This is a genomic window from Bombilactobacillus sp. ESL1197 (genome assembly GCF_058107145.1).
Map to the genome: position 1 here is coordinate 403,701 of NZ_JBYLTY010000001.1, position 115,343 is coordinate 519,043.

92 protein-coding genes and 2 pseudogenes (2 of these 94 cut by a window edge) are annotated in these 115,343 nt (G+C 38.3%); 57 read left to right on the forward strand and 37 right to left on the reverse strand.

Translation table 11 applies throughout. From position 1 onward, the window contains the following. The 4 genes from celB to AC3B6B_RS01690 all read left to right on the forward strand — a co-directional run. Nucleotides 1-452 carry the 3' portion of a PTS cellobiose transporter subunit IIC gene (gene celB, locus AC3B6B_RS01675; protein WP_489756977.1) on the forward strand. It extends 847 nt beyond the left edge of the window, so only the last 452 of its 1,299 coding nucleotides appear in the window; the start codon falls outside the window, past its left edge; its stop codon occupies nt 450-452. A gap of 48 nt (nt 453-500) precedes the next feature. Then, complete coding sequence (locus tag AC3B6B_RS01680; protein ID WP_489756978.1) at nt 501-812, forward strand: PTS sugar transporter subunit IIB; 312 nt, start codon at nt 501-503, stop codon at nt 810-812. 14 nt (nt 813-826) lie between these two features. Next, the gene (locus AC3B6B_RS01685) at nt 827-1,147 is read left to right on the forward strand and encodes a PTS lactose/cellobiose transporter subunit IIA (RefSeq protein ID WP_489756979.1); all 321 of its coding nucleotides are present in this window, start codon (nt 827-829) and stop codon (nt 1,145-1,147) included. A gap of 102 nt (nt 1,148-1,249) precedes the next feature. Next, nucleotides 1,250-1,945, forward strand: a complete 696-nt coding sequence (locus AC3B6B_RS01690; protein WP_489756980.1) for a MurR/RpiR family transcriptional regulator — start codon at nt 1,250-1,252, stop codon at nt 1,943-1,945. A gap of 84 nt (nt 1,946-2,029) precedes the next feature. On the opposite strand, the gene AC3B6B_RS01695 is transcribed toward AC3B6B_RS01690, so the two are convergent. Next, complete coding sequence (locus AC3B6B_RS01695; protein ID WP_489756981.1) at nt 2,030-3,595, reverse strand: Nramp family divalent metal transporter; 1,566 nt, start codon at nt 3,593-3,595, stop codon at nt 2,030-2,032. A 255-nt stretch (nt 3,596-3,850) separates the two neighbouring features. Between AC3B6B_RS01695 and AC3B6B_RS01700 the strand changes: the two genes are divergently transcribed. After that, nucleotides 3,851-5,236, forward strand: a complete 1,386-nt coding sequence (locus AC3B6B_RS01700; RefSeq protein WP_489756982.1) for an MFS transporter — start codon at nt 3,851-3,853, stop codon at nt 5,234-5,236. Between the two features lie 83 nt (nt 5,237-5,319). Here AC3B6B_RS01700 and AC3B6B_RS01705 read toward each other — a convergent pair whose 3' ends face one another. Continuing rightward, nucleotides 5,320-6,156, reverse strand: coding sequence for an aldo/keto reductase (locus AC3B6B_RS01705; protein WP_489756983.1), 837 nt, complete (start codon nt 6,154-6,156; stop codon nt 5,320-5,322). A gap of 246 nt (nt 6,157-6,402) precedes the next feature. Between AC3B6B_RS01705 and AC3B6B_RS01710 the strand changes: the two genes are divergently transcribed. Further along, a complete protein-coding gene (locus AC3B6B_RS01710) occupies nt 6,403-6,876 on the forward strand; it encodes a hypothetical protein (protein ID WP_489756984.1) in 474 nt (157 codons plus the stop codon). Nucleotides 6,877-6,964: 88 nt separating this feature from the next. Here AC3B6B_RS01710 and cls read toward each other — a convergent pair whose 3' ends face one another. From cls to AC3B6B_RS01725, 3 genes are read right to left on the reverse strand one after another with little or no spacing between them, the layout of a single operon-like run. Then, nucleotides 6,965-8,425, reverse strand: coding sequence for a cardiolipin synthase (gene cls, locus AC3B6B_RS01715; protein ID WP_489756985.1), 1,461 nt, complete (start codon nt 8,423-8,425; stop codon nt 6,965-6,967). A 21-nt stretch (nt 8,426-8,446) separates the two neighbouring features. Further along, nucleotides 8,447-8,842 (reverse strand): hypothetical protein, encoded by a 396-nt coding sequence (locus tag AC3B6B_RS01720; RefSeq protein ID WP_489756986.1) that lies wholly within the window; start codon nt 8,840-8,842, stop codon nt 8,447-8,449. A 1-nt stretch (nt 8,843) separates the two neighbouring features. After that, nucleotides 8,844-9,680 (reverse strand): alpha/beta hydrolase, encoded by an 837-nt coding sequence (locus tag AC3B6B_RS01725; RefSeq protein ID WP_489756987.1) that lies wholly within the window; start codon nt 9,678-9,680, stop codon nt 8,844-8,846. Between the two features lie 85 nt (nt 9,681-9,765). Between AC3B6B_RS01725 and AC3B6B_RS01730 the strand changes: the two genes are divergently transcribed. Continuing rightward, a complete protein-coding gene (locus AC3B6B_RS01730) occupies nt 9,766-10,434 on the forward strand; it encodes a ribonuclease H family protein (protein WP_489756988.1) in 669 nt (222 codons plus the stop codon). 92 nt (nt 10,435-10,526) lie between these two features. After that, nucleotides 10,527-10,658: a ComC/BlpC family leader-containing pheromone/bacteriocin gene (locus AC3B6B_RS01735; RefSeq protein ID WP_489756989.1), complete on the forward strand. Its 132-nt coding sequence runs from the start codon at nt 10,527-10,529 to the stop codon at nt 10,656-10,658. A gap of 338 nt (nt 10,659-10,996) precedes the next feature. On the opposite strand, the gene AC3B6B_RS01740 is transcribed toward AC3B6B_RS01735, so the two are convergent. Then, nucleotides 10,997-11,617 (reverse strand): helix-turn-helix domain-containing protein, encoded by a 621-nt coding sequence (locus AC3B6B_RS01740; protein WP_489756990.1) that lies wholly within the window; start codon nt 11,615-11,617, stop codon nt 10,997-10,999. 248 nt (nt 11,618-11,865) lie between these two features. Here AC3B6B_RS01740 and AC3B6B_RS01745 point away from each other — a divergent pair, with 248 nt between their 5' ends. The 4 genes from AC3B6B_RS01745 to AC3B6B_RS01760 all read left to right on the forward strand — a co-directional run bounded on the left by AC3B6B_RS01745 (nt 11,866) and on the right by AC3B6B_RS01760 (nt 14,810). Further along, entirely contained in the window at nt 11,866-12,048 is a 183-nt protein-coding gene (locus AC3B6B_RS01745; RefSeq protein ID WP_489756991.1) for a hypothetical protein, read from the forward strand. Nucleotides 12,049-12,116: 68 nt separating this feature from the next. Continuing rightward, nucleotides 12,117-13,379 carry a glycosyltransferase gene (locus AC3B6B_RS01750; RefSeq protein ID WP_489756992.1) on the forward strand — a complete coding sequence of 421 codons (1,263 nt, stop codon included), beginning with the start codon at nt 12,117-12,119 and terminating at the stop codon, nt 13,377-13,379. Nucleotides 13,380-13,633: 254 nt separating this feature from the next. Next, nucleotides 13,634-14,170 (forward strand): hypothetical protein, encoded by a 537-nt coding sequence (locus AC3B6B_RS01755; protein WP_489756993.1) that lies wholly within the window; start codon nt 13,634-13,636, stop codon nt 14,168-14,170. 283 nt (nt 14,171-14,453) lie between these two features. Beyond that, entirely contained in the window at nt 14,454-14,810 is a 357-nt protein-coding gene (locus tag AC3B6B_RS01760) for a hypothetical protein (RefSeq protein WP_489756994.1), read from the forward strand. 92 nt (nt 14,811-14,902) lie between these two features. On the opposite strand, the pseudogene AC3B6B_RS01765 reads toward AC3B6B_RS01760, so the two are convergent. Further along, nucleotides 14,903-15,019 (reverse strand): annotated as a pseudogene (locus AC3B6B_RS01765) (type II toxin-antitoxin system mRNA interferase toxin, RelE/StbE family); the annotation flags it as partial. 237 nt (nt 15,020-15,256) lie between these two features. Between AC3B6B_RS01765 and AC3B6B_RS01770 the strand changes: the two are divergent. Further along, nucleotides 15,257-17,431, forward strand: coding sequence for a peptide cleavage/export ABC transporter (locus AC3B6B_RS01770; protein WP_489756995.1), 2,175 nt, complete (start codon nt 15,257-15,259; stop codon nt 17,429-17,431). Next, the gene (locus tag AC3B6B_RS01775; protein WP_489756996.1) at nt 17,424-18,791 is read left to right on the forward strand and encodes a bacteriocin secretion accessory protein; all 1,368 of its coding nucleotides are present in this window, start codon (nt 17,424-17,426) and stop codon (nt 18,789-18,791) included. The genes AC3B6B_RS01770 and AC3B6B_RS01775 overlap by 8 nt, the downstream gene beginning before the upstream one ends. Before the next feature lie 68 nt (nt 18,792-18,859). On the opposite strand, the gene AC3B6B_RS01780 is transcribed toward AC3B6B_RS01775, so the two are convergent. Continuing rightward, on the reverse strand, nt 18,860-19,801 hold the full coding sequence (locus AC3B6B_RS01780; protein ID WP_489756997.1) for a DUF1002 domain-containing protein: 942 nt from the start codon (nt 19,799-19,801) through the stop codon (nt 18,860-18,862). 285 nt (nt 19,802-20,086) lie between these two features. On the opposite strand from AC3B6B_RS01780, the gene AC3B6B_RS01785 reads away from it, so the two are divergent. The 8 genes and pseudogenes from AC3B6B_RS01785 to AC3B6B_RS01820 all read left to right on the forward strand — a co-directional run bounded on the left by AC3B6B_RS01785 (nt 20,087) and on the right by AC3B6B_RS01820 (nt 29,798). Further along, nucleotides 20,087-21,142, forward strand: a complete 1,056-nt coding sequence (locus AC3B6B_RS01785) for a D-alanine--D-alanine ligase family protein (protein ID WP_489756998.1) — start codon at nt 20,087-20,089, stop codon at nt 21,140-21,142. A 380-nt stretch (nt 21,143-21,522) separates the two neighbouring features. Then, nucleotides 21,523-24,027, forward strand: a complete 2,505-nt coding sequence (locus tag AC3B6B_RS01790) for a hypothetical protein (protein ID WP_489756999.1) — start codon at nt 21,523-21,525, stop codon at nt 24,025-24,027. Nucleotides 24,028-24,530: 503 nt separating this feature from the next. Continuing rightward, entirely contained in the window at nt 24,531-27,233 is a 2,703-nt protein-coding gene (locus AC3B6B_RS01795; protein WP_489757000.1) for a BspA family leucine-rich repeat surface protein, read from the forward strand. A 313-nt stretch (nt 27,234-27,546) separates the two neighbouring features. Continuing rightward, the gene (locus AC3B6B_RS01800; protein ID WP_489757001.1) at nt 27,547-27,714 is read left to right on the forward strand and encodes a hypothetical protein; all 168 of its coding nucleotides are present in this window, start codon (nt 27,547-27,549) and stop codon (nt 27,712-27,714) included. 415 nt (nt 27,715-28,129) lie between these two features. Beyond that, a pseudogene (locus tag AC3B6B_RS01805) lies at nt 28,130-28,319 on the forward strand (IS200/IS605 family transposase); the annotation flags it as partial. Between the two features lie 550 nt (nt 28,320-28,869). Further along, nucleotides 28,870-29,025, forward strand: a complete 156-nt coding sequence (locus tag AC3B6B_RS01810) for a hypothetical protein (protein WP_489757002.1) — start codon at nt 28,870-28,872, stop codon at nt 29,023-29,025. Nucleotides 29,026-29,247: 222 nt separating this feature from the next. Then, entirely contained in the window at nt 29,248-29,406 is a 159-nt protein-coding gene (locus AC3B6B_RS01815) for a hypothetical protein (RefSeq protein WP_489757003.1), read from the forward strand. 224 nt (nt 29,407-29,630) lie between these two features. Further along, a complete protein-coding gene (locus AC3B6B_RS01820; RefSeq protein WP_489757004.1) occupies nt 29,631-29,798 on the forward strand; it encodes a hypothetical protein in 168 nt (55 codons plus the stop codon). A gap of 151 nt (nt 29,799-29,949) precedes the next feature. Here AC3B6B_RS01820 and AC3B6B_RS01825 read toward each other — a convergent pair whose 3' ends face one another. Next, complete coding sequence (locus tag AC3B6B_RS01825) at nt 29,950-33,813, reverse strand: pectate lyase-like adhesive domain-containing protein (protein WP_489757005.1); 3,864 nt, start codon at nt 33,811-33,813, stop codon at nt 29,950-29,952. Nucleotides 33,814-34,306: 493 nt separating this feature from the next. Next, the gene (locus tag AC3B6B_RS01830) at nt 34,307-38,554 is read right to left on the reverse strand and encodes a hypothetical protein (protein WP_489757006.1); all 4,248 of its coding nucleotides are present in this window, start codon (nt 38,552-38,554) and stop codon (nt 34,307-34,309) included. A 412-nt stretch (nt 38,555-38,966) separates the two neighbouring features. On the opposite strand from AC3B6B_RS01830, the gene AC3B6B_RS01835 reads away from it, so the two are divergent. Next, a complete protein-coding gene (locus AC3B6B_RS01835) occupies nt 38,967-41,633 on the forward strand; it encodes a BspA family leucine-rich repeat surface protein (RefSeq protein ID WP_489757007.1) in 2,667 nt (888 codons plus the stop codon). Between the two features lie 901 nt (nt 41,634-42,534). Here the strand turns inward: AC3B6B_RS01835 and AC3B6B_RS01840 are convergent. Next, the gene (locus AC3B6B_RS01840) at nt 42,535-42,600 is read right to left on the reverse strand and encodes a putative holin-like toxin (RefSeq protein ID WP_489757701.1); all 66 of its coding nucleotides are present in this window, start codon (nt 42,598-42,600) and stop codon (nt 42,535-42,537) included. A gap of 1,048 nt (nt 42,601-43,648) precedes the next feature. Here AC3B6B_RS01840 and AC3B6B_RS01845 point away from each other — a divergent pair. The 3 genes from AC3B6B_RS01845 to nagA all read left to right on the forward strand — a co-directional run bounded on the left by AC3B6B_RS01845 (nt 43,649) and on the right by nagA (nt 53,994). Continuing rightward, a complete protein-coding gene (locus AC3B6B_RS01845) occupies nt 43,649-47,791 on the forward strand; it encodes a hypothetical protein (RefSeq protein ID WP_489757008.1) in 4,143 nt (1,380 codons plus the stop codon). Between the two features lie 818 nt (nt 47,792-48,609). Then, nucleotides 48,610-52,704, forward strand: coding sequence for a hypothetical protein (locus AC3B6B_RS01850; RefSeq protein ID WP_489757009.1), 4,095 nt, complete (start codon nt 48,610-48,612; stop codon nt 52,702-52,704). 129 nt (nt 52,705-52,833) lie between these two features. Continuing rightward, nucleotides 52,834-53,994 (forward strand): N-acetylglucosamine-6-phosphate deacetylase, encoded by a 1,161-nt coding sequence (nagA, locus tag AC3B6B_RS01855; protein WP_489757010.1) that lies wholly within the window; start codon nt 52,834-52,836, stop codon nt 53,992-53,994. Between the two features lie 396 nt (nt 53,995-54,390). On the opposite strand, the gene AC3B6B_RS01860 is transcribed toward nagA, so the two are convergent. The 3 genes from AC3B6B_RS01860 to AC3B6B_RS01870 form a co-directional block, all read right to left on the reverse strand. Next, complete coding sequence (locus tag AC3B6B_RS01860; RefSeq protein ID WP_489757011.1) at nt 54,391-54,576, reverse strand: hypothetical protein; 186 nt, start codon at nt 54,574-54,576, stop codon at nt 54,391-54,393. Continuing rightward, nucleotides 54,557-54,781 carry a hypothetical protein gene (locus tag AC3B6B_RS01865; RefSeq protein ID WP_489757719.1) on the reverse strand — a complete coding sequence of 75 codons (225 nt, stop codon included), beginning with the start codon at nt 54,779-54,781 and terminating at the stop codon, nt 54,557-54,559. The genes AC3B6B_RS01860 and AC3B6B_RS01865 overlap by 20 nt, the downstream gene beginning before the upstream one ends. A 234-nt stretch (nt 54,782-55,015) precedes the next feature. Further along, entirely contained in the window at nt 55,016-56,350 is a 1,335-nt protein-coding gene (locus tag AC3B6B_RS01870; RefSeq protein ID WP_489757012.1) for an amino acid permease, read from the reverse strand. A 233-nt stretch (nt 56,351-56,583) separates the two neighbouring features. Between AC3B6B_RS01870 and AC3B6B_RS01875 the strand changes: the two genes are divergently transcribed. From AC3B6B_RS01875 to AC3B6B_RS01885, 3 genes are read left to right on the forward strand one after another with little or no spacing between them, the layout of a single operon-like run. After that, complete coding sequence (locus AC3B6B_RS01875) at nt 56,584-57,066, forward strand: hypothetical protein (RefSeq protein WP_489757013.1); 483 nt, start codon at nt 56,584-56,586, stop codon at nt 57,064-57,066. Beyond that, nucleotides 57,063-57,920 carry a sulfite exporter TauE/SafE family protein gene (locus AC3B6B_RS01880; protein ID WP_489757014.1) on the forward strand — a complete coding sequence of 286 codons (858 nt, stop codon included), beginning with the start codon at nt 57,063-57,065 and terminating at the stop codon, nt 57,918-57,920. Before AC3B6B_RS01875 ends, AC3B6B_RS01880 begins: the two co-directional genes overlap by 4 nt. After that, nucleotides 57,921-58,286 carry a DUF1634 domain-containing protein gene (locus AC3B6B_RS01885; protein WP_489757015.1) on the forward strand — a complete coding sequence of 122 codons (366 nt, stop codon included), beginning with the start codon at nt 57,921-57,923 and terminating at the stop codon, nt 58,284-58,286. It abuts the gene before it with no gap. A gap of 85 nt (nt 58,287-58,371) precedes the next feature. On the opposite strand, the gene AC3B6B_RS01890 is transcribed toward AC3B6B_RS01885, so the two are convergent. From AC3B6B_RS01890 to nrdH, 5 genes are all read right to left on the reverse strand, one after another. After that, the gene (locus tag AC3B6B_RS01890) at nt 58,372-58,683 is read right to left on the reverse strand and encodes an ArsR/SmtB family transcription factor (RefSeq protein WP_489757016.1); all 312 of its coding nucleotides are present in this window, start codon (nt 58,681-58,683) and stop codon (nt 58,372-58,374) included. A gap of 330 nt (nt 58,684-59,013) precedes the next feature. Next, nucleotides 59,014-59,982, reverse strand: coding sequence for a class 1b ribonucleoside-diphosphate reductase subunit beta (nrdF, locus tag AC3B6B_RS01895; protein WP_489757017.1), 969 nt, complete (start codon nt 59,980-59,982; stop codon nt 59,014-59,016). Nucleotides 59,983-60,081: 99 nt separating this feature from the next. Then, complete coding sequence (gene nrdE, locus AC3B6B_RS01900; RefSeq protein ID WP_489757018.1) at nt 60,082-62,256, reverse strand: class 1b ribonucleoside-diphosphate reductase subunit alpha; 2,175 nt, start codon at nt 62,254-62,256, stop codon at nt 60,082-60,084. Then, the gene (gene nrdI, locus AC3B6B_RS01905; protein WP_489757019.1) at nt 62,237-62,614 is read right to left on the reverse strand and encodes a class Ib ribonucleoside-diphosphate reductase assembly flavoprotein NrdI; all 378 of its coding nucleotides are present in this window, start codon (nt 62,612-62,614) and stop codon (nt 62,237-62,239) included. Before nrdI ends, nrdE begins: the two co-directional genes overlap by 20 nt. After that, the gene (gene nrdH, locus AC3B6B_RS01910) at nt 62,614-62,847 is read right to left on the reverse strand and encodes a glutaredoxin-like protein NrdH (protein ID WP_489757020.1); all 234 of its coding nucleotides are present in this window, start codon (nt 62,845-62,847) and stop codon (nt 62,614-62,616) included. The genes nrdI and nrdH overlap by 1 nt, the downstream gene beginning before the upstream one ends. 418 nt (nt 62,848-63,265) lie before the next feature. Between nrdH and AC3B6B_RS01915 the strand changes: the two genes are divergently transcribed. Beyond that, nucleotides 63,266-63,886 carry an LVIS_2131 family protein gene (locus AC3B6B_RS01915; protein WP_489757021.1) on the forward strand — a complete coding sequence of 207 codons (621 nt, stop codon included), beginning with the start codon at nt 63,266-63,268 and terminating at the stop codon, nt 63,884-63,886. A gap of 56 nt (nt 63,887-63,942) precedes the next feature. On the opposite strand, the gene AC3B6B_RS01920 is transcribed toward AC3B6B_RS01915, so the two are convergent. Next, nucleotides 63,943-64,167, reverse strand: a complete 225-nt coding sequence (locus AC3B6B_RS01920) for a DUF2187 domain-containing protein (RefSeq protein ID WP_489757022.1) — start codon at nt 64,165-64,167, stop codon at nt 63,943-63,945. Between the two features lie 327 nt (nt 64,168-64,494). Here AC3B6B_RS01920 and AC3B6B_RS01925 point away from each other — a divergent pair, with 327 nt between their 5' ends. From AC3B6B_RS01925 to AC3B6B_RS01955, 7 genes are all read left to right on the forward strand, one after another. Further along, nucleotides 64,495-65,043, forward strand: coding sequence for an AAA family ATPase (locus AC3B6B_RS01925; protein ID WP_489757023.1), 549 nt, complete (start codon nt 64,495-64,497; stop codon nt 65,041-65,043). A 153-nt stretch (nt 65,044-65,196) separates the two neighbouring features. Next, nucleotides 65,197-65,868, forward strand: coding sequence for a C40 family peptidase (locus AC3B6B_RS01930; protein WP_489757024.1), 672 nt, complete (start codon nt 65,197-65,199; stop codon nt 65,866-65,868). Between the two features lie 652 nt (nt 65,869-66,520). After that, nucleotides 66,521-67,792, forward strand: coding sequence for an isochorismate synthase (locus tag AC3B6B_RS01935; protein WP_489757025.1), 1,272 nt, complete (start codon nt 66,521-66,523; stop codon nt 67,790-67,792). 41 nt (nt 67,793-67,833) lie between these two features. After that, complete coding sequence (gene menD / locus AC3B6B_RS01940; protein ID WP_489757026.1) at nt 67,834-69,561, forward strand: 2-succinyl-5-enolpyruvyl-6-hydroxy-3-cyclohexene-1-carboxylic-acid synthase; 1,728 nt, start codon at nt 67,834-67,836, stop codon at nt 69,559-69,561. Then, nucleotides 69,551-70,360 carry a 2-succinyl-6-hydroxy-2,4-cyclohexadiene-1-carboxylate synthase gene (gene menH, locus AC3B6B_RS01945; RefSeq protein WP_489757027.1) on the forward strand — a complete coding sequence of 270 codons (810 nt, stop codon included), beginning with the start codon at nt 69,551-69,553 and terminating at the stop codon, nt 70,358-70,360. Before menD ends, menH begins: the two co-directional genes overlap by 11 nt. Continuing rightward, nucleotides 70,350-71,456, forward strand: a complete 1,107-nt coding sequence (gene menC / locus AC3B6B_RS01950; RefSeq protein WP_489757028.1) for an o-succinylbenzoate synthase — start codon at nt 70,350-70,352, stop codon at nt 71,454-71,456. The genes menH and menC overlap by 11 nt, the downstream gene beginning before the upstream one ends. 13 nt (nt 71,457-71,469) lie before the next feature. Continuing rightward, entirely contained in the window at nt 71,470-72,630 is a 1,161-nt protein-coding gene (locus AC3B6B_RS01955; RefSeq protein ID WP_489757029.1) for an MFS transporter, read from the forward strand. Nucleotides 72,631-72,700: 70 nt separating this feature from the next. Here AC3B6B_RS01955 and AC3B6B_RS01960 read toward each other — a convergent pair whose 3' ends face one another. The 8 genes from AC3B6B_RS01960 to AC3B6B_RS01995 form a co-directional block, all read right to left on the reverse strand. Next, on the reverse strand, nt 72,701-73,654 hold the full coding sequence (locus tag AC3B6B_RS01960) for an ABC transporter ATP-binding protein (RefSeq protein ID WP_489757030.1): 954 nt from the start codon (nt 73,652-73,654) through the stop codon (nt 72,701-72,703). Further along, complete coding sequence (locus AC3B6B_RS01965) at nt 73,654-74,730, reverse strand: ABC transporter ATP-binding protein (protein WP_489757031.1); 1,077 nt, start codon at nt 74,728-74,730, stop codon at nt 73,654-73,656. Before AC3B6B_RS01965 ends, AC3B6B_RS01960 begins: the two co-directional genes overlap by 1 nt. Nucleotides 74,731-74,743: 13 nt before the next feature. Further along, nucleotides 74,744-75,763 carry an ABC transporter permease gene (locus tag AC3B6B_RS01970; protein WP_489757032.1) on the reverse strand — a complete coding sequence of 340 codons (1,020 nt, stop codon included), beginning with the start codon at nt 75,761-75,763 and terminating at the stop codon, nt 74,744-74,746. Next, complete coding sequence (opp3b, locus tag AC3B6B_RS01975; RefSeq protein ID WP_489757033.1) at nt 75,763-76,698, reverse strand: oligopeptide ABC transporter permease; 936 nt, start codon at nt 76,696-76,698, stop codon at nt 75,763-75,765. Before opp3b ends, AC3B6B_RS01970 begins: the two co-directional genes overlap by 1 nt. A 79-nt stretch (nt 76,699-76,777) precedes the next feature. Continuing rightward, on the reverse strand, nt 76,778-78,418 hold the full coding sequence (locus AC3B6B_RS01980; RefSeq protein ID WP_489757034.1) for a peptide ABC transporter substrate-binding protein: 1,641 nt from the start codon (nt 78,416-78,418) through the stop codon (nt 76,778-76,780). A gap of 184 nt (nt 78,419-78,602) precedes the next feature. Beyond that, a complete protein-coding gene (locus AC3B6B_RS01985) occupies nt 78,603-80,246 on the reverse strand; it encodes a peptide ABC transporter substrate-binding protein (RefSeq protein ID WP_489757035.1) in 1,644 nt (547 codons plus the stop codon). A 268-nt stretch (nt 80,247-80,514) separates the two neighbouring features. Further along, nucleotides 80,515-81,801: a GTPase HflX gene (hflX, locus tag AC3B6B_RS01990; protein ID WP_489757036.1), complete on the reverse strand. Its 1,287-nt coding sequence runs from the start codon at nt 81,799-81,801 to the stop codon at nt 80,515-80,517. Nucleotides 81,802-81,961: 160 nt separating this feature from the next. After that, nucleotides 81,962-83,407: an APC family permease gene (locus AC3B6B_RS01995; protein ID WP_489757037.1), complete on the reverse strand. Its 1,446-nt coding sequence runs from the start codon at nt 83,405-83,407 to the stop codon at nt 81,962-81,964. Nucleotides 83,408-83,542: 135 nt separating this feature from the next. On the opposite strand from AC3B6B_RS01995, the gene AC3B6B_RS02000 reads away from it, so the two are divergent. The 7 genes from AC3B6B_RS02000 (at nt 83,543) to AC3B6B_RS02030 (ending at nt 90,688) form a co-directional block, all read left to right on the forward strand. After that, nucleotides 83,543-84,295 (forward strand): ABC transporter ATP-binding protein, encoded by a 753-nt coding sequence (locus AC3B6B_RS02000; protein WP_489757038.1) that lies wholly within the window; start codon nt 83,543-83,545, stop codon nt 84,293-84,295. Between the two features lie 257 nt (nt 84,296-84,552). Then, a complete protein-coding gene (locus tag AC3B6B_RS02005; RefSeq protein WP_489757039.1) occupies nt 84,553-86,358 on the forward strand; it encodes an FtsX-like permease family protein in 1,806 nt (601 codons plus the stop codon). Nucleotides 86,359-86,525: 167 nt separating this feature from the next. After that, on the forward strand, nt 86,526-87,716 hold the full coding sequence (locus tag AC3B6B_RS02010) for an MFS transporter (RefSeq protein ID WP_489757040.1): 1,191 nt from the start codon (nt 86,526-86,528) through the stop codon (nt 87,714-87,716). A gap of 102 nt (nt 87,717-87,818) precedes the next feature. Then, the gene (locus AC3B6B_RS02015; protein ID WP_489757041.1) at nt 87,819-88,556 is read left to right on the forward strand and encodes an amino acid ABC transporter ATP-binding protein; all 738 of its coding nucleotides are present in this window, start codon (nt 87,819-87,821) and stop codon (nt 88,554-88,556) included. Nucleotides 88,557-88,567: 11 nt separating this feature from the next. Further along, nucleotides 88,568-89,380, forward strand: a complete 813-nt coding sequence (locus AC3B6B_RS02020) for a transporter substrate-binding domain-containing protein (RefSeq protein WP_489757042.1) — start codon at nt 88,568-88,570, stop codon at nt 89,378-89,380. Next, nucleotides 89,380-90,018, forward strand: coding sequence for an amino acid ABC transporter permease (locus AC3B6B_RS02025; protein WP_489757043.1), 639 nt, complete (start codon nt 89,380-89,382; stop codon nt 90,016-90,018). The genes AC3B6B_RS02020 and AC3B6B_RS02025 overlap by 1 nt, the downstream gene beginning before the upstream one ends. 13 nt (nt 90,019-90,031) lie before the next feature. Then, nucleotides 90,032-90,688: an amino acid ABC transporter permease gene (locus AC3B6B_RS02030; RefSeq protein WP_489757044.1), complete on the forward strand. Its 657-nt coding sequence runs from the start codon at nt 90,032-90,034 to the stop codon at nt 90,686-90,688. Between the two features lie 241 nt (nt 90,689-90,929). On the opposite strand, the gene AC3B6B_RS02035 is transcribed toward AC3B6B_RS02030, so the two are convergent. Genes AC3B6B_RS02035 through AC3B6B_RS02045 form a run of 3 tightly spaced genes read right to left on the reverse strand, consistent with a single transcriptional unit; the run spans nt 90,930 to nt 93,513 of the window. Next, entirely contained in the window at nt 90,930-91,784 is an 855-nt protein-coding gene (locus AC3B6B_RS02035) for a lysophospholipid acyltransferase family protein (RefSeq protein ID WP_489757045.1), read from the reverse strand. Then, on the reverse strand, nt 91,781-92,737 hold the full coding sequence (locus AC3B6B_RS02040; protein ID WP_489757046.1) for a glycosyltransferase family 8 protein: 957 nt from the start codon (nt 92,735-92,737) through the stop codon (nt 91,781-91,783). Before AC3B6B_RS02040 ends, AC3B6B_RS02035 begins: the two co-directional genes overlap by 4 nt. After that, entirely contained in the window at nt 92,734-93,513 is a 780-nt protein-coding gene (locus AC3B6B_RS02045; protein WP_489757047.1) for a 1-acyl-sn-glycerol-3-phosphate acyltransferase, read from the reverse strand. Before AC3B6B_RS02045 ends, AC3B6B_RS02040 begins: the two co-directional genes overlap by 4 nt. A gap of 99 nt (nt 93,514-93,612) precedes the next feature. Here AC3B6B_RS02045 and AC3B6B_RS02050 point away from each other — a divergent pair, with 99 nt between their 5' ends. Next, entirely contained in the window at nt 93,613-95,376 is a 1,764-nt protein-coding gene (locus tag AC3B6B_RS02050; protein WP_489757048.1) for an ABC transporter ATP-binding protein, read from the forward strand. Here the strand turns inward: AC3B6B_RS02050 and AC3B6B_RS02055 are convergent. The 6 genes from AC3B6B_RS02055 to AC3B6B_RS02080 all read right to left on the reverse strand — a co-directional run bounded on the left by AC3B6B_RS02055 (nt 95,373) and on the right by AC3B6B_RS02080 (nt 102,576). After that, nucleotides 95,373-96,203: a glycosyltransferase family 8 protein gene (locus tag AC3B6B_RS02055; RefSeq protein ID WP_489757049.1), complete on the reverse strand. Its 831-nt coding sequence runs from the start codon at nt 96,201-96,203 to the stop codon at nt 95,373-95,375. The two genes, AC3B6B_RS02050 and AC3B6B_RS02055, sit on opposite strands and share 4 nt — an antisense overlap. A 20-nt stretch (nt 96,204-96,223) precedes the next feature. After that, on the reverse strand, nt 96,224-96,871 hold the full coding sequence (locus tag AC3B6B_RS02060) for a TetR/AcrR family transcriptional regulator (protein ID WP_489757050.1): 648 nt from the start codon (nt 96,869-96,871) through the stop codon (nt 96,224-96,226). Between the two features lie 214 nt (nt 96,872-97,085). Beyond that, the gene (locus AC3B6B_RS02065) at nt 97,086-97,757 is read right to left on the reverse strand and encodes a histidine phosphatase family protein (RefSeq protein WP_489757051.1); all 672 of its coding nucleotides are present in this window, start codon (nt 97,755-97,757) and stop codon (nt 97,086-97,088) included. Between the two features lie 490 nt (nt 97,758-98,247). Beyond that, entirely contained in the window at nt 98,248-99,153 is a 906-nt protein-coding gene (locus tag AC3B6B_RS02070; protein WP_489757052.1) for a proline-specific peptidase family protein, read from the reverse strand. A 205-nt stretch (nt 99,154-99,358) separates the two neighbouring features. Beyond that, the gene (locus tag AC3B6B_RS02075) at nt 99,359-101,875 is read right to left on the reverse strand and encodes a hypothetical protein (protein ID WP_489757053.1); all 2,517 of its coding nucleotides are present in this window, start codon (nt 101,873-101,875) and stop codon (nt 99,359-99,361) included. Between the two features lie 140 nt (nt 101,876-102,015). After that, nucleotides 102,016-102,576 (reverse strand): TetR/AcrR family transcriptional regulator, encoded by a 561-nt coding sequence (locus AC3B6B_RS02080; protein ID WP_489757054.1) that lies wholly within the window; start codon nt 102,574-102,576, stop codon nt 102,016-102,018. A 702-nt stretch (nt 102,577-103,278) separates the two neighbouring features. On the opposite strand from AC3B6B_RS02080, the gene AC3B6B_RS02085 reads away from it, so the two are divergent. The 12 genes from AC3B6B_RS02085 to AC3B6B_RS02140 form a co-directional block, all read left to right on the forward strand. Next, nucleotides 103,279-104,331: a lipoyl protein ligase domain-containing protein gene (locus AC3B6B_RS02085; protein WP_489757055.1), complete on the forward strand. Its 1,053-nt coding sequence runs from the start codon at nt 103,279-103,281 to the stop codon at nt 104,329-104,331. 331 nt (nt 104,332-104,662) lie between these two features. Further along, nucleotides 104,663-105,598, forward strand: a complete 936-nt coding sequence (gene hdcA, locus AC3B6B_RS02090) for a histidine decarboxylase, pyruvoyl type (protein ID WP_489757056.1) — start codon at nt 104,663-104,665, stop codon at nt 105,596-105,598. Between the two features lie 19 nt (nt 105,599-105,617). Beyond that, nucleotides 105,618-107,102 carry an amino acid permease gene (locus AC3B6B_RS02095; RefSeq protein WP_489757057.1) on the forward strand — a complete coding sequence of 495 codons (1,485 nt, stop codon included), beginning with the start codon at nt 105,618-105,620 and terminating at the stop codon, nt 107,100-107,102. A gap of 46 nt (nt 107,103-107,148) precedes the next feature. Beyond that, the gene (hdcB, locus tag AC3B6B_RS02100; RefSeq protein WP_489757058.1) at nt 107,149-107,679 is read left to right on the forward strand and encodes a histidine decarboxylase maturation protein HdcB; all 531 of its coding nucleotides are present in this window, start codon (nt 107,149-107,151) and stop codon (nt 107,677-107,679) included. A gap of 176 nt (nt 107,680-107,855) precedes the next feature. After that, a complete protein-coding gene (locus AC3B6B_RS02105) occupies nt 107,856-108,233 on the forward strand; it encodes a GntR family transcriptional regulator (RefSeq protein ID WP_489757059.1) in 378 nt (125 codons plus the stop codon). Continuing rightward, the gene (locus AC3B6B_RS02110) at nt 108,223-108,945 is read left to right on the forward strand and encodes an ATP-binding cassette domain-containing protein (RefSeq protein ID WP_489757060.1); all 723 of its coding nucleotides are present in this window, start codon (nt 108,223-108,225) and stop codon (nt 108,943-108,945) included. The genes AC3B6B_RS02105 and AC3B6B_RS02110 overlap by 11 nt, the downstream gene beginning before the upstream one ends. Next, nucleotides 108,938-109,720, forward strand: a complete 783-nt coding sequence (locus tag AC3B6B_RS02115) for a hypothetical protein (protein WP_489757061.1) — start codon at nt 108,938-108,940, stop codon at nt 109,718-109,720. Before AC3B6B_RS02110 ends, AC3B6B_RS02115 begins: the two co-directional genes overlap by 8 nt. A gap of 19 nt (nt 109,721-109,739) precedes the next feature. After that, nucleotides 109,740-110,525 carry a hypothetical protein gene (locus AC3B6B_RS02120; RefSeq protein ID WP_489757062.1) on the forward strand — a complete coding sequence of 262 codons (786 nt, stop codon included), beginning with the start codon at nt 109,740-109,742 and terminating at the stop codon, nt 110,523-110,525. Nucleotides 110,526-110,559: 34 nt separating this feature from the next. Further along, nucleotides 110,560-111,336, forward strand: coding sequence for a hypothetical protein (locus tag AC3B6B_RS02125; protein WP_489757063.1), 777 nt, complete (start codon nt 110,560-110,562; stop codon nt 111,334-111,336). Between the two features lie 830 nt (nt 111,337-112,166). Continuing rightward, a complete protein-coding gene (gene helD / locus AC3B6B_RS02130; protein ID WP_489757064.1) occupies nt 112,167-114,458 on the forward strand; it encodes an RNA polymerase recycling motor HelD in 2,292 nt (763 codons plus the stop codon). 80 nt (nt 114,459-114,538) lie between these two features. After that, nucleotides 114,539-114,937, forward strand: coding sequence for a PTS sugar transporter subunit IIA (locus tag AC3B6B_RS02135; RefSeq protein ID WP_489757065.1), 399 nt, complete (start codon nt 114,539-114,541; stop codon nt 114,935-114,937). Between the two features lie 178 nt (nt 114,938-115,115). Beyond that, nucleotides 115,116-115,343 carry the start of a CynX/NimT family MFS transporter gene (locus AC3B6B_RS02140; protein WP_489757066.1) on the forward strand. 951 nt of this gene lie beyond the right edge of the window, so 228 of the gene's 1,179 nt are visible here — the first part of the coding sequence; the start codon lies at nt 115,116-115,118; its stop codon lies off the right edge, out of view.

Consider the following 115,343-nt stretch of genomic DNA (forward strand, 5'->3'; position numbering starts at 1 on the left):
AACAATTTTTTGATAACTTTGTTCACATGGGTGGTTCTGGCGCCACGATTGGTTTAGCGTTGATGATTGCCTTTATGTCCAAGAGTAAAGAGTATAAGACCTTGGGTGAATTAGTCGTTGGACCTGCGATCTTTAATGTTAACGAACCGATTATCTTTGGTTTACCAATTGTCATGAACTATAAGATGGTCATTCCGTTTATTGCAGCACCGTTAACGAATGTTACCGTGACCTATTTAACTATGAAATGGGGTTGGGTTGCTAAAACGATGGGTGTCATGGTACCTTGGACCACACCACCGATTATGTCAGGTTATTTAGCTACTGGTCATATTTCAGGAGCAGTCTTACAAATTGTCAATATTGTCTTAGATACTTTGATTTACTTCTTCTTCTTTAAGAGCATGGATAATCAAAAAGTAAAAGAAGAAAAAGCAGCGCAAAATGCCTAGATTAGTGGTTTAATATAAGTAAGTAAAAGATTAAAGGAGAATTTAATTATGAGTAAAAAGACGATTATGTTAGTATGTGCCGCCGGCATGTCCACGAGTTTATTAGTTAGCAAGATGCAAAAAGCTGCTGAAGAAAAGGGCGTTGAAGCTAATATCTTTGCAACCGCTGCTGCAGATGCAGATTCCAAAATGGAAACCGAAAACCCAGATGTTTTGATGTTGGGACCGCAAGTTAGCTACATGTTAGATGATTTTAAAAAGCGGGTTTCCATTCCAGTCGAAGTCATCAATATGCAAGACTACGGTATGATGAACGGACCGAAAGTTTTAGATGAAGCTTTAAGTTTAATTCAGGAATAAAGGATATTTAATTAATGAACGAAGAAGAAAATTTACAAACAGTTATGGGTCTCATCATGAATGGTGGTAATGCCAAAGGTGCTGCTTTTGAAGCCATTAAAGCCGCTAAGGTGAATGATTTTGCTACTGCGGAAGCCAAGCTGAAAGAAGCGGACAAATTTTTAGCAGAAGCCCATAACGCACAAACGGGCATGTTAACTAAAGAAGCTAGTGGTGAACATGAGCAAGTGACGCTATTAATGGTTCATGGTCAAGATCATATCATGAATGCGATCACTTTTCGCGATTTAGCAGGAGAAATTGTTGATTTATATAAGCAATTAGCTGCTAAATAAGAATGATGCAATAATTAATTAAGACGTGGTTGAGACAAAAGCTGAGGTTAACTTTTGTCATGACTACGTCTTTTTTTAAAAAAGGAGTTGTTCAACAAGTCATTGGCACAATTAACAGCGACGCAAAAAAGAATTTATCGGTATATTAAAGTTCATAAGGAGCAAGTCAAAGATTACAGTTTGCGTCATTTGGCTGCTAAACTAGGGGTGGCGCCGGCCTCAGTCTTACGGACAATTAATCGTTTAGGTTATCAGCATTATTATGAATTTTGCCAGCAATTACAGCAAGAAGTAGCTGGTCAAGGCTTGGTAGATGATATTACCTATCAAGCGCACGATTATTTTTCCCATATTGAAAACTATGACCAAAAGATTCAGCAGTTTAAAACATTGTTTGATCCGGCGACGATTTTTGTTTTTCTCGGTGTAGGGACTTCCGGTGATTTGGCTAGTTACGGGGCGCGGCAGTTTGTGAATAATGGGCGTGAAGCTTACGTGATTGCTGATCCTTTTTATCCTATTCAACTAGGACATGCGGCTATGAATAATCATGTGGTGATGATTTTATCGGTGAGTGGTGAAACTGAGCAAATGCTGGAGCAGGCGACGAGTTTTCATGATCAAAAGGCAACCTTGGTTAGTATTACCAATGATGACCATAATTCTTTAACTACTTTAGCGGATTTAAATTTTTCCTACCATATTAATAGTCGTATTATTGGCCAATCGGTGAATCTCACCAGTCAAGTCCCCGTGGTTTACTTGTTAGAGCGTTTGGCCCAAGTTGTTCATTGTTAAAACAGTTGGAATCAAAAAAGAAGTGTTCGCAGTCAATGCGAACACTTCTTTTGGTTGAAGTCATATTTCAAATACTTAACTTTCTTATTGTTTAGCTAATTGGGATTCTTCAAAGCGCTTATTGCCTCTGTATAATTCCACAATCGTCCAAACTAATAAAGCTAAAACTAGGACAATTAAGATCCAAGCAATCACGTTGGCTTGGGTTAATTGCGCAGCCGTTGGATTATCACCGTAGAAACCGGCAATGGAATCTGGTAAACCTTTCAAGTTCAAGAAAGTTAAACCAATAACCGAAATCCAACCTAACACTTTGACCCAAAGTGAGTTTTTGAATCGGGTTCCCATTTCTACTTTACTATCGGTAAACATTAACAACGGTAGCATGGAGAATGGTAAGGCAAAGGCTAAGAAGACCTGTGAATTATTCATTAAGTCGTTTAACGCGGCGTGCTGTTTAATGGGGCTTTGACCACTAGTCATCAAGACGCAGAAGAGGACCGGAATCACGGAAATCACCCGGGTTACTAAACGCCGTAACCACAGTGGCATCTTCATGTGCACGAAACCTTCCATGATAACCTGACCAGTTAAAGTACCAGTGATGGTCGAATTTTGACCAGAAGCTAACAAAGCGACCGCGAATAAGGTAGATAAAACGCCTGTTTTGGCAATGGAGATTAGAATGCCGTTACTTAATTTGGAAGTATCAGATAAAGCTTGATATAAACCAAAGAATGATGGATCTTTGACAGCGCCAGTCTTAAAGACTGCGACACCAGTGATTAATAACAACGCATTAACAAAGAAGGCAAAGGTTAATTGAATGTTAGAATCCCAAGCAGAGAATTTCACAGCATCAGCGACTTCGTCGGGATTATTGTGATCAATTTTCCGTGTTTGCGAAATTGAAGAATGCAAATACAAATTATGTGGCATAACTGTCGCCCCAATAATTCCTAAAGCACCTTGTAACGGACTCATACCATTAACAACAGGATGTGAAGAAAAGGCTTGAGCTGAAGGAACTAATCCCTTCAAAACGCCACCCCAATTGGGATCAGATAAAGCTACTTGATAAACGAAGATGACCAAGATTACTAAAATTAAGGCCACAACAATCGCTTCAATTTTTCGAAAACCAATTTTAGTCAATAACAGCAAGACTAAAACATCCAGGACGGTAATGAAAACGGCGATGACTAACGGAATATTAAACAGGAGATATAAAGCAATCGCGGCCCCAATAACTTCCGCAATATCCGTCGCCATAATCGCTAACTCCGTTAAAATCCAGAGAATGACACCAAGCGATTTACTTGTCCGAGCGCGAATTGCTTGCGCTAAGTCCATTTGCGTCACAATGCCAAGTTTAGCGGCCATGTATTGTAAAAGCATGGCAATTAAACTTGAAATTAAGATGATGGACATTAATAAATATTGGAAATTCTGACCACCAGTAATAGATGTGGACCAATTACCGGGATCCATATAACCGACAGCAACTAAGGCTCCAGGACCAGAATAGGCAAATAATGTGCGCCAAAAGCCTTTGCCATGGGGAACTTCAACGGTACTGTTGATTTCCTCCAAGGAAGGACCATTGGCATATTCAATTAAATGGTGTTTTTTCTTTGTATTTTCAACCAAAAGAATTCCTCCTCATGTTTTTCCAAAAAACAATGATACTCCTACTTTCGCCAAAATTAAACCTTAAATTAGGTGAACTTAAAAAACATTTTCTTTGCTATTTTCTGAAAAGGGTTTAATAATGAGGGGGAAAATAAGTCGAGGTTAGTAACTAACAATAATTTTGTGGCGAGTAGTTGCCTTAATTATCAAGGATTTGCGGGCGTTTAACTAATAAAACTGTTTTAATTTGTTTGTTTGAAAGAAGCGATGGCAATGGCTGATTCAATCCATTTATCCAAAAGTGCGCATTGGTGGTTTGTGGCCACGTTATTAGCAGGAACTTTTACGATGTCCATCAGTCAGTCTTCCTTGTCAACAGCGTATCCGACTTTAATGCATTATTTTGCGGTGCCGGCAACCACTATTCAATGGTTGACTACCGGTTTTATGTTGGTGATGACGGTGATGATTCCAGTGAGCCCGTGGTTGTTGGCTAATGTGGCTTTTAAAAAGTTATTTATGAGCTTATTAGCCATTTTTGATGTGGGCACCATGATCATTATCTGGGCGCCAACGTTTGGTTTAATGCTATTCGGACGCATTCTGGAAGCGATGGCTGTGGGTGTTTTATTCCCTGCCTATCAAACGGTGCTCTTGAAAATTACACCAACCAAGCGGCGTGGCAGCGTGATGGGGACCGCGGGCTTAGTTATGGGATCGGCATTAGCCATTGGACCGATTATTTCGGGGATTGTGTTACGCTTTTTTACTTGGCAAGCGGTCTTCATTTGTTTTGCCTTCATTATTACAGTGGTCTTAGGTCTTTCTTTAGTTACGATCACGAGCCCCTTAGTTTTACAACCGACAAAACTGGATTTCATCTCTGCTCTTTCAACCGTGAATTTTATTGGCTTTTTATATGTTTTAACTAAGTGGGGGCAAAGTAAGCAGTGGACCTTTAGTTTAAGTGTGATTTTAATTTTGAGTAGTCTGGGCTTAGCAGTTTTTATTTGGCGACAATTGACTAGCTTGCACCCCATGCTAGAATTGCGGGTCTTGAAACAAATTAATTTTGATTGGGCAGTATTATTAACGGGGATTTCTTATATTGCCTTAATCGTGGTAACGATTATTTTTCCGTTGTATTACCAAAACATCTTGCATTTAACGGCCTTTACTTCTGGAATGGCGTTAGTTCCAGGAGCGGTTTTGTTAAGTCTCTTGAACCCCTTAACCGGAAAATTAGCGGATCATTGGGGCTTTAAAGTGACGTTACTATTAGGAATGAGTATGATTACTGGCGGTTGGTTACTATTATTTGTGTTGCAGCAACGGTTAAATTTAGGTTGGTTAATGATTTTGGCAGCGCTGATTGAAGGTGGCAATGCCTTTGTAATGATGCCAGCGGTGACCTTGGGAGCCGATGTGTTGCCTCAAAAATATATTGCGCATGGTACGGCGGTTATTACCACCGCACGACAAATCTTAGGCTCTTTTGGCGTCACGTTAGCCACACTTTTATTGGCGTTACCCGCCAATGGTGCGACGTTAGTTCTGCGGCAACAACGACAATTTCATTTGGTCTTTGGGGTATTTTTCGCAATTAGTTTATTCGGATTAGGGATAGCGTGTTTGATTAAAAATCAGCACGGCCGGTAGTCAGACAGCAAAAAAGTCCAAAATTACTGGTCAAACATTGCGATAATTTGACAGTAACTTTGGACCTTTTTTAATTTTAATTATTAAAATTCTTCATATTCAGCGGGATCCTGATTCTTGAGTCGCCCATCAGGTCGGTCTAAATTAGTAATTGTCTGCATTTGTGCAGGAGTTAATTCAAAATCAAAGACCTGCAAATTTTCCTGCTGCCGACTAAAATGTGTAGCTTTTGGAATCGGCAAGACGCCGAGTTGAATTTCCCAGCGTAAAATCACTTGCGCGACACTTTTTCCTAAATCTTGCGCAATACCTTGAATAATGGGGTCGGATAACATAGAACTAGCACGGCCGATCGGACTCCAAGCCCAAGTGATGATTTGATGTTGATCATCGTAGTGCCGTAATGTGGCTTCAGAGAAATAAGGATGCAATTCAATTTGATTAACTGCTGGTTTGACGTTAGTTTCGGCAATTAAACGGTCAATATGCTCTGGTAAAAAGTTAGACACGCCAATTGTTTTGATTAAACCCATTTGCTGAGCTGTAATTAAGGCTTGCCAAGCTTCGACATAGAGGTCTTCTTTAGGATTAGGCCAATGAATTAAGTACAGGTCATAGTAGTCTAAACCGGCACGATAAAGCGATTCTTGAATCGTTTGAAGTGCTTCTTGGTAGCGATGGTGTCGCCCGGGTAATTTAGAAGAAACAATAATTTGCGAGCGTTGCAAGCCGCTTTGCTTAATGGCTTGACCGACAGCGCCTTCATTTTCGTAATTAAAAGCCGTATCTAAGAGCCGATAGCCGGCATTTAAGGCACTGGTAATGGCATTGACGCCTGTTGCGCCATTTAATTTGTAAGTTCCAAAGCCAATCTGTGGTAAAATTAAGCCATCATAAGTGGTGCGGGTAGGAATTTTCATAAGGAACCTCCTTTAATATTAAAACCACTGTTGTTACATGTTAATGATCTGGTACAAAAAGCCAGATTTTTGCGAACTTTTGGTTTGCGAGTTCTTACTTAAATGTTATCATATTTAAGTTTAGAAGCAATTCATTGAGATTGGGACAAATGGAGTACCATCAGAAAAAATGTTCGTGTAAATTGACGAAAAATTTTTGTAGTTCCAGCTTATTTGCTTTCACAAATTAACTAATTGGGGGACATTATGCTAAACGATTGGCTACTAATCTTAATTGATATCTTTTTTGTAGCGATGCTACTGAATAATTTGTATTGGCAATCTCAGATTGTGGTACATGCTAAATATAAAATTTCCAGTTTAATTATTGCGGTGATTTTTGGAGTCTGGGTTCTATCTATGCCGGAAGATTCGTGGTGGTACGTGGTAATGGTGGCTGCCTTTTTAACAGTGACCTTAATGCAAGGTACTGGCGGTATGGCGCAAAAGCGCTTAGTGACCAGCGGCTTTTTTTCTAATTCACTGAGTTATCAAAAATTGACTCATGTAACACTGATTCCGGTAGAATTGCCTAATGCCCCCGTGCAAGTAATTTCGATTTTTACCGTGGCTAATCGGCAAAATATTCAAATGACGTTTAAACAGTCGGTCGCCCAATTACAGCAAGAGTTAAAAGCAGTTTTACCACAGAATATCGAAGTCGAAATTGCTCACATGTAGGTAGTTTGCGGACAAAAATTAAATATAATAAAAAAACCTTGTTTCTAGATGATTTTCTGGAAAACAAGGTTTTTTAGTACATAATTATTTATAAGATTGGTGACAGTAAGCGTGAGAAAAGTTGTTTAAAGCGGAGCCAGTAAGACTGTTGCTGAATGATTTCGGGGGTCAACAAGGTGCTGTGTTTTAAATCCTCTTGAAAGATCTCCGTTAGCTGTTGGCTGACCTGAGTATCGTAAAAGAAGGCATCCGCTTCAAAGTTGAGGCTATAGCTGCGGTAGTCTTGGTTCATTGAACCAATAGCGCTGACTTGATTGTCAAAAACAGCCGTTTTGGCATGCATAAAACCATTATTATAATTATAAACTTCAATATTGTGCTCGCTTAATAAATTGGCATAAAATTGTGTAGCCCGAAAAATAAAGGGATGATCTGGTTTGTCGGGGATGATGATTTTAATTTTAATACCGGAGCGTGCGGCCACTAAGAGGGCGTCAATCATTGGTTCATCCGGAATTAAGTAAGGCGTTTGGATTAAAATACTTTCTTTGGCACTCATGACTAAACTCATGAACCCACCCTTAAGCGTGTCAAAATTACTGTCAGGACCATCAGAAACGATTTGAATTGGGGTAATGTGCTGGGGCTGTTTGATTTGCGTGGGAAAATATTTTTCCTGAAATAAAATCTTTTCGTGATGGCGATCGACGGAAGCGTTCCAGTCTAAAGCAAAGCGTTCTTGTAAAGATAACGCGGCATAACCGTAAATACGCACATGAGTATCGCGCCAATAACCAAACTTGGGTTTGAGGCCAAGATATTGATTGCCAATATTAAAGCCGCCCGTCCAACCAATGCGCCCATCAATGACAACGATTTTGCGGTGCAAATGGTAGTTTAAACGGTACTTAGCGATGGCATTTTGTGAAGTGATAAAGGGCATGACTTGCCCCCCAGCGGCAACTAGTGGTTGAAAGAACTTTTTGTTGGCCCCGGGAGACCCCCAGCGATCGTAAATCACGCGTACTTCAACGCCAGCTTGAGCTTTTTGAGTCAGAATATCTAAGACTTGGCGCCCTAACTCATCATTAAAAAAAGAATAGTATTCTAAATGAATGGTTTCTTGGGCATTACGCAAATCCTGTTCTAACGCGGCGAATTTGGCGTGACCATCGGTAAAAATCTGGGGATCATTATGGATTGTCACAGGAACATCATCATTATGATTAAAGTAATCGATTTGACGTTGGGCAAGTAAAGTCGTGTCGCTGGGGGTTAACGGGCGCTTTTGCTCGCTACTCTGGTTGACCATCTGCTTCAATCGATCAAGCCCAATATGTTCGGCATTACTAATGGCAAAGAGGTTTTCTTGGGCAATCCCGCGGCCGAAGAAAGCAAAAATTAAAAAGCCAATGACAGGTAATAAAATTAAGACAATCAACCACGCTAAAGTGGTGGGAATACTCCGCCGCCGGTGAAACACGGTAATAATGGCGGCAATCGTGTTAAGTAATAAAATTAAACTCAAAATTAAAAAAAAGATACGCATGAACCTACTCCTCAAAAAGGTTTAATGATTAAAAAATTGTTGAACTTGTGTCGCATTCGTTGATGACGGCGTGACTTGGACCGCCTGGTTGGAAAATTGCACGGGAATTAACTGTTTTAAGCGTGTCAAAATTTCTTCAGGCACAGCTTGCTTAAAGTTTAAATCTAAAGTTAGTGGCGTGGTTGCAAAATGACTTAACGTGATCAGTCCTAAAATGGTGGCTGACTGTTTGGCTGTAACGCCCCAAGTGACGGCTTGATTAGCCATCGTCTGGTGCATAGCGTGATTAATGATGTGTGCGGACTCGGGTAAGTCCACGGCCAAAAACTTTTGTAGTTCTTGACCAGATAAGTAACTGAGAAAATCCAGTTGATAATGGGCGGTGATTATGGGATGTAAGTTATTAACTTGTGGCAAATTAATCCTCCTTAGTTGTAGTAAATTCGGGATAAATAAAATTATTAATCTTGTTGAGCACGTCTTCGTCATCATGCATTTGCGAATGTTCGCCACTCACGCCTAAGGCACTGTATTCTTGAAACTCCTGGACGTGATTTTGTAAAAGGTATTTAATGGAGCGCGCAGAACTCACGGACACATACTTGTCTGTGTTGGATGCGTCATTGATGTTACCATAAATATTTAAAACCCGTGCTGTTTTAGGAAACTTAAAACGATTCAAATACATCCATAAGTATTTGGGCGTCATAAAAGCGGGTTTGCCGGAGACTGCTAAAGGGTTAATATTAGGTAAATCACCAAACGCGACTAAACCGTCAAACGGACCGGCAATCAGTGCCAAGCGATTGATATTGGGTAAGGGGCGATTGTAAGTGTTAATTAGATAGGAAACTAAGGCCACGGAACCCAGCGAATGTCCAATAGCATTATACTGTTGAAAGTGATAACGTTGGTATAAGTCGCTTAAGATTTGATTAAACCAACGTTCCATCGTGCTAGACGGGATCCAGCGATCTTTAAAAATTAATTGGATAATTGGATATTTAGCGGTGGACCAGTAACCAGAATAATGGATTTTACTTTGCCAATCCACCGTGGCACGCAAAAAAACGGGTGAACCAGTCATTTTTTGCGCCGAACCGACCATTTTTTCCGTGGTATAATTACCACCACGAAAACCATGAAGATAAAAAGTGGGGATTTGTTCAGTGCTCGAATCAACGGAAACTCGTTCGTCTAATTTACAGATGGGAATAGTTGCGGTCTGATGCTTGGAAGAATGCCAAAGTCTCATGGAGAAAGTGCCTCTTACTAGCTAAAGTTAACTATTAAATATGATACAGGTTCTAAACTAGTAATTCTAGGTTCAAGGAGAAATTATGCCAAAATATTATGCAGTTAAAAAGGGGCGAAAGCCGGGAATTTATCACAATTGGCATGATTGCCAAAAACAAGTTCAAGGTTTCAAAGGGGCGATTTTCAAAAGTTTTCCTACTTTAAAACAAGCTCAAACATTTATGGTTGCGCAGACGACCACGGCCACTGCTACTAAAAAAGCGCCAAACTGGACGGCGCAAGTGACAATGTATACTGATGGTGGCACGCGTAATACAGGCAATGTCTTAGGTGGTCATGTCAAAGCTAGCGATAAATCCGCGTGGGCATACTTAATTCAAAGTACAGGAAAAGAATTTTCTGGCACTCAGGGTTGTTTAGGGGCAACCAATAATCAAATGGAACTAACCGCGCTGCAAATGGGCTTGCAGCGCTTAGTGGATTTACAATTCAATGATTTAAAAATTGCAGTTGTGATGGATTCTAAATATGTCTTAAATGCCATTAATCAAAAGTGGTTAGCAGGGTGGCAACGCCGTGGCTGGAAAAAAGCGTCCGGAGAAACGGTCTTAAATGTCGAGTTGTGGCAGCAAATTGCCGCCTTATTACCTCAGTTTCCTCAAATTAAATTTGTATGGACGAAAGGACACGCGGATAATGCCGGTAATGTCTTTGTTGACGAGCTGTTAAATCGGACAATGGATCAGATGTAAGCTAGTAGTAAAAATTGTTGATGTCTTAGATATTCAGCTTGAAATTATGGTTCAGCTCACGGTATGTTAGAGAATATAAGGGGGAAAATTAAATGAAAAATTTAAATGAGTTTAAAAATTTAAGTAATAATGAATTAAATAGTGTTGTTGGGGGAAAGAAATCTAAAGTTTCTCAATGGTGGAGTGGATTTAGAAATCATTTACTAGAATTCAATATTTTATAATTACAATATAGATGCTTTATGCTGATTTATTTTCTTTAGGTATCTGTACAAGTAATCTGTGTTTTGTTGTACTTTTACATTCTACTGAAAATATAGTTTATTTTTATTAAATATTAAATGTTTGATTTTATCAAGTAAAAATGTCTTGCTTTTTATACGCATTTAATTATGTCTTACATCGTTTAAATTTAGGTAAAGAAAAGAATAGCCAAAATTTAAACAATGTAAGACTTTTTATTTAATTTTTTAACATTTATCCATATAAAGGCGTAACATTTTAATATGCGATTTTCCTTAATATATTATGCTGTATTTTTTTACTCGTTATACTTGTAGTCTTATCTGTAATTAGGGTAAATTTCTATAATTATTATTTCTGACAAAGATAATAGCAAAACTATTATCAATCCAGCTGTCATCGCTCCAAACGAATACGAAACATCTTTAATTATCAAATTTGAAAAGTAGTTACTCTTTATAAGGATCAAAGAATTAATAGCCAATAAGCATGGAAATAAGATTATTGTTGTGACAAATATTTTTTTGGATTTTAGCCTATTCCAATTTGAAAATAATATCAAGTATATAAATGTGCATATTATTAAGGCAACTGTACCAATTAAATTAGGAGCTGAAATAATATTGAATATCCTCAAATAAATAAAAATGTCAGATATGATGATGAGTGAATATAAATAGATTAGTGACTTGCTACTATTTTTAGTTTGCTTTTCTTGTTGTTCATAATGACCTAACATCACGGCATCGTCCTTAATTAAATAATCTAAGGAAAGATCAAACAAGTTACTGAGGTCAATTAAAGTATTAATGTCCGGAATACTACGATTATTTTCCCAACCAGAAACAGTTTTTCGCGAAACCATTATTTTTTGTCCCAGTTGTTCTTGGGTTAAATTCAGCTTTTGCCGATTCGATTTGATTTTCTCACCGATTGTCACTTTTAAATTCATCTCCTATTATTAATTATATAACAAAAAACTAAGAATCTATCATTTTAATTGTTATGGAAGAAGATTGTTAAATGCTTACATATTTAATTGAATAATAGTTATGTCTTTTGCTATAAGCTTTGGATGTCTTTGATCTCTAGCTTGTTATATCTATGCTCATGAATAATAATTAATTTTGGTTAATGAGTGATGAATTTTAATCTTATTATCCAAAATTATTTTAAGGAGGATATGTCATGAAAAAGAATAATGATAATATCACATTACTGAATAATCTAAGCAATCAACTTGGGGATGAGGAACTTTCAAATATTCAAGGTGGTATTTCTAGAAAGAAATGGAATCAATGGAATGCTTGGGGTAAATGGGCAAGCCATTTTGGAGACATTATTGAAGGATATACTGGAGCAAGATATTAACGAGTTTACATTTCAATAAAGGCTTGGCTCATAGCCAAGCCTTTATTTTTATTTGGAGGTCATATTTTATGACTATTATGGATTTATTGAATATTATTCAAAAGTTTTTGGAAGTTAAGTCCTTTAAAAAAGTAAAAAAATTGATTGAAAATTTTAATTTACAGAAAAAAGAACAATTATTAAAGTATGTAATTTCACATTATTCATCTATTAATATAGTGGGTTGCATGATGGTTAAAGATCAAGTTGATATGATTACAAATGTGATTAAACGGTTAGATAAAGTTACTGATAAAATAATAGTTATGGATACAGGTTCAACTGATGGAACTATAGAAAAATTATATGATGTATCTCATTTAAATAAGAAGATGGAATTTTTCGAAAGAAGCTGGGAAGACGATTTTGCTAAAATGAGAAACATTAATATTGAAAAAGTAAACAATAATGATTGGATATTTATCTTAGATTCTGATGAGTATATATTATCTTCTATAAAAACTAAAGAGTTTAAACTCTTTTTATCTTGTTTAAGTTATTTGTATGGTCAGGATACCGTGCTTACTATTCACCAATGCAATGAGTTTTCTGATAGTTATGTGACTCCTGAAAGAATATTTATAAAAGAAAATAAATATTTTTATGGATTAGTGCACGAAGAAGTTAGAAGTGTTAGTAAAAAAGTCACACTTAAGACGACAATAGAAGTAAAAAATATGGGTAATAGAACTGAAGAGATAAAAAAATTTGATAAGTCAAACAAATATTCAAAATTACTTCATAAGATGTCTGAACTTGAACCATCAAATCCAAGATGGCTTTCTTTATACGATGTTAATGAATTAATTAAAGATCCGGAAAAATATGATCGGCTTTTTAAAAAATTTTTGTTACTAGATGTAAATAAAGATTTCACTTTAAGTAACATAAAAGTAGGTGGTTATACTAAATCGTTGCTGTTAAGGTATTCTGTTTTTAATTTAAAGCTGCAGAGGATTGATTTTATGTATAAAGTATCTAATATTGGAAAAATGATTTTTCCAAATAATACAAACTTGATACTTTTAAATTATTTATCTCAGAAAATAAAACTTGATGAAGATTATAGTACCTTACTAAACAGTTTAACTAAAGATATCAATAATTTAGATAATGATTTGGCATATGAGGATACTCAACAAGATGTTGGTAATTTACAAGCGTTAATTGTTCAAATTTTGTTATCTATGGGAAATTTTGAAAAAGCATATTCTGTTTATAAAAGTATTAATGACAAGGATGCACTGCTCTTTTTGAAAAATCAGAATTCTATTTTAGAAAAACTTGGATAATTAATTACGGTTATGGTTAGAAAGCTGATTTTGATATAAAGAACCTATTTTAAATGTATCTTGCAAATTAATAACTTGAATTTTATAATGAAAGCGTGTTAATTATAGCGTATAGTTTTTTAGTCATAAAGCAAACCAGTATATACTTTACTATATGATCAATTATTTATTAGTGTAATAACCTTATCTTTAATGCTTAATATATGTGTTTTATTTTTAAATTTTTATTTATAAATAAAAGGGGGAGTTTAGTTATGTTAACTTTTGGTCGTAAACCGTTATATCGTCCATTAATAATGAGTTTGTTAATAGGTGCAGTGTTTGGCTTGTTTGTTGGATCTGTTTGGAACGTGGGTTTAGGTGTCGCAGTATTTGTAGTAGTTTTTATTTTGATGATTTTAAATTATACGCGGAAAGTTGCCACGTTAGATGGTTATTTACAAGTTGATGAGCAGAGAATTTATTATTATCCTACAGCTAGTTTTGGTGATCGGATTTCCTTAGTTTTATTGCCTTTTAAAAAACCACAAAGTGTTGCAATTGATGAGGTGTCATCTTATCAAATTCAAGGGCGCCATGATAAATTTACTGATGTTAATTTGCCACTGCCAGTTTCCACTGCTTACGGGGCTTTCTTGCCAGGAATGCTGGCTGCTAAGAATCCAATTAATTTAACGTTAACTTTAAAAAATTCGCAAACTATTACGATTGATTTATCAATTGACTATGTTTATGATCAACAAAATTTCCGGCAAAAGTTGACTGGTTTACAACCATATTTACCTGAATAAAATTTGGAGTGATTTTGATGAAGCAACGTACTAAATTTTTATAGAAATCGTCTTCAATATTGTGTTGATGATACTTTCATTGCATAGTTTGACACAACCATTTTTTAATTTAAAAATTCCATTAGAAACGGTTGGCAACTTATTATTAATTCTACTAGTTATCTGGATTGTATATTCATCAGTCATGCGAATTGCTAATTTTCTTCATGAAGGTCGACATCAAAGGTGCTAAAAAATAAAAATTAGAGACTGTTATAATTTTATTATTAGGAGGAAGTAATAAATGGCTCAAAAAGATGGTGCCTTTACTGACGTTGGCATGGAGATGAAGCAAACAATCCATTCTAAGAAAAATTCTGATTTCGTTAATTTAATGTTATGGACTTTAGCAATTTGTTTAGGCAATGTAATTTTGCAGAGAAATGTAGCCCATTTGTCGGAAAGCAATTATCATATTTTGTTCGTAGTCCTAATTGGTGTCTACATTATTGGTGCCGTAATTTGGACAGCTTTATTTTGGAAAACTAAAGTTGCCCACACTTCAATTAAAGCTGATAACAAAACAAAATTTTATTGGACAAACATTGGCAAAACGGTCGTATACATTATTTTTAGTATTAGTTTATTTTTGATTTTGTAATTTTACTGCAATTGATAAATCCTACTTAGCTTGTTAGCTAGGCAGGATTTTTAATGTATTTAATTATCTGAAAAGCTCTACGTGTGAACCAGCATCAATAACCAATCTGGCTTAATATGTAAATCACGCTCCGGTTTACGATTCACCCAAGTTCAATGGCAAATTATATACTTTTTCAAAATCTTCTTTTTTATAACGACTTTTAAGATGTTTTTATAGTAGCTTTTAAAGCGTCTTTCAAAATTATATTATGGATTTAAAATATTTTACTGTTTAAGTTATTTGTCATTAATATTTCCTAGGTAATAATGTCTGTCACAGATAGCTTGTACTTTGAGAAAAATGGTTTTACATTAAGTATATTAGTAGATTTTTCATTTTAATGAATGTCTAGAATCTGCTAAATTATTATTTAGCTTAATTTAAAGACAAGTTGGAGTGTGTTGATGAATCCCAAAAAACTTTATATTCCTCAAGTTGATGAAGAAGATTGTGGTGTTGCAGCTCTAGCCATGATTTTGAAAAATTATGGTTCGGAATTTTCCTTAGCGCGTTTGCGCACTTTTACTAAGACAACGAATGAAGGCACCACAGCCCTTGGCTTAAAAAAGGCCGCGGAACATTTTGACTTGGAAGTTCAAGCCGTGCAAGCTGATGCTTCGTTATTTCAAATGAAGGATGTCCCATATCCGTTTATTGCGCACGTCGTGAAAGATGAAGCCTTGGAACATTATTATGTCGTGCTCAAGGCAGAACAGAAAGGCGTGTTGATTGCTGATCCCGATCCAGATGTTGGTGTTACAAAGATGACTTACGAGCAGTTTAACCAAGAGTGGACGGGGGTGAGTTTGTTTTTTGCGCCCAAACCAACGTATCAGCCGGTGAAAGACCAACAAAAGAATTCATTGGCACAATTCTTGCCCGTAATTTTCAAGCAAAAAAAGTTATTAGTCAACATTATTTTAGCCGCACTATTAGTGACGTTAATCAGTATTCTGGGATCGTATTTTCTCCAAAGTTTAATTGATACATATATTCCCAACAATATGATTCACACCTTATCAATTATTGCACTGGGGTTAGTAGTGGCTTACATCTTTCAGGCGATTTTTTCGTATGCACAAAATTTTTTACTGGCAATTTTAGGTCAGCGACTATCAATTGAGATTATTTTAGGCTATGTGCGCCATATTTTTGAATTGCCAATGTCGTTTTTTACCACGCGCAAAACGGGCGATATTATTTCACGGTTTAATGACGCCAACAAAATTATTGATGCGCTAGCGAGTTCCATTATTTCGATTGGCTTAGATTTAACCATCGTGGTTATTATGGGAACAGTTTTAACGCTGCAAAACGGAACTTTATTTTTAATTACATTAATTGCGTTGCCGATTTATATCGTAATTATTTGGGCGTTTAATAAACCGTTTGAAACCTTGAATCGCAAGCAAATGGAAAGCAGTGCAGTGTTAGATTCTTCCATTATTGAAGACTTGCACGGAATTGAAACGATCAAGTCATTATCGAGCGAAGAACAGAGTTATCAAAAAGTTGATCATGAATTTGTGGATTTACTCCAAAAAAATTTAAAATATACCAAAGCTGATCAATTACAACAAGCACTCAAGCTCTTTGTGCAATTGGGACTCGGCGTCGTAGTTTTATGGGTGGGGTCCAATTTGGTGGTCAAAAATGTGCTGACAGTCGGCCAATTAATGACCTTTAACGCCTTACTGACTTATTTTACTAATCCGCTGCAAAATATTGTGAACCTGCAACCCAAACTTCAAAGTGCCAAGGTAGCTAATAATCGACTCAACGAAATATATTTGGTGGAATCGGAGTTTAATCAAGAACGTCCGCTGAAAGAACAAGAACTGTTGCATGGTGATTTAGAATTGCGAAATGTGAGCTACCGCTATGGTTACGGTCAAGACGTTTTGCACCAAATCAATTTAACAATTCAAGCGGGTTCTAAGTTAACAATCGTGGGGATGAGTGGCTCGGGCAAGTCCACCATGGTCAAACTATTAGTTGATTTTTTTGAACCGACCAAAGGACAAGTGTTGATTAATGATCATAACGTCCAAGAAATTGATAAAACCGCTTTGCGGCACCAGATTGTCTATGTACCACAAGATCCGTATGTTTTTTCGGGGACGATTTTGGAGAATCTCAAATTAGGCAATCGCCCGGGGGTTACGTTTGAAGACATTCGCCAAGCTTGTGCGGTGGCGCAAATTCAATCCGACATTGAACACATGTCCTTACAATATGAAACCAAACTTGATGAAAATGGTGATATTTTATCTGGCGGGCAAAAGCAACGCTTAACAATTGCACGGGCATTATTATCACCGGCGCAAGTTTTGATTTTTGACGAATCAACCAGTGGGTTAGATGCTATTACGGAAGCTAAGTTGGTGGCGGCACTCTTAAAATTGCCACAAACGGTGATTTTTATCGCCCACCGCTTAGCCATTGCGGAAAAAACCAATAACATTGTCGTTTTAAAACAGGGCCAATTAATTGAACAAGGAACGCACCAAGAATTAGTCGCCCAACAAGGCGAATACTTCCGCTTATTAAACGCAACGGGAGGTGGTTTAAATGGATGAGTCTCAATTAGAGAGTAGTGAATTTTATCATGCGCGCTTTAATAACTTTTCGACATTATTAATTGTGCCGGTGGCCATTTTGATTGTGTTAGTAATTTTATTTTCTTTGCTTGGTCAACGTGAAATTACGATTAAAGCGCCTAGTCAAGTCGCCTCGGGCAAAGCAGTTTCCATTTTACAATCGACGAGTAATAATCAAATTACGCATGATTATTTAAAAGAAGGACAACACGTTCATAAGGGGCAGCTATTGGTCACTTATCAGTCCCAATCTTTAAAGCATCAGTTGACTTTATTACGGCAACAACAACAGTTATTTCAACAACAGTTAACGGCACTCACCACTTTGAATAATAGCCTGCAGCAAAATCAAGATTTGTTTGCCCAGACGGATCAATTTGGTTATGAGGATTTGTATCACAGTTATCAAAATCAACGCCAAGTATATCTCTTGGAAAATGAGTTGTTACAACAAAAGTCCCAAACGAATACTGCCAAAAAGAATAAGTTGATCGCGAATTTAAATACTAGTTTACAAACGGCGCAAACCAAATTGGCTGCTTATCAAAATATTGCCCAAGCGATTAAGCAAGGCTCTGATCCGGGCAATTCCACTTATCGTTATTTATATACAGCTTATCTCACAGCCAAACAAACCCAAGATCCGAGCACTGCGCAAGCAGATGCTTTAACCAATATTCAGCAACAAATTGACCAGTTGCAAGACAGCATTCAAGCGACGACTCAGCAAAAATTAGAGTTAAGCGATTTTGATAGTAGTCAATACGATGTGGCAACTAATCAGCAAAAATTAGCTAGTTTACAAGCGGAACAATTGAAATCCTGTTCCCAGCAACAAATAGATCTTAAACAAAAGCAAAGTCAGAATAATTTAAAACTCAAAGAAGTTCAAGATTCCACGCATGATTTGAAAGTTAAAGCACCGATTACGGGGATCGTCCACGTGTTAAATTCCAATCAGCGTAATAAATTGGTGGGCACGGGCAATCCGCTGGCTCAAATTTATCCGCCGTTGACGGTCCAAAAACCACTCAAATTGCAGGCTTATGTTGCGCCCAATGATATTTCAACCGTACGGCGCCAGCAAATTTTACGAGTTAAAATCAGTCGCAATGTGCCGACCCCCATTGTCTTGAGCGGACGCATTAAAACCATTAGTGTCGCGCCGGTGACTGTGGGTAAGAGTAATTATTATGTCGTTGAAGCATTGGCAAAAGTCCCAGCAGCACAAATTGCTAATTTACATTATGGCATGGCGGGACAAGGTTCCATTATCACCGGTCGGGAATCATTTTTCACTTATTATAAAAACCGCTTATTTAATCATGAAGATAATTAATTTAATAAAAAAGGCTAGGATCAAAGTCGCTGTCTTGCTGACTGATACCTAGCCTTTTAACATATTAATTAAAACAAATTTTGAAAGAAGTTGACGATTTTAGTCCACAATTGCTGTAAGAAGCCTTGGTTTTGGGGAGTATTGACTTTGTTAAATAAATCTTGGGCATGACTCTTGATATCTGAACTTAATTTATTGGCCTGCTGGCGAAAGTTGCCATTTTTTAAAGCACCGGAATCCCGAATTTGAACCAATAAGTTAATGATTTTTTGTTTCTGATTATCAGTAATAATGTTTTGCAGATTATTATTTTGAATCGTGTTGTTGACGATATTGGTGATTTGATTAACTGTCACGTTATTCCCAATCTTGGCCATTTGACTCTTTGCCTGCGCAATCGCGTTGTTGAGTTGGGTATCGCTGTAGCCTTGTTGACCCTTATTTTGTTGGCTAATTTGGCTTAACGTTCCCATTTCATTTTGCGCTGCGGCGACTTGATTCTCATTGAGTTGTTGGCCATTTTGGGCAAAGGCGGCGTAAACACCAGCTAAGGCACCCGAACCATCAATCGGAGTGGCCGAAGTGACGTAGATATTAGCGTCGCTAATCCCGGCAGTTAAAGCCGCATTACGGTATTGATTAGCAGTGATCGTGGTGATGTTATTGTGACCGTCATATTTTAAAATTTGGACGTTAATGCCCGAACCACGGCTGGTCTTTTCAATTAGAGCCGAAGACCAAACGCCTGATTGCTCCGTGAAGTTATCGCCTGCCGGATTGAGGTATTGCACTAACGTGGCACCGGTGACGGTGATTTGTTGAAAGTTTTTATTTTGAATTTGATTCGATAAAACGTCAATCGTCCCTTGCTTTTGGGCGTTGGACAATGAAGTTCCTAAGGTCATCACCGGGGTGTCCCAATTATTGTCCGCTTGGGTGGTGGTCGTCGTTAGCCACCAGCCACCAATTAACACAGTCAATAAGGTTAATAAACGTGTTCGTAATTTCATGGTGTTTTCCTCCTCATGGGGATCTAGGATTATTATAACAACTTAACAAATTACTGACTACTTTCGCGCAAAGAGTACTTATGTAATGACAAACTTATTCAGTCAATGACCAGCGAAAAATTGTTAGAATTTATGCTGCTTGGAGTTACTATCACTAAACCTTTCAGTGGTAGATAGCTACCGGGATGAACGATTTTCTATTGGTTCTTTAATTAAATGTGTTATACTCAAGGTTCTAAGTACGACCGATAAATGAACTTCAATTTAATTAAAGGAGTTAAACAAATGAAAATAGTTGTTTTGGCCGGTGGCCGCAGCACCGAACGCAATGTTTCACTATCGTCTGGTGTCAAAATTACCAATGCTTTACGCTCTAAAGGCTACTCTGTAGCCTTGGTGGATTCTTTCTTGGGTCAAGAACTAGCGGCCAATCAGAAGGTTGAAGATCTTTTCACGACGCAATTAGCGGATGAGACCAAGTTAGTGATTGATGATGAAGTGCTCACAGATGAAAAGATTAATGCTTTGCGCACGGATGGCACACGTGGCTTACTTGGCAAAAATGTGCTCCAGATTTGCCAAGCTGCTGACTTGGTTTATCTTGGTTTGCACGGTGAAGATGGCGAAAATGGCAAAGTCCAAGCTGTGTTAGATGTCTTTGATATTCGTTACACGGGTAGCGGTCCCTTAGCTTCCGGTCTGGCAATGAATAAGAAGTTTTCTAAGGAAGTTTTTGTGCAAAATCAAATTCCTACGGCACCTTATATAACGACCAAAACCACGCAAATCGCTCCAGCGGACATTCCGTTTGGTTTTCCAGTTGTGGTAAAACCGGCTAATGGTGGTTCGAGTGTAGGTACGCACATTGTGCGCGAATATGCGGATTTGGCGGCGAGCTTAGAGGATGCCTTTTTATTTGACGAGGAAGCTTTGATTGAGAAGTACATCCAAGGGCGCGAATTTTCGGTGGCCATTATTGATGGCGAAGTTTTGCCACCCGTGGAGATTGTGGTGACGACTGGTTGGTATGATTTTCAGCATAAGTTCCAAGACAATAACCAAACGCAATTCATTACACCACCCGAGTTGGATCATGAAACAGCGCAAGTTTTAGAAAAGTTGACGCGCCAAACTTTTGCGGCCTTAGATATGCAAAATTACGGGCGCATTGATTTCTTGGTAAGTGAAGAAGGGGCTTACGTCATGGAAGCTAACTCACTACCGGGCATGACGCCGCGCTCTTTGATTCCGCGTGAAGCGGCTGCCGTGGGGATTAGTTATCCTGATTTATGTGAGAAGATTATTCAAAGTAAATGGCGTTGGTACGAGCAACAAGCTTAAAATTTAAGAGATAAACAAGACGACTGATGGTTCAAAAAAGCCACAGTCGTTTTTTTATGCTTTAGAAAAACCAATGAATTAATTCAAATGTTACATAATAATGGTTTTACTTTAATATTTTGCATTAAAAAGAATAATCAGTAATTAAATCTAAATATTTTTATATTTATTAAATATAAAAATATATTAGATATAATGAATATATTACTCAACAAAATTCGTGATTCATGGTATACTTTAACAAATGATACTGACAAAAAACTGATGTAATCCCCATCTTTAGGCGTTTTATTATCGATAAAAGTATAACTGCTGCTGTAATTTTGATAATTATATTTTGAATAAATATTTTCTAAAATATATTATGGATAGTGAGGCTAATGCGTAACGATAAAATTTTATCAATAGTAATTTTATTATTTAGTTTGGCTTTGATTTTGCAACTACACGTTAATAATGTTAATGCTGATCCCAATGATGTGACTGCCCCGCTGGTCAAACAAGTGGGGTCAGTTACGTTACCGAATAATCAAGTTTTACAGGCGCCGACCATTACTGTCAGTAATTTGGCAGTTAATCCGCCACAAGCTACAGATATTGATGATGGCTTGACTTGGTCGCCGGCTCAAAACCGGATTGAGCTCGGCCAAACGTCTGCTGTTACGAATAATCAAGGTAAAAGTGTCAATATGGGTTTTACCTTTGGTGGTTGGGGTGATCTTACGATTTCGGGTCAATTAACTGCTAGCCGCAAGGCCAATATCTTCTTACATGATGGTCAAAAAGATAACGGAACTCCCAACAATATTCAAGCTTTCTATGGTGGTGTCAGTATTGGTCCCAGTACCAGTGTTGATTATGCCTTATTAGATAGTACGACGACCTCAATTGGCCAAACAGGGGGAGTTTTACAAACGATGTCTAATTTGACGTATTTTGTTTCTAAAGATGCCAGTGGAAGAGTCCAGGCAGTTAAGATTATGGGATACTTACGTTCTGGGACTTTGGAAGTGGAAGAAGTGTTGCGGACTTCTCGTTACTCAGATGGTGGCGTAGCTCAGGAATTGTATGTTAAGAATGTTTCAACGACGTTACAAAATTATGTGGTAGCTGAAGGGGAAGATACGAAGTTAGAAAATGAAGATCAGATTGGCTCTTATGTTAGTGACCGGGTACCGGTTTATGCCTTGGGGGATAACCGGGGCATGTATATCCAGTCGCCAAATCATCGCTTAAATATTAATACTGATGTCACTGATGGTCCTACGCATTGGCTAGCAGGTTTTTATGGCGATTATATCAAGTGCAATACGAGTGGAGTCAGTACTTTTGCTTATGGCACTGCCGTGTTTAAGGGCAGTAGTTTAGCCAATGCTACTGGTCAAGAGGTTGGTAGTTATCCTGCTGGCTCTGAGTTATTACCAAAAAGCGGCGGTTCCTATCCCGATTCAGCGTATGCTCTGCTGTGGCCAGTAACTAATTTGGCGGTTGGTCAAACTAAGCATTACGCGGTTGATTTGGGAATTAATGCTAGTGCGTATTCTAAACCATGGTTGACAGAAACTTGGCGCAACGTTTCCCGGAGTGATGGCAAAAATTATCCCCAAGATCAAATTGAGTTTGATGTGACTTTAGGTAATGATGGTTTTGCGAGTGCTTATCAAACCACCAACTTAAGTAATTTGCTCCCCACTGATTTCCAAGTTACAAGTGCTAAAATTACTTACGCCAATGGTCAGGACAAAACGGTTGCTTATAATATTGCTAATCGAGGACTGCAATTGAGCCCTGCTGATGCAATTGTACTCAAGGATAACCAAAAGGCAAAGATTACTTTTCTGGGGACAATTAATACGAGTGCTAATGGAACAACTTTAAGTACGACGCCTAAGGCGACAGCCATAGAACAGAATTTAAGTAGTCATCCAACCAGTGATTTTTATGGTTCCACTTTGAGTATTCCAGTTGAAAAATTAACTTTTTCTGCCAATTTAACGCAAACCGCGGTGGATCGTACGCGCAGTTTACCAACCAATTATTATGTTCCCGGAGATACGATTGATTTTTATTTAGACTATCAGATTGCTGCGGATAGTACGGCCACGGCATCACAGCTAGTCTTTACAACACAAGCCAGTGCTGGTTTGAAGTTTGCTAATTATGTTTTTGCGAGCGACGGCATTAATAATACTGATTTAGTAACTACTCATATGACAGATCAGACAAATGCCAATTGGCCGCAAACAATTGTAGTTAAAAAGCGCAGCGGAGAAGCTTTCAAAGCGGGCGATCACTTGCATTTAACGATTACTGGTGTAGCCGTAGGGGATTTATCTGGAGCACATAATAGTAGTTATCAAACTTTACAACATAATGTCAATGCTTCAGCACCTCTCAATTCTGGGCAAGGAAATACTGTTAGCGCGCCAATATTAATATTGCAGCGTGCTAATTTGGCTTATTTTACTGAGGTACCGACGACGATTGATTTTGGTAAAGTCGTGAATGCAGGACAATCCGTGACTAATCGTGCTACCAAGGGAGCGTTAAAAGTTAATAGCTATTTTCAAAATGCGACCGCTCAAGGTTATGAGGTTCGAGTAGCTTATGATAATACTGGTAGTCAAAGATTAACAAACGGTTCAGTTGGCTTAACACCACAAGGAACGTCGTTATTAGCATATCAAGAACAGCCAGTTTTAAGCAGTGGTATTAAGGTGGCCAAGATTGCCCCTAGTTCTGGTACGAGTATCGGCATTAATGAACGTGGGATTGATTTGACTGATTTAGTGGGAGCTAACCAGTGGCAATTACACGCGCAGCGCAATGTTTTACCGGGAGATTATAAAGGAAAGCTAACGTGGTCGATGGTTAATTCGCTGTAAAATTGAACCGAAAATAAAGGGCTAATTGTTTAATTCTTGGATTAAGCAATTAGCCTTTTTTGTGCTGTGAGTGCTGTTGTGTTAACTCTGGATGACAATATTAATTTACAGCCGTCGGCATTGATCATCAACAAATATTTAAAAAAGCAATCTAATTAAAAAATGTCAAAAAACATTTCAAAATTAACTATTAGAAAAAATTGGAAAATATTTGTTATTTGTTATAGATGAGTGCTATAATCTCTTCGAAGTTTAATAATATAAATCTTATTTTTTGAATCAAATTATGTATTATTCAGTTTTTGCGAGTGAATAAATATATAATTTGATTAATTATTTTAGAGTAAAAGATAAAAACAACATTTAAAAGAATTAAATATTATCTGACTATTATTAATGATGAGACTTAAAAATATCTGATGGCAACTTTGGATTAAACACTGTTTAAGTAAAAATAATCAATCCTGAACGGGGCGATTAACGAGAGAAGGGTGGTGCAGGAAATGTTTAAATCTGGCAAGTTAGTGCTCATAACTGCGTTGTTGTTATTCGTGATGAGCTGGGCATGCTCGCAGCACACGGTCGTATTAGCGACTTCTCAGCGGGGACAAGCAGCTACATCTCGCATTCAACAGCAAAGTAATACTAAGAGTTCAACAACTATAACCACGCAGCCAGTGCTGCATTTATTATCTGTACCGCAGAATTTAACTCGGTCCCCTGCACCGGCTCCAACGTTGAACAATGTCATTAATGTTCAAGCTGATCCAACAACTGCGGTTACTTCGGGTACGTTGGGCAGTTGTTATTGGTATTTATCTGATAACAATACGATTTTAAATATTAATGCTGGAACTATAGGAACCGTGAACAATACAATGCCTGGTGAAGATCCTAATGGCACTTACCGGAATCGTTGCGGTCCTTGGATTGCTTATCGCGACCAGATTACCACTGTCAAGATTGCCCCCGGCGTGAAAACAAATAGTGATTGTTCTTATTTATTTGCTAATTTAACTAATTTACAGCAGATTGTTGGTTTAACAAACTTGGATACTAGTCAAGCTACTATGATGGGAAATTTATTTCGAAGTTGTACTTCATTAAAGAAAGTTGATTTAAGTAATTTTAAGACTGTGAATGTTAATAATATAGAAGGAATGCGCAGCTTGTTTTTCGATTGTGCAAGTTTGACGGATATTGATCTGAGCAGTTTTAATACCAGTAATAATCATGACATCGGTTATATGTTTGATAACTGTTCCAGCTTAACGCATATTAATTTTGGTAATAACTTTGACACGAGTCAAGTAATTAATCTGAGCTACATGTTTTATAATTGTACTAAGCTACCGGAGATTGATTTTGGTCAGAAGTTTGCTACAAGCAAAGTTACTAATATGGAAGCAATGTTTTACGGCTGTTCCAGCTTAAGTAATTTAGATTTAAGTTCTTTTCAAACTAGTAAAGTGACTGATATGGGATGGCTGCTTTATGGGTGTTCCAACTTGTCAAAAATCACCTTCGGTGCGGGATTTGATACGAGTAATGTAACGTTAATGAAGTCAATGTTTAATCAGTGCAGTCATTTGACCAGTTTGGATGTTAGTCAAATTAAAACTTCATCAGCTACTAATATGTCGTATATGTTTTATGGCTGTTATAACTTACCAACTTTGGATTTAAGCACCTTTGACACTAACAAAGTCGCGAATATGTCTTACATGTTTTATGGGTGTTCTAATTTGCAAACTTTGAATTTAAGTTCCTTTAACACTGCTCATTTGACCGGCATGACTCAAATGTTCACTTTGGATTTGAAACTGTGGAAACTACAATTAGGTACGGATACCAAGTTTACGAATTCTCCGGATTTAGCAATGCCCCAAGCAGGACAAATCTCAACTTACAATGGTTACCAATATGAAAATGTAGGTGGTTGGCAAAGCGTTGCTGGCGGCAGTGATATTGCCCCGGCAGGTACCATTTATTCGAACAGTGATAGTTTAAATAGTCATTTAGCAACCAATCATATTCTGCCCGAAACATTAGTCTGGCAAAGAAAGTGGGCCAACACTGCGCCAACATTAACACCGACTCAAACCAGTTACACCTATGCGCAAGATTGGAATAGTAACCAATTACCGCCATTTGAGTTTGATGTTCGAGTTCAAGATCCTGATAGTACGACCGTGGCACTGTATTACTCTATTGATAAGCAGTTGGTTAATTTAACAGATATCAAAAAGTGTCAGCAACTAACAGCTTTCTCGGGCACTAGTTCGGCTCCGATTAATACCACTTACCCAGCTCAAATTAAAGTTGATTCTGATCTCAAGACATTAGCTATACCGAAACAAGGTGGACATCAAATCTACCTATATGGGGTTGATAGTGGTGGCCAATTTACGACGATTAATCCCCGAGTTACCACGGCGCAGTTGACAATTAGAGAAAATAGTAAAATTACGGTGGATACGGTTGACCAAAATGGTAATCCGTTACCTAACGCTGAGGAAACCGGCAACCGACCCGCGGCTTCTTATTATGGTTCGGTAGGCGAGACTTTGAATCTTGCCCAAGATACGACTAATTATCCGGACGATATTTATACCAAATATCATCGTTATCATTTAAAAACACGCCCTGCTTCAGTGACCTATCAATCAGTCGCGAATGCTGATGGTTCCAAACCAAGTGCTAATCCTGTTGAAGTCAAGATAGTATATACCGAGGTCGGTAGCCTAATGCTGCAAGGTGTTCCTAATAATTTAGATTTTGGCACTAAGATTATTTCACAAAGTAGACAATTAAACCATTTGCCTGAGAGTTCATCCAACCAAAACTTGCAAGTGGTGGACACTACCCAAAAGCCTAATTGGCAATTATTAGTTAGGTTATCAGAACCATTGACGAATCATAATGACGATTTGTTGAGTAATGTTTTGAAATATCAGCAAAGAAGTAATGGCGCTTTAGAAACAGTAGGTACCAATGATACTTTGGTAGATAGTAAAACAGCGACTGTTGATACTATTCAGACGCCTAAGATTGACACAACAGATATTTCAAAAGCTTGGTGGTCTGCTAATGGGCAACAAGTAGCTGGATTGATGTTAGATTTGCGCACGGCTTTGCTTAACCTTCAAAGTGGTCAATATCAGGGACAATTGACGTGGTCAATCACTAATTCGTTGATGAATTAAAAATGATTGTTGGTAATTGCATTTCAAATAAACCAAAAGTCATTGGAGCTTTTGATATGAACAACAAAAAATCGTCCTACTCTAACTTTGGCAAGTTATAGGGCGATTAAAAATGTCTTAATAACGTAGTCACCGCCTTTAAAGCGGATCGTTCAGGGATTGGTGTACTAGCACCAGTCCCTTTTTCAATACATTTTTGGCAAAAATCATTTTTCAAAATTGAAAAGTCATGCAGTTTAAGTAATATGCTACAATAGTTAGTGCGATAAGTTTTATGGGCGGTGACTGTTTGTTCTCGAGGGGGTGCTTGCGTATGAGAATACGGAAGAATCAACAGAAAGGATATCCAGTCTTACTTGAATACCTATCAGGTATTGACGTTGATGATTGCCTTTGGCACACTAGTTGCCGCAATCATGAACAACAAAAAGTAACAAAAAACCGTCCTACATTAACTTTGACAGGTTATAGGACGATTTAAAATAGTTTTATAACAATTGTCACCGCCTTTAAAGCGGATCGCTAAGGGATTGGTGTGACAGCACTAATCCCTTTTTCAGTATCAATGATAACACATGCTATAATATTTTTGTACCCTTAAGTATTTAGCAATAGAAAAATCTCAAAATGTAATCCAGCTCCAAATTTTTAGCAGATTTGGAGCTGGATTTTTTGGCTTATATAAGATGAAAATAAACCACAAGTTTTACTTGTGGGGGTCAGAAATAGCTTTAGCGTTAAAAACTCCCTTTCGATATAACAGTTTTTGGCTACCAACTAATACTGTTATCGAAAGAGAGTTTTTCTAATCTTGAAACAAGATATTAATAGCCTATCACATTATTTTTACGCCTAAATATCGTAGAAAAATACTCTAAGTAAGGGGAGCAGTCATAATTCATGAACGACATGCCAATTTAGAATATAATTATGGCAACCTTAGTTTTTGGGGTTTGGGGATTTTACGCAAGTACTGTAGGATTAAATCAAAAGACGATCGCCAAATATATACGCGATCAAGAAATGGAAGATCGGATCCAATATAGTATTAGTAAAAAAGAATATATTGATCCATTTAAAAATTAAGAACAAATAAAAATCACGAGCAGTAGTGGTTGGTAGTGTTTTGTTGGGCCCCTTAAAGGGGCTTTTTACTTAATGAAAAGAGATTAAGCAATATGTTAAAATGGTTTCAGATAAAGTAAATGCTAAGGCGGTGGCTATTCCAGAAATGGGGTGGTGCTTATGGTGTAATAACTGTAAACACAATTCTAAGGAAGGGAGTAGCCGATTGAAACTACTAGCCATTGCGTATTTAGTTAACAGTTTTGTTAACGGAGTACGTACGGTTGTAGAAATTGTCAAGTTGAAAAACAAGACAAAAAAATAATCGCCTTAGCCGTGCAAGGCTAGCGATTATTAAATTTACCAAAATTTAGTAGCTGCTGTCTTAGCAACCTTATCTAAGGGATTGGTGTACTAGCACCAGTCCTTTTTCATTACCAATATAACATATTCTTTAGCAAAAATCATTTTCTAAAATTAATAAGTGGCTCACGCTAATCGATGTGCTAAAATAATTAATGCGATAAGTTTTATGGGCGGTGACTGTTTGTTCTCAAGGAGGTGCTTGCGTATGAGAATACGGAAGAATCAACGGAAAGGATATCCAGTCTTACTTGAATACCTATCAGGTATTAATGTTAATGATTGCTTTTGGCACACTAGTTGCCACAATCATGAACAACAAAAAGTAATAAAAAACCGTCCCATGTTAACTTTGACGAGTTAGGGACGATTGTAGTCTTTTAACAATTTGTCACCGCCTTTAAAGCGGATCGCTGAGGGATTGGTGTACCAGCACCAGTCCTTTTTCATTACCAATATAACATATTATTCGGGAAAAATCATTTTCTAAAATTAATAAGTGGTTCACGCTAATCGATATGCTAAAATAATTAATGCGATAAGTTTTATGGGCGATGACTGTTTGTTCTCAAGGAGGTGCTTGCGTATGAGAATACGGAAGAATCAACGGAAAGGATATCCAGTCTTACTTGAATACCTATCAGGTATTAATGTTAATGATTGCTTTTTGCACACTAGTTGCCGCAATCATGAACAACAAAAAGTAACAAAAAACCGTCCTATTAATAACTTTGGCGAGTTATAGGACGATCAAATAAATTCTATAATTTAGTCACCGCCTTTAAAGCGGATCGCTGAGGGATTAGTGTTTGGAGCACTGATCCCTTTTTCAACATTATAATAACATATTATTCGGGAAAAATCATTTTCTAAAATTAATAAGTGGTTCACGCTAATCGATGTGCTAAAATAATTAATGCGATAATTTTTATGGGCGGCGACTGTTTGTTCTCAAGGAGGTGCTTGCGTATGAGAATACGGAAGAATCAACGGAAAGGATATCCAGTCTTACTTGAATACCTATCAGATATTGGTATTGATGATTGCTTTTGGCACATTAGTTACCACAATCATGAACCACAAAAAGTAATAAAAAACCGTCCTACAGTAACTTTGGCAAGTTATAGGGCGATTTAAAATTGTTTAAATAACTAGTCACCGCCTTTAAAGCGGATCGTTCAGGGATTGGTGTGTTAGCACCAGTCCCTTTTTCATTATTAATTGTAACACATTACATATTATTTTAATAATATTAGCTTGGCAGTTGGTCTAGTTAAAACTCAACTATTTATTTTAAGCTGTTTTGCACCGTCCAAGTCAACGTACCGCCCTGAGATCCAGGTTTTAACGCAGTGTCGTTGGCTGGAATCTTTAAAGCAAGTCCTTGCTTAGTAGCAGTGGAAGGATTAAGCTGAATGTCCTTTTTTTGATTGGCAGTGAGTGTGCCAGTGAAAATTGTTGCAGGATCAGCTAAAGCGGCGGCACTCTTTGTGGTTTGATAATAAATTAAGGGTGTCAAAATTTTATTACCGTTGAAACTGGCTAAGAGAGAAACGTTAGTGGCACTTTTAGTGTGATTCGTTAATTTGGCAGTAGCGCTAGGCGTATTAGAAAAAATCGTTTGATTTTGGTGCTTTAAAATCACACTAAAACCTAGTTGCTGAGGAACATCTAATTCAATATCTGGTTCAGTAATTAAATAATTGAGAATTTTACTCTGGCCTAAAAAATGAGTGCTTTTGTCTGCAGCAACCGCCAGTAATTGGTCACTGTGACCAGTTAAACGACTATTGTTCTTACCGACAACTTGCAGTGGTTGTTCCACTGTGAAAGTGGTGTTAGCCGGAATTTGGCCGTCACTAAAGCCAAATTCCTTGCCCGTTAAGGTATAGGTATCTTTGGAATTCGTCGCTACTTGGATGGATTTTTGGTCATCAGGAGTCTTCGCAGTAAATGTCAGTTGCGGACTAGTTGTTGCTACCGTAGAATTAGAAGTTAAACTACCTAGCTTAAATTGAACCGTGTCTAAAGCATGTTGCCCCATCGGTTTAAAAGTGGTTTGCAAATGATTAGCGCCCCGACTGATAGTATTTTGTCCCTTGTTAATCTTTTTCACAGTTTTGGTAACTGAGTACTTAGGAAACGGCAAGACTTTGTATTGATAAGTAGCCTGGTCTTCTTTTTTGAGTGGATAATCGTTTGTAGGACTGGCATCATCTTGACCGCGGAACTGTAGTTGGTGAGTCGAGGTATCGCTATCGGCTTGGTTAGTGATGTTATCAATTTGCCAAGAAGAATCTTTGATGGGTTCCTTGTGCGAAGTGATTGCAATGTGCTTTTGTAAATCAACGTTGCGACCGTCATTTACCTGACCCGTAATACTAATGTTATTAGCAGTTGCATCACCATCAAAATAAGTCAGGGGAACTTTAACCGTATCACCAATTAAATATTGATCCACTTTATCGGGGATTCCTAAAGAAAGGTTGGTAACCCCGATGGTTTGCTTAGGCGTTTCTTGAAAATTCGACACCGCACTTAACTGCAAAGTATCACTGGAATTAAATTCTAAATGAGCTGTGGGGTGCAGCGTATTGTAATTAGCTAACACTTTTTGTAAATCGATATCGTAATTTTGCACGGTCGAGTCTTTTGCATCAGGGGTCCACTTAATGGCAGTGTCGGCAACGTATTGCGGCATGGCATCAACACTATCAACTAAGGAACCGAGATTATCCGGATCAGCCACCCCATCTTGCACGCCTTGATCGTCGGCCAGCAACATTCCGGGGGTAACCGGCAAAATTGTATTAGCATTTTTGATTCCATAGGCTTGCTGGGAGTTGGTCACTGTCCCTAAGTCATATTGTTGACCTAAGCGATTGAGTACCAGGTGCATTAAAGGTGGAGTGGGGTTAAAACTTTCTTGGGTATCATCGCTGTAGGGTTGGACGCTGCCTTTGATATGCATGTCTTCACTGGCATCTTGGTGAGGGATGATTTGCGCGGTGTGATTGGTGATGGTCGGACTCCCGAGCTTGCCAAAGACGATTTTGTGAAACTCTTTGCCGTGCATAATGCTTAACCCTTGATTTAGTTGCATTAAATCCGCTTGTTTAGCATAAATTTGTTTGTTACCAGATTGGAATAAGGTGGCGGGAATAGCCCAATAAGCAAACGGGACATCGATTCTTTGGACTGGAACTTTATCAAGGGTCAGTTCGGGGTAATTAGCAGTTCCTAAAGACTGCGATGGTCCAGTGATTGGTGAAGGATTACCTTGGGCGCTAAAAGTCGTGTTTTGGACGATAACGTCACCGCCCGCACTGCTGTCATTACCACCTTCAACGTTGACGATATGAGCATTGTCGTTATCGTTGTTACCTAAATCTAGCATGATTTCCTTAGGGTTATAAATATTCAAATTTAAGCCCGCATCCGTATCTAATAAATTCATACTATTGCTTGTTTGTTTGGTGCCGGTTTCGTGTAATTTAAAAACGCCATCTTTTTTGATGGTAATGTTCATTTTGGAACCAATTCGCATTAAATTACCAAATCGGGGATTTAGGGTAGTACCACTACCGCCAAAGTCGTGTAAGTTATTAGACTGCACATCAAAAGTCCCGTGATCTAATGTGATATTTCCGCCGTTGAGATCGACTAAGGGGAGACTGTGATTGAGCGTACTTTTGGCATTGGGGCTATCAGGCGTAATATATTTGCCGTAGTCGGCACCGTGATTAGAAGCGTAACTAGCGGCATCGCCGACGGCTTGCGCGGAGGTATCCTTGATATTGCCTTGGTCATCTAATAAATTGTTGGCATCTGTTTGGTAATCCATGGTACTTTGGTCATTACTTTGCAGGCGAATAATGGGAGAGCCACTGGCTTCTTTGTGGAAGTGAATACTGCTGGCTCCAGAAACATAAATGGCACCAGCTAAATTAGTGGTACTGCGCAGTGCATTGGTGCCGTCAGAGTACTGGCCTTTGGCGGGAGCATCGTTAGAAATAATATTTAATTGCGAATTACCGTAAAGGTCAATATCAGAAGTGGCATTAGAGTCTGATGGGTGCATCACTAAGGCGTAATTATGATTTTCCACATAGCCAAAACCGCTATTTTCACCTGATTGGCCGTGGGGGTAGAGGTAAACTTGGGCACCATCTTTTAAGACCACGCTGTTTTTGGGCCCTGTTAACTCAATCCCGTTGCCATTATAGGTATAGCCGGAGAAATGGCTGTTTTTATCAAAAGTAATCCGCGAAGCTTCGAAGATTTGTTGGTTACCGTCGGAGTCAGTTGTGTAGACTTTATCGTGGTACTTATATTTTTGAACGGAGGACAAACTAACCCGATTCTTAATGATAATTGCAGTCGTGCCGACGCCATTCAGTGAGTTATGGGTTTGTGAACCCACGTAATTGACATTATCATAAGTGATTTGGGTGTAACCGCCAGCGGCTTGAATCGCCGCGTTATCGGTTAAATCAACATTTTGTGAATTACCGGAATTACCTGCAATGGGTCCCCAGTATGAAGAGCTAAACAAATTAACATCTTTTAAAGTCCAGTCTTCTTTATATAAGTTGCTGGTCACTAAGCCCGCGTTATTACCCTTTAGCGCAATGCTATTGTAACCAAAATTGAGCGTATAGCCTGCACCGTCAATGGTTAGTTTGAAGTGGCGCGTGAAGTCGTAACTATAGCCACCACCGCTAAAGCCATACACACCGGCATTAGATAAATCCAGATTATTTTTTAAAATAATGTGGTCAATATGTGAAACGCCACCTGGAGCTTGGTCATCATAGACGGCTTCTAAAAAAGCTTTGGGTGTCGAAACATATACGGTATAGGTATTGCCGACATCGGGGTTTGTTCCGTCGTAGATAATTTCATCCATATCAGAATATTGGGGCATATCCGGATAAGCGCTGCCCGAGCGGGCGGGATTATCCAGTAAAGGGGATGCTTGTAATGGACTAGTAGTTTGGGTGTTAGGAGTCTGTTGGTTAACAGCACTGATTAGTTGTGCATCGGCGCCTGTTTGTGGTTTTAGTAGATCAGCTTTAACTTTAGTTGAGAAATTGCTACTAATAAAGACTATGAATAATAAATAGAATATAAAATTGATTTTTTTGGTCATTTATCTTATCTCACCTATTTTTATTACATTATGATTAGGAAAAATATTTTTTGATTAAAAATATTGCATTAATTAATCTGGAAAGCTAAGGTATTATAAACCTATATCTACTGCTAGGCAAGTAATCTAGTAAATAAAATTAAGTAAAATAATAAAATGAGTATTTGTGGTAAAATATTTCACGATGTTAAGCAAAAATTGATTTTGTAAGCGAAGCCAGATTTTATAGACTATTTTCCAAAAAGCAGTTCAAAAAATTATTTTTTATGATTAAAATTAATTTAGACTAAGCAAAAGATTAAATTAAGAATTGCATTCCCTCAGATAGTTAGATAAAATAAAAAGGGTTTGTTACAGCCTAAACTTACTTTAGGTAAGGGTTGCCTAAGTGATAGACTGGTACAAATTATTATTAATGAATAAAAAAGCCAACTAGAATTTTCTAGTTGGCTTTTTTGTGTTCTATCTGAATTACATTGTTCGGGGAAGGACGTTAATTAACGAGACTGTTGGTAGCAGTCCAGGTGATGCTAGCCGATTGGGGCTCTTTTGCTAAAGCTTTAAGGCTACTGTCGTCTTTATCTATCTGCAAATAGGGCCCAATATTCGGACTAGCGGCTTGTTTATCAGTTGATAAAGTTAATTTTTGTGTTTGCTGACTGGGGAATTGTTGATCTAAGACGGTTACTGGTGCTGCTAGCGCTGCATTCGTAGTACTGTCGGCAGTAGTTGGTGCTTCTTGGAAGTAGAACAAGTCTCGAATTGTTGAATTTTTGGCATTAACTTGCGCCGTCAATTGAACATTCAAAGGAGCGACATAGTTATTGGTTAGAGTAACTTGTGGATCAGTGTCAGCAAGCTTTTTAGGAAAGATTTTTTGTTCTTCACCCTTTAAAATTGCGGAATAGTCTAATTGCTGAGGGACGTTCAAACTAAGATCCGGCAACCCGATACCATAACCGTCCGTAGCTAAATTGTCGGAATCAGCTAATTTAATTTGAGTACTATCAGCACTTTTAGAATACATACTATCTGTGCTAGGAATGAAAGAGCCACTGTCATTAGGAAAAGTAACTGGTTGCTTAATCGTAAAGGTCGTATCTGCAGGTAAAGTAGCAGAGTCAAAGCCAAAGTCGGTACCAGTTAGATTATAGGTGTTATCGTCAGGCACAGTAGTGGGGCGATAAGTACCACTTTGACCAGTGGGCGTAGTAGCAGTAATAGTCAAACTACCATTTGATTTGGCCGGGGTGTCAGCACTAGCACCATTGAGTGCACCAATGATAAATTGGACGTTACTTAAATCGTGATGACCAACTGGTGTAAAGTCGGTCTCTAAAGTATTGCCCCCCTTATCAATAGTTTTGCCATCATGATTAACCTTCGTTAAATATTTTTTGCCGTCATACTTTGGGTAAGGCAGAACTTGATAATTATAAGTTAATGGTTGATCAACGCCTGTCATTGGATAAGCGTTAGCAGGATCCGTATCATCGTGACCACTAAAGGTTAGTGTGTGATGAGTATCTGTTGAACTGTCTGTGCTAGTAGTATCAACAGTTTTAGTGATTCCGGAGATATTCCACTTGTTAGTAGCTTCTGCTTTATGATCATAGGTGTCGGCAAACGGTAATGAGCCGCTACACGTTTGTGAAGCACCATTATCAGTCACACTTCCAGAAAGAGCGACGTTTTTAGCATCACTGTCACCATCAAAGTAAGTGACAGGGACATGAACATCTTCCCCTAATAAATATTGGTCAATATTTTTAGTAGTATTTAGGAATAAGTTGGTGATCTTAATGTTTTGCAACGGCGTACTCTGGAAGTTAGTAACAGCGCCTACTTGAATCTCATCGTTGGACTTTAATGGTGGCAATTTATTAGTAGGATTTTGGTCATCATAGGTAGCGATAGCTTTTTTGAGGTCAATACTGTAATCAAAAGTAGAGCTATTGGAGTCGCTACCATCATCCGTTTGGGTAATGGTTAACGGCTTAGAAGTGTCGGCGGCGGTATTGGTAGCTAGATATTGAGGTGCAGTATCGGTAAAAGCTCCTAAGGTATCCGTGACACCAGTTTGATTGCCTTTACTATCAACTCCTAAAATGTTCGGGCTAACAATTGAAAACTTATTGGTAAACGGAATACCGTAAGCTTGATCAGCATTAGTTACGGTACCTAAATCGTAAATGGTGCCATCAGCGCGCTTAACCTTTAAACTGATTAAAGGTGTAGCAGGCGTGAACGGCGTATCACCATCAAAGTGTTTGATGGAACCGGTGATCAGAGAATCATCTTTATCTTTAGTCTTGTGATCGGGGATGATATAGCTTGTGTTGTTGTTAATTAGGGGACTGTCCAATTTGCCAAATTGAATTTTATGAAATTCCTTACCTGCCATAGCAGTTAACGCACTATTTAACTTATCCAAGTCACTATTGCCGGTTGTTTGATTGCGGGCGTAAACAGCGTTACTACCAGATTGAAAAAGATTAGCAGGGATAGCGTAGTATGTGAAAGGTACGTCAATTCTTTGTAAAGGAATATTATCTAAATTAATATCGCCACTACTGTTCATGACACCTAAATCAGTTAAATGTTCAATATCACTAGCACTAATTTTACTGATATCAGTACCTAAATTGCCTGCTGGTCCCTTAATAGTTGAAATATTACCATCAGCACTAAAGGTCGTGTTCTTAACGTCAACGTTTCCACCCTCAACAGTATTACTACCACCGTTGACGTTTACAATATGTGTATCGGGATTGTTATTAGATCCAGCATCTAGTGCGACTTTTTCTGGATTAGAAATATCCAAGCTTAAGCCATTATCTGCTCCTAATAAGGTCATTGGCTGGTTGGTAGTACCTAGTGCTTGTAAATTAAAAATACCATCTTTTTTGATAACAACTTTCATGGGACCAATATGCATGATATTGCCATTAAAAGCTCCGAGGTTATCGGCTTCAATTTCAAAAGTTCCATCTTCTAGTGTAGCTTGTCCACCACCAGCAAAATCAACTAAAGGAAGGTTTTTTCCCCAAGATAAGAAAGTGTTGCCGACTTTATCATTAGATTGTTGGTATGGGCAATCATTGCTATATAAGTAATTAACGTATTTACTGTAGTCTTGATTGTAATCAGTATCTGCTGTATCTGCAGTGCTTTGCTCTGTCGGAGCAGTTACTGAACTAGCACCAATAGAGTCTTTTTCTAATAGATTTTTGCTGTCATCTTCTTTACCATAAGGGTGATCTGCGTCTGGATCATCGTAATACATATTGTTTTGATCATTACTTTGTATACTAATAGTAGGAGAATCACTAGTGCTGTGTTTTTTGTGGTAGTTGATATTGGTAGTTCCAGATAGATATAATCCACCTCCTATGTTGCTAGTTACGTGTCTTAATTTATCAGAACTACTAGAAATATATTGTCCTTTTGTTGGTGCATCGTTATCTATTACACAAAGCTTTGAATTATCATATAAATCTATATTTGATGTTTTTGCGACAGTAGTAATCCCATAAGGCATCGAATTCGAATCTCCTGCCCACTCCATATCATTATTACCATGCGGATAAATATATACTTTTGCATTATTTTTTAAGGTTATATTTGCAGAAGTATTTGAACCTAATCTAATACCTGTACTGTCATAAGTATATCCTGTAAAATAGCTATTTTTATCAAATATAATATCGGCAGCTTCAAATATTTGCTGATTACCATTTTCGTTGTTTGATGTGTTGTATACGTCAGTTCCGTATTTATACCTTTCAATAGATGATGAACTTACGCGATTTTTAATAGTTATAAGAGTATTTGCGCCACCTGTTACTGAGTTGTGCAACTGGGATCCAATATAATCTAAATTATCATAAGTCATTTTTGTATAGCCACCGCCGCCTTGGCTAGAACCGGCGGATAATTGTTCATCTGAAAGTCCTTTATCAGCTAGAGAAGCAAGCCCTGTATTAGCAGCTACAGGACCCCAGAAAGAACTTCCATATAGATATGCATTGCACAAAGTCCAGTCTTCTTTATATAGATAACCCTTCGGAACAGTACCACCTGAACCACCAGGTCCCATTATGCATATACTGTGGTCACCAAAATTTATAGAATGGTTGTTTGCATCAATTGTTAGCTTAAAATGTCTGGTGTAATTATAACTAACGTGGTCAGCGCCTGGTTGAAAACCAAAAGCATCTAATGGCTCACCTAGATCTGGTTTTGCTAAATTTAAATTTTTTTCTACTACTATATTATCAATGTGTGAAATACCATCAGAATTGGCACTGTAAGGAACACTGTTATGTGAACTTGCTCCACTTGCTTGTAAGTCATAAACAGCTTCTAAAAAAGCTCTTGGTGTATCAACATAGGCAGTATAAGTATCCGTGTTTCCTTCACCAAGACAGAATTTTAAGTCTTTAGAATTCTCAGGGTTGGGTTTACTGTCGGGGACAATTGTCATGTCATCGTAAGTTGGCATATTCGGATAAGCTACACCATCTTGGCTATCATCTTTTAATAAGGGAGACTCTCTAGTTAATTCTTTTGGATTAAAATCGGGTGTTTTTTGAATTGCTGGATTTTTTGTGTAGGATCCAATTATCTCGTCGTTTGGTGTAGTCGGCTTCAATAAGTCAGCCTTTACAGGTGTCAGTTGAGTTAGGGAGATAATAGCAGTAAAGAGAATAGTAGATAAAATAACTTTAATTTTGTACATAAATACGACCTCAATTGAATTTCTAGAAATTATTCAAAGTAATTCATTAATAAATATGCTGTCGATTTTTCATAATGTATGAAAAGTATGCGCCATCATTATAATTCCTTCTTTTTTATTAATCAAATGAATTGAATTACAGTTATTTTGCATTTTTTTGTTATTTGTTTTTAATTTAATAAAAATCTGTCAAATTTGATTCGAATGTGAAATTCAATGAACTACTCAGTAAAGTAATCCGTTACAGTATGCTGTTACTTTTAAAAACATTAAACATTTGCTTTTTAATCAAAAAGTAACAAATAGATTGGATCGTATCGAATAATTTTAATCAAAAATGACTTGTGATTTAAAATTATCAAGATATAATTAAATTTGTTAAATAAATCACTTGAATTGAGGAGGAGTTCTTTTGGATAAGAAACGATGGCTAACCACAACGGGGACACTATTAGGTTTGGTGTGTGGCTTAGCGGTAACACAACAAGTGGCTGCGGACACAGACCAGACTAATCAATCAGTGGCGGTGACAACACCGACAACCTCAGCGCAAAATGTTGGTGATGATAATGTTGGGGCGAACAACGAAGCACCAACCACAGACGCAAGTGTAACTCCTGCACCAGCATCAACGGATAATGTGGAGCCGAGTTCTACGACAACTACAACAAGTGTTAATTCGGCAACTAATGATAGCGCTTCAAATAATGTGAATGTTACTACTAATGTTGCTTCGACAACGACGCCGACTAATCCAACACCTGACGCTACTACAAGCGAAGTCATTGCAACAGGAACTTGGGGCACCAGTAATTGGGATTATGTCCACCAAGGTGACGATTATACGTTGACTTTTCATGCCGGTACGCTGGGGGAAGGACACCGGTATAACTTGTATGTCAATGGGATAGATACAAATGACGATCCAATGGATGAATATGAATATGGAAGCATTGGTGGCGACCCGGATGTGTTCCATAAAAACTTTAAGTGGATTGATGAGCTAACACAGATTCAATTTGATCCCGGAGTGGTTGCTAATGCAAATTCTTCGTTCTTATTTGCGTACTTACCAGTCAAACGAATTTTGGGTTTGAGTAATTTAGATATGTCTAATGTTACAACTACGCAGGGGATGTTTCGTAATATTCAATTAACAGCCGATTTAGATTTAAGCCGCTTTAATACCAGTCATGTGACGAACATGCGGGGCATGTTTGGTCGGGGTTCTTATGGCAATTTGGATTTAAGTAGTTTAGATACATCCGATGTTACAGATATGAGCGATATGTTTGCTGGTAGCAAGTTCACTAGCTTGAATACTAGTAAACTGAATACTTCGAAAGTTACCACAATGAAAGAAATGTTTAGTGATTTAAATTTGCAACATTTGGATTTAAGCAGTTTTGATACGTCTAATGTAACTGATATGTATGGTATGTTTTACGGCGATTATTATTTACTTCGTTTAGATGTCAGTAACTTTAATACATCAAAAGTTAATACGATGTATGGCATGTTTGCTGGATGTTATAATCTAACAACTTTAGATTTAAGCAACTTTGATACATCCAAAGTAACAACCATGTACGGTATGTTTTATTTTTGTCCTAATTTAGTTGATTTAAATGTTAGTAATTTTGATACTTCCCAAGTTACCAACATGATGGGCATGTTTGATGAATGTGGAATAAAGACAATTGATCTATCATCATTTGATACTTCTCAAGTTACCAATATGCGAGGTATGTTTGCGTGGGACCAAGATTTACAAAGTTTAGATATTAATAATTGGGACGTTTCTAATGTGACCAGCACGTATGGAATGTTTTTTTACTGTTCATCTATAACTGACTTAGATCTGTCCAATTGGGTGATTAAACAAGGCACAGATATGGCAGGAATGTTTTATTCCATGCATTCTTGTGAAAATTTCAAAGTGTTTCAGCTGACAATTGATAATCCAGATGTTTTAGGTACTAAGATGTCCAGTATGTTTGGATGCATAGATGCGATATACAGCTTAGACTTAAGCAATTGGCGTATATTATGTCCTGGAGTGGTGGAAGGTATTGAAGATATTTTCTCTGGTATTCCATTGAACCACATTGTAGTTGGTTCCAATATACCTTTGGATGGAGTGTCTTGGGATTTTCCTGAAGTAGGAACTAAGATTCCAGGAACTAATAAAACTCTGCTCTCACAACATTGGGTCGCAACAAAGGGTTACCAGCAAGGAACTAAATATACGCCAGAAGAACTTGCGCAAACTACTGATCGTGACCAAATCACTACCTATGATTGGGACAGCGAACCATTCGTACCTGATCGAGTTGAGAAAAAAGCCGTAACACGCACGATTAATATCCATCAACCCGATGGGCGGCTGCAAACACAGACGCAAACGATCACTTTGAAGCGCAATGTTCATTATAATGATGATGACACAGTGGATTATGGCGACTGGTCTAAGGATCAATGGGATGCTTACACTGTGCCAACTTTTGTGGGTTATCAAGCCAGTCAAGCTGAAGTACCCGCGCAAACAATTAATGCGTATGATTCTGATCAGACGGTTGATATTTATTACACACCGGTGGAACAAACAGTGACGATTCAATATTTAGATGATGGTCAAGAAGTTGGTACGCAAACTTTGACGGGTTATGTGGGTGATGTCTTGACGCTTAATTATCATGCTCCGCAGGGTTATGAATTATTGGAACAACCGCAAGCCACAATTACCATTGATGGCTCTGGTCAGCAGATTATTCAAGTTGCAGTTGATCATCAAATTCAAACTAGTTCACAAACTAAGACCATTCTGCGGACGATTAATGTCAATTATCCCAGTGGCATGACTAAGAGTTACGATCAAGTTGCTGTTTTGAAGCAAAATCTGTACATTGATCAAGTTACCGGCAAAAAGGTTTACGGCACTTGGAGTACGGGCAACTGGGATGAATTTTCGGCACCAGTGATTAGTGGTTATACTGCTAGTCAAGCAACGGTTGCCGCACAAACAGTCACCAGCAATGACCAAGATCAAGTGGTGGATGTTTACTATACTAAGAACTAAATAACTGGTATTTTCTTCCAGTTGTGTTATTCTAGTGATAGAAAAAGAGCCAGTGCTGGACACACTGACTCCTTAGTAAAGTTGCCAAAGTAGCGACTATTGAATTCTTTATAAATCTTATAGTCATCTAGCTCTGCGAAAGCTAAGGATGGCTATTTTCTTGTCTTGTTTATCAACTTGACAAGTTCTACGACTATGCGGACTAATCCAATGAAACTATGGATTAGATAAGCAATAGCTAGTAGTTTCAAATTGCTATTCCTTTCAATGGAATCTGGGATTACAGCATTAACACCATAAGCACCACTCCTTTGCGGAATAGCCGCCACCTTAGCTTAACTTTACTAGTAAATATTATAGCAGAATCATCTGTTGAAATTGGTATTTTCTGCCAGTTGTGTTATTCTAAAAATAGAAAAAGAGCCAGCGCTGGTTACACTGACTCTTTAGTAAAGCTGCCAAAGCAGCGACTATTCTATTTATTAAAAATTGTTGAAATAGTCATCTAGCTCTGTGAAAGCTAAGGATGACTATTTTCTTGTCTTGTTTATCAACTTGACAAGTTCTACAACTATGCGGACTAATCCAATAAAGCTATGGATTAGATAAGCAATAGCTAGTAGCTTCAAATTGCTATTCCTTTCAATGGAATCTAGGATTACAGTATTAACACCATAAGCACCACACCCTTGTGGAATAGCCGCCACCTTAGCTTAACTTTACTAGTAAATATTATAGCAGAATAATCTGTTGAAACTGGTATTTTTTTTAGTTTGTGTTATCCTAGTGATAGAAGTAGAGATACACTGAATTTTTAGTAAAGTTGCTAAAACAGCAGCTATTAAATATTGAAAATATTAATAATCGCTAGCCCTGCTCGGCTAAGGCGATTATTTTTGTATCACCGATCATTATGCTGATCAATATATGAAAGCAACGCTATGATAAACATACCGAATGCAAACATTAATTGAAGAGCGTCTGATACGGACACACTGCTACTCCTTTCGTAGGATTTGTGGTTACAGTTGTTACACCATAAGCACCACTCCTTTGTAGAATAGCTACCGCCTTAGCTTAACTTTACTAGAAATATGATAGCAGAATCATCTGCTGAAACTGGTATTTTCTTTAGTTTGTGTTATTCTAAGGATAGAAAAAGAGCCAGTGCTGGATACACTGACTCTTGGTAAAGTTGCCAAAGTAGCGACTATTTATATTATATTGATAGCCATCTAGCTCTGTACAAGCTAAGGATGGCTATTTTCTTGTCTTGTTTATGAACTTGACAAGTTCTACAACTATGCGGACTAATCCAATAAAGCTATGGCTTAGATAAGCAATAGCTAGTAGTTTCAAATTACTATTCCTTTCAATAGGCTCTGGGATTACAGCATTAACACCATAAGCACCACTTCCTTGCGGAATAGTCGCCACCTTAGCAGTAACTTTACTCACAAGTATTATAGCAGAATCATGCGTTGCAGCCGGTATTTTTCTTCAACTTGAAGTGAATGGTCATTAGCCAATGAGTAGTGACTGTCTTCAACCCAAAGATCTTAGTGAAATGACAATTTAATGATGAAAGCAGTTTAGGAATTGTTCTTTAAGCCTAAACTGCTTTTTTTATGGTTATAAACTTAACAGCTAGTTAAAGCTAGCTTAAAATTCATTTTTTCACGATTGTTGAGCTGAATGATTGAAACTAATTTAATTAAGGTGGTGTATTGGCACTAAATAAACAACTTTAAATGAAAAAATATCTTTTTGAAAACAGATATTATACCTGCTATGACTGAATTTTTATCCTAAAAACATAAATAATGTACAGATGTTGTTTAAAAGTGAGTCTAATGATGATATCATTATGTAATGATTATTTTGTGTATGTAATTAGAACTAAATTATAAATGATACAATTATTTTTTAGATAAAAAGTCATCTTAGTTAAATTAACAAAATAATTTTAATGATATTTAAATCATATTACATAATCATGAATATTAGGGGATAATATGAAAAGAATTCGGTGGATTTTTAGTTTGATGTTGCTTTCGTTGACGATCGTTTGCGGTGAACAGGGGAACCTTGTTCAAGGGGCTGCTAATGCAGATAGCTTTCAGCAAGATTTGACACAATTAAATAGTGGTTTGCCACCAACTGGTAGTACGCCAGCCCGGTTCAATTCTAGAATTACTAGTGCTACGAGTTCGTTATTAGAAACAGATAAAGATGTTTCCAAAACTGGTTTTGGCGATGCTGACCAACTTGAAGAGTTAGGCTATTCAAAAATTGATCCCTCCAAAATTAACTGGCCTAGTGATGGGATGTATGCTGATGCCACGAAAGATGTTCAACCAGGGGCGATTACTGGTGATGGTACTGGTACCGATGAGATTAATGCCGATGGCGGAAAAACGGTTTATGTACGTAATGTTTTGCAGTTTTTACTAGCGGTTTACGGTATTAAAAACACTGGAACGAATACTGTTGATATTAATGAGGGTAATGGTGGTACCGGTATTAATGCAACAACGTCTACTAGTCCGGTTAAACGTATTATTATAGTTCAAGATTTGGATTTTGTTTCACCAAATGTGCTTGATAAAACTAATCCACTTTCAACTAATTATGTTTTTAATAGTGGTTCCATAGGTTCAGTAACCAAAGCCGCCAACATCATACAACCTATTGTGGGTAATATTGGTGGTAGTACAGGTAATTTTACTATTTTAACAAAGCGACCAGGCGATTCAGCAACTAATCATCATTTGACGATTGTTGGTAATCACGGTCCAGATGAAAGTACGCCCAAAATTAATGCGGGTGATTATAGTTTGCGGTTTGCTTATAATGACGCTAATCAAATGGATAATGTCACGTTAGATAATCTTCAAATTTACGGTTCGACTTATTATGGTTTTGTTCGGTTAGGAAATGATTCTAGTAGTTCTACTAATGAATTTTATCGTGATATCACTTATTATGGCGCGCAATTTTTGTGGACTAGATCTGGCACCTCTGGATCTTCTAATATTTATATTTCGGGTCACACGACGGCTTATTCACTAAACACTTATAAAAGCCCAGTGGATCAACGAAGATATCAGTGTGAAAACTTTTTTGGGCCTGGTAATCAACAAGTTATGCAAGTGACGAATGTTACCTTTGAACCAGACGCTGTTTTTAATGGTTCTACTTATAATGGTAATGTTTTGGAATTGACTGGTAATGCCACGTTATTAGGGGATGATGCTAAGAAACAAGGCGCGGAGGTTAATCTCTATCCGCGCGGCAGTGGGGAAGATGCCCCCAACGGTTCTTCCGGATTGTATTTAATGAATACAGGTGTTTTAACATTAAATCCTAATACTCATCTCAATATCGATGTCAAAAATGATTCGATGAAAGACTCCATGGAACAGTTAAGTGGTGATACGAGTGCCTATGATACGACCGCTACTTATAATGATCCTTATTCTTCCACTACGACTGCCAATGCGATTTATATGAAAGGTGCTAGTTCAAAGATTGTTTATAATTCAGGTGGCTATCAAAAAGGTTTGGATGAAGCCATTAATGTGACGAGTGAGGGAGCTGATACTAAACCTTTAGTCCAGTTTACTGATGGTACAGCTGAGTTAAATCGTGGTGACTTTAATATTACCGCGAATAATCTGGGTACTACGAGTAATTCGGGTTTATTCCAGTTAGGACCTCCATCTTCATTAGAAACTTCGAAGATAATTGTACGGAAGGGTGGTAACTTTAATATTAAGATTGCTGATACACCTGAGCAACCAAGTTCGGGTAATGTGCAATTGTTGAATATTAAGGGAAAAACTGACATCAGCTTGTATAAACCCCAAAATGTCGATCTGGATCTCGGTTATAATACTAATGCTTCATCAAATATTGTTTCGACAAGTGCAGCGACGGATATTAAAGCTTACGATATCAAAATGGGAGCTAGTGGGACGAATTCTCAGTCCAAAGTATCGTTTGGTTTCGATGATTCTTCAACCAATGACAAAAATCCTGTACAAATGCAACATCTTAGTATTCCGTTTACTGGTAACTATATTGATTTGACAAAGTTTGTCTTAAAGTCACCACCCGAAGATTTAACTGGTAGTAAGGCAGAAATTGGCCGATTATTAAATTACTTGAATCAAATGCAAACATCCGCTGGTTCGGGAAATTCTAAAGAATTTAGTCATATTCATTTTTCAGAAATTGATGGACCAGTTGAACATTTAAAGACCCCAATCATCGATCCACACTCTCGTACGATTAGTGGCTCTTTGAATAAGTCAGAAGATGATTTCCATCCGGATCCGCCGATGCTGAAAGTGGTAGTTAATGATGGAGGAAAAGATTATGATTTAGGAACTGTCCGAAATGAAGATGCGAGTGCTGATAAGCAGGATACACAAGGCTATATTGCCAGCAGTTTTACTTCTTCTGGTGGGAGTTATGTCCCTGGTTTTAGTCCGTCAACGCCCGATATCTTAAATGATGACGACGATATTGCTTATAGTACAGCTACTGATGGCACAACCACTTGGGATCTTGGCAAGAAAGTTACAGCTGCGCCGTTATATTTATCCGGAGCTCAAGGCGTCGCTTGGCAAATTGACACGAATAATATTCCTCACTTCTCCTTTGATATTGATAAAGCAGTGAAGAAGTATAACGATAAGAATAGTGGTAAGACTGGTTTTACACCATTAACCTTAAAACCGAATGATACAGTCAAGGTGAGCGCCGTCTCTAATAACCAAGAATCTGCTACTAAAACTGTGGATATCAATAGTTTGTATTTGGGCTTTGACCAAGAAGCTGCTGCCAAGTCCAATGTCTATCGAGGACCAAAGGTATTATTGGGCGACAAAGTTTCTGTACCGTTAGAATATCAAGATGATATTAGCAGTAATAATATTATTCACTTAAAGGGCTATGATAAAAAGGGAAGCACTACCAGCCTGAATACCGCCACAGACACTCCACCTCAAACTGCAGATGTTACACCGCCAGCTGTTACGCCACCAGACGTGCCTACCTTAACAAAACATACTTGGGATGTTGATCATGTGACACAAACATCAGGCGATCACACCCTGTATATTCAGGGTAGTGATGATCAACAAGGCCTGAGTCCCTACGTCAAGCCGGACGCTGCTGGCAATTTGGCTACGTCAGATCTATTGCAGTATAACTATCATGTCGAAAATGTGCCCGCCTTTAATGGTTATAAAGAGTTATATCAACAAAATGATCTTACCAAGCCGCTAGATACGACCGCTAAAGGTGAGCACCAATCCTATCTGTCTAGTGGAAATTATCTGGAAAAAGATCTGTATCAACCAAAGATGAGTACCGTCGGCTTAAACGATTTTTGTTTGACTGAACCAGCCGATGATGGCGGTGGCATTAAGAAGGGAACTGCAAAATTGATTTTGCACATTCCTAATCAAGGAGACCAGACGTTAACGGACTTTGCTTATGGTCAGCACTATACCCCGGGTAATTTCAAACTCACGGGAACGAGTTTTCCTGCTGGAACGAGTTTTGAAGTGGATACGCCGGTGACTTATCAGAAGTCCAAAGCTGATACGCAATTAACTCTACATGGTTCAACTTTACAAACAACAGATCCGGAAGCACCTGACCAGCAATTGAACTTAGGTGCTTCGGGTTCACTGACTTACAACAATCTATATGATGTATCTTTGGCAGTTCCAAAAAACATTGATTATGGTCGCCATACACGTAATTCGGTTAAAACGACAGATCAGTATTGTCCGGTGGATACGAGTGATAGTTATAAGGAGAAGGATTACCAGTTGACATATGAGCAACCTGCCAATTCCACCTTCCATTACACAGTTGATGTGCGTTGTAATTCCAACAATGCTTTATTCAATTTGATTTATCAAGATGGTACTACTGATTCAGTGGCTAAGGTTATTAACAGTGACGTGCCCGTCTTTCAAACAGGTACTGGTCCTAGTGCGACGGCATTATTTGCCGAAGATTGGTGGCTTAAAACCGGAGCTAAGAAAGGAATTTATCTCCAACCAACGCAAGATAAACCTGCAGCGAAAAAATATCAATCAATGCTAACGTGGACGGTTAATAATGCTTTGAATAATTAAATTTAGTAATGAAAAAAGTGATATGAACCCAAAATGTAAAACAGTTTTTAAATTAGGACTAATTTCCGATATTCGATCGGTGTTAGTCCTTTTTATTTGGTCTTGATGCTTTGGTGATTAAGAGATACATGCTTGCATGTTTTGGAAGCTTTAAAACCGCGTCGATCAATTAAAGCCACTAAATATATCATAGTAGATTGCTAAATTAATAACTTTTCAGATAGTTCTTTGAATTATAAATATCAATTTTGTCTTATTGAGATAGCAATAAAAAATGCTTCCAAAAATTATTATCCTAATTTTTTGGAGCATTTTAATATTATAGTAAAATCATCTTTTGAAACCGGTATTTTTCTTCAATCTTTGGTTCTTAGTAAAATGACATTTAATGATAAAAGTAGTTTAGACTTGCTAAAACTAAACTGCTTTTTTAGTATGTTGAGCTTTTGTAAGCTTAACATCTAATTAAAATTAATTAAAAATTATTTTTTTCACGATAATTGGGATTAATGTTTAAAATTAATTTAATTAAGGTGTTATCCACCTCTGAAAAAATAACTTTAAATTTAAAAATATCTTTTTGAAACAGCTGTTATCCTTGATTTGACTTAATTTTTTGCCTAAAAAAATAAATAATGTAAAAAATACGGTTTAAAAGCATGCATAATAATGATATTATCATATAATGATTGTTTTATTAGTGTAATTAAAACTAAATTATAAATGAGACGCCTATTTTTGGGGATCATTATTTATTTTTGTTAAATTAGCAAAATAATTTTAATTATATTACATAATCAAGAATATTAGGGGATAATATGAAAAAAATTCGGTTGATTTTTAGTCTGATGTTGTTTTCTTTGGCAGTTGTTTGTGGTGAACAGGGGAATCTGGTTCAGGGGGCTGCTAATGCGGATAGCTTTCAGCAAGATTTGACACAATTAAATAGTGGTTTGCTAGCAACTGGTGGTACGCCAGCCCGGTTTAGTTCTAATATTACTAGTGCTACGGCTCCATTATTAAAGACTGACGACAGCGTTTCACAGGGTGGTTTCGGCGATGCTGACAAACTTGAAGAGTTAGGCTATTCGAAAATTGACCCCTCCAAAATTAACTGGCCTAGTGATGGGATGTACGCTGATGCCACGAAAGATGTTCAACCAGGGGCGATTACTGGTGGTGATGGTACCGGAACCCAGAGTATTGATTCTGATGAAGATGGAAAAACCGTTTATGTACGCAATGTTTTGCAGTTTTTACTAGCGGTTTACGGTATTAGAAATGGGACGACCAATACTGTTGATATTGCTGAATCAGCTGGCAGCGGTACTACTAGTACCAGTGATGTCAAACGCATTATTGTGGTTCAAGATTTAGATTTTGTTTCGTCAGATGTGTTTGATAAAACTAATCCACTTTTAGCTAAATACAATTTTAACGGTAATAGCTCTTTAAGCGGGGTTACTGATATTGTTAAGGGTGATAATGGTGGGGCTACCAGTAACTTTACCATCTTAACTGAACGACCAGGTGACTCAGGAACTAATCATCATTTAACGATTGTGGGTAACCATGGTCCGGATCAAAGTACACCGAAAATTAATGCAGGTAATTATAGCTTGCGGTTTGCTTATGGCGTTTCTAATCAAACGGATAATATCACGTTAGATAATTTTAAACTGTACGGTTCGACTTATTATGGCTTTGTCCGTTTAGGAAATGGAGCTTACAGTACTTCTAACGAATTTTATCGCGACGTTACGTATTATGGTTCACAGTTTTTATGGACAACGGGTGGCACATCGAATATCTATATTTCGGGACATACGACGGCTTATTCACTCAATACTTACAAAAGTCCAGTAGACCAAAAAGTCTATTCATGCCAGGATATGAGTCAACAAGTCATGCAGGTAAATAATGTCACCTTTGAACCGGATGCGGTTTTTAATGGTTCGACGTATAACGGTAATGTGTTGGAATTGAAGGGTAATGCCACACTATTGAGTGATGCTGATAAGAAACAAGGCGCAGAGGTTAATCTCTATCCGCGCGGCAGTGGAGAAGATGCCCCTAATGGTTCTTCGGGACTGTATTTAATGAATACAGGTGTTTTAACATTAAATCCTAATACTCATCTCAATATCGATGTCAAAAATGATTCGATGAAAGATTCCATGGAACAGTTAAGCGGTGATACAAGTGCTTATGATACAACCGCTACTTACAGCGATCCGTATTACACAACCACGACGGCCAATGCGCTTTATATGGGTGGCTCAGGTTCAAAAATCATCTATAATTCAGGTGGTTATCAAAAAGGCTCGGATGACGAAGCTATTAATGTGGAAAGTGACGGGGCTGATACTAAACCATTAGTTCAATTTGCTGGTGGTGAAGCTGATTTAGATCGTGGGGATTTTAATATCACAGCAAATAATCTGGGCTCTGCCAGCAATTCAGGGTTATTTACGTTAGGAGCTTCGACGGTCAATGTGCGTAAAGGTGGAAACTTTAATATTAAGATTGCCGATACGCCTGAGCAACCAAGTTCTGGTAATGTGCAGTTATTGAATGTCACAGGGACTACTGACATCAGCTTGTATAAACCCCAAGGTGTTGATTTGAATCTGGGTAATAATAATAATACTTCATCTAATATGGTTTCGCCGAGTGCGGCGACGGATATCAAGGCTTACGATATCAAAATGGCTGCGAGTGGGGTAGATTCTAAGCTGAAACCGATATCGTTTGGCTTTGATGATTCTCCAACCAATGACCAAAAGCCGGTGCCAATGCAACACCTCAGTATTCCGTTCACTAATAGTTGGGGAGTTGGCTATATTGATTTGACGAAATTTGTTTTAAAGTCACCGCCCGAAGATCTAACTGGTAGTCAGGCAGAGATTGGACGATTATTAACTTATTTGAATCAAATGCAAACCTCGGCTAGTTCGGGTCTTTCTAAAGAATTCCGTCACATTCATTTTTCAGAAATTGATGGGCCGGTGGAACACGTGAAGACTTCGGTCATCGATCCGCGTTCCCGCACAGTTAGTGGGTCATTGAATGCTTCTAACGATGATTTTCATCCGGATCCGCCAATGCTGAAAGTGGTAGTTAATGATGGAGCTAAAGATTATGATTTGGGAACTGTTCCAAATGAAGATGCGAGTGCTTCAGATCCTAATAAGCAGGATACACAAGGCTATATTGCCAGCAGTTTTACTCCTTCTGGTGGGAGTTATATTCCTAGTTTTAGTCCGTCCACGCCCGATATTTTAAATGATGACGACGACATTGCTTATAGTACCGATAGTACAGATCCCACCGCTCAAAAAACCACTTGGGATCTTGGCAAGCAGGTTACAGCGGCGCCGTTATATTTAGCCAATGGTCAAGTTGTTACTTGGCCAACGGGAACAACTGACTTCTCCTTTGATATTGACCAAGCAGTGAAGAATTATAATGATAAGAATAGTGGTCAAACTGGTTTTACACCTTTAACCTTAAAACCTAATGATACAGTTAAGGTTAGTGCTGTTGCTAATAACCAAGAATCCGCTGCTAAAAATGTAGATATTAATAGCTTGTATTTAGGCTTTAACCAAAAAGCTGCTGCCAAGTCCAATGTCTATCAGGGACCGAAAGTATTGTTGGGTGATAAAGTTTCCGTGCCGTTAGAATATCAAGATGATATTAGCGATAAGAATATTATTCATTTAAAAGGTTACGATGAAGGCGACACTGGTAGTCTGAACACCACCACAGCCACGCCACAAACTTCAGATGTTACACCAGCTTCGACGGCCTTAGCCCAACATACTTGGGACGTTGGGCAAGTGACGAAAACACCAGGTGATCACACTTTGTATATTCAGGGCAGTGATGACCAACAAGGCCTCAGTCCCTACGTCAAGCCCGATGCTGCTGGCAAGTTAGCCACATCAGATTTATTACAATATAACTATCATGTCGAAAATGTGCCCGGCTTTAACGGTTCTAAAGAATTGTATCAACAAAATGATTCTACCAAGTTACTAGATTCTACGACTAGCGCTGATCACAAAACCTATATGGCTAGTGGACACTATCTGGAAAAAGATTTGTATCAACCAAAGATTAGTACCGTCGGTTTAAAGGATTTTCGTTTAACTCAACCCGCCGATGATGGCAGTGATATTCAGAAGGGAACGGCAAAAGTGATTTTGCATATCCCAAATCAAAAAGACCAGACGTTAACGAATTTTGCTTACGAAAAGACCTATACTCCCAAAGACTTTAATTTGTCCCAAACAAGTTTTCCTGCCGGAACGAGTTTTGAAGTGGATACGCCGGTGACTTATCAGAAGTCCAAAGCTGATACGCAATTAACTTTGCATGGTTCAACCTTACAAACAACGGATCCAGAAGCCCCCGCTACAGCTCCAACGCAGCAATTGAACTTAGGTGCTTCGGGTTCATTGACGTACAATAACCTATATGATGTGACTTTGACGGTTCCGACCAACATTGATTATGGTCGCCATACACGTAATTCGGTGAAAACGACAGACCAGTATCGTCCAGCCAATACGAGTAATAAGCAGACCGCTTACCAGTTGAAATATGAAGCACCTGCCAATGCCACCTTCCACTACACGGTGGGTGTGCGTTGTGATTCCAGTAATGCTTTGTTTAATTTGATTTATCAAGATGGTACTACTGGTTCGGTGGCCAAAGTTATTAATAGTGGGGATGTGCCTGTCTTTCAAACAGGTACCAGCACGAGTTCACCAGCGAAGTTTGCCACGAATTGGTGGCCCTTGACTGGAGCAAAGAAAGGGATTTATCTCCAACCGACGCAAGATCAACCTGCGGCGAAAAAATACCAATCCACGCTTACTTGGACAGTTAATAATACTTTGAATTAATTTGAAATTTAGCTTAGTAAAGAAAATGCTGCGTAATGATTCATTCGCACATTTTCTTTTTCTTAGCGTTAATTTACTTTCTTGTGAAAGCTCGTTACAATTAAGGCAAGCAAATGGAGGTTTAAGTCAATGAAATATATTCACGCAGCCAAGTTTTTTTTGAAAAATACGACTGAAAATGGTGGTTATTTAGCGATTAATGCTGACGGCACCTTTGGTCAGTACTTGCCAGAAGACCAACGTCCAGAAGGCGAGATTCTTGATTACGACCAGCAGTGGATTGCGCCGGGATTAATTGATACGCATATTCATGGACTGGCGGGTCACGATGTGATGGACAATGATCCGGTCGGTTTAGAAGCCATGGCGCAAGCTTTGTTAAAGTGTGGGGTTACTTCGTGGTTACCTACAACAATTACCGGTTCTAAAGCGGAATTAACGGCTATTTGTCAAACCATCGCGCAAAATTATCAACAAATTTCGGGTGCTAAAATTGCGGGCATTAATTTTGAAGGCCCGTTCTTTACGCCGGAACATAAAGGGGCTCAAAACCCGAAATACTTTGGCGATCCGGATGTTGATACGTTTAACGATTGGCAAGATGCCGCTCAAGGTTTGTTGCGCCAAATTACCATCGCTCCGGAACGCCAAGGCGCGGTCGAATTCACGCGTACTGTGAGTCAAACGGGAGTAGTCGTGGCATTAGGGCACTCATCTGCCACTTTTGAGCAAGCCAAAGCTTGCGTGGAAGCGGGAGCCACAACATTTACTCATACGTATAACGGCATGAGTGGCTTGAATCATCGTCAACCGGGCATGGTTGGAGCAGCCATGAGTTTAAACAACGTTAATGCTGAATTAATTTGTGATGGTCACCATGTTCATCCTAATGCGGCTGCAATTTTAATTAAACAAAAATCGCCCGAACACGTAGTGTTGGTGACGGATTGTATGTCAGCCGGTTTAATGCCCGATGGGGATTACATGTTGGGAGAATTACCCGTTGTTGTGGCTGATGGTACGGCGCGGTTGAAAGATGAAACGCATAATTTGGCTGGTAGCATTTTGAAATTGAATGATGCAATTAAAAATTTGGTAGATTGGAACACGGTAACGCCGCAAGCGGCCATTCAAATGGCAGCTGCGACACCGGCCAAAAGTGTGCACATTGACCAAACTGCCGGGGCTATTTTGCCAGGACGCGCGGCTGACTTCATCGTGTTAACACCAAAGATGAAATTGCAAGCTACCTATTTAGATGGCCAACTAGCTTATCAAGCAGAGGCTTAATTCTTTATGTAACAATTGTTTGTGGCAGTTTTTCTGTTAGCTGAAATTCTTGGTTAAATCTGGTATTGTTTAAATTGAAAAAGAGCAGCGCCGGCGTTTGATATGATATTTGTGTTAAAATGCATATGGATATTTTGAAACATTAGTTTTACGCAACTTAATAATAAAAAAGACACCTAGTTTCCTTGGACAGTAACTAGATGCCTTTTTATTTCGCGTCAATAACAATAATTGGTGCTAGGATATTTTGAAACAATAGTTTCGCCCCCTACTGTTGCTGTGTCGGGGACGCAACCTACATATAATATCATGGGAAAATGCGCCCACATTTGTCAAGTTCAATCTCTTTAAATGGAAACTGTCTGTCAAACGACCAATGAGAGCACATTTTAAAGTCTATTTGCTTAGTAATTCTTTCCGTTCTGCTATAAGTTGTTCCAATTCTTGAATATCTTCAAGTGTTGCCCACTTTCTAACAAAGCTCCTAGCAGTTGATCGATTTCTTAAATATTTAGTATGATCGCGATTTTTTTCTTGCCATCGCTTATTGGCTTCGGTCTGTTTATTTTTGGCGTTTTCCATTATTAGTCTCCTTTGTATTATGAATGATTGACAGGATTGCTAAATCCTTAAGGGTACAAAAACTAAATTCGGCGATTATTAAATTAGCACTTAATTCATTAATTCCAGGAATACTACATAAAATCTCAAATTCAGGTAATGTTTGCGCTAATTGACTCATCTTCTGGATAATTTCAGCTTTTTTGTGCTTTGTTTGACCATCCAAACGAAACTTGCCACATCAATAATCGTATTGATTATTTGGCAAAGATCGTGGACGTTCAAATGAAACAATTTGCTATTCCTTTCTTTAGGATCTGGGTTTACAGTTTTTACACCATAAGCACCACTCCCTTTCGGAATAGCCACTGCCTTAGCTTAACTTTCCAAGTTTTAGTTTAACATAATTAAAAGTGGCAAAATTCCGAAATTATTCGAAACTTGCCACTTGTTAGGTGCTTTACTTTTTTACGGCTTTGAAACTCAGTAGATAAATAACGATGAACCAACCAATGGTAGCGATGGTGGTCCAAGTCGTTTCGGGAGTGAATAGTAAAATACCAAAAATAATTAACATAAAAATAATGGTTAAATAATCAGTAATTGGAGCACCCGGCATTAAAAAGTGCTGCTCGCTAGTTTGAAAGTTTTGAGAGTGGCGGTACTTGGCGTGGGTGCCCATCAAGAACATATAAATAACTAAAAAGCCGGCTGAAGCAATGGAAGTGATTAATTTAAACGCACCTTGAGGAAAAATATAATTAACAATCACGACCGCTGCTACTAATAAGGTCGAAAAAGAAATGGCCCGCATAGGTGTTTGATTCTTGTTGAGTTTAGCAAAATAACTAGTCGGTTTACATAAGGAATATAACATTCGTCCTGTAGTAAACAGGGAGCTGTTTAACGACGAAGCGGCGGCCGTTAAGACGACGAAATTGATAATGCCGGCTGCGGCCTTAATCCCAATCCCACCAAAGACTTGGACAAAGGGTGAGTGCCCCGCGCTATAGTCAGTCCAGGGCTGAATGATCATGATGGCTGCTAACGCGCCAATATAAAAAATCAAAATTCGCATAATGACAGAATTAATCGCATGCGGAATATTCGCCTGGGGATCCTTAGTTTCGGCGGCAGATACACCGACAAATTCGACACCCAAGAAAGAGAAAAATGCCATTTGAAAGGCGGAAATAATTTCTTTCAGATTGCCAGAAGTGGCACCAAAGCGCCACAAATTACTAAATTCGACGTAACCGTGATTGGTTTTGGTATGAAATAAGACCATGATCACAGCCACGGCAATAATCGCTAAGATGGCTACGATTTTAATTAACGCAAACCAAAACTCGGTTTCACCAAAAGCTTTAACCGCCGTGATATTAATAAGATATAAAGCACCTAAAAAGATTAATTCCCAAATCCAAGCCGGCACATGGGGAAACCAGAACTGCATATAATTACCCACGGCAGTCAATTCGGACATGGCAATCACTAACCAGCCTAGCCAATAGGTCCAGCCCATGATAAAGCCCCAGCGATCACCGAGATATTCTTTAATAAAATCAATAAAAATGATTTTATGTGTATCGGATAAGAGCAATTCTCCGAGCGCGCGCATCATTAAAAAAACAAACGCGCCTGTTAAAAGATAAATTACCAAAATTAATGGTCCAGCTTTATGAATGGATTCGCCTGAACCCAAAAATAAACCGGTACCAATGGTTCCGCCTAAGGCAATCATACTGACATGCCGTGCTGATAGGCTGCGCGAGAGCGCCTTTTTTTCTGTCATGAGAAATCCTCCTATTAGGTCTATGACAATCGAATTGTTTAAGCCTATATCATAGCACAAACTAGATCATAAGTGAAAAGAGTATGAGAACTTTATTGACTTATTCATACAAAATTAATTTAAATGAGTACTGAACAATCAAACCAGCTAGGTTAATCTATCTAAGATAGTGATAATTGCAACTAGCGTGGCACAGTAATATAATAATTTTGATTATTAAAGAGGGTTATTATATGAAAATGACAATTCAGCAATTTCAAGATAAAATTGCGAACGCAGAATATCAAACTTTTCAGCAAACGATTAAATTAACGAAGCGTTTAGCCGCCAGTAAAGTAACGCTAGCGCTTCAGCAATTAACCCAGCAACTGGAAGAAGCAGTAAATGGTGGTTATTTAGCGCAAGGGGAGTTAACCATTGAAGGATTAGGCTTTCCGGTGGTTTGTAATTTACAACTCAGTCCTTTAAACTTGCCGTGGCAAGACGCTGCCAAAGTGAGTCATTTTTTTGATCGGGACGAACAAGTAGAATTAGCGTTTTACTTAGTGACGAGCTGTGAATTTATTAATGCTTCCCACTTACGGATTGATCAAGTGGCCACGGATGCTGCGGACTTACAGCAACAACAAGCTGCCATTGTGCAACTAATTATTGATCAATGTCGACAGGCGATTACTAATCAAACTCAAACAAAAGAGGCTGCAAAGAAATCATGATTACGACAAGTAATTTATTAATAATGTTGATTACGGGTTTATTAGCGGGAACTTTAGGCTCAATCTTAGGTATTGGTGGTGGCATGATTGTCACACCAATTTTGACGATCGCGATGGGCTTAGATATTAAGTACGCGATTGGGGCCAGTATTATCGTCGTCATTGCTACCAGTTCCGGAGCGACCATTTCGTTTTTAAAGGATGAAATGTTGAACTTACGGGTTGCCATGTTCTTAGAAATTGCAACGACAGTCGGTGCGGTAACTGGTGCGGCTTTAAATGGGATTATCCCCAAAGCAGTTTTATATGTCTTATTTAGCTTTTTGTTATTCCAATCTTGCTACAACATGATTAAAAAGCTCATGAATAAAAAGTCTGCTAAAAGTGACCAAGAGGTACAACCGGATTATTTATCGCAAAAATTACGACTAAATGGTAGCTACTATGATAAGGCTTTACAAAAGCCAGTGGACTATCAAGTCAAAAATGTTCCGGGTGGTTTCTTGATGATGTTAGCTGCCGGCATTGCCAGTGGCTTATTAGGCATTGGGAGTGGTGCTTTTAAAGTGATTGCGATGGATAACATTATGAAGATGCCACTCAAGCCGTCTAGTGCTACCAGTAATTTAATGATGGGCGTGACTGCGGCGGCCAGTGCGACGGTGTACTTCTTTAACGGAACGATTTTACCAAATATTGCGGTGCCATTAGCCTTAGGAGTGGTCTTTGGCGCGATGATTGGTAGTCGCATTATGCAGCATTTACATCCGAAAGTAATCCGGATTATCTTTATTCCAATTTTATTGTACTTAGGTTTACAAATGTTCTTAAAAGGATTTGGGGTGAACATTTAAATGAAAAAAGATGAGATGCAGGATATTGAATTAATCATTGGTAAAATTTTGCGTGTTGGGGTAATTATTTCCGTCATTGTGATGGCTTTAGGGATTGTGATGATGTTAATTCAAGGTAATAGTGGTTATCCAGGGCAGAGTCATCCAACCACCTTTAGTGCGATTTATCAGGGCATCATTCAATTCAAACCTTTTGCCGTGATGATGTTAGGTGTCTTTTTATTGATTTTAACCCCCGTGTTACGTGTGGTCGTTTCCATTTATGCTTTCTTTAAGGAACATGATTATTTATATGTAGCTATTACTACTTTAGTTTTAGTAATTTTAGCTTTTGCGATGATCGGCGGTTATCTAGCTAATCGGTAGATGAACGATTGATTAATACTGGCAACAAAAAAAGAGAAGTGCTTAAAAGTGTCTAACTTTTGAGGACTCCTCTTTTTCGATTACTTTAAATATTACATAAGTAGCTATAGATAATAGTATCAATTAAATGAGGAAATTTTTGTTCTAATTCAGATTTGCGCAAACTAATGAAACGTTGTCGACCGTCGATGCGCACGTGAATTAAACCATTTTCACGGAGGACTTTTAAATGATGTGAGAGATTATTTTTTTTGCCTAAATAGTCGAACTCACAGCAAGGGGTTTCACCATTTTGCTTTAATGATGCAATAATTTGTAAACGTAGGGGTTCGCATAAAGCATTGAGAATTTGTTCTACTTTGATGGTTTGAATAGCTGGATGAGTAATTAAAGTCATTTTGTTAACCTCCTTGTTAGCAAACTCATTATAACTAAAGCGCTATCATAGTTCAATGTTCAATCGTTTATGAATTATTGTACCTTTTTAAAAAGCAGTCAAAATTATCAAAATAATTTTGACAAATAATTAATTACGCAATAATTGATTATTTTATATTTGGTTTTATTTCTTGTATGTTGAAAATTTGTTCAGTTACGGGGTGGAAATTTTTTAAATTAATCATCTTTTGCCCTGCGATATGGTGTAAAGCTGAAATAAAAAAATGCTCGTATTGATACGAACATTTTATGCACCGAAAGTATAAGTCGGTAGTTTCTTATGACAATTTTAATTGCGTCCGATTTCGTAATCAGAATCTTTCATTGCGGCGACTTTGCCTAAAAGATAGCCATTGCCGACTTGGGAAAAGAAGTCGTGATTATTAGTGCCGGTAGAAATCCCATTCATTACAATTGGGTTTACATTTTCTGCATTACCGTCCGCAAACAAGGGGTTTTGGCCAAGGTTCATTAAAGCTTTGTTGGCATTATAGCGTAAGAAACAGTTAACTTCCTGGGTCCAGCCAATTTCATCATAGAGTTGAGCAGTATACTTTTCTTCATTATCGTACAGTTGATACAGTAAATCATACATCCAATCTTGGAACTTACTTTGCTCTGCTTCGGATAATTCTTGAAAGCCTAGCTGGAACTTGTAGCCGATATAAGTACCATGCACAGATTCATCGCGGATAATCAGTTTAATAATTTCGGCCACATTGGTTAACTTATTATTACCTAGATAATAAAGCGGTGTATAAAAGCCAGAGTAGAAGAGAAAAGTTTCTAAAAAGACGGATGCGACTTTCTTTTGCAGAGGATCACCGTTTTGGTACAAATTATTAATGATGTAGGCCTTTTTTTGCAAAAATTCATTATGATTCGTCCAATCAAAAATTTCTTCAATTTCTTCGGCAGTATTTAACGTACTAAAGATTGATGAGTAACTTTTAGCATGAACTGATTCCATAAACTGAATATTGTTGAAAACAGCAATTTCTTCGGGAGTGCGCGCATCTTGTCGTAAAACGGCAGCTCCATCTTGTGATTGTAAGGTATCCAGTAAAGTCAAACCACCAAAAACATGACCGACGACAGTATGTTCTACAGCACTTAATTCACGCCAGTCATCACGATCATTGGATAGCGGAATGCGCGTATCCAACCAAAATTGTTCGGTTAATTTTTCCCAAGTGGCCTTATCAACTTGGTCTTCAATTTGGTTCCAATTAATTGCTTGATAATATGTTTTCGCCATAATAAATCCCTTCTTAGAATAATAGTTCCAGAGAATCTCAGCATAGTACTTAATTTGACAGATTATCCGCAACTGTTAAACGCTTCTTGTCACAACTTGTTAGATTGAACAGCTTTCACATTCATTTACGCCAATTTCTGAGTTATCATCGGTAAAGGTACGCACGTAATAAAGTGATTTAATCCCTTTGTAATAGGCATAATTACGCAAAATAGTTAAATCTCTGGTGGTTTGTTTATTCTCCTCAGCGGGCGTTTTCCATTCGTACATACCTTCCGGAATGCTGGAACGAATAAACAAAGTGAGACTTAAGCCTTGATCGACATGCTCTTGCGCAGCGGCGTAGGTGTCGATGACTTTGCGCATATCGGTATCATAGGCAGAACGATAGTAAGGAATAGTATCGTTAGTCAGATGTGGTGCTGGGAAATATAATTTGCCGTTCTTTTTTTCTTGGCGTTCTTCCACTAACCAGGTAATTGGTTGCAAACTGGCACTAGTATCATCAATATAAGAAATTGAACCCGTAGGAGCCACGGCTAAGCGGTAGGCATTGTACAAACCAGTCGCTTGGACTTTATGTTGTAATAATTGCCAGTCTTTTTGAGTAGGAATAAAAATATCTTTAAATAAAGCTTGCACCTGGGGATCTTGCGGTGCAAAGGAGCGCTGCGTATATTTCGCAAAATAAGAACCGTCAGCGTACTTGGATTTGGCAAAATCGTGAAACATACTGTGTCGTTCACGGGCAATCTGATTGCTTTCGACCAAAGTCCAATAATTTAAGAGCATAAAATAAACGCTGGTAAATTCGAGGGCTTGTGGTGAGCCATACTCAATCTGGTGAGTTGCTAAGAAAGTATGCAACCCCATCGCCCCTAAGCCGATGGCGTGGTTCAACTCGTTACCGTGTTTAATCGACGGTACGGCGTCAATTCGTGAATGATCGGAGACAAAAGTCAAAGCACGGGTCATGACGCGCACGGATTGACCAAAGTCTGGACTAGTCATTAATTGGGGAATATTCGTCGAACCAAGATTACAACTGACATCTTGACCTAATTGCACGTAGTCTTGTTTGTCATTTAATAAAGATGGTGTTTGGACTTGTTGAATTTCGGAGCACAGGTTACTCATAATAATTTTGCCCGCTACCGGATTTTGGCGATTGGCGGTATCAATATTTAGAATATAAGGATAGCCAGATTCTTGTTGTAATTTACTAATTTCTAGCTCTAAATCACGTGCTCTAATCTGATATTTTTTGATTTTGGGATTAGCCACTAACTTGTCATACTCTTGAGTAATGTCAACGTAAGAAAAGGGCTGGTGGTATTCACGTTCCACACTGTAAGGACTGAATAAATACATTGGCGCGTCTTGGCGCACTAATTCATAAAATTTATCAGGGACAATAATGCCTAAGGAGAGGGTTTTGACACGGATTTTTTCGTCTGCATTTTCTTTTTTAGCAGACAAAAAGTCTAAAATATCGGGATGAAAAACGTTGAGATAAACAGCTCCTGCTCCTTGACGCTGCCCTAATTGATTACTGTAACTAAAACTATCTTCCAATAATTTCATCACGGGTAAAACACCGCTCGAAACACCTTCGACCCCTTTGATAGGGGCGCCAGCTTCTCGCAAATTAGACAAGGTAATACCCACACCGCCGCCAATGCGCGACAATTGTAATGCACTGTTGATGTTACGACCGATGGAATTCATGTCGTCAGTTATTTGGATTAAAAAGCACGAAACAAACTCGCCACGGCGCTTTTTACCCGCATTTAAAAACGAAGGCGTGGCGGGCTGATAACGTTGATGAATCATTTCATCAGCTAATTGGTGTGCGAGTTGCTCATCACCGTCTGCAAAATATAAAGCATTATTTAACACCCGGAGTTCATAATTTTCTAGATAGTAGGCACCATCGTTGGTTTTTAACGCATACTGATTGTAAAATTTGTAAGCAGCCATAAAGGATTTAAACTGAAAATGCTGTTGCAGCAAATATTGGTAAAGTTCTTTAATAAAAGCTGGCGAGTACTGCTTTAAAAAAGCTGCTTCTAAATAATCAGCTTGCACTAACTTTTGTAACTGGCTTAATATATCGGGTTCCATTTTCAGATTAGGTTGAACATTTTCTTGCCAGAAAGCCTGGAGTGCGGCTTGGTCACGATCTAAAGGGATCTGTCCGTTAACCGGAATATTTAATTCGTTATTTAGCTTAAAGTAATTAACTTTAGCGATATCAATGTTGTTTAGACTCAAGTTGCTCCACTACTTTCCTGAAATTTTTAACATCGGCCGCGGTGCCGTTAAATTCATAATCGAAAACAACGGGGACACCTAAGCCAGCAGCGATATCTTTGGCAGTATGAATGTAGAGTTCATTGAAGTTGCGATTACCACTGCCGACGACACCGACTAATTGTTGGGCGTTATTTTGAAAACCTAAAAAGTCAATGACTGCATCCATCATATTGTCGTCATAAGCGGGCACAGCTAACAAGTACGGACCGTTCATGGCGTGATAAGGATTAGCATCACTAATCTCGTAAGCAGGTAGCTTAACTTTTTGAATAAAACGGCGGGTTTGACCAGTAATTGTATAGTAAGCAATTTGCATTATTGCACCAGTGCTTTCAATTCGCTCGGGCAAAAACCAATGATCGGGGGCTGACTATCCGTGACCACGACGGGGACGCTTTGAAATCCTTGCTGTTTGAGGTAAGTTAAGGCCTGAGGTTGTTGATTAATGTTATGTTCTTCAAATTGAATTTGGTGATCATTCAAAAAACGTTTGGTCATTTTACATTGTATACAGCCATCTTTGGTAAAAATCTTTACTGATTGATTCATGAAAAAACCTCCTTAATGATGAAAAAATCACGGTAGTGCGCACCGATCAATTTTCGATTAAAAGTTTCACAGTTGAGTTGTACTGGCATTAGTTAACCAGTTGTTGCTGCGGAACTTTTGATCGGAATAACTGAGCCCAATTATAAAACCCTACTAGTCAAAATACAATATATTGTGTTTGATTCGAAATCGAACCACATGATAGTGTGGTTGCCAGGCTTGGATTTTGGGTAAGAAAAAAATAAAAAACATTTGTTCGCTGCATAAGTCAAGTAATTTTTTTATTAAGTTTTTTTCAATTACGCTGATGACAGTTACGTAGGTCGGAAGGTTTTCACTAGACTTGGACAGTGCAGTCAGTGTGAAAGTGAGCTATAATAAATCTAATTAAATTTATCTGGAGTTTGGAGAAAGCAGGATGCAATTAAACTGGAATTTATTAGGGGTTGGCGCGTGGTTAATTGTTTTTTGTTTGGTAGCGGTGATTATCTTTGATATTCGACGCCGTCATTTAAAAATGATTGTCGTGCACCGCAAGCACCACTCATTAGGCAATGTCTGCTGGGATTTTTGTGAGTTTATTGGCGCTTTTGTGTTAGTGGGCTTTATGTTTTATATGACTTTTTTAGATAAAGTTGATGTGAAAGATACACAGCGCGTTCAATTGAGCTATACGGTTAAACCTCTAGTGATGCAGACCAAGAATGGTCAAGGTTATTATGTAGAAGTTAAGTCAGCAGACAATAAAAAAACGGTTAAGTATTATAATTATTGGGTCCAAGGAGCTAAGTACAGTATTCCGGGCAATAATGCCTCAGTTTTAGATGGTAATCAATCAGCTAGTTTAAACGCGAAGAACTATCCGTGGCCAAATACGAAACGCTATGATCAAAAATATCAGCAAGCATATGTGATGATGATGGTGGCTCATTATAAGAATAACTGGCGCAACGGCTTAGGCGTTCATGCCGGTAATGTCGCGACGGATTATGCATTGATTCGTATTCCTGGAACCACTTTTGTTAAAACATTGGATTAAAAAAGTTCCTCAATGACTATTTATGAGTCAAATTGAGGAACTTTTCTTATGGTTATTTATTTAGCTGCTTTTTTGGGCAGCTTTTTCAAATTTTGAGCATTAATCACAATTTTATGGTTCAGTTCAACGACGTTATCACTATCTTGTGGATCAAAGTCTTCAATGTCTAATAAAACGGCATTGGTATAGATCTTTTCAACTGTGCCAACGAAGGGCTTTTCTAAATCTTCTTCGACTGAACCTTGTAATTTGTCGCCGACTTTAATATTGGCAATTTTCATGTGTAGTTCCTCCTGGACTAATTAAACGTGGAGTTGGTTTTGAGTTTAAGCGAAGACCATTGATAGTGCGCCAAGCTTGGTGTTTTTCCCATTTTGGTAAAATTATTAGAAAGGCTGTACGCCAAAGGTTGAGCACTATCAAGCAACAGTAGCTTAAAAAGTTAGAGCTACCAGAATTCCTGGTCGGTAGAATTCTTAAGTACTATCTTACCACAGATAGTTGCCAAAGAAGGATTATCCGGTCGTTAATTGGAAGTTGGAACGATAAAAATAAGGCTTACTTTTGGCCTGGGTTCTTTAATTGAACAATTTAAAAGGAGTAAATTAATGAAAAAGATTATTGTTATTACCGGTGCGAGCGGTGTAGGGAAGACGACCGTCAGTCATTATTTGACGCAAGCATACCAAATTCCGAGTGTTGTAACGCATACGACGCGTCCGCAACGCGTTAACGAGCAAAATGGGGTGGATTACTATTTTGAGACGCCCCAGAGTTTTCTCTTAAATGATTATCTAGAACAAGTTACATATGCTCACCATCAATATGGCTCTTCGCGCCAGGGCTTACAGCGGGCTTTTGCGAAAGCTGAGATAGTTAGTATCGTTTTAGACACTAAAGGTGCTTTAACGTATTTAAAAGCTTATCCCCAGCAAGTAGTCATTTGGTTTATAACTGCTGATCGGCAAGTTTTACAGCAACGGCTGTTGCAGCGTGGAGATCAAACGGCAGCGATTCACCAGCGGTTAACCAGTCAAGAATTTGCGCGTGACTTGCAACTGCCGAAGGCTTTAAAAGGTACAGCACTGGTTTTGACCAATGATGCTTGGCCCCAATTAAAGCAGACCATTGATCAATTGATTACAAAGATGTCATAAAATTCGGGATTTGTAACGGTTTGTTTGTTTGTTTGTAACATGATTGCAATGTAAGAAGTGTACTATTTTGATTGTTAAGTTATTTCCAAATTAAATTCAAATCAATTCTCGTAAAAATAACTTGTTACTTATTCTCGGAGGCGAACAATTTTCATGATTTCTAAAAAACATTTTCTTAGTTTAATTGCTGCAGGTGTTATTGGTATTTCTACTTCTACATTTTTAAATCATAATCAAGACGCACAAGCTGCTAATGTTGGTGATGGCGTGACTGTTACTAGCAATGATCAAGTCGGTTTGCGGAGCCAACCAAATAATGCTGGCACTTTAACTGGACAATATGTTTCGAACGGATCTTCTTGGGCTGTGACACAAATTAGTGCTGATGGTCAATGGTATAACTTAGGTCAAAATGATTGGATTCCGGCTAATGATGTTACAGACATGACAGAAGCCCGGAATGCGAAAGTTCAAAAAGTAATTAACATGGCACAAATCCAAGGCGGTAAGCCTTACGTTTGGGGTGCTAAAGGACCAAATTCCTTTGATTGCTCTGGCTTAATGTATTATGTCTTTAAACAAGCTTTGGGTGTCGATATTGGTGGTTACACAGTGGCGCAAGAAAGTGCTGGTCCGAAGGTTTCTGTGAATAATTTACAACCTGGTGACTTAGTTTTCTGGGGTTCACAAGGTAATTCTTATCATGTTGGTTTATACATTGGTAATAATCAATACATTCATGCTCCACAACCTGGTCAAGGTGTTCAAGTTTCCACAATTTCTGGTTACTTCTATCCATCATTTGGTGTGCGGGCAATTAACTAAAACCAATTCAATAAATAATTAAGTTAACCAGCGGCAATTGTAGCTGGTTTTTTTATTGTGTAAAAATATTTGGTCGTTAAGCGATATGAAGTGCAGTGTGTTTATTAGTTCTTAGCCTTTGTCGTAATATTGATCCAGCGCTCCAAAGGCAAGAAACTTGTGCCTAACTACGCCTAAGAACTAAAGCCTAAACCAACTTTAGTCGTAGTCTAGGTTAGTGCTCAGTTTCTGAACAGCCTTTGTCGCAGTGTGTTAATTAGCGCTCCCAGCATCAGAAGTTTGCGTCTAGCTACGCTAAAGTCCTCAAGTTTACAAACCAAAACTTAAGTCCTTTATCTAGGCTATACTCAACTTCTAAGCGCTGCTGGTCGCAGTATTGATCTAGCGCTCCAAGTGTCAAAAGCCTGTGTCTAACTACGAATAAATAATCAAGTTAAAAACCGCAACTTAATGGTTTATTCTAGGTTAGTCCGCGGCTTTTAAGCGACACTTGTCGCAGTGTGTTTATTAGCGCTCCAAAAATCAAAAGTTTGCGGTTAACTACACCTAAAAACTCAAGTCAAAGACCGACTTAAGCTTTTAGGTTAGGTTAATCCTCAACTTTTAATCAGTTTTTGTCGCAGTATTTTATGATAGAAAAGAGAAGCAATCCATGACACAATTAAAAGTATATACAACAGTTTTACCGCCTGAAATTCAACGTTCCCAAATTTTGCAGTGGTTGGCGCAGCAGACCCAAATTTTTTTGTGGGAAAATCCGCCGCGCACGCAACAATTATTCACGGCTGGTAGCGTTTTGCAGGCTAAGAGTGCCCAACCGATTACTATGGTCGCAGCACAAAATTTATTACAAGAAGCTCAAACGACGTTACAGTTAACACCTTCTAGTAGTTGGGAAGATGTTAAATTAGTTGGTAGTTTTTTGTTTGATCCAAAAGATCCTCGGAACTCAACTTGGGGCGCTTTACAAAACGGAATTGCCTTCATCCCAGAAGTCAGTTTTTTTCAAACAGCTCAACAATGGCAGTTAACAGTAATTTCCACAGATGAAGCCAAGTTAAACGAAATTATTAATACCATTTTGCAGTTACCGAATTTGGCACCCCAGGCGGTACAGCTAGTTAATTATCAAGAACAGGCAGTGGATCAATGGTCAACTGCCGTAGCAACAGCAGTAGCACAAATTAAGCAAACACAATTACAAAAGGTAGTTTTAGCACGACAGGCTACGGCTCAATGTGCGGCTACCAACTGGGTAGCAGTTTGGCTTTATTTGAGTCAAAAGCAATCAGGATATCATATTTTATTAAGTGTGCCGGGAGCTAGTTTTATTAGTATTACGCCGGAGCGGTTAGCTAGTTTCCAAGCGCAGATGGTACAAACCGGTGCAGTGGCTGGTACGATTGCCAATGATGTTGATCAACAAAAGGCAACACAATTGGCCCACGAATTATTACATGATGCCAAAAACCGCCAAGAGCATGATATAGTAGTTCAAGGGATTAAACGAGTTTTACAGCAAGCGCAACTGACGGTGCAAGCACCAGCGACGCCAGAAATCTTAACTACTGCTAATTTGCAACATTTGTATACCCCGATTACAGGTCGCGGCCTAGTTCAACCGTGGTCGATTATTGCACAATTGCATCCAACTCCCGCCTTGGGCGGGATGCCCCAACAATTAGCGGTAGAATTAATCAGGCAGTTGGAACCCCATGCTCGCGGTTTATTTGGTGCCCCCATTGGTTATTTATCCGCTCAACAAACTGGCGAATTTGCGGTTGGTATTCGGAGCGCTTTAATCAAAGATCAGCAATTGGCTTTCTTTGCTGGAGCGGGGATTGTAGCCGATTCCCAGGCTGCTTCAGAGCAAAAAGAGACGGGACTGAAATTACAATCACTATATCAAGCTTTACAAAAGTAAACGCGGATTAATTCGTAAAATTATCGAAGGAAGTAATCACAATGACCATTGGTGAAAATTATTTAACACAACAATTAACACCATTTTTAGAAACTTTTTTGTCCAACGGGATTACCGAAGTTGTTTTATCACCGGGTTCACGTTCGACGCCGGTGGCGATTTTATTAGGTAAACTTGCAGATTTAAAACGGTTAACGTTACACGTAGATGTTGATGAACGTTCGGCGGCTTTTCTGGCGTTGGGCATTGCTAAAACTAAAAAACAGACGGTGTTATTAGTCTGTACTTCAGGCACGGCTGCGGCTAATTATTATCCAGCAATTTGTGAAGCCCAGGCCAGCAATATCCCCTTATTAATTTTGACGACCGATCGGCCTCCAGAATTGCAACAAGTTGGTGCGCCGCAGACGCTGACCCAAGAACGCCTTTACGGTCAACAAGTCAAGGCCTTTTACCAACTACCAACGCCTCAAGCAACTTTACCTGCCCAAGCCCAAAAATATTTTAGTTATATTGCCCAAAAAGCTGTGCAATTAGCTTTACAAACACCCCAAGGTCCTGTACATCTTAACTTACCGTTGCGCAAGCCCTTGTTGCCCGCGACCGCACAAGAATTACCAACTGCCCAGCCGTCAGTAGCCCAACAATGGCAGGGCCAAGTAGCCAGTCCACAATTAATTCAGCAAGTTCAGGATTTGTTACGCAATAAAAAAGGCCTCATTCTTGCGGGCCCTCAGGTGGGGACGCAACAAGCTACTGCTAGTGTCCTGGAATTTGCGCACACGATGAATTGGCCGATTATTGCGGATCCTTTGAGTTGCTTGCGAGGACAGGAAGCGGTCTTAACTACTGGCGATTGGTTGTTTCAACAAGCGAATTCTTGGCCTGCTGACCTAAAGCCAGAGGTAATTCTTCGCTTGGGAGCAACACCGGTTTCTGCCGCCTTAAGTGATTGGCTGGCAAAAACGACCATTCCGGTAGTTTATTTAGATGCTAATCGCGCCCAATTAGATCATACGTTAAATACGACCATCGCGATCGCCTTAGCGCCACAGCAATTGTTGCCCGCTTTACAATTACCACCCAGTTCAAATACTTGGTTGGCTCAATGGCAACAACTTGATCGCCGACTGCGTCAAGTTATAACGCAAGCAGTTACTTCATCAGCAACATTAACGGAACCGCAAATTGCTTGGACCTTAGGGCAGAATCTCCCAGCGGATTCCGCTTTGTTTGTCAGCAATTCCATGCCAATTCGGGAAATTGATGATTATTTTGCTCCTACCAAGCCGCAGTTAGTGTTAGCTAATCGAGGTGCGAACGGAATTGATGGAATCAATTCGACCGCGTTAGGGATGGCTAGTCAGCGGGCAAAAAATTCATACTTATACATTGGTGATTTGGCCTTTTTCCATGACCTAACCGGCTTAATGATGGCGCGCCAAGAAAAACTACAACTAACAATCATTGTGCAAAATAATCAGGGGGGCGGCATTTTTTCCTTTTTGCCACAAGCGCAAGAGCCCACACAATTTGAAAAAGTTTTTGGCACTCCTTTAAATTATCAAATTGCCGATGTAGCGCAGTTATTTGGTGGTCAATATTATCGCGCACACAAGCAAAGCGAATTGGCACAATTGCTGGCACAAGAGCAGACGGGTTTGACCATTATTGAAGTTACGACTAAGCGTCCGTTATTGACACAAATTGATGGTCAAATTAAAGCGGCCGTGGCTACTTTTTGGGAGCAAGACTTGCATGAAAATTAAAATAGCACAGCAAACTTTTTATGTTACTAAAACGGGGCAAGCAACGCCTCATTGGGTATTTTTGCACGGTTTTATGGGAAGTGGTGCCGATTTTGCGCGTATTGGAGCACAATTGCCGGGGACGAGTTGGTATATTGATTTATTAGGTCATGGGCAAACTTCCAAAGTTTACACTGCCTCCACTTATGCCATGGAACAACAAGTGCAAGTTTTAGAGCAACTATTGCAGCAATTACTGGGTTATCAACCAATTAATCTTGTAGGTTATTCAATGGGTGGCCGCTTGGCGTTGGGGTATGCTTTCGCTTATCCCAAACGGTTGTTAAATTTGATTTTAGAAAGTAGTACCGCAGGACTAAGAACTGTTGACCAACAAACAGCCCGGCGGGCGCATGATGCTCTGTTAGCGCATCAATTACAAACGCGACCGTTAGTCGAATTTGTTAACCAGTGGGAGCAACTACCATTGTTTGCTTCCCAACGGCAGTTGCCAGCCCAATTACAAGCTCAGATTCGACAACAACGTTTAACTCAAGATCCCAAAGCTTTAGCAGCCAGTTTATTAGGGATGGGAACGGGGTCAATGCCGAATTTTTGGCCCCAATTAGTTCAATTATCCTTACCAGTAACGTTGATTACTGGAGCGCAAGATGCAAAGTTTCGGAAAATAACGCAACAAATGGCGCAACAACTACCACGAGTTCAACGTTACGTAGTGGCACAGGCCGGACATAATGTGCATTTAGAGCAGCCTAAGATTTACCGAATGATTTTACGGAGTTTAGCCGATGCAACTTAAACAGTTAAAATTATTACCATTAACTTTAACATTAAAGAGACCGTTTGTTTCCGCACATGAAACCATGCAAAAACGCCCCGTCACCTTAGTGGCATTAGCTGATGAACAAGGCAATTGGGGTTATGGGGAAATTGAGGCTTTTCAAACCCCATTTTATACCGCACAAACCCAAGCCATGGCCGTAAGTGTTTTACAGCAATTTTTATGGCCGTTAATTAAGAACCAAGAATTTAGTGATCCTAAGCAAATGTGGCATAAGTTACAAGCAGTCAAAGCTAATAACTTTGCGAAAGCCGCTCTAGATATGGCAATGTGGGACTTATTTGCACAAAGACGGCACCAAAGTTTGGCCGCGGTCTTGGCGGATATTAGTGGCTTACCATATAAAAAACAAGTACCGGTAGGCATTAGTGTCGGCTTGCAGGATTTAGCGGCAACGCGCACTGCTGTGAATAAGGCACTCCAAGCTGGTTATACCCGAATTAAAATCAAGGTCAATGGTAATCAAGATTTACAGCGTATTCAACAATTACGCCAAAGCATGCCCGATTTTAATTTAACGTTGGACGCTAATGGCAGTTTGCGGTGGACAAAAAGCTTAGCGCATGAAATCGATCAATTAAAATTAACCTTTATTGAAGATCCGTTTGCACCCAGTGAATTCCAACAAAGTGCTGACCTACAACAACAAATGCAAACACCGCTGTGTTTTGATGAACCGATTGAGGATGTTCGCAGTGCTTTGACCTCCGTGGCACTGCAACAATGTCAAATCGTTAGTGTTAAATTAGCAGTGATGGGGGGCATTACCCCAGTTTTGCAGTTAATTCCAGCGCAAACGCAACGAAAATTTCTAATGTGGTGTGGCGGTATGTTAGAAGGTGGGATTGGTCGGGCCGCTAATTTAGCACTCGCTAGCTTAGCCAATTTTAATTTTCCGGGTGATTTATCGGCCAACAGTCGCTATTATGAGCATGATTATACGACGAGTTTATTGTTTAATCAGGGCCAGTTACAGGTGCCACAAAAAATTGGTTTGGGAGTACAATTATTACCGGAACATCAACAGTTATTACAGCAACAACCAACTTTATAAATAGGAGTAAGTTATGAAACGAACGCAAACCATTGATTTAAAGTGGCTATTATTGGGGACGCTAATCACGAGTATCGCCATGAGTTTTATTTGGCCTTTGAACACTATTTATATGCATGAAACTCTACATCAAAGTTTGGTTACAGCTGCGGTGGTCTTATGTATTAACCAAGTTGCCACGATGGCAGGTAATGTGTTAGGAGGCCATTTATTTGATCATTGGGATCCATACTATACGATTTTGTTAGGTGTCAGTCTCAATATTGTGGCTTTAGGATGTTTGGTTCTTTGGCATGGTTGGCCCAGTTACGCAATTTTAATTACACTGTCTGGTTTTGCGAATGGAATTTCCGCCACTTGTGAAAATTCCTTGGCGACGCATGTCACCAAGCGGGCGTCTAGTTACGTATTTAATGCCACTTATTTCATGTTAAATCTTGGCATTGTGATTGGTACGGCCATTGTGGGCTATATCTTACCATTGGGTATTGCGACAGTTTTTTTGACCGCAGTTTTGATTCAGATTATCTTTTTAATAGTGGTTTTTTGTTTTTATCGGATTCAAATTACTCCTGCTACACAAACTGCTGGTACTAAAGTCGTACAACAATGTCAGCAAGGCTACTTCGGTAAAATTGTGGGCGCGTTAATTACGGTTTTGTGTGCATGGCTAGTCTATACACAATGGCAAAGTAATCTATCCACTTTTATGGTTGGTCAAGGTTATCAAGTCAAAGATTATAGTTTACTCTGGACTTTTAACGCAATTGTGATTGTGATCTGCCAACCATTTATTACGCATTTTGACAAGTTTTTGATGCAGCATTTAAGGGCGCGATTAAATGTTGGCTTAGTGCTTTTTATTGGTTCATTTGTTTTCTTATTGAGTAATCGCCAGTATGTGGGCTATTTTATTGCGATGGGGATTTTAACTTTAGGCGAAATTCTGTTATATCCCGGTATCTCAAGTTGGGTAGCTGCCAAAACGCCTACGGCCATGAGTGGCTATTTTCAAGGGCGCGTGCAAATGTTTACAGCCGCCGGTAAAGCATTGGGTCCCATTTTTGGTGCGGTCATTATTGGCCAGTTAAGTTACCACTGGCTGTTTGCTTTATGTATTGTTGTTTTAATCATCGCTTGCTGTTGCTTCAATCTGCTGTCGCCAAAACATTGATGGTTGTTATTCCATCAAAATAAGCCATGAACTAATTGAGTTCATGGCTTATTTGCTGTGGTAGCAGCTTTTATGCTTGTTGTTGTGCAGCTAATTGTTGATAGTGAGTAATTTCTTCTTCAGTACAAAAAACAGAATGTCCAGGAGTGATCTCGCGTAATTTACGTTGGTGATCCGGATTACTATCTTCAATGGAAGCATCATAAGCAATTCGGGTGCGCTGCCGCTCTAATTCGGGATCTGGCGTAGGCACCGCGGACAGTAAGCTCTTAGTATAAGGATGCAATGGGTGATTATAAACTTCTTCAGCATCACCCATTTCCATTAACTTGCCTTGATGCATTACGGCAATGCGGTCACTAATATATTTAACCATTGATAAATCGTGGGCAATGAAGAGGTAAGTTAAATTACTGCGATTTTGAATGTCTTTCATTAAGTTAACTACCTGTGCTTGAATGGAAACATCCAACGCAGAAATTGGTTCGTCAGCAATAATAAACTGAGGATCAACAGCCAAAGCGCGCGCAATGCCGATCCGCTGGCGTTGCCCACCCGAGAATTCATGCGGGTAACGAGTTGCATGATCAGGATTTAAACCTACGATTTTGAGCAAATCGTTAACACGTTGATCACGTTCTTGGTCATTTTTAACGAGGTGGTGAATGTCTAAACCTTCAGCAATAATATCTTTTACTTTCATCCGCGGGTCTAAGGAAGCATATGGATCTTGGAAAATCATTTGCATTTCCCGCCGAAAATTTAACATTTCAGCACTATGATTTTTGATTTGACTTACATCTTGACCGTCAAACAAAATTTTGCCGGCAGTTGGATTGTATAAGCGGATAATACTGCGACCGGTAGTACTTTTACCCGAACCAGATTCACCGACTAAGCCGAAGGTTTCACCTTCATAAATGTCAAAACTAATATCGTCAACCGCCCGGACTTCATTAGGCTTACCAGGACTAAAATACTGTTTTAAATGTTGAACTTGAACGATCTTTTTCTTGTCACTCATTAATTGGTTCCTCCCTCAATGGGATCAGTTATTTGACCATTGTGGAGTAAATGATCATATTCCTGTGCGCGTTTGACAATAGCAGCAGGGGGCTCAACTTTCGGTGCATCGGGGTGCAATAACCACGTAGCCGCATAATGTGTATCGCTGACTTTAAAGAATGGTGGTTGAGCTTCCACATCAATTTTCATAGCATACGGATTCCGGGGGGCAAAAGCGTCGCCTTTGGGTGGATCCAATAAGTCTGGTGGCGTGCCCGGAATGGATGATAGCTTAGTGCCTTTAGTATCTAACGTAGGCATTGAACTTAATAGCCCCCAAGTATAAGGGTGTTTTGGTTGATAAAAGATTTCATCAACTGTGCCATATTCAATAATTTTGCCAGCATACATCACAGCCACGCGATCGGCAATACCGGCCACCACACCTAAGTCATGCGTAATAAAAATAATTGAAGTTTCAAGTTTTTCTTGTAGTTCGCGCATTAAATCAATAATTTGGGCTTGCACGGTAACATCTAAAGCCGTGGTCGGTTCGTCAGCAATTAAGATTTCAGGGTAATTGACAATGGCAATAGCAATCACAATTCTTTGCCGTTGGCCACCAGAAAATTGGTGGGGATAATCTTTCATCCGTTCTTTCGCATTCGGAATACCGACTAATTCAAGAACTTCTTGAGCACGTTTGAGCGCCTTTTCTTTGGAAATTTTGCCGTGAATTCGCAGTGGTTCTGCTACTTGTTTACCAATCGGCATTGTTGGATCTAACGAAGTCATCGGATCTTGGAAAATCATTGAAATGTCATTCCCACGGTGATGATCCATTTGTTTTTCTGATTCTTTGAGTAAGTCGTTACCTTTATATAAAATTTCCCCATTGGTAATTTGGGCGTTAGAAGCTAACAAGCCCATGATACTTCTGGTAGTAACGGACTTACCGGAACCGGATTCACCAACGATGGCGAGCGTTTCACCCTTACGTAAAGTAAAGCTGACATCTCGAATAGCCTTCACAGTACCGGCAAAAGTTTTAAAATCAATTTGTAAATGTTTAACTTCTAGAATATTATTCGCCATTATGTCAACCTCCTTATTCTGATTTTGGATCAAACGCGTCGCGTAAGCCATCAGCAAATAAATTAAAGGCAATCATTAAAATACAAAGGACTAAAGCGGGGTACCACATTTGATATGGTAAGAACCGGAAAGCTTTTTGACCATCAGATAATAAGGTACCTAATGAAGCGTTTGGAGCGGGAATCCCAATTCCGATGAAACTGAGGAAAGCTTCAAAGAAGATGGCATTGGGAATGGAAAACATCGTTTGAATAATGATTGTTGAAGATAAATTAGGAATTAAATGCTTCATCGCAATTTTGAAGGGTGATTCACCCAAAGTTAACGAAGCCAAAATATATTCTTCTTCTTTTAACTGTAAAGTTTGCGCTCGAATGAGTCGCGCCATCGTGACCCAACTACTAAAGGCAATCGCGATGATAATCGAAGAAAGTCCCGGTTTTAAGACTAATAACAGCAAGATAACAATGATTAAGTTAGGCACGGAAGAAATAATTTCGATAATGCGTTGCAGAACTAAGTCCACCGTCCCACCTTTCCAACCGGAAATAATCCCGTAAGGTAGACCAATTAATAAGTCGACCAAGGTGGCAACTACCGCAATAATTAGTGATAAACGCGTTCCATAAAGGATTCGTGAGAATAAATCACGTCCAAGATAATCAGTCCCTAGAATGTAAGTCCGATTCTTCGGCACATTATTGGTTTCATAAGGATTAGTTTTAATGCCAGCAGCATTCTTAATTTCTCCACGAAAACCTGGAATATTGGTATTGGCAATACGGGGAGGTAAATTGGCGTAATCGGGATTTTGCGCGTTCGGGTCTCTGGGTGAAAGAATCGGGGCACAAAAAGCTACGACCGCAATTAAGACTAAAACAATAAACGAAACGACCGCGACTTTATCCTTTCTTAAACGCCGCACGGCATCTTGGAAAAAAGTTAATGAAGGTGCGCTAATTTTTTCCTGATTTTGAGTTTGGTCACTACTGAGTTTTTCAAAACTATCAGCTGTGATTTTGAGATCAGCCATTAGTTAGCCCCCTTACTATTAGTTAAGCGAATACGTGGATCGATAATACTATATAAAATATCAGTAATTAATAACATTACCATGAACATGATGGAGTAAAAAATTGTTAAGCCCATGATCGTGGGATAATCGTTGGTCATGATTGACTTGACGAATTGTTCCCCAATACCAGGAATGGAGAAGATGTTTTCAACCACCAAAGAACCAGTTAAGATATTAGCAGTTAACGGTCCTAAAATTGTGATAACTGGAATTAAAGAATTCCGCAGGGTGTGTTTAACCACGGTTTGCCAGCGGGTATTCCCCTTAGCTTTGGATAATTCAATATAATCACTATTTAAGACATCAACCATTTCCGTCCGCATAAAGCGCGCGGTTTGGGCCAACGGCGAAACGGCTAATGCTAGAGACGGTAAGATACTAGACTGCCAACCGTTCCACAACGCGATGGGCAATAGATGCCATTTAAAGGCAATGAAGAACTGTAACAAAACACCTAAGACGAAACTTGGAATCGAAATGCCCACAATGGAAACAAAAGTAGCTAAACTATCAATCCAGTTATTTTTGTTAATCGCAGCAATGGCCCCCAATAAAATACCAAGGAGTGAACCAATAATCATGGCTTGTGCTCCAATCAACATGGAAGGCTTTAAGCGGGTCATGATTAAAGAGAGTACGGGTTGATTATTAAATTGGAACGAGGTTCCAAAATCACCGTGTAATAAGTTAACAATATAAATTAAATATTGTTGCCAAATGGGTTTATTTAAACCGTATTGTTCGTTCATGATTTTTAATTGTGCTGCCGAGAGTTTATCCTGATTCGAAAAGGGCGTCCCAGGCATCAATTTCATCATGAAGAAGGTCACACTAGCAACAATAAATAGTGTTAAAAGCATGTAACCAAGACGCTTGAGTATATATTTGGTCAATGTCACCAACTCCTTTGATATAAAACAAAAACAGAGTTCCAGCGTTACCTGTAACTCCGTTTTCATGAATTAATAATTGCTATTTTTTATGAACACGAAGTGAAGCTGTATCGTAGTTACCTGATGGACCATAATTCAAGTTTTGCACATTTGAGCGGGTCATATGGGCTTCACCAGTTTGATATAGTGGGATAATTCCTTGTTCTTTGTTCAGAATATCCTGAGCTTGTTTCATGTCATTCCACCGTGCAGTGGCATTATTGGCATCGTCAGTTAAGCTCTTATTGACTAAGTTATCGTACTGACTATTACTCCAATTACCATTGTTGTTACTTGCGCCAGTGTTAAAGAGGGTTAAGAAGTTCGATGGATCAGGATAATCGGCATTCCAAGCAGTTACGACTAAATCGAAGTCACCATTCGTAGAACGAGTTAAACGACTCTTAAATGGCACGTTATTCAGGGTAACTTTAACACCAGGTAGTTTTTCAAAGGCATTCTGTAAGAACTCACCTTGTTTTTTGGCAGAATCAGTATCATCACCTAATAAAGTCAAGTTGAACTTCTTACCAGTATTGCCAGTTTCGGCTAAACCTTGCTTCCAGAGCTGTTTAGCTTTGGTAGGATTGTATTCAGCAGTTTTGGCACTTTGTTTGGTTTCACTGACAAAGTCTTGTGATTTATTAGCGGGATCATAAGACATATCCGAAGGAGTAGTGGATAATAGTGGCACACTACCGTCGCCTAAAATTTTGTTAGTTAGTTGCTTACGATCAATCGACATTGCTAAAGCTTGCCGAATTTTTTGGTTCTTAAAGACGGGATCTTTCTTTTGGTTCATCTGCATGTAGAAAGTAGCATTCATTTTCTTAACATTAAAGCCCTTAGAATTCTTCATTTGCTTAGCAGTATCGCCAGTTAAGGTCACATCGTCAAGTTTATTCGATTGGTATAAGTTTAACGCAGTGGAAGGATCTTTAACTACTTGGTATTGCAGCTTTTTAACCTTAACGCGTTTAGCATCCCAATAGTTCGGATTCTTAACTTCATTCCAAGTATTGTCTGGACCGTTCCATTTCTTCAAAGTATAAGGTCCGTTAAAGACTAGCGTTTTAGAACTAGTACCGTATTTCTTACCCCATTTATTAACAACCTTTTTATCCTGTGGGAAGAAAGTTGATGAAGTCATTAATTCATTAAAATAAGGAATTGGTTTTTCTAAATTAACTTGCAAGGTATGCTTGTCTAAAGCTTTAACGCCCAAGGAATTAACCGGCTTTTTGCCATCAGTAATAGCTTTGGCGTTGGCAATACCTTCATAGATATAAGCATATTGCGACTTAGTCTTAGGGTTAACTGTTCTTTGCCAAGCATAGACAAAATCGTTGGCAGTTACAGGATCACCATTGGACCATTTAACATTTTTACGTAATGGGAAAGTATAGGTTAGACCATTGTTAGTTGGCTTAACTACCTTAGTAGCAATCGCTGGTTTAACATCTTTACCATGGTAGCGATATAAACCATCCATTGTATCAGTTAGTGCTTGGGCACCAATGACGTCAGTATTCATGGAAGAATCCATGGTGGCGATCACATCTTTACGCATAATTCGTACAGTATCAGAAGGTGCAGCTGATTTGGAAGAGCCACAACCAGCTAAAACACCGATACTAACGAGTGCTGTTGTGCTAGCAACTAACACTTGTTTTAACTTCATAAAAACCTCTCCTCATTCATAAGCATTTAGTTAAGTTTACAATGTTTAAGATTAAAAGTAAACGGGTAATCTTAAAAATTGCTCATAGGCCAACTAATCTAGCTTCAATCAAAAAAATGCTTATTAATAAGTCGAATAAACTTACTAATAAACATTTAAATGTCATGAGAAAATAGTTCAGTAGTTATTTAATCTTTAAAGTTAACACATCACATTTACCAGCCGGGTCGTATTGCACATCCTTTAAACGTGAGCTCGTCAAGTGAGCTTCACCTTTTTGGTACAACGGTAAGACAGCCTGTTGTTCATTTAAAATATCTTGAGCTTGGACCATATCCTGCCAACGTTTGGTGGCGTTGTTGGAATCAGTGGTTAAACTCTTATTGACGAGATTGTCATAGCTACTATTGTTCCAGTGACCATCATTGTTGCTGGCATCGCTAGTGAACAGTGTTAAGAAATTAATTGGATCGGGATAATCAGCACTCCAACCAGTTACAACTAAATCAAAATCACCTGCATCGGTTTTGCTTAAGCGACTTTTGAAGGGAACGTTATTCAAATTAATTTTGACGCCCGGCAATTTTTCTAATTGGTTTTGTAAGAACTCGCCTTGCTTTTTGGAACCATCAGTATCATCACCTAACAAGGTCCAAGTGAATTTTTTATTAGTTTGACCACTTTCAGCTAAACCTTGACGCCATAATTTTTTTGCTAAAGTCGGATTGTACGTGGTATATTTTTGTCCCGATTTATTAGTAGCTTGCACAAAATCTTGCTGTTTATTGTTGGGGTTATAGGCCATTTGCTTAGGAGTGACTGACGAAACCGGAAAACTACCATCACCTAAAATTTGTTTAGTGAGCTGGGGGCGATCCAGACTCAAAGATAAGGCTTGGCGAATTTTGGCATTTTTAAACAGCGGGTCTTTTCTTTGATTAGTTTGGATATAGAAAGTCGCGTTTAATTTCACAATATTATAGGCTTTATCTTTACGCATTTGCTTGGCTGTGTCGCCACCTAAAACCACATCGTCTAATTTCTTGGATTGGTAAAGATTTAACGCGGTTGAGGGATCTTTGACCACTTGGTATTGTAATTTTTTAACTTTAACAGCGGAAGCATTCCAATATTGATTATTTTTCACTTCAGTCCAAGTAGTATCGGGACTACTCCAATTGACTAATTTATATGGCCCGTTAAACACTAACGTTTTGGAGCTGGTGCCATATTTTTTGCCCCATTTGGCATTGTTTTTTTGATTTTGAGGTAAAAAAGCATGGGTCGTCATTAATTGACTAAAATAAGGAACCGGTTGATTCAGTTGAACTTGTAATGTATGACTATTTAAAGCTTTCACGCCCATGGTGGTTACGGCTTTTTTGCCCGCGGAAATGTCCTTGGCGTTGACAATATTCTCAAAAGCATAAGCATATTGGGATTTGGTTTTGGGATTGACCGTTCTTTGCCAGGCATAGACAAAATCTTGGGCAGTTACGGGTTGACCATTGGACCATTTGGCATTTTTCCTTAAAGGAAAAGTATAGGTTAAACCGTTATTGGTCGGGGTCACAATTTTCGTGGCCATGGCGGGTTCTAATTGCTTGCCATGATAGCGATATAATCCTTCCATCGTATTACCTTGGTTTTGGGAACCAATCACATCGGTATTTAAAGAGGGATCCATCGTGGCAATGACATCTTTAGCCATAAATTTAACTGTACTATGGGAACTAGTTTGGGACTGATTCTGAGAATGACAACCAGCTAATAAACTACCGGCTAATAAACAAGTGCTACTTACTAAAAGCATTTTATTAAACTTCATCAACATCACTTCCTTACTAAAAGATTATTCAAAGTGTACCGACTAATAATCTAAAAGTAAATAGTTATATTAAAAATAAATTATATAAAATGATGATAGATTAATGAATATCAAAAAAACACTGTTTACATAGCGAATTACTATTAAAAAAATTAAAGATTTTGAAGTGGAAGCGGGCAATAAGAATTAATTTGCCAATAGCTGAGGGAGTGCAGCAGAGCAATTTGATTATTTGAGTAATGTGCGATTTTAGTTCAAAGCGTAAAAATTAACTCAGAGGAGCCGGCTTTTGGGCACTAGGTAATCTGAATTTTTGGAGAAGCTTTTTTGCTGCGGGCGCGACTTTGAGTTGGTAGTAAGTCCCGGTTGTGGTGAAGTATTTATCGATAATGGTGAGCTGTGTTTGGATATAATTATCTATTTTGCCGTTAGTGTAGGGAATCAGCACGGCAATAGTTTGGTACTGCGCCGTCAAAAATTGTTCAATCAATTGTAACAATTGCTCAATATCGGCCGGATTTTGAGCGCTATAACGAATAGTATTGCGATTCATAGTTACGGCGTTGGTCTTCGTTGTGACTAGATCTAGCTTGTTATATGCGTAGATCATGGGCTTTTGGTTGATGCCAATGGCTTGTAAGGTTTGCTCTGTAATTTGGACCATTTGTTCATGGTGAACATCAGCGGCATCAATGACCTGTACCAATAAGTCGGCATCTTGAGCTTGGGCTAAGGTTGATTTAAAAGCTTCAATTAAGTTGTGGGGCAGTTTACTGACAAAGCCGACGGTGTCGGATAATAAAAAATTAGTTTGGCGCGGTAATTTAATTTCCCGCACGGCTGTATCTAACGTGGCAAATAATTGGTCTTTGACTAAAACCTGTTTAGCCGTTTGTTGTTGAACATAATCTAAGATGGCATTTAAAGTGGTTGATTTACCAGCATTGGTATAACCTACCAGTGCCACTTTAGGCAGGCGCGATTGTTGTTGGCGCTGGCTTTGAACTTGTAGTGCGGTGTGCAGATGTTGTAGTTCATGTTTTAGTTGGGCGATTTGCTGTTGAATGGTCCGGCGGTTTAATTCTAATTGGCTTTCACCGGTGCCACGGTTAGCTAAACCACCACCACGTTGTTGATCTAACGGGTTGCCAGACGGGTGAATGCGCGGCAATTGGTATTGCAGCTGGGCAATTTTTACCTGGAGTTGGGCTTGGCGGCTATGAGCTCGTTGATTAAAAATTTGGAGAATTAGTTCCGTTCGGTCTAAAAAATTTAACTGCGTCAATTTTTCCAGATTGCGTAACTGAGCTGGGGTGAGTTCATCATTAACAATGATTAACTGAATAGCTTTGCGGTGAGCTAATTGAATAAGTTCTTGAATTTTTCCTTGACCAAAGTAAGTTTGATGATTAATTTGGGCCATATTTTGGGTCAGTTGAGCTTGCGGTTTTAAGTTGGCCGCTAAAGTTAATTGCTTTAATTCGGCCATCGAACTGGAAAAATCACTTTGAAATTGGCTGACACCGATCAGAATAACGGGTATTAGTTGCTGCATAATAGACCTCCTGTAATTTAAGAAAGTGGGCTGATGATTTCAAATACTAATCTTAATATTATCTATTTTAGCTAAGATAGCTCATGGTGTATATTGAAGTTCTACTAGTTATAACTAAAAAAAGACTGATGTTAGTCAGTCTTTTTTTTAATAGTAAAAATTATTCCAAAGCCTTTTTTTGTTGATGGCGGGCAATCATTGGTAAAATGGCACCGATTACTAGCATGACCAAGGGCTCAATAATATTTAAAGCTAAAACCTGATAGAACGTGGCAGTACCCGGTTTTTCATCAACGGGCCAAATGCCGAGTGTCGCAAAACCAAAGGTGATGGCAAAACACCAGATCCCTACCGCAACAGCTAATTTATTATTTTTAATAAAGACAAAATCGGAAGGATACTTTTTATCGTGCAGGCGCACTAATATAAATGAAGAAAAGAGAAAACATGTAGTATATGGAGAAACAATACCGTTCAGATTTAAGAGTTGATTAAAAATAGAGTTCATATTCGGCAAGGTAGCGCTGGCGACCATTATAAAAGTACAGATGCCAGTCGTTAACCAATAGCCGTTAATCGGTAAGCCCCGACTATCTAATTTAGTTAAGCTCTTTGGTAAATATTTTTTCGCCGTATCGGATAAGAACATGCGCGTGCCCGCATCTAATAACACAGCCAATTGGGCCATCATATAAATGGCTTGGGTAATTGCAAAGGCGTATAAGAAGAACTTACCTAAGCCAAATTCAGCGCCCATTTTTTGAAAAGCATAATAAGAACCGTTCATTTTTAGATCATTCGGTAAGTGATGGGCATTGAAGAAAATTCCCAGTGAAAATGAACCCAGCACGGTTAAGAAGCCGGTCATAATCGCTAACATCCACATGGCTTTAGGAAAGTCTTTTTTGCCGTTTTTCATTTCGGTTACATAAGGAGCCGCAAATTCACTCCCGTTCATAGCAAAAATAATTAACGCAAATGATCCTAAGTATTTCATATCGACATGCGGTAAAAAGGACTTCCAAGTAAATGGTTGGGTATGTGGTGCACCACCGTGTCCTAAATAGACAAAGGTCATGATGACATATAAAACCGTCATAATAAACATCGCGCCCCCACCAATAATACTGAAGAACTGCAGGGAATTTTTAAAGCGGTGTTCCAAGAAAATAAAGATGGTAAAGATAACGGCAGTTAATAAAGCAAACATGGCATTACTCATTTTGTTAGATAGTGAGTTGTTACCAAAAATCAACCAGCCAAATGAAACAACCATTGAGTTAGCAACATCTACGATATAAGGCAAACCTGAGACCCAATAAGTCCAGGCACAGATATAACCCCAGAGATCGCCACTAGTATGACGAACCCAAGAAGTCATGCCGCCACCATCATGGCTAAAGACGGATCCTAGATGTCCCACAATCATCTCGTAAGGGACGACAAAAACAAATAACATTAAAATCCAAGTAGTCACCACGGCTAAGCCTTGGTTTTGAAAGTTATAAATAATATCATCAAAGCCGATGACTGTCACAAAATCCATTAAAGCGACTACGGGCCAGCTAATAAACTTTTTACGATCAGGGTCTAAATCTTCAAACATGATCGTCCTCCTCCAATTAATCAAAAACGTAAATAGTATACGCCAAAAAAGGTTTGACGCAAATATATAATTTATTGTACAATGCTATTTACCATATAATATAACATAATAAAAAATATTGCTGTGGAGGATATTATGACACCAGTTGTAGAATTAAAAAATATTCAAAAAGTTTATGGTCAGAAAAATACAGTCGCCACTCCAGTTTTAAAAGATATTAATTTGCAAGTAGATGCGGGTGAATTTGTGGGGATTATGGGTGCTTCTGGTTCGGGTAAGACGACGTTATTAAATACGATGTCGACGTTAGATCGACCAACCAGTGGTACGGTGACAATTAATGGTCAGGACATTACGCAGTTAAAGGGGAATCAATTAGCTGATTTTCGAGCGCGGCAAATTGGCTTTATTTTCCAAGACTTTAATTTATTAGATAATTTAACGGCTTTTGAAAATATCGCCTTGCCTTTATCCTTACAAAAAGTTAAACCGCGACTGATTCAACAAAAAGTACAGCTAGTTGCGCAAAAGTTAGGCCTGAAACAGTATTTAAAACATTATCCTAATCAATTATCGGGTGGGCAAAAACAACGCGTTTCGGCGGCTCGGGCCTTAATTAATGATCCAGCCTTGATTTTAGGTGATGAACCCACTGGTGCTTTAGATTCCAAAAGTGCGCGAGCTTTACTAGATACACTGACTAAAATCAATCAAACGGATCAAACTTCTATTTTAATGGTGACACATGATCCATTTTCAGCCAGTTTTTGCCATCGCATTTTATTTATTCGCGATGGCCAAATTGGTTTGGAATTAAAGCGGCAGCAAGCCACACGGACGGAATTTTATCAGCAAATATTAAATAATTTGGGTACTTTTGTGGAATAAGATTGAAAATAAAAATTTTCAATAGGAATTGAGCTGCTCTCAAGGTTATTTAACGACACACAATCTTTAAGTACAAAGCAGCCTAAGTGTTAGTCCGTTTCTTTTACGCGGCACTTATCGCAGTATTTGATCTAGCGCTCCAAAGGCAAGAAACTTGTGCCTAACTACGCCTAAGAACTAAAGCCTAAACCAACTTTAGTCTTAGTCTAGGTTAGTGCTCAGTTTCTGAACAGCCTTTGTCGCAGTAGGGAGGAATTATGCTTCATAAATTAGCTTTAAGTGGAATTAAACATCGATTGAAAGATTACGCGGTATTATTTTCGGGGTTATTAATCTCGGCCGCCATTTTTTATATGTTTCAAGCGCTGGCTTTGAATCAAAAGTTTTTAAAAACTAATTCCCCAATTGCCGTGACGCCAATTGTCTTTCAATTAGGAACTGTCTTATTAGTAGTGATTACACTCGTCTATGTTTTATATGCTAATAACTTTTTGATGAGTATGCGCCAAAAAGATTACGGAATGTTTTTGATGCTCGGAGCCAGACCGAAGACTATTCGTCAACTAGTCATTCTGGAAACGATGTTGATTGGCTTGTTTAGTTTGCTTAGTGGTATGCTGGTTGGCTTAGGCTTGACAAAATTAGTTGCTCAAGCCTTGGCACACCAACTTCACACCTCATTAACTGGATTTCACATTTTCTATGGTCCAGCTTTATTATCAACGATCATTGTGTTGGGCTTAATCTTTTTATTAGCGGCTTGCCAAAACAGTTGGAAGATTAGTCATACACCAATTTTACAACTGGTAAAGCCAGCAAGTCCGCGAATTAATCCACGGTTGAATGCTATTTCAGTGGGACAGGTAATTAGGCTAATCTTGGGACTAGTTTGTTTAGGCATTGGTTATTGGATGATGGGGTTAGTTAGTCAACTGGCTATTCTAGCGTTGGCGGTATCTTTAATTGCGGTTAGTTTCGGAACTTATCTGATTATCAATACTTTGTTTCGAATTTTATTAAACCATTTGCGAAAAAGCCGGTGGGCTTTGCAGGGCTTGCACGAATTTACGTTAGGACAATTGAATTTTCGAATTGCTGATTATACAAAAATTTTAACGATTGTGTCATTGCTCTTTTCGTTGGCGTTGGGAGCTTTGAGTGTGGGAATGAGCTTTCAACAAAATGTGCGGACTGTCACTGATCATGCCGAGTATTACGATGTTACGGTCAATAATCCGACACATCATGAACAGCAATTATTGCACCAATTAAAACAGCCCCAACAAACGCGTTATCAATATAAAATTCAGGCGGGACAGGTCTATTTGGTCCGACAACAATTACAACGACAACCGTTTAAATATTTATTAACAAATAACCAAAAAGTGACCACGCTAACCCCATCGGCTAAGCAAATGCAACGTCCAGAATCAGAAGTGGGGAATCATTTACAACACTTATTAATCCCACAGGGCTTAGAAAAATCTTTACGTTGGGTAGATCAAAGTGACTTTGATCAAATTAATCAGCCTACTAATCAATTAATTTTGGTGAAGACTAGTGATTTTTATCAAAATACCAAAGTCATTGGGAAATTAGTCGCTGCGCAACAAAGCCGGTTTCCAATGTTAAAGGATCAAGGAGCGATGCCGAAATTTTTGACTTACCAAATGATTAACGAAATGTACAGTGGCTTAGAGTTTATGGGCTTTTTCTTAGGCTTTGCCTTTTTAGCAATGCTAGCCAGTTGCTTGATGTTTAAAGTCTTATCAGGAGCTAATCAAGATCGCCAACGGTATGTCATATTACAAAAAATTGGTACTCGAAAAAAGTTATTAACAACTTCGATTCAACAAGAATTGGCCGTCCTCTTTGGTATTCCGGCTGGCTTAGGCATTATTAACTTGTTATTTGGGTTGCGCTTATTCAAACCGCTGTTACGTAATCCCTACCAACACTTGTGGTGGCCAATGATTATTTTTATTTTGTTATATGCGTTGTATTATTTAGTAACAGTTGGTTTATATAAAGTCATTGTATTGAAGAAAAATAGTTCGGATTAGTTTTTACAGAATGGAAACAATATCCAAGTTCAAATGAATCAGTAGACGCAATTTAGTGGTTGGAGCACAATAATAGTAAATAATGTTGCCTAAGGTGGGAAATGTTAATATTATTGTTCCAACCTTTTTTGTACCAGAAAAAATAATTTCTTTTGGAGAACCATTTTATGAAAGTTCAACGTAAAATCTTGGCGAGCAGCCTCTATTTAAATTATGTTATTCACGGGATGGGTGCCATTATGATTGCCCAAAATGCTACTAGTCTGATGCAGTATTGGCAGACTGACTTGGCAGGCATTGCTACCGTGATTGCCAATATTGGAGTTGGTCGCTTACTGACGCAATTATTAGCAGGTCAACTATCTGATCATTTGGGCAGAAAAAAAATCATTCTATTAGGAATGGTTTGCTATGCGGGCTTTTTTTGTGGCTTATTAAGCAGTTCAACGCTGTTAATGGCTCAGTTAAGTGCTCTTTTGGCAGGTGTCGCAAATGCGTGTTTAGATGCCGGAACGTATCCGAGTTTAACGGAATTATTTCCACAACATGCCAGTAGCGCTAACGTGTTATTAAAAGCCAGTATGTCTTTGGGACAATTTATGCTACCGCTATTGGTGAGTTGGTTGACTTTGCATCAACAATGGTTTGGTTGGAACATTCTTTTATGTTTAAGCTTAATGTTTTGTAATGGATTCGTTTTATGGGCCATCAATTGGCGCCAATCAGTGCCTCAAATATCACCATCGACAACTAAAAAGACTGCTTTGTTGCCGGTTAAAGCAACGACTTTTGATATTGGCTTATTAATTAGTTATGGCTTTTTGGCCCAAGCAACGTTTTATTTAGTAAGCCAGTGGTTAACGCGCTTAGGGCAAACAGTGGTTCACTTAACAACGTCACAGGCTCAAGCATTAATTAGTTACTACAGTCTAGGATCGGTGGTGTGCGTTTTGCTGACCGTCTGGTTGACCCAACACGGCGCGAAAACCCTTAGCTTGATGCTCGTTTATACATTATTATCAGTTATTGCTTTAAGTCTGCTCTGCTTTTTTAATAATCAGGCGGTCTGCATTTTAATGTCTGGTTTAATCGGCTTTAGTGCTGCTGGTGGCGTCATGCAGTTAGGATTGACATTATTATTAGAAGTTTGGCCGCAACAAAAAGGTTGGGCCACGGGACTTTATAACTCGGCGGGCGCTGTGGCAGCAGTGGTGATTCCGTTAGTTACGGGACGCATGACGCAAAATATTCAGCAAATTTTCTTCTTAGATTTAATACTGGCCACCTTAGGTTTTGCAGTAGTTTTGACGTTAGCTTGGCGGTTTCGGCGACGGGATTATAAAATTAAGAAAAATTAATTATAAGAAAGACTATTTTTAATTTGTCCTTAGAAGAGTATAATTGAAAAAATAGTTTCTAGACAGAAGCTATTAGGAAACAAGTTTGAAAGAGGCGATAACATGTCAATGATTGAATTTCATAATGTCCAAAAGTATTACGGACAGTTTCATGCATTGTACGATATTAATTTGGAAATTGATCAGGGAGAGACGGTAGTTTTAATCGGTCCATCTGGCTCAGGAAAAAGTACGCTAGCGCGAACGGTGAATGGACTGGAGTCGATTCAAGAGGGACAATTAATTGTCAATAATCATGATCTTTCATCAGACCAGACTGATTTAAATATTTTACGCCGCGATGTTGGCATGGTTTTTCAACATTTCAACTTATACGCGAACAAAACAGTTTTAGAAAATATTATGTTGGCTCCGAGAATTGTCAGCCATATTCCAGAAGCTGATAACAAAAAACAAGCCATGAAATTATTAGAAATGGTTGGTTTAGAAACGAAAGCTCAAAATATGCCGAGTCAAATCTCGGGTGGTCAAAAACAGCGGGTGGCGATTGCGCGCTCCTTAGCTATGCGTCCGAAACTGTTATTATTTGATGAACCAACTTCGGCGCTAGATCCAGAAATGATTGATGATGTTTTACAAGTTATTAAAAAAATTACGTCTGATAGTGATATGACTTCTCTAATCGTGACCCATGAAATGGGCTTTGCGAAAGAGGTGGCTAACCGCGTTATTTTTATGGACGCCGGGCGCATTGTGGAAGATGATGATACGGAGTCATTCTTTAAGCAGCCGAAAACGCAACGGGCACAACAATTCTTGAGTAAGATTATTACACATTAGGAGGAACCGCGATGAAAAAGAAATTTTGGTTGTTCTCCTTATTAATAGGTATTGTATTCTTAAGTGGTTGTGGTCAAAAACTGTCCAGTCAATCGGTTTTACAAAATGATCGTCAGTCGAATACCATTACTTGGGGTGTCAAAGGTGACGTGAAATTATTTGGTTTGATTGATGTACGTGACGGGCAACAAAAAGGGTTTGACGTTGATATGGCCAAGCACATTACGAAGCATATTTTAGGCACTCATGGTCATGCCAAATTTGTCACGGTTACCTCGCAGTCCCGGGTACCATTACTAAAAAATGGTAACGTTGACGCGGTCATTGCAACCATGTCGATTACACCAGAACGTGAAAAAACCATTGATTTCTCACATTCTTATTTTGATGCTGGTCAATCGTTGTTAGTTCCCAAAAATTCTACTATTAAAAATGCGCGTGACTTAAATCATAAAACCGTGATTGGCGTAGTCGGTTCTAATTCAGTTGATAATATCAAAAAAGTTTCACCGAAAGCTCGCGTCGTGGAATTGCAAGATTATGCCCAAGCAATGAATGCTTTAAAGTCGCACCAAGGTGATGCATTAACAACCGATAATGGGATCTTGTACGGGTTAGCTGTCGAAAATCCCGGCTTTGAAGTGCGGGGCGGCACGTTTACTAAAGAACCGTACGGGGTGGCAGTTAACAAGGGCCAAAAGTCCTTTACGAAGGCCGTGGACCGTGCGGTGACAGAAATGCAACGTGATGGTGAGTATAATCGTTTAATCAAAAAATGGTTTGGTAATGTGCCGGGGTTTAATTATAAGGAGCTGTATCGATAATGATTAATATTTTTACACATTACGGCCACCAACTATTAAGCGGCTTTGGTTGGACCGTTTTATCAAGTATCTTGGCCTTGTTTTTTAGCCTAATCATTGGTACATTGTTTGCCATTATGGAAGTGGTGCCCAATAAAATTGCCCGGGTAATTGGCAAGGCTTATGTGGAAATTTTTCGTAATATTCCGTTATTAGTAATTACCATGTTCTTTTATTTAGTTATTCCGATGTACGTTGTAAAAATCAACGGTTTTACCGCGGGGACCATTGGCTTGACGTTATATACTTCCGCTTTTATTGCCGAAACCATTCGCTCGGGTATTCAGTCAGTTTCGACAGGCCAGATGGAAGGAGCCCTATCAGTAGGGATGACTTATTGGCAAGCAATGCGTTATATTATTTTGCCGCAAGCTGTCAAAATTGTGATTCCTCCTTTAGGTAATCAATTTATTAACTTAGTTAAGAATTCGTCCGTTTTGGCGTTTGTGGCGGGCTTTGATTTAATGTATCAAGCTAATTCGATTGCTTCCACGACTTTTGATACCATCAATAGTTATTTGGTTGTGGGGGTTTTGTATTTAATAATTACGTTGCCATTGAGTTATTACATGCAACATTTAGAAAAGAAACTGGCTTAGGAGGTGACCATCAATGCAAAATTGGATTCAAGCTTTTTCGTGGTTGAACCTGCGTTTCTTGTTAATGGGACTTTGGGTGACAATTTATATTTCCGTGATCTCGGTGGTATTAAGCTTTATCTTTGGTTCCATTTTAGGGATTATTCGCTATTCTAAAATCAAATATGTCTCGGCTATTTTTGGTTTTGTGATTGATATTATTCGTAATATTCCGCTTTTGTTGATTATTTTCTTCACTTATTTTGGTTTGCCTAATTTTGGGTTAAAGCCCGATACCATCGTTGCAGCAATTATTGCGATGACGGTTTTCGAATCAACGATGATTGCCGAAATTGTTCGTTCGGGTTTGAATGCGGTTGATACGGGACAAATGGAAGGCGCGCGCTCAGTGGGAATGAGCTTTTTGCAAGCCTTGTGGCATATTATTTTGCCGCAAGCGTATAAAAAAATGATTCCGGCACTGATTAGTCAATTTGTTTCTTTGATTAAAGATACATCGTTAGCCACAATTATCGTGGTTCCTGAAATGATGCAACATGCGCAAGTAATTTATGGACAAAATGCCAACTATATTTTGCCCATGTTTGCAGCATTAGCTGTGTTATATTTTATCGTTTGTTTCAGCTTATCATTATTAGGTAATCATATTGATAAGCGCATGGCTGGTTAACAGCAAAGACTTTGACCAGTACCTATCTAAAAGCTAAGGATTAACAATTAATTTCGACTTTTGACTTGGTGGCTGATTCGTAGTTAGATGATACTTGGAGACTAGATCAAATAAGTTTAATGTCCGTAAATCAAAAAAGGCTTGGAACTTAAGCAATTAGGATCTAACAATATTCAAAAAATGTTTGAATATTGAGATCGTAAGCTTTAGTTCTAAGCCTTTTATAATTGTATATCTTTACTTAAAGGTAATGTCCCGCAATATCTGCGTCCTCAAACTCAGGCGTAAATGGTTTTTGATAGGCCTGCTCATAAGCAGCGACCTTTTGTTGGTAATCAATTTGTCGCATCTGTTCAGACGCATCACTGATAGATAGATCAGGATCCGCATGAATCGGCTTGAGGATCATTAATTGATACTTAACAGCATGTGGATCCTTGGCAGTTGGTGCGTCAAAAATTGCAATAAAACAGGAAAGAATAGGAACATGATTTTTAGCCGCATAATAATAAGCACCGCGTTGGAAAGTGCGCGGCTTACGATAGTTAAACCACATTTCACTTTCGGGAAAAATCAATAAGGGTAATTTTTGTTGCAAACTGTGAGCGACCAACTGTTGAAAATCTTTTTTCATATAATTGAAGCTTTGGCTGATAGGAATGGTATCGGTATAGTTCATCAGATATCCTAACAGTCCGGGCATCTTCAAGTTGGTAGGCTCAATCACAATGGCCATTCGCTTAAAATGCAATCCTTGGCGGACCAATAAACTGTCGATGGGGTTAAAATGATTGCAAGTAATGACCGCAGGCAATTGTAAGCCGGTTAAATTATGTTGGTTTGTTACTTGAAGATTGCTTTTTAAAGTCGCTGCCGCTAAGTTCATGATATGGCGGGCCGTAGAATTATTCAGCCGATATTTCCAAGTTGGTAACAGTTGTTCAAATTCGTGAATGGTTGCCTGTTCGTCAGCTAAGCTCATGACGGGATCATTAACTTCCACTTTAGCAGTTAAAGCGTGCTGTTGAACGTTATGCTTGATGTTGTCGATGACCGGTTTTCGATCACCAATATCAATAAAATGATCAATCATCATAAGGCGATCTTCACTCCTTGCTGGGCACGAGCATGAAAAGTATTAGAAGTTTTAGCAATTTGCACAGCTAAGTTCATTAATTCGTCAGCATTTTTTTCATCTTTTTGAATGGCTTGAGCATCCACACTATGCAGTTGTTGTTGTAATTGATCATAATACGGTGTTGTTTGGGCGTATTTCCAAAAATATTCTTGTCTGGGGGCATCTTGGTAGTACCAAGGTTTGTTGAATAAGTTCCAGTGGATTAAAGCAGCTGGTGTCTCCTCAGGAAAAGTTACCATTACGTTCCAGGTGGAATCTAGGTACATAATTTTATTCTTAGCGATAGCATTGAGATAATCTTGATCGGGAGCTAAGCTACGAAAATGGTATTGATTTAATAAGTTAAAGAAATGATCAGCAAAATGATTATCGCGTAAGGCCTGTAAATCCATGAGTAAAACGCCCGAATTGATATATTTATCACCAGCAACGCCAATAGCCTCTTGAGCGTAATTAAAAGTTTCTGGATTTTCCACGATGAAGCGATCAACGGCCGCGCCGATCCAGTTGTCGCCTAATGGCAGATCAAATAAATCCGCAATATCATGATTGATAGCAGTATCGGCATCCAAGTAAATAGCTTTGTCAAATTGTGGAAATAATTCTGCAATAAATAAGCGGAAGTAGATGGTATAGGTGAAATAATCGGCACGTAACTTGTTATTCGTATCCGTAATTTGTTTTTTGATTTGTTCAGTGATGGAAACAAATTCTAACTGAATATTTGATTGGACTAAGGTACGGAGTTTTTGTTGGTTAGTCAGTGATAAGTCATCACACAAAACGATAATATGATAATTTCTTTCAGGATTGCTGTTTTGAATTAAGGAATTCATAGCCACAGCTAGATAAGGTGCGTATCTGTCATCGACAGAAAAGAAAACGGGAATTTCTTGATTAAGATTTGTCATTGTTTGACGAAGTCCTTTCGTTGTTGGTAATTAATGTATTGACAATTACTCTGATGACTGCGAGTAATCATGGTGTGACGAATTTGTTGATACAATTGGAATTGCTTTTGCTTGGGCAAAAGTTGCGAAGCAACCGTAAAAGGTCCATCAGTATAAACAATTATTTGTGGCCGCTTGAAGTAGTTAGCTGATTGGTAGGTCACGGTTAAGCTAAAACTGGGTTTATTACAAGCGGCGGGATAATGAAAGCTCGTGGCGGTAAAGGGCCGAATTTCAGTAAAGTACGGCCAAACATGGGCTTCCGGATAAATAAAGATGAGGTGGTGCTTGTTTAAATGATATTTAATAGCTTGATTAAATTGATTAAATTGCTTTTTACCATCAGGGATGATTAACGCGCCGGCAAATGTCAGTAGTTTACCGATAATCGGCAATCCGAGATTGGCTTGGGAGCAGATAATATAAGGCCGTTTGGGGAAAGCCGCTAAAAAAGGCAAGAAAACATCCCCTAAAGGCTGAGTATGATTACAATAGACAACACCACCTTTCTTGGAGTTTTGGCGTAGTTTATGTAAATTTTGAAATCTTAAATGTAACCAACCATAACAGTATATAATGCTAATAACAACTACTAAATAATAAAATAATTGTGAAAAACAGCGGTAAAATAAATTATGATGAATCCAACGATGGTTAGCTGGTAATTTGGCCGCTTGGTTTTTAGAAGTAACAACATCGTCTTGATAAGACTCATAGTAAATGGTTTTCTGAGTCATAGTCCATCCTTCCTAGTAAAATAATGGCTTTACTTATGCTAGCTGGTTCGGTTAATATTACATAGAACTCTTTAATTTAGCAATCATAGGAGTAAAATTATGTCATTTTTCAATAGTAACAAATTAAGAGATAGTTATCATAATTTGATGACTTTAATACATAAAATTAAACCGCACTATTGGCAATTACTCCTTGGCATTGTGTTAGGGGCGGTTTCGATTGTGATCCAATTAATTGTGCCCATGATTGCTAAACAATTAGTGGCAATGGTACAAAAATCTCTAGCACACGTGGATGTAGGTTTAGTGGTCTTAGGCGGTGGGCTGTTTTTATTGAGTACTTTGATTGGGGCTTTTTCAGGCAGCTTTTTGGGCTTTTTTGGCGAAGAGGTGGTCTTGAAATTACGCTTAAAATTGTGGGATAAGTTGTTAACGGTACCGGTAGGTTATTTTGATCAAAGACAATCCGGCGAAATTGCGTCACGAGTCATTAATGACTCCAACCAAGTTAAAGAGTTGTTAGCTAATTCTTTACCCAAAATGTTAACTTCTTTGTTGCAGTTAGTCGGGGCTTTGTTATTTATGCTAGCGATGGATTGGCAATTAACGCTGATTTTGTTTATTGCGGTCCCGTTATTGATTTTGATTTTATTACCAGTGTTTCACCGTTCCACCAAAATTGCGGGGCAACGGCAAAGCTTGTTAGCACAATTTAGTGGTAAAGTTAGCGAAATGATTAGTGGCATTACCTTAGTTAAGGCTGATAACGCCGAAATTCAAGAATATCAGAGCGGTCAAAATCAATTACAGCAATTGTATCAGGTTGGACGTAAAGAAGCCATTTATGATTCTATTGTCGGTCCTGTCACGGGCATTATTATGTTAGCCACGGTCTTTAGCATTTTACTTTATGGTGAAGTGCGGATCAAAAATGGTACTTTGGATTTGGGAACGTTGTTGGCCTTTATGATGTATCTGATTCAATTAATGGTTCCCTTTACGACACTAGGGCAATTCTTAACGGATTTAGCCAAAGTGGATGGTTCCACCGATAAAATTCGGGAATTGTTAGATGAAGGAGCAGAAAATTCACACAGTGGACAAAAAATTGATTATCAACGGCAAAAAATAACTTTTGATAATGTGCAATTCGCTTATCCGGATGGCCGGCAAGCTTTAGACCAAGTAGCGTTCACGATTAAGCCGCAGACGACAGTGGCGTTTGTGGGACCTTCAGGTAGCGGCAAGTCTACAATTTTTAACTTGTTAGAAGGTTTTTACCAGCCCACCCACGGTCAAGTCAGAATTGGTGAAGTCGATTTAAACCATGTTAACTTGACTTCTTGGCGTCAGCAATTGGGTTTGGTTGATCAAAATTCAGTAGCCATTACTGGCACAATTCGGGATAATCTCACTTATGGATTATCAAAACATTATACTGATGAACAGTTATGGCAAGTATTGGCGTTAGCCAATGCGCGCGAATTCGTCCAACAAATGCCCCAAAAATTGGCCACGCCAGTGGGAGAGCAAGGAACGAATTTATCCGGTGGCCAACGTCAACGTTTAGCGATTGCGCGGGTGTTTTTGCGCAATCCCAAACTGCTATTACTTGATGAGGCGACTGCCAGTTTAGACTTAGAATCTGAAAAATTAATTCAACAATCACTGCAGCAATTAATGATCGGGCGCACGACACTCATTATTGCTCATCGACTCAATACCATTATTCATGCTGATCAAATCTATTTTATTAAAAATGGTCAAGTTCAAAGTTCTGGGACGCATGAGGAGCTATTACAAAATTATCCACCTTACCAAGCTTATTTTCAGGAACAATTTGGCACGTTGAACAAGCACTAGTTAATTAAAGCAAGATATTCTAAGTAAATATCTTGGTCATTCGCAGTTAAATCTAATTGGAAAACCTTGTCAGTTTCCCAGGGTTTGACACTAACTACATGAATAACTGGTAACAATTTCCAATTGGTAGAAAAATGTTGAAAGACCGTGGCTTCGTTCACGCCATGTTGTTCATTGTATTTAGTGGCGGCGAAGCGTTTGGTGCGCGCAAATTTGTTGATGGCTGATTGATCCGGCATAATTAATTTATGTTTGCGACAATAAGTGCGACATTTGGCAAAGAGACCGGTCTGACGAATTTTTTGCATATTAAGTAGTAACATCCCAGAATTGAGATAATCAAACTTCTGCCATTGGTAATGGAAAAACCACCGACCGTAATAATCTAAAACGCCCACTAATTCGGTATCACGCAAATCTTGATCATAAAAATCATCAAAAGCATGGTGACAAATAACATCAGCGTCTAAATAAAGCAAACGATCGGGAATTTCTGGAACTAAGTCAAGATATAGTCGCAACATACTGTAAGGTGTAAACATGGTATTCAAGTTGGCCAACGGTGAATAACGGTTAAATAGGTCGGTTAAATCGATTTTGGTTAGCGTATGCTGCGGATTTTTGTCATGTAAAACTTTCGTCAAAAAGTTTACATGTGCAGTACTCAAGGCTTGAAACTGGTGCTTTTTGTTGTAGAGTGAAGCAGTAATAATATAAAAATGACACGGTGTTGGTTCATGTTTAGCAATTGATAACATGGATAATAAAATACCATGAAACATGTTATCATCACCACAATATAAAATATTAATCTTTAGGACCTCCAAATACTTGACATCAAAAATGCTTAGTGGTTATTGACGGTTAAACCGTCAGTGATAAAAGTGATTAAATGATTGACCTCAACGGTTTGAGACCACTTTTTTTGGGGAAACAAAACATAATGTTCGACAAAATAACCTAACAAGGTTGTGATAATAAAGCGAAAAATTTCAGAATTTTGCCAAGTGACAATAGTTTGCCGCTGCTTTAAATAATTAATTTCGGCATTAAAATCTTGAATAGCTTCTTTAGGAAAAGAACGTAGCAGCTCTTGGCTTAAAGTGGGGTTCGTGCTGAGTTCGTTGAGATAAATTTTAGTTAACTCGGGATTTTTTTTGTAAAAATCAATGCGATTATGAACAATTAAAGTAATGAGTTCTTGAAGATTGGCCGTGTGTTTCTGCAAAACGGTTTGAGAAAATTCGCGAATGACATCGGGAAAAATTTGCTGCGCCATCGGCTTTAAAATCGCGGTTAAAATTCCACGCTTATTCGTGAAATATTTGAACAGCGAAGCTTCGGATACTTGTGCTTGTTGAGCAATTTGGCGAGTGCTCGTTTTGTTAAAGCCTTGTTGTGCAAATAATTCAATCGCACTTTTAAATAATTTATACTTCGTATTGGTAAACAACTGGGCTTCAGGAAAGAGCGTGTATAAAGCCCGATCTTCCATAGGGCTACCTCCTGATAATATAATTTTTGAGTAATTACTCAAAAATCAATGAGTAAACACTCACTAACTAATCCTATTTTACTATAATTTATTTTGAACAGGAGTCAAGTGAAATTTTAAGCAGATAAAAAGAGTTAAATTTCTAAAGTAGAAACTTAGAAATCTAACTCTCAGGTAAGATTGAATAGATAATAAATTTGGGACAACTAGATAATTAAACTTCGTCTGCGGTAAAGAGATTTTGGTTATAGCTGGTTACGGTATTTTGACCATCTTCACGCACTAAAGTCGTTAAACTAGCATTAGCCGGTCCACGATCAACATCAAAAGAGCCATCACTATAGCGTTGAGCTAAAGAACGAATGGTGGTGCCATGACTGATTAGTAAGACTTTGGCGCCATCAAATGCGAGGTGATCTAAATCATTAAATCCCGCCTCTAATCGTTGCCAGTACTCCGTGGAATCTTCAGCGTCATGAAATGGATCCGCAACTTTCATCCAGTCTTTGGTTTGGTCCAACCCCACTTTTTGGGCAGCGTCATTATAACTGGTATAACCATGAGGTGTTAAAATCATATGCCAAGCTTCATCGGAATTCATCCCCTCAAAGTAACCATAAAATTCTTCCCGAAAGCGGGATGATTTTTGAGGAACTAGTTGTTCATGATTAACATTTTCAGAAATAATGATGCGACAAGTATCAATGGCTCGTCGTGCATCAGAAGAAATGGCAAGATCAAACGGAACATCTTTTAGTTGTTGAGCTGCTTTTTCGGCAACAGCAGTACCTTCAGTTGTTAGTGGGCTATCAGACCAACCTTGCATTTTATTGTAGTTGTTAAACCAGGTGCGGCCGTGACGGATTAAATAAACTGTGTATTTCATTTCACTACCTCCTGTCAATTATTGTACTCGTTTTATGAGAAAATGGCGGAGTTGTTTTAATGATGACATTATTTAATTTAATGAATAAAATAATTACTTAGCTTGAATTTTATACTACGAAATTCAGCTAACTATTGAAAAATTTCGCCTAACAACAACTAAGGACTCAAGTTAAAGTTCAACTTCAGTCCTTAGTCTAGGTTAGTTTTCGGTTAAAAACGTTTTTTGTCGCAGTAATTTATTTGGCGCTCTAAAGGGCAAAAACTTGTGCCTAACTACGCCCAAGTCCTAAAGCTAAAATACACTTTAGTCTTGGTCTAGGTTAGTGCTCAGTTTTTAATCGCCCTTTGTCACAGTAATTGATTTAGCGCTCCAAGTAGCAGAAGTCTGCGTCTAGCTACAATAAAGGACTCAAGTTTAAAAATCAAAACTTAAGTCCTTTATCTAAGGCTATACTCAACTTTTAAACGCTGCTTGTCGCAGTGATTATTTAATCGTTGAAATTACCGGATTCCACATCTTTAATAAACTGTTTCAAATGATCAAAGTACACTGGTGCGTTGTCGATCATATGATGATGACCACCGTTAGGCGTGGTTACTAAGCGAGCATGTGTAATTTTTTCCTGCATAATTTTTGCAGATGATAACGGCATAGTTTCGTGTTCACCAAAAGTCAGCAAGGTTGGAACTTGAATTTCGTGCAAATGTTCGCGAAAATGCCATTGACTTAATTTACCAGTCACAACAAATTCATTGTCGCCTTGGAAAACGTTGTAAACATCAGTTGCCATGGTTGATACTAAATGTCGGATGGCTTCAGGTTGTTTGCGATCAACGTATTCGGCGTTCAAAACGTCAACATAACTTTGGTAGGTAGGGTCATCCAGTTTGTTTGCTTGTTCAATTTGCTCCATGTAGGCTACTTTATCAGGGCCGAGGCAATCTAAACGGCATTGGTTGACATGTTTAACATAGTCATCAATTTCGTCCACCATACTAGAAATAATAGCGCCTTTTAAATGTTGACCATATTTGGCAGCATATAATTGAACTAACAAGCCACCCCAAGATTGGCCGATTAAATAAAAATTATCAAGACCTAATTTTTGACGGACTTCTTCAACTTCACCCAAATAATAATCATACGTTAAATATTTTTCGGCAATTTGGGGATCACTGTAATCTGGTTGGTCAGAATAAAATGAACCTAATTGGTCGTACATCGTAACTTCGACACCTAAATCGGCCAATTCATCACCGAAGTTTTCCCAATATTCATGGGTACCACCGGGACCACCGTGTAAGCATAATAATTTAATATCACCGTGACCTACGGTGCGTGTCCATAAATGGTAACCATTATCTAAGGTTAGAATATGTGTTCCTTGTTTCATGCAACTCACTCTTTTCTGAAGTAATTACTTCTATCATAGCAAATTTTGCCTAGTTTAGACATATTATTAATTTTTTGAAAGTGAGCAAGGAACACATTCTTTGAAGACCTGATGAAATCAAACCACTTGGTCTCAGATTAATTGGATTAACCTTGGATTAAGTGATGGTTCCGCTCAAAATTAAATACTTCTCAATTTTACTAACTCATAATGAGTTCGAGATGGTCCAAGTAACAGTTTGATTAGCCTGGCCTGGTTTTTGAGCATTAACCGGTACTACTAATTTCCATTTTTTAGGCTGGATTAAGGCAGAAAAATCATAAATATACTGATAATCAACATCAGTTGTTGGAGCTAGCGATGGCGATGGCACAGGTAGCAATGTTGGCGTTGATAAATCCTGCCATTGATTGGTTTGATCTTTCAAAAATAATCCACCAGATAATTGCGCATTACCCTGAGCTTGAACCAAAAATCTAGAATTAGAATTTAATTTAACTCCACTTTCTACTGTCAAATTAGCATCTAACTCTGGATTTAAGAATTCGGTTGCTTCTCCTTTGTAATGTGTTCCAAAATCAATCTTCTTCGGTACGCTTAAGCGGGTCAGATTTTGACTTAAGATTGTTAAAGTATTTGGGTTTGAAGCAATTGCTTCACCTGAGTCTAAAGTACCAGTCACATCAACTGTCTGACTTAACTTACCATCAGACTGATCATCGGGTGATTTTTCCGCGGTTCCCGTAATGGTTACCGTTATTTGATCACCTGCCTTAAAAGCAGTTCCATCACTTTTAGTAACGTTAACTTGAGAAGGCCAAGGAGAACCTTCTGTTTGTTGATAAGTTACTTTTAAGTCATTAGTCTCAGAATTATCCATTGTCGCTGCTACATGGCCACTGGCTGTTAATCCTGCACTAACACTAGGAATAAAGTGAAGTTCCGATACACTATCAGTAACATCAGCATTAATCTTGTAGTGTATATGAAAATCAATCGTATCCCCCGGTATATAATGGTTTGCTGGTAATTCTTTGTGAGTTTGGTCTGAGGCATCTTGTGTTAACTCAGCTTGAAATTTATGTGATAATGGGATACTAACCTGTGGTCCAGAAAAGTCCTTAGTAGGATTGCCATCTAACTTTTGTTCAATAGCTGTTGCTTTAGGAGTCGTCGTTAAAGCTGGTCCACTAGCAGAATTCGAAATAGTTCCCAAAAATGTTAAAGTTGCAGTTTGATTATCTTTTAAGTCTATGGCATCAGCATTACTTAACTGCAAACCACGATTAGCAGCATTATAAGTGACAGACTTAGTTGTACCATTAGCATCAGTTAACTTAAAACTGCTATTATCTACGTCTATTCCTGCAGGTACTAAATCGGATAAGTTAGTTGTCTTATACTCACTATCTTTACCATCATTTCCTAAATTAACAGTAAACTTAATTTTATCTCCTGAATAATTTTTACCATCTGATCGGGATTCATTTTGCCAATTTTCTTTTAGCCATGGGCTGGAAGAAGAGCTAGCACCCACCCCAATATCCAATGCATAATGTTGCGTTTGTCCTACTGGTAAAGTAAATTGTGGCCATAATACAGCATAACCTGAATCAGGATATTCGATTTTACCGTTATTGCGGTTTTTAATTTTCGGTAACAATATCGTACCTGCTGAATAATTATGAACCTCTTGTCCAGTAACATTTGTAAAATTCGGTCCCTTAAAAACTGGAGTTTTATCACGATTAACTGCATTACTAAGACCTGTTGGGCTATAGCTAAACTGATCACTATAATCTTCAGCTATCCAATGCGCTGGTCCATTTGTAAGATCAAAATTAATATTTAACCGATGATTAGGTGATTCCAGATACATACCACGATTATCTCCCAAGGCATAAACTGGCACTCGATCTGGAACATAGTTGCCAATCAACGCACCATTTTCTAATTGTGTATCCTCATGTTCACCAATAAGGTAAAGCTGTGGTGAACTAGAAATGTTTTTTACATATAATTCTTGAGAAACATTCCCATTACGGTAGGGGGAACGCCGTAAAATCTCTTCAAATTCGAATGAATCGTTAGAATCACCATTAGTACAATACCCCATGACTTTAACCGCTTGTACGGCACCACTACTATCTTTAGATACAAAATAAGTCGGTTGATGACCATACGTAAGTAATGCTTTATACATTAATGAGTTCGCCCCGCCCCCCTGAAAAAGAACGTAATCCAAACTAGTTGAAGGTCCATTAGTTGCACCGCCACTAAAGGCTTGAATGTTATTTGGTGTACCATTAGAATTTAAGCCATCTTGCAGAAAAATATTAGAATTTGAAGTAATTTGTCCGGAAAATTTAGTTGCCGACCAACTACCAAAAGTAAAGCCCATTTTAACTGTTTTGCCGTTAATAGCCATAGGATTAGTATAACCAATCTCCAAGTTATTTTGCGGTGCCGACCAAGTTAAGCCATCATCAATATCAGTAGCTTGTGGAGGATTCAAGGTGAAATTACTAACTGTCATAACGGGCGTTTTTAATAGTTGTTCATTAGGTAAATTCATTCCTTCAACTTGCTTAACAAGAGCAGCTGATGGTTCTTGTTTAGCTGTTGCTAAAATGGTTTGACTTTGAAAACCATTGGCGAAGATAATACTGATAACTAAAGAAATTAATGTTAATGCTACATTAAAGAAAGATTTTTTACTCATTTTTTTCTTTACCTTTTTTGTTATGGTGATTTAAAAGTAATAAATTAGCCGTTGTTGTTCTTACATAAAAAAAACAGAAATTCTAGATAGTTTTTAGTAAAAACGGGATGCTTTTTGACCTTTTATTCAATTTCAAAAAGTTAGTTCTCTAAAATGTGATTATAAGCACGTGTAAAACACTGCGCCAGATAACTAGGTGGCTCTGGATTTTCTTTAGCCAGCCAAGTAATAATGACAAAGTAAAATCCTCCCGAAGTAAAAGTTTGTAAATATTGGATCTCTGCTTGTGTACCTTGTATATGAGTTGGTAGTTTAAAATTATCGTATATGTCGCTAAACTTATCATTCCAAATCTTTAAAAAATGGTAAGTTAAATTTTGCTGAATCAAAATTTTAATGGTTGCGCGTTTATCCCACCAAAAATTGAACAGATTACCCAGAAATTGTTCAGCAGTCAAATTTTTTAGGTCTTCTGCTAAAATCACTTGACAATATTCATAAAAATCTTGTTGACAATGCCAATCAATTAAATCCCCCTTATTAGCAAAAGCGCGGTAAAATGTCCCTCTATCCAACGAAGCATTAGCGGCAATTTCTGTGACTGTGATGTGCGAATAATCCTTTTGAGTCAACAGTCGAAGAAATGATTGCCATAACCATTGACGTGATTGTTCTTTAGTAGTTTGTTTTTTACCATTCATCGTTCACTCCTCAAGTAATAATTTTCTTTTCATTTTGCTACATGAGTAATTATTAACCTAGGATTCATAAAAAAGAACAGTTCACAAACAAGTGCTACAAAAGCGGCATTTTGTGGTATATTACTTTAATCAATTTATTTCAAAAATATTGCAATATTTTTTATTGCTTTTTTACTAATTTATTTGATGGTTGTAAAACGATTGCTATCAAAGATATTTAGTGAATGAGTACCAAGTTCTGCAGCCATATCGGTAGTTGACTAATTATCACAGTAATGAAGCATCTTTAATAATTTTTGATAATTATTTTTTTGATCTGGAGATGCAGTTTTTACCATCATTTCAATATTAAGAGCCATCAAATTTAACTATGTAACTGACGACCAGAAAAACCTTCTGAAGTAAATTTAAGATTTGATTATTGCATAAATTTGGAACAAGCCATAGCAAATTGGGATCAATTGTCACTAAGTTGTAGTTAAGTCTATTCCCAGCAGCTCGAAACTTTCGTGCTGCCATAGTTCACGCTTGCGGAATAATGCGCGCTCGGCTGTTGAAAATAAAGGGTAATGTGTTGTTTTCGCAGATGTTTATTAAAATTTTGATAATTTATTAATAAATATCAGCTCAGTCTGATTGAAAAATTAGAAGCTTTGTGCTAATAATAAATGTTAGCGATTACAAAAAAGTGAGGAAAAAACAGTGTTATATATTGATCTAGCTAGCAGAGGAGTTGATTGTCAGAATCCGTATTTAAGTCAAGCAGTGATTGAATACTTAGAAACGCAAACTAAGTTTGGTGATGAAACACTCATCGGCTTTACACACTCTTCACAACCAGCGGTCACTTGTGGAGTTAATCAAAATGTTTGCGCAGAAGTCAACTTGGGTTACTTAAAGAACCAGCAATTTACTTTAGCGCGGCGCAGTTCTGGTGGCGGTGCGATCTATAGCGACGTTGGGAGCTTAACTTATTTTTATGTGGATAGTGATCGGGGGACTAATTATCAGCAGTTTGATTTGTATGCCCAAACGATGCTGAAAGTTTTGCATGAATTAGGCGTACCCGCAATTATGAATGGTCGAACTGATCTTACGGTGGCAGATCAAAAGTGTTCTAGCCTGTCCTCTGCGAGAATTAAGCAACGGTTTTCTTGTGGTGGCACCTTAATGTTGGATGTTGATATGGCTCAAGCTAAAGCAGCTTTACAGCATGTGGCGATCAAGGGCGTTCCCTCAGTTCAACGTCGAATTACTAATATTCGGCCTTATTTGAAATCAAAATATCAAGATATTACTCGACAACAAATTCAAGACTTATTTTTACAGATGGAATTTCAAACGACTGATTTAACAGCACTTCCAACTTATCACATGACAGATGAAGACTGGCAAGCGGTAACTAAATTGGCAGCTACTAAATACAGTACGCCGGAATGGATTTATGGTTCACAGCAAACCGGAGCCCATTTTCATGCACGCCACTTTGCTAATTTGGGGACAATTGAATTTGCGTTTACTGTGCAGCACGACGTGCTGACGCAAATCAAAATTTATGGTGATTTTGCGTTGGCTTCGGGAAATTTGCAATTGATTGAACAGAATTTAATTGGGGTTTCCTTTCAGTTAAAGCCGTTAATTGATGCTTTTCAACAAAGCAATTTACCTGAAAATTTAGGCGCTTTTCAACCAGCAGCGTTAGCCAAAATTTTGCTGGAAGAACAATATGCGATCCAAATTCCTACATTCCAATAAATTATTTTTTCTTGACGGAGTTTTTAATTAGTACACAACTTCTTAGTTATTTTGTTCCATTTCATTTTAAAACAGGAATGCTTATCCAAGCTTTTGCTTGGGTGAGCATTTTTTGGTCTAAAATGTAATGGCTTTTCATTGATTTACTTATTAAATAATTTGATAATCAAGTCTAAAAAATGCATACTTATTGCTTATAAAATACCATGTGGCTATTTATTGTCAAATAATAGCACTTATATAGCTTATTTCTTGCTAAAAAAATTAGAGCCTTTTATGATTGCCCTAGAAATTAATTTTCATAATTTGAAACATTGATGGGGGTTATCAAATGGCAGAATTAGATTTAAAACTTAACCAAATGGGGATTGATCGGATTGCAATTAGTCCGTATACCAAGTATTCACGAGGCTACATGGAACCAGGAAATCTGGGGAACGGTTACGTCACCGGAATCAAAGTTGATGCTGGTGTGCGTGACAAAACCGATGATGATGTTTTAGACGGTATTGTTTCCTATGATCGGGCAGAAACCAAAAACGCTTATATCGGACAAATTAATATGACAACAGCCTCAAGTTTTACTGGGCCGCAGGGGCATTTCTTAGGATATGACTTGTTGCGCAATCCGACGGTTGATCAAGCAGAGCCATTATTCAGTGTGGAACAGTGGGATGGCAGTCGATTACCAATTTATGACGCTAAACCATTACAAGATTCTTTAGTTGAATATTTTGGCGTCCGCGATGAACGTCGCCATTATCCAGCACCGGGGAGTTTTATTGTTTGTGCTAACAAAGGAGTGACCGCTTCGCGTCCCAAAGCTGACCAAGCCATGAAACCCGGACAAGGTTATGGTGTTTGGTCCGCTATCGCAATTTCGTTTGCGAAAGATCCAGAACATAATTCTAGCATGTATATCGAAGATGCTGGCGTTTGGAATACACCTAGTGAAGCTGAGCTGAATGAGTTTTTGGCACAACGGCGCCGCGCCATTGCTAAATCAATTGCTGCCTGTGGTCAAGATGCTGACACATCTTTTGCTAGTTCGTGGATTGGTTTTGCACATACGATGATGGAACCGGGGCAAATTGGCAATGCTATCACAGCGGCCCCTTATTTTTCCTTACCAATTGATGCCATTCCTAACGGCTCATTACTAACGCCAGATAAAGATATGGAAATTATGGAACAACTGACTTTGCCGCAATGGCTAGACCAAATGGGCTATGAATCCATTGTAGAAACTAAACAGATTAAGTATTAAGGGGAGGAGGGAACTACTTGTGACTGCCCAGAAAAAACAAGCAACAAAAAATTCGACGACGCAAAAAGTCGGAGTCTTAGGACTCATTGCGTTTGTTTTATCCGCTATGGTTGGCGGTGGCATTTATGATTTGCCGCAAAATATGGCGATTAAAGCTGGGATGTTGGGACAAGTCTTCGGTTGGATTCTAACCGGGGTGATCATGTGGTTTATTGTGCGTTCTTTTTTGACTTTGTCAGAAATCAGGCCGCAGTTTACGACAGGATTATATAAGTATGCCGATGATGGTTTTGGTCGCTTTACAGGCTTTTTTGTTAGTTGGGGTTATTGGATTTGCGAGTGTTTTGCCAACGTAACATATGCCGTATTATTAATGTCCACGTTAAACACTTTATGGCCGGGAACTTTTGGCAATGGCAATAATATTCCGTCCTTAATCTTAAATAGTTTAATTCTGTGGGGAATGAGTTTATTAATTCTCAATGGAATTAAAGGTGCTAGTTGGGTGGATATCACTGGTACCGTTGTAATGCTCTTATCAACTGCAATCTTCTTAATTACGATGATTGTCGTCTTTAATTGGCAGACTTTCACGACTAATATGTTTGCTAATCATGCTATTGCTAGTTTAGGAGATAAGAATCTTGGTTCTTTAGCTTCACAAGTCAAAAATACGATGATGACGACCTTATGGGTCTTTGGTGGGGTTGAAGGAGCAGTTGTTTTGTCTGATAAGGCTCGTAGTCAAAAAGATGTTCGGACGGCGACCAAATATGGCTTTTTAATTTGTTTAGTGTTATATGCGTTGGCCTCACTATTACCCCTCGGTTTAAAAAGTTATGGTCAAATTGCGGTGATGCATTCGCCATCTTCCGGAGAATTAATGAATCTCGTAGTTGGACCTTGGGGACGTTTGATTATCACGTTTGGGGTCATTTTAGCGGTCTTATCTAGTTGGTTAACTTGGACCTTACTGCTCTCGCAAATGCCGGCGGCGGCTGCTCAAGATCAGACTTTTCCACGGGCTTTTGCCAAAATTAATAAAAATAAAGTGCCTTCTTTTTCAGTAGTTGTTTCCACGATTGTCATGCAGATTATTATTATTGGCACGCATTTTGCGGGCAATGCGTTTAATACGATGCTAACGATTGTCGGCACCATGACTGTACCGCCGTATTTAATTTCGATGCTCTATCTATTTAAAGAAAGTAGCAGCGAAAAAACCTTTAATCCACAACATTTAACCACAACTTCTTCGCGCACGAAAGCCCATTACATCAGTCTCTTAGGAGCTTTAGGAACTATTTTTATGGGATACGCTGCGGGGATTGAATATACAACTTTGTCATTTATTATTTATGCGCTGGGAATTCCGGTCTTTATGTATGCGCGCAAGCAATATGCTCCTCAAGCTGCGATTTTTACGAAATACGAAAAGATCTTTGCCGGGGTAATTATTTTAGTCGCTGTCTTGGGCTTAATCTTTGTGATGTCTAAACATTAAGTGATTTAGTATTTGAAGCATGGTAATAAAAAAGGAGGGTGCGTTAATGAGTATGGATTTAGCCGATAATGAACAATTTGTTCGTAAATATTTACCAGAAATCAAAGTGAAAAAGGTGCTGCCGGCCTTAACTGCGGTTCCAGAAAAAATGACCAGTATTGCCCTGAATCAAGACGGAGAGTTGGAACAGGTGATATTTACCGCGGGCACGAAAGTTTATTACTATGATTTAAAGCAACCTCATTCCTTACAGGAACGGAGTCGAAATGAAGTTAAAAGTGCGCAATGTTTAAAGGGAGTACCGCATGGCAAAATTAAAATTGTGTTTGAAGATTTAGAACAATGGCAATTTAATGATTTAATTGCGGGGCGCGCCTTTGATTTAGTTCAGGCTATTTCACCGCAGGAAAATACGCAAGCGGCCTATGATAACACTATTCGGGGTGGTTTTCCGCAATTATTAGATGCGGATCATGGTCCGGAAGTGGATCGTTTACGCAATTATATGCAAAATGGTTATATTAGCCAATACGAGTATGAAGATAGTAATCCAGCTTTGCCTAAAGCTGGTAAATGAGTCGTTAATTAAAAAACATTAGTCATTCAACGAATAATTTGATAAAAATTGGCATGCAAAGAGACGATTGTTCAAAAGGCAAGTTTTATTTTGAGAAGTCGTCTTTTTTGGCGGGGAACTTGTAATTGGCCGTGCTAGTGTTATACTGTAATGGTACACAGGTGAAGGAGGATATTATGAAATTTAAAGATAATATTCCGATCTATTTACAAATTAAAGATCTAATCAATCGCCAAATTATCGCTGGTAAATACCGACTGGGTGATAAATTACCATCTGTTCGGGAACTATCTGTGAGTTTAGAAGTTAATATTAATACTATTCAAAAAGCATTAGGCGAATTAATTCAAGAACAGATAGTAATTACGAAGCGGGGATTAGGTAATTTTGTAACGGAGAATCCGCAGATTATTGACCATTTACGGGATCAGATTATTGATCAAACACTGAGTGAAATGTATGAAGCATTGTCGCAAATGGGTTTAGATCAGGGAGAAATGTTCTATTATATTAAATTATATTTGGGTGAGAGGATGAATGACAATGACGACTAAACTATTACAAATTGCAGATTTAACTTACCGGAAAAACAATAAATTAATTTTAAATGATGTGAATTTGACTTTAGATACGGGGCACTTCATTGGTTTAGCAGGGGCTAATGGTGCTGGGAAAACCACGTTAATTCGTTTAATTGCTGGTGTAGCCAAACATTATAAAGGAAGAATTTTGTTCGAAGATGATGATAATGTGGTACAAAGAAAAGCGCATGTTAGCTATTCCGATGAACTACAAGGTTTTGCCCCACAAACCCCAATTAATAAAATTATGCAGTTTTACCAAAGTGTTTATCCAGACTTTGTGGTAGATCGTTACCAACAACTAGCTGACTTTTTAAATTTGGAAGGTAAACAAAAATTAGGTAACCTCTCCAAAGGTAATCGCGAACGTTTAACGATTGCGTTGACGCTGGCGCGCAAGGCCCAACTCTATTTATTAGATGAACCATTTAGTGGCATTGATGTGATGAGTCGAAAAAAAATTATTCAAGGCATGCTCAATTGGGTAGATGATTCGGCTTCTGTGTTGATTAGCAGTCATCATTTAGAAGAAATTAGTCAGATTTTAGATGAATTAGTAATCATTAAAGACCAAACAGTACTTACACATCGTTCGACCGAAGAAATTGTGGAACAAGAACACTGTTCGGTGGAAGAATATTTTGAAGGTCTATATGAAGAACAGGAGGACACACTGGATGACTAACTGGTGGTCATTGTTTCAAACCGTATTTCTAGAACAATTTAAAAAGTTGCGTACTATTATTTTATTCAATGCATTATTTTTGGTGATTTCCGTGGTGTTTATGTTGTTTTCTGGCAATCACTATTGGGGTGAAGAATTCTTCTTCAGTGTTCTGATTTGGGCCATGGTTTTTGCCGTAGTGCTACTGGTGCAAACCATCATCTTGACGCAAAATCAAATCAATAGCAATCGCTACCAGCTCATTCCTTTTTCTACGTGGAAAATTTACCTGACTCAAATTCTCGGGGTGGTTGTGAATTGGCTGATATTTTTGGTAATGCAAGTCTGTCTATTGATTATTGCCTTTGGCTTGGTCTTGTTAGAAATTTGGCAGCAAAATCGCACGCTTTATTATTTTATGCAGCATTTTCAAATTTTTGAACATGCTCATTGGTCAGTGTTCTTAGTAGTCGTCTTAATCTCCTTGGGTTGGTTAATCTTGAGTTTGTTGTTTGTCAATACCATTAATTTTACCAGCCGCATTTCTCTGGATTATTTACCATTACGGCAGTCTAAAGTAGTGACGGTGGTAGTTTATTTGGTCATTACATGGCTAGCTATCAAGTTTTTACAATTAATGTTTCGTTGGTTCAGGGCAATTGCGTTTAATTCCATGATGCATATGAGTAGTCTCGCTGGCAATACGCATGCTAATTATGTTTTATTGTTTGGGGCGATTATCTTGTTGTTACTGGTTAATGCTTGGTTAACGAACTATTTGGAGCCAAAAAAATAAACTATTTAAGGGGAAAGTTATGACTAATAGTTGGCAAGTCTTCAAAGTAGTCAGTCGAGAACAATTTAAAAAGGCTACTATGACATTAATTATTAATTTGTTGTTTGTTTTCGTGACTAGTTTAATTGTTTTATTTAATAAAGGCAGTGTGCATAATTTTAGTGATGCAGTAGCAATCAGTTTAATAGCTTGGAGTTTTGTTTTTGGAATTGTCTATATTTGGCAGTTAGCGATGTTAATTCGGCGGCAAATGTATAGCAATCGCTATCAGTTAGTGCCGATTGCTACCTGGAAAACTTATATCGTGCAAGTGGTTAGTATGGTAGGTAGTTGGTTATATTTCTTTGTTGTTCAAGCTGTCTTAATTGCGGTAAGTTTCATTATTAGTCAGCACCATTACGCAACTAGTAGTTCCCTTAACCAGAATGATTGGCATGTGATCTGGGGTGGATTGGTGCTCATGCTGTTAATAGTGGTGGTGGCAATTTTATTAATCAATTTTGTCGATTTGATTAGTCATGTTTTATTGAATTATTTGCCGGGTGGAACGTCTAAACTAGTTAAATGGATCATTTATTTAATCGTGATGGTTTTAACTATTAAACTAGCTACGTTATTAATTCCATTGTTTACCAGGTTAATTGGTCCCCGTCAGTTCAATCTGAAAATTAGTGGTGGTTACTTTAGCGTTAATGCGGGTGCTAGTACGTCAATTTGGATCATTGCTGGTGGTATTTTACTGTTAAGTTTAGTCTTTTTGATTATTAATAGTTGGTTAGTGGAACATGTTGAAACGACTTATTAACTAACTAATCAAATTGATTAGGGGGATCAAGATTATGACTAAGTGGCGACAAGTTTTCAAAGTTTTAACACGTCAACAAATTATTCAGACGACTAAGCTATTATTGATTAATTTATTAATGATTGTGTTTGCTAGTGCGGTTTCAATTGGTGCAGGTCCACATTCGGATTGGTCATTGGTAATCTTAGCCAATGTGATTATTTGGGAAGTTATCTTCGATATTATTTTAGTTATTTTGACGATTTTTAATTCTAAAAATCAAACTTTTACCAATCAATACCGGCTGTTACCAATTAAAGATTGGCAACTATATGCTGTTCAAATTTTGAATGTGTTGTTGAATTGGTTATACATGTTTTTAGTGGATATCATCTTATTAGGTATTAGTTGCTTTACCATTTTTCTGAAAGATCGAGTAAATTGGCCCAGTAAAAGTGACTTAATGTTAACCACAAAACAAATTGTTCAAGTTGGTTTAATGGCAATTTTAACTATTGCCATTATGCTAGTGTTTGCTGTATTGGTAGTACATTTAGTGAGCTTCATAGGAAAATTTATTACTGATTTTGTGCCAAATCAAAAGTGGATTAAATGGCTAATTTACTTAGCTGTTACGGTGATAACTATTTATTTGGTTTTGCGACTGTTTGACTTTTCAGATTGGTTAAGTTGGTTTGTTGGTTATCGTAGATTAAATGTTTCTACCATTTTAGGAACTTTTATGGTTAATGATGGATTGTTTATTGTTATTGATTTCCTTTTGTTTGAGGGTAATACAATTTTAATGTATAACTTAGAGACTAATCGGTAAAAATCTATGTGGCATTACATTATAATCTGCTACTTTAAGTAGCAAAATTTGTGCTAACGACATTCAATATTAATTACAAAGCTTTCAGTGTCTGAGCTGGGTAAGTGCTCAGCTTTTGTCGCAGTGCTTAAATAGCGCTCCAAAGGGCAAAAACTTGCGCCTAACTACGCCCAAGAACTAAAGTTAAGAATCAACTTTAGTTTTGGTCTAGGTTATTGCTCAGTTTCTAAGCGCCCTTTGTCGCAGTGTGTTTATTAGCGCTCCAAGCAGCAGAAGTCTGCGTTTAGCTACGAATAAGCCCTCAAGTTTATAAAGCAAAACTTAAGTCCTTATTCTAGACTATACTCAACTTCTAAACGCTGTTTGTCGCAGTGCTTAAATAGCGCTCCAAAGGGCAAAAACTTGCGCCTAACTACGCCCAAGAACTAAAGTTAAGAATCAACTTTAGTTTTGGTTAGGTTAGTGCTCAGTTTCTAAGCGCCCTTTGTCGCAGTGTGTTTATTAGCGCTCCAAACAGCAGAAGTCTGCGTTTAGCTACGAATAAGCCCTCAAGTTTATAAAGCAAAACTTAAGTCCTTATTCTAGGCTATACTCAACTTCTAAACGCTGTTTGTCGCAGTATTTAAATAGCGCTCCAAGTGCCAAAAGCCTGTGTCTAACTACGAATAACCAATCAAGTTAAAAACCGCCACTTAATTGGTTATCCTAGGTTAGTCCGCGGCTTTGAAGCGGCACTTGTCGCAGTATTAACTATGATTTTGTATCACTCTATGCTAGAATATTTCACTAAATGTTTAGCTATTAATAAAAAATTTGGGGATAGTTAAAGAATGACAAAACAAACAGCCAAGCAACAAGAACAAGCACATTTGAATGATGTTGTTCAAAAGATTCAACAGGCCGAACTAAAATTAACGCACAGTATGGCCACCGCCAAAGCCGACATTAAAGAAATTGACCGGACTTTTGGGGATGATGTGCATATTGGCATGGGTGATGACGCTATTTCAATGGCGGGGGCATTATCGATTCATCAACAGCAACAGATGCTGGCCGAAAGAAATAATTCTTGGCAACGTTCGCACCAACAACTGGGGGTCTTACGAAAGCTGGAACAAAATCCTTATTTTGCACGCATTGATTTTCAAGAATTACCAGCTGGTAAACCAGAGACCATCTATATTGGTTTAGGATCATTTACCGACCGCCATGATCACTTTTTAGTTTATGATTGGCGGGCGCCCATTTCTTCAATTTATTATGATGGTGATTTGGGGAAAATCACTTATCAAACACCGGACGGTGAGCAAGCAGTTGACGTGCAATTAAAGCGTCAATTTATTATCCAAGATGGACAGATTAAGACTTTATATGATACCGAAGAAACCATTGGTGATCAGATGTTACTAGAAGTTTTGGATGAAAAAGCCAGTACCAAAATGCGGGGCATTGTGACAACCATTCAACGCGAACAAAATCAAATTATTCGTGATACTACTTCGGACTTGCTGTTTGTGCAAGGTGCGGCTGGTTCGGGTAAAACGTCAGCTATTATGCAACGAATTGCTTTCTTACTTTATCGTTACCGTCGTAAATTGACTTCAGGTCAAGTCTTAATGTTTTCGCCTAATATGTTATTTAATGACTATATTAGCCAAGTCTTGCCCGAGATGGGCGAACAAAATATGGTGCAAATGACTTATTTGCAATATGTTGCGCGGCGCTTGCCACATTTACAATTACAAACTTTGTTTGAACAGTTTGAACAAACAATTCATCAAGATCAAGATGTGGTCACTGATTTGATGACCGATATCGAATTCTTTAAATTGGAAACCAACTATGCTCAGATTCTAGGCAGTGGCGGTGTTTATTTTCGAGATTTAAAATTTAAGAAACGGGTCTTGATTTCCAAAACCAAAATTGCCGAAATTTATTATGGCTTTGGTTCGCAATATAAGTTAATCAATCGCATTGATGGTACTAGACAACGACTCATGAAGATTTTGAATCAACGTTTGGGTCAAGAAATGCGCAAGAAATGGGTTCAAGAAACGATTGAGTCGTTGAGCCAAGAACAATTACGGGCTTTGTATGATTATCCTGACCAAGAATTTAAAAACAGTGATGCAGAACAAAAGTTTTTAGCCCGTAAGATTGTGACACAAGCCTTTAAACCTTTAGCACGCCAGATTCAGCATAACAATTTTGTCAACTTAACTGCGACGTATCAAAAATTTTTACAAACAGTACCGCAATTATTAGATTTACAACAGTGGCATATTACGCCTCAACAATGGCAACAGCATTTAACAGACTTTCGGCAAAATTTAAAGGCTAAAAGAATTACGATTACGGATATTTCACCGTACTTATATCTCTATGATTTGATTACGGGTTATCACGGGGACACAAGTATGAAGTTTGTCTTTATTGATGAGATTCAAGACTATACTCCATTTCAGTTAGCTTATTTAAAGTACAGCTTTCCTAGAGCTCGTTATACAATGTTGGGTGATTTGAACCAGTCAATTTTAGTCAAGGAACAAAACAATACTTTACTCAAAGAAATTACGCAATTGTTTGATGCATCCAAAACGCGGGTGGTCCAGTTGACACATTCTTATCGTTCTACGAAACAAATTACCGAATTTACGAAGGCATTGTTAACGCAAGGTGAAAAAATCACACCGTTTAATCGCGATGGTGACTTGCCGAACGTGAAGATTAATGCGGATGAACAACAGATGCTCAAAGCCGTTTTACATCAATTACAATTAAACCAACAAGATCAATATGTGACGGCTATTATCACACGTGATTTGGCCCAAGCGCAACAAGTTTATGATCAGCTAAAATCGATTGAAAAAATTACTTTAATTCGTTCAGAAAATCAGCGCTTAGCCGCTGGTAATATTGTGATTCCGGCCTACTTAGCGAAAGGCTTAGAATTTGATGCTGTTATTATGTGGAATACTAGTGCGGGACAATTCCAAGCTGACGAACGCCAATTAATTTATACAATTGCTTCGCGGGCAATGCACCGCCTCAGCATTTTGGCGGTTAAGCAACTGGAACCACTGGTAGCGCAAGTTCCGCAGCAGCTGTATATACAAGAGTAAATCAATGTTACTTGACAACCATGTTAAACTATTGAAGTTTGGTTGATAAACCAATTGAATAGTAACTTGGGGGAAACAAAATGCGAATGTTATTGATGAGTCATGGACAAATGGCTCAGGCAACTTTAGCTAGTGCAGAAATGATTGTGGGAGAATTGCCGAATGCTTATGCAGTTGGTCTAAGTGCTGATCAAAGTGCGGCCGATTTTCAAAAAGCAGCGGAATATTTTTTGGAACAAAACTTGGAAGAAGAGACAGTGGCAGCCATTGACTTTTTAGGTGGAACGCCGTCAGATGTCGTTTTACGATTGATGGTGAAATATCCGCGCTTGCAGGTGGTTAGTGGGATTAATCTACCCATGGTAATTGAGTTTGCGAACCAATCTTTAACGGCGGGTCATTTAAGTAAAACAAAGTTACTAGCAGCCAGCAAGAATGGGATTGTTGATGTTAATGCTAAGTTAAGACGTTATAACTAAAATTGAAAATAATATAAATTCAGGAAAATGTTCGTTGTATACGAGCATTTTCTTTTTGTCTGAGCTGCTTTTTGGTTGATAAAAGTTGCCAATTAGTTGCCAAATAGCATAATTGCTAGTAAAGTTATTCTTGCTGTGTCTAAAACGTATTAGAATTAGAAGTAAAGGATGTTGTATTTTGAAAAAGAAAACATATTTTGGTTTAGCTATAGGAATTATTTTAATTGCGGCCAACTTACGCTTGCCGATTACGATGTTACCGCCAATCTTGCCGTGGTTACATAGTGCACTGGGTTTTGCAACTAGTTTAAGTGGGTTGTTGACGACGATTCCTCTGCTGATGTTTGCCTTATTATCACCAATGATTGCTAAATGGGGCATTCGTTTCGGCAATGCGCAAGTATTG

Coding starts and splice junctions, on each gene's coding strand:
- menD (WP_489757026.1), top strand. CDS start 67,834: ATGACCATTGGTGAAAATTATTTAACACAACAATTAACACCATTTTTA.
- AC3B6B_RS02050 (WP_489757048.1), top strand. CDS start 93,613: ATGTCATTTTTCAATAGTAACAAATTAAGAGATAGTTATCATAATTTG.
- AC3B6B_RS01770 (WP_489756995.1), top strand. CDS start 15,257: ATGAATCCCAAAAAACTTTATATTCCTCAAGTTGATGAAGAAGATTGT.
- AC3B6B_RS01980 (WP_489757034.1), bottom strand. CDS start 78,418: ATGAAGTTAAAACAAGTGTTAGTTGCTAGCACAACAGCACTCGTTAGT.
- AC3B6B_RS01985 (WP_489757035.1), bottom strand. CDS start 80,246: ATGAAGTTTAATAAAATGCTTTTAGTAAGTAGCACTTGTTTATTAGCC.
- hflX (WP_489757036.1), bottom strand. CDS start 81,801: ATGCAGCAACTAATACCCGTTATTCTGATCGGTGTCAGCCAATTTCAA.
- AC3B6B_RS02125 (WP_489757063.1), top strand. CDS start 110,560: ATGACTAAGTGGCGACAAGTTTTCAAAGTTTTAACACGTCAACAAATT.
- AC3B6B_RS01775 (WP_489756996.1), top strand. CDS start 17,424: ATGGATGAGTCTCAATTAGAGAGTAGTGAATTTTATCATGCGCGCTTT.
- AC3B6B_RS02025 (WP_489757043.1), top strand. CDS start 89,380: ATGATTAATATTTTTACACATTACGGCCACCAACTATTAAGCGGCTTT.
- AC3B6B_RS01710 (WP_489756984.1), top strand. CDS start 6,403: ATGCTAAACGATTGGCTACTAATCTTAATTGATATCTTTTTTGTAGCG.
- AC3B6B_RS02010 (WP_489757040.1), top strand. CDS start 86,526: ATGAAAGTTCAACGTAAAATCTTGGCGAGCAGCCTCTATTTAAATTAT.
- AC3B6B_RS01745 (WP_489756991.1), top strand. CDS start 11,866: ATGAAAAAGAATAATGATAATATCACATTACTGAATAATCTAAGCAAT.
- AC3B6B_RS02120 (WP_489757062.1), top strand. CDS start 109,740: ATGACTAATAGTTGGCAAGTCTTCAAAGTAGTCAGTCGAGAACAATTT.
- AC3B6B_RS01930 (WP_489757024.1), top strand. CDS start 65,197: ATGATTTCTAAAAAACATTTTCTTAGTTTAATTGCTGCAGGTGTTATT.
- AC3B6B_RS01890 (WP_489757016.1), bottom strand. CDS start 58,683: ATGACTTTAATTACTCATCCAGCTATTCAAACCATCAAAGTAGAACAA.
- AC3B6B_RS02020 (WP_489757042.1), top strand. CDS start 88,568: ATGAAAAAGAAATTTTGGTTGTTCTCCTTATTAATAGGTATTGTATTC.
- AC3B6B_RS01815 (WP_489757003.1), top strand. CDS start 29,248: ATGAGAATACGGAAGAATCAACGGAAAGGATATCCAGTCTTACTTGAA.
- AC3B6B_RS01955 (WP_489757029.1), top strand. CDS start 71,470: ATGAAACGAACGCAAACCATTGATTTAAAGTGGCTATTATTGGGGACG.
- hdcB (WP_489757058.1), top strand. CDS start 107,149: ATGAGTATGGATTTAGCCGATAATGAACAATTTGTTCGTAAATATTTA.
- AC3B6B_RS01970 (WP_489757032.1), bottom strand. CDS start 75,763: ATGGCTGATCTCAAAATCACAGCTGATAGTTTTGAAAAACTCAGTAGT.
- AC3B6B_RS01935 (WP_489757025.1), top strand. CDS start 66,521: ATGACACAATTAAAAGTATATACAACAGTTTTACCGCCTGAAATTCAA.
- AC3B6B_RS01825 (WP_489757005.1), bottom strand. CDS start 33,813: ATGACCAAAAAAATCAATTTTATATTCTATTTATTATTCATAGTCTTT.
- cls (WP_489756985.1), bottom strand. CDS start 8,425: ATGCGTATCTTTTTTTTAATTTTGAGTTTAATTTTATTACTTAACACG.
- AC3B6B_RS01820 (WP_489757004.1), top strand. CDS start 29,631: ATGAGAATACGGAAGAATCAACGGAAAGGATATCCAGTCTTACTTGAA.
- AC3B6B_RS01800 (WP_489757001.1), top strand. CDS start 27,547: ATGAGAATACGGAAGAATCAACAGAAAGGATATCCAGTCTTACTTGAA.
- AC3B6B_RS01880 (WP_489757014.1), top strand. CDS start 57,063: ATGATTACGACAAGTAATTTATTAATAATGTTGATTACGGGTTTATTA.
- AC3B6B_RS01960 (WP_489757030.1), bottom strand. CDS start 73,654: ATGAGTGACAAGAAAAAGATCGTTCAAGTTCAACATTTAAAACAGTAT.
- AC3B6B_RS01885 (WP_489757015.1), top strand. CDS start 57,921: ATGAAAAAAGATGAGATGCAGGATATTGAATTAATCATTGGTAAAATT.
- AC3B6B_RS01810 (WP_489757002.1), top strand. CDS start 28,870: ATGAGAATACGGAAGAATCAACGGAAAGGATATCCAGTCTTACTTGAA.
- AC3B6B_RS02080 (WP_489757054.1), bottom strand. CDS start 102,576: ATGAATGGTAAAAAACAAACTACTAAAGAACAATCACGTCAATGGTTA.
- AC3B6B_RS01725 (WP_489756987.1), bottom strand. CDS start 9,680: ATGAGACTTTGGCATTCTTCCAAGCATCAGACCGCAACTATTCCCATC.
- helD (WP_489757064.1), top strand. CDS start 112,167: ATGACAAAACAAACAGCCAAGCAACAAGAACAAGCACATTTGAATGAT.
- AC3B6B_RS01700 (WP_489756982.1), top strand. CDS start 3,851: ATGGCTGATTCAATCCATTTATCCAAAAGTGCGCATTGGTGGTTTGTG.
- AC3B6B_RS02065 (WP_489757051.1), bottom strand. CDS start 97,757: ATGAAATACACAGTTTATTTAATCCGTCACGGCCGCACCTGGTTTAAC.
- AC3B6B_RS02110 (WP_489757060.1), top strand. CDS start 108,223: ATGACGACTAAACTATTACAAATTGCAGATTTAACTTACCGGAAAAAC.
- AC3B6B_RS01915 (WP_489757021.1), top strand. CDS start 63,266: ATGCAATTAAACTGGAATTTATTAGGGGTTGGCGCGTGGTTAATTGTT.
- AC3B6B_RS01755 (WP_489756993.1), top strand. CDS start 13,634: ATGTTAACTTTTGGTCGTAAACCGTTATATCGTCCATTAATAATGAGT.
- AC3B6B_RS02075 (WP_489757053.1), bottom strand. CDS start 101,875: ATGAGTAAAAAATCTTTCTTTAATGTAGCATTAACATTAATTTCTTTA.
- AC3B6B_RS02070 (WP_489757052.1), bottom strand. CDS start 99,153: ATGAAACAAGGAACACATATTCTAACCTTAGATAATGGTTACCATTTA.
- AC3B6B_RS01925 (WP_489757023.1), top strand. CDS start 64,495: ATGAAAAAGATTATTGTTATTACCGGTGCGAGCGGTGTAGGGAAGACG.
- AC3B6B_RS01735 (WP_489756989.1), top strand. CDS start 10,527: ATGAAAAATTTAAATGAGTTTAAAAATTTAAGTAATAATGAATTAAAT.
- menC (WP_489757028.1), top strand. CDS start 70,350: ATGCAACTTAAACAGTTAAAATTATTACCATTAACTTTAACATTAAAG.
- nrdF (WP_489757017.1), bottom strand. CDS start 59,982: ATGGCGAAAACATATTATCAAGCAATTAATTGGAACCAAATTGAAGAC.
- AC3B6B_RS01860 (WP_489757011.1), bottom strand. CDS start 54,576: ATGGAAAACGCCAAAAATAAACAGACCGAAGCCAATAAGCGATGGCAA.
- AC3B6B_RS01995 (WP_489757037.1), bottom strand. CDS start 83,407: ATGTTTGAAGATTTAGACCCTGATCGTAAAAAGTTTATTAGCTGGCCC.
- AC3B6B_RS01750 (WP_489756992.1), top strand. CDS start 12,117: ATGACTATTATGGATTTATTGAATATTATTCAAAAGTTTTTGGAAGTT.
- AC3B6B_RS01830 (WP_489757006.1), bottom strand. CDS start 38,554: ATGTACAAAATTAAAGTTATTTTATCTACTATTCTCTTTACTGCTATT.
- AC3B6B_RS01850 (WP_489757009.1), top strand. CDS start 48,610: ATGAAAAAAATTCGGTTGATTTTTAGTCTGATGTTGTTTTCTTTGGCA.
- AC3B6B_RS01685 (WP_489756979.1), top strand. CDS start 827: ATGAACGAAGAAGAAAATTTACAAACAGTTATGGGTCTCATCATGAAT.
- AC3B6B_RS02135 (WP_489757065.1), top strand. CDS start 114,539: ATGCGAATGTTATTGATGAGTCATGGACAAATGGCTCAGGCAACTTTA.
- AC3B6B_RS02000 (WP_489757038.1), top strand. CDS start 83,543: ATGACACCAGTTGTAGAATTAAAAAATATTCAAAAAGTTTATGGTCAG.
- AC3B6B_RS02115 (WP_489757061.1), top strand. CDS start 108,938: ATGACTAACTGGTGGTCATTGTTTCAAACCGTATTTCTAGAACAATTT.
- AC3B6B_RS01845 (WP_489757008.1), top strand. CDS start 43,649: ATGAAAAGAATTCGGTGGATTTTTAGTTTGATGTTGCTTTCGTTGACG.
- menH (WP_489757027.1), top strand. CDS start 69,551: ATGAAAATTAAAATAGCACAGCAAACTTTTTATGTTACTAAAACGGGG.
- AC3B6B_RS01730 (WP_489756988.1), top strand. CDS start 9,766: ATGCCAAAATATTATGCAGTTAAAAAGGGGCGAAAGCCGGGAATTTAT.
- nrdH (WP_489757020.1), bottom strand. CDS start 62,847: ATGAATCAATCAGTAAAGATTTTTACCAAAGATGGCTGTATACAATGT.
- AC3B6B_RS01780 (WP_489756997.1), bottom strand. CDS start 19,801: ATGAAATTACGAACACGTTTATTAACCTTATTGACTGTGTTAATTGGT.
- AC3B6B_RS01965 (WP_489757031.1), bottom strand. CDS start 74,730: ATGGCGAATAATATTCTAGAAGTTAAACATTTACAAATTGATTTTAAA.
- AC3B6B_RS02045 (WP_489757047.1), bottom strand. CDS start 93,513: ATGACTCAGAAAACCATTTACTATGAGTCTTATCAAGACGATGTTGTT.
- AC3B6B_RS01875 (WP_489757013.1), top strand. CDS start 56,584: ATGAAAATGACAATTCAGCAATTTCAAGATAAAATTGCGAACGCAGAA.
- nagA (WP_489757010.1), top strand. CDS start 52,834: ATGAAATATATTCACGCAGCCAAGTTTTTTTTGAAAAATACGACTGAA.
- AC3B6B_RS01795 (WP_489757000.1), top strand. CDS start 24,531: ATGTTTAAATCTGGCAAGTTAGTGCTCATAACTGCGTTGTTGTTATTC.
- AC3B6B_RS01680 (WP_489756978.1), top strand. CDS start 501: ATGAGTAAAAAGACGATTATGTTAGTATGTGCCGCCGGCATGTCCACG.
- AC3B6B_RS01785 (WP_489756998.1), top strand. CDS start 20,087: ATGAAAATAGTTGTTTTGGCCGGTGGCCGCAGCACCGAACGCAATGTT.
- AC3B6B_RS02040 (WP_489757046.1), bottom strand. CDS start 92,737: ATGACAAATCTTAATCAAGAAATTCCCGTTTTCTTTTCTGTCGATGAC.
- AC3B6B_RS01790 (WP_489756999.1), top strand. CDS start 21,523: ATGCGTAACGATAAAATTTTATCAATAGTAATTTTATTATTTAGTTTG.
- AC3B6B_RS01920 (WP_489757022.1), bottom strand. CDS start 64,167: ATGAAAATTGCCAATATTAAAGTCGGCGACAAATTACAAGGTTCAGTC.
- AC3B6B_RS01705 (WP_489756983.1), bottom strand. CDS start 6,156: ATGAAAATTCCTACCCGCACCACTTATGATGGCTTAATTTTACCACAG.
- AC3B6B_RS02035 (WP_489757045.1), bottom strand. CDS start 91,784: ATGATGATTGATCATTTTATTGATATTGGTGATCGAAAACCGGTCATC.
- hdcA (WP_489757056.1), top strand. CDS start 104,663: ATGGCAGAATTAGATTTAAAACTTAACCAAATGGGGATTGATCGGATT.
- AC3B6B_RS02105 (WP_489757059.1), top strand. CDS start 107,856: ATGAAATTTAAAGATAATATTCCGATCTATTTACAAATTAAAGATCTA.
- nrdI (WP_489757019.1), bottom strand. CDS start 62,614: ATGCAAATTGCTTACTATACAATTACTGGTCAAACCCGCCGTTTTATT.
- AC3B6B_RS01760 (WP_489756994.1), top strand. CDS start 14,454: ATGGCTCAAAAAGATGGTGCCTTTACTGACGTTGGCATGGAGATGAAG.
- AC3B6B_RS02030 (WP_489757044.1), top strand. CDS start 90,032: ATGCAAAATTGGATTCAAGCTTTTTCGTGGTTGAACCTGCGTTTCTTG.
- AC3B6B_RS01870 (WP_489757012.1), bottom strand. CDS start 56,350: ATGACAGAAAAAAAGGCGCTCTCGCGCAGCCTATCAGCACGGCATGTC.
- AC3B6B_RS02060 (WP_489757050.1), bottom strand. CDS start 96,871: ATGGAAGATCGGGCTTTATACACGCTCTTTCCTGAAGCCCAGTTGTTT.
- AC3B6B_RS02015 (WP_489757041.1), top strand. CDS start 87,819: ATGTCAATGATTGAATTTCATAATGTCCAAAAGTATTACGGACAGTTT.
- AC3B6B_RS02005 (WP_489757039.1), top strand. CDS start 84,553: ATGCTTCATAAATTAGCTTTAAGTGGAATTAAACATCGATTGAAAGAT.